At 58.3% G+C, this 94713-nt stretch carries 67 protein-coding genes and 4 pseudogenes; 46 read left to right on the top strand and 25 right to left on the bottom strand.

The window, feature by feature from the left end:
- Nucleotides 1–595: 595 nt before the first annotated feature.
- Nucleotides 596–1482, bottom strand: a pseudogene (locus tag BF12_RS19820) (NAD(P)-dependent oxidoreductase).
- 194 nt (nt 1483–1676) lie between these two features.
- Nucleotides 1677–2963 (bottom strand): citrate synthase, encoded by a 1287-nt coding sequence (gene gltA, locus BF12_RS0111715; RefSeq protein ID WP_024952447.1) that lies wholly within the window; start codon nt 2961–2963, stop codon nt 1677–1679.
- Between the two features lie 391 nt (nt 2964–3354).
- On the opposite strand from gltA, the gene sdhC reads away from it, so the two are divergent.
- The 10 genes and pseudogenes from sdhC to BF12_RS0111665 all read left to right on the top strand — a co-directional run bounded on the left by sdhC (nt 3355) and on the right by BF12_RS0111665 (nt 15794).
- Complete coding sequence (gene sdhC / locus BF12_RS0111710; protein ID WP_024952446.1) at nt 3355–3732, top strand: succinate dehydrogenase, cytochrome b556 subunit; 378 nt, start codon at nt 3355–3357, stop codon at nt 3730–3732.
- Nucleotides 3726–4073, top strand: a complete 348-nt coding sequence (sdhD, locus tag BF12_RS0111705) for a succinate dehydrogenase, hydrophobic membrane anchor protein (protein ID WP_024952445.1) — start codon at nt 3726–3728, stop codon at nt 4071–4073. The genes sdhC and sdhD overlap by 7 nt, the downstream gene beginning before the upstream one ends.
- 3 nt (nt 4074–4076) lie before the next feature.
- Nucleotides 4077–5849, top strand: a complete 1773-nt coding sequence (gene sdhA / locus BF12_RS0111700) for a succinate dehydrogenase flavoprotein subunit (protein WP_024952444.1) — start codon at nt 4077–4079, stop codon at nt 5847–5849.
- An 82-nt stretch (nt 5850–5931) separates the two neighbouring features.
- Nucleotides 5932–6636, top strand: coding sequence for a succinate dehydrogenase iron-sulfur subunit (locus BF12_RS0111695; protein WP_024952443.1), 705 nt, complete (start codon nt 5932–5934; stop codon nt 6634–6636).
- Nucleotides 6637–6864: 228 nt separating this feature from the next.
- A complete protein-coding gene (locus BF12_RS0111690; RefSeq protein ID WP_024952442.1) occupies nt 6865–9699 on the top strand; it encodes a 2-oxoglutarate dehydrogenase E1 component in 2835 nt (944 codons plus the stop codon).
- A gap of 50 nt (nt 9700–9749) precedes the next feature.
- Nucleotides 9750–11333: a 2-oxoglutarate dehydrogenase complex dihydrolipoyllysine-residue succinyltransferase gene (gene odhB / locus BF12_RS0111685; RefSeq protein ID WP_024952441.1), complete on the top strand. Its 1584-nt coding sequence runs from the start codon at nt 9750–9752 to the stop codon at nt 11331–11333.
- Between the two features lie 114 nt (nt 11334–11447).
- Nucleotides 11448–12887, top strand: coding sequence for a dihydrolipoyl dehydrogenase (gene lpdA / locus BF12_RS0111680; protein ID WP_024952440.1), 1440 nt, complete (start codon nt 11448–11450; stop codon nt 12885–12887).
- 107 nt (nt 12888–12994) lie between these two features.
- Nucleotides 12995–14161 carry an ADP-forming succinate--CoA ligase subunit beta gene (gene sucC / locus BF12_RS0111675; protein ID WP_024952439.1) on the top strand — a complete coding sequence of 389 codons (1167 nt, stop codon included), beginning with the start codon at nt 12995–12997 and terminating at the stop codon, nt 14159–14161.
- Nucleotides 14161–15032, top strand: a pseudogene (sucD, locus tag BF12_RS19815) (succinate--CoA ligase subunit alpha). The gene sucC and the pseudogene sucD overlap by 1 nt, the downstream one beginning before the upstream one ends.
- 219 nt (nt 15033–15251) lie before the next feature.
- A complete protein-coding gene (locus tag BF12_RS0111665; protein WP_024952438.1) occupies nt 15252–15794 on the top strand; it encodes a DUF302 domain-containing protein in 543 nt (180 codons plus the stop codon).
- A gap of 111 nt (nt 15795–15905) precedes the next feature.
- Here the strand turns inward: BF12_RS0111665 and glpQ are convergent, their stop codons facing one another.
- The 7 genes from glpQ to BF12_RS0111630 form a co-directional block, all read right to left on the bottom strand.
- Nucleotides 15906–17051 (bottom strand): glycerophosphodiester phosphodiesterase, encoded by a 1146-nt coding sequence (glpQ, locus tag BF12_RS0111660; protein ID WP_024952437.1) that lies wholly within the window; start codon nt 17049–17051, stop codon nt 15906–15908.
- A 134-nt stretch (nt 17052–17185) separates the two neighbouring features.
- Complete coding sequence (gpgF, locus tag BF12_RS0111655) at nt 17186–18190, bottom strand: glucosaminyl phosphatidylglycerol flippase (RefSeq protein WP_024952436.1); 1005 nt, start codon at nt 18188–18190, stop codon at nt 17186–17188.
- 54 nt (nt 18191–18244) lie between these two features.
- The gene (gpgD, locus tag BF12_RS0111650) at nt 18245–19081 is read right to left on the bottom strand and encodes an N-acetylglucosaminyl phosphatidylglycerol deacetylase (RefSeq protein ID WP_024952435.1); all 837 of its coding nucleotides are present in this window, start codon (nt 19079–19081) and stop codon (nt 18245–18247) included.
- A complete protein-coding gene (gene gpgS / locus BF12_RS0111645; RefSeq protein ID WP_024952434.1) occupies nt 19074–20198 on the bottom strand; it encodes an N-acetylglucosaminyl phosphatidylglycerol synthase in 1125 nt (374 codons plus the stop codon). The genes gpgD and gpgS overlap by 8 nt, the downstream gene beginning before the upstream one ends.
- Before the next feature lie 480 nt (nt 20199–20678).
- Nucleotides 20679–21053 (bottom strand): hypothetical protein, encoded by a 375-nt coding sequence (locus BF12_RS0111640; RefSeq protein WP_024952433.1) that lies wholly within the window; start codon nt 21051–21053, stop codon nt 20679–20681.
- Between the two features lie 335 nt (nt 21054–21388).
- Nucleotides 21389–23335, bottom strand: a complete 1947-nt coding sequence (locus tag BF12_RS0111635; RefSeq protein ID WP_024952432.1) for an exoribonuclease II — start codon at nt 23333–23335, stop codon at nt 21389–21391.
- A gap of 149 nt (nt 23336–23484) precedes the next feature.
- Nucleotides 23485–24150: an NAD(P)H-binding protein gene (locus tag BF12_RS0111630; RefSeq protein ID WP_024952431.1), complete on the bottom strand. Its 666-nt coding sequence runs from the start codon at nt 24148–24150 to the stop codon at nt 23485–23487.
- Nucleotides 24151–24449: 299 nt separating this feature from the next.
- On the opposite strand from BF12_RS0111630, the gene BF12_RS19810 reads away from it, so the two are divergent.
- The gene (locus BF12_RS19810) at nt 24450–25610 is read left to right on the top strand and encodes an oxidoreductase (protein WP_051510948.1); all 1161 of its coding nucleotides are present in this window, start codon (nt 24450–24452) and stop codon (nt 25608–25610) included.
- A gap of 124 nt (nt 25611–25734) precedes the next feature.
- Here BF12_RS19810 and BF12_RS0111620 read toward each other — a convergent pair whose 3' ends face one another.
- From BF12_RS0111620 to BF12_RS23145, 8 genes are all read right to left on the bottom strand, one after another.
- On the bottom strand, nt 25735–26871 hold the full coding sequence (locus BF12_RS0111620) for a TIGR01620 family protein (protein ID WP_024952430.1): 1137 nt from the start codon (nt 26869–26871) through the stop codon (nt 25735–25737).
- Nucleotides 26868–28310: a YcjX family GTP-binding protein gene (locus BF12_RS0111615; protein WP_024952429.1), complete on the bottom strand. Its 1443-nt coding sequence runs from the start codon at nt 28308–28310 to the stop codon at nt 26868–26870. The genes BF12_RS0111620 and BF12_RS0111615 overlap by 4 nt, the downstream gene beginning before the upstream one ends.
- 119 nt (nt 28311–28429) lie before the next feature.
- Nucleotides 28430–29617: an MFS transporter gene (locus tag BF12_RS0111610; protein ID WP_024952428.1), complete on the bottom strand. Its 1188-nt coding sequence runs from the start codon at nt 29615–29617 to the stop codon at nt 28430–28432.
- A 130-nt stretch (nt 29618–29747) separates the two neighbouring features.
- Nucleotides 29748–30584, bottom strand: coding sequence for a DUF2927 domain-containing protein (locus BF12_RS0111605; protein WP_051510946.1), 837 nt, complete (start codon nt 30582–30584; stop codon nt 29748–29750).
- A gap of 152 nt (nt 30585–30736) precedes the next feature.
- Complete coding sequence (locus tag BF12_RS0111600) at nt 30737–32329, bottom strand: solute:sodium symporter family transporter (protein ID WP_024952426.1); 1593 nt, start codon at nt 32327–32329, stop codon at nt 30737–30739.
- 437 nt (nt 32330–32766) lie between these two features.
- Nucleotides 32767–34362, bottom strand: a complete 1596-nt coding sequence (locus tag BF12_RS0111595) for a solute:sodium symporter family transporter (protein ID WP_024952425.1) — start codon at nt 34360–34362, stop codon at nt 32767–32769.
- A gap of 379 nt (nt 34363–34741) precedes the next feature.
- Nucleotides 34742–35482: an alkaline phosphatase D family protein gene (locus tag BF12_RS23150; protein WP_282705495.1), complete on the bottom strand. Its 741-nt coding sequence runs from the start codon at nt 35480–35482 to the stop codon at nt 34742–34744.
- The gene (locus tag BF12_RS23145; RefSeq protein WP_282705494.1) at nt 35376–36266 is read right to left on the bottom strand and encodes an alkaline phosphatase D family protein; all 891 of its coding nucleotides are present in this window, start codon (nt 36264–36266) and stop codon (nt 35376–35378) included. Before BF12_RS23145 ends, BF12_RS23150 begins: the two co-directional genes overlap by 107 nt.
- 406 nt (nt 36267–36672) lie before the next feature.
- On the opposite strand from BF12_RS23145, the gene BF12_RS0111580 reads away from it, so the two are divergent.
- The 6 genes from BF12_RS0111580 (at nt 36673) to BF12_RS0111565 (ending at nt 41996) form a co-directional block, all read left to right on the top strand.
- Nucleotides 36673–37296 (top strand): DUF924 family protein, encoded by a 624-nt coding sequence (locus BF12_RS0111580; RefSeq protein ID WP_345917406.1) that lies wholly within the window; start codon nt 36673–36675, stop codon nt 37294–37296.
- A 97-nt stretch (nt 37297–37393) separates the two neighbouring features.
- Nucleotides 37394–37639 (top strand): GlsB/YeaQ/YmgE family stress response membrane protein, encoded by a 246-nt coding sequence (locus BF12_RS0111575; RefSeq protein ID WP_024952423.1) that lies wholly within the window; start codon nt 37394–37396, stop codon nt 37637–37639.
- A gap of 180 nt (nt 37640–37819) precedes the next feature.
- Nucleotides 37820–38545, top strand: coding sequence for a catalase (locus BF12_RS22890; RefSeq protein ID WP_248623687.1), 726 nt, complete (start codon nt 37820–37822; stop codon nt 38543–38545).
- Nucleotides 38545–39585 carry a catalase gene (locus BF12_RS22885; protein WP_248623688.1) on the top strand — a complete coding sequence of 347 codons (1041 nt, stop codon included), beginning with the start codon at nt 38545–38547 and terminating at the stop codon, nt 39583–39585. Before BF12_RS22890 ends, BF12_RS22885 begins: the two co-directional genes overlap by 1 nt.
- Nucleotides 39504–40073 (top strand): DJ-1/PfpI family protein, encoded by a 570-nt coding sequence (locus tag BF12_RS22880; RefSeq protein ID WP_248623686.1) that lies wholly within the window; start codon nt 39504–39506, stop codon nt 40071–40073. The genes BF12_RS22885 and BF12_RS22880 overlap by 82 nt, the downstream gene beginning before the upstream one ends.
- Nucleotides 40074–40469: 396 nt before the next feature.
- Entirely contained in the window at nt 40470–41996 is a 1527-nt protein-coding gene (locus tag BF12_RS0111565; RefSeq protein WP_024952422.1) for a catalase, read from the top strand.
- A 197-nt stretch (nt 41997–42193) separates the two neighbouring features.
- Here the strand turns inward: BF12_RS0111565 and BF12_RS0111560 are convergent, their stop codons facing one another.
- A complete protein-coding gene (locus tag BF12_RS0111560) occupies nt 42194–44287 on the bottom strand; it encodes a S9 family peptidase (protein ID WP_024952421.1) in 2094 nt (697 codons plus the stop codon).
- 328 nt (nt 44288–44615) lie between these two features.
- Between BF12_RS0111560 and BF12_RS0111555 the strand changes: the two genes are divergently transcribed.
- The 3 genes from BF12_RS0111555 to BF12_RS0111545 are packed head-to-tail and all read left to right on the top strand — an operon-like array spanning nt 44616 to nt 48099.
- A complete protein-coding gene (locus BF12_RS0111555; protein ID WP_024952420.1) occupies nt 44616–45128 on the top strand; it encodes a hypothetical protein in 513 nt (170 codons plus the stop codon).
- Nucleotides 45129–45173: 45 nt separating this feature from the next.
- On the top strand, nt 45174–47240 hold the full coding sequence (locus BF12_RS21185; RefSeq protein WP_024952419.1) for a vWA domain-containing protein: 2067 nt from the start codon (nt 45174–45176) through the stop codon (nt 47238–47240).
- On the top strand, nt 47233–48099 hold the full coding sequence (locus BF12_RS0111545; RefSeq protein WP_024952418.1) for a class II glutamine amidotransferase: 867 nt from the start codon (nt 47233–47235) through the stop codon (nt 48097–48099). The genes BF12_RS21185 and BF12_RS0111545 overlap by 8 nt, the downstream gene beginning before the upstream one ends.
- 123 nt (nt 48100–48222) lie before the next feature.
- On the opposite strand, the gene cysK is transcribed toward BF12_RS0111545, so the two are convergent.
- Nucleotides 48223–49188 carry a cysteine synthase A gene (gene cysK, locus BF12_RS0111540; RefSeq protein ID WP_024952417.1) on the bottom strand — a complete coding sequence of 322 codons (966 nt, stop codon included), beginning with the start codon at nt 49186–49188 and terminating at the stop codon, nt 48223–48225.
- Between the two features lie 503 nt (nt 49189–49691).
- Between cysK and BF12_RS0111530 the strand changes: the two genes are divergently transcribed.
- The 6 genes and pseudogenes from BF12_RS0111530 to BF12_RS0111505 all read left to right on the top strand — a co-directional run bounded on the left by BF12_RS0111530 (nt 49692) and on the right by BF12_RS0111505 (nt 60183).
- Complete coding sequence (locus BF12_RS0111530; RefSeq protein ID WP_084488089.1) at nt 49692–51446, top strand: AMP-binding protein; 1755 nt, start codon at nt 49692–49694, stop codon at nt 51444–51446.
- Nucleotides 51447–51658: 212 nt separating this feature from the next.
- Nucleotides 51659–55842 (top strand): annotated as a pseudogene (hrpA, locus tag BF12_RS19790) (ATP-dependent RNA helicase HrpA).
- 375 nt (nt 55843–56217) lie between these two features.
- Nucleotides 56218–57411 carry a beta-ketoacyl-ACP synthase III gene (locus BF12_RS0111520; protein WP_024952414.1) on the top strand — a complete coding sequence of 398 codons (1194 nt, stop codon included), beginning with the start codon at nt 56218–56220 and terminating at the stop codon, nt 57409–57411.
- A 181-nt stretch (nt 57412–57592) separates the two neighbouring features.
- Complete coding sequence (locus BF12_RS0111515) at nt 57593–58354, top strand: MlaA family lipoprotein (RefSeq protein WP_024952413.1); 762 nt, start codon at nt 57593–57595, stop codon at nt 58352–58354.
- A 142-nt stretch (nt 58355–58496) separates the two neighbouring features.
- Nucleotides 58497–59648 carry a PP2C family protein-serine/threonine phosphatase gene (locus BF12_RS0111510; RefSeq protein ID WP_024952412.1) on the top strand — a complete coding sequence of 384 codons (1152 nt, stop codon included), beginning with the start codon at nt 58497–58499 and terminating at the stop codon, nt 59646–59648.
- Nucleotides 59641–60183 (top strand): STAS domain-containing protein, encoded by a 543-nt coding sequence (locus tag BF12_RS0111505; protein ID WP_035160002.1) that lies wholly within the window; start codon nt 59641–59643, stop codon nt 60181–60183. The genes BF12_RS0111510 and BF12_RS0111505 overlap by 8 nt, the downstream gene beginning before the upstream one ends.
- A gap of 155 nt (nt 60184–60338) precedes the next feature.
- Here the strand turns inward: BF12_RS0111505 and tal are convergent, their stop codons facing one another.
- Nucleotides 60339–61277, bottom strand: a complete 939-nt coding sequence (gene tal, locus BF12_RS0111500; RefSeq protein WP_024952410.1) for a transaldolase — start codon at nt 61275–61277, stop codon at nt 60339–60341.
- Between the two features lie 300 nt (nt 61278–61577).
- Here tal and BF12_RS0111495 point away from each other — a divergent pair, with 300 nt between their 5' ends.
- The 5 genes from BF12_RS0111495 to pstB all read left to right on the top strand — a co-directional run bounded on the left by BF12_RS0111495 (nt 61578) and on the right by pstB (nt 67439).
- Complete coding sequence (locus BF12_RS0111495; protein WP_024952409.1) at nt 61578–62795, top strand: Bcr/CflA family multidrug efflux MFS transporter; 1218 nt, start codon at nt 61578–61580, stop codon at nt 62793–62795.
- A 146-nt stretch (nt 62796–62941) separates the two neighbouring features.
- Nucleotides 62942–63958: a substrate-binding domain-containing protein gene (locus BF12_RS0111490; RefSeq protein WP_024952408.1), complete on the top strand. Its 1017-nt coding sequence runs from the start codon at nt 62942–62944 to the stop codon at nt 63956–63958.
- A 128-nt stretch (nt 63959–64086) separates the two neighbouring features.
- Complete coding sequence (pstC, locus tag BF12_RS0111485) at nt 64087–65343, top strand: phosphate ABC transporter permease subunit PstC (protein WP_024952407.1); 1257 nt, start codon at nt 64087–64089, stop codon at nt 65341–65343.
- A 14-nt stretch (nt 65344–65357) separates the two neighbouring features.
- Entirely contained in the window at nt 65358–66524 is a 1167-nt protein-coding gene (gene pstA, locus BF12_RS0111480) for a phosphate ABC transporter permease PstA (RefSeq protein ID WP_024952406.1), read from the top strand.
- 78 nt (nt 66525–66602) lie between these two features.
- On the top strand, nt 66603–67439 hold the full coding sequence (gene pstB / locus BF12_RS0111475; RefSeq protein ID WP_169734530.1) for a phosphate ABC transporter ATP-binding protein PstB: 837 nt from the start codon (nt 66603–66605) through the stop codon (nt 67437–67439).
- 149 nt (nt 67440–67588) lie between these two features.
- Here pstB and BF12_RS0111470 read toward each other — a convergent pair whose 3' ends face one another.
- Complete coding sequence (locus BF12_RS0111470) at nt 67589–68794, bottom strand: acetyl-CoA C-acyltransferase (protein ID WP_024952404.1); 1206 nt, start codon at nt 68792–68794, stop codon at nt 67589–67591.
- Nucleotides 68795–69003: 209 nt separating this feature from the next.
- Here BF12_RS0111470 and BF12_RS0111465 point away from each other — a divergent pair, with 209 nt between their 5' ends.
- The 5 genes from BF12_RS0111465 (at nt 69004) to BF12_RS0111445 (ending at nt 76160) form a co-directional block, all read left to right on the top strand.
- The gene (locus BF12_RS0111465; protein WP_024952403.1) at nt 69004–69606 is read left to right on the top strand and encodes a TetR/AcrR family transcriptional regulator; all 603 of its coding nucleotides are present in this window, start codon (nt 69004–69006) and stop codon (nt 69604–69606) included.
- A gap of 196 nt (nt 69607–69802) precedes the next feature.
- The gene (locus BF12_RS0111460; protein ID WP_024952402.1) at nt 69803–71551 is read left to right on the top strand and encodes an AMP-binding protein; all 1749 of its coding nucleotides are present in this window, start codon (nt 69803–69805) and stop codon (nt 71549–71551) included.
- 58 nt (nt 71552–71609) lie between these two features.
- Nucleotides 71610–72374, top strand: coding sequence for an SDR family NAD(P)-dependent oxidoreductase (locus tag BF12_RS0111455; protein WP_024952401.1), 765 nt, complete (start codon nt 71610–71612; stop codon nt 72372–72374).
- A 387-nt stretch (nt 72375–72761) separates the two neighbouring features.
- On the top strand, nt 72762–74573 hold the full coding sequence (locus tag BF12_RS0111450; protein ID WP_024952400.1) for an acyl-CoA dehydrogenase C-terminal domain-containing protein: 1812 nt from the start codon (nt 72762–72764) through the stop codon (nt 74571–74573).
- Between the two features lie 318 nt (nt 74574–74891).
- Nucleotides 74892–76160, top strand: a complete 1269-nt coding sequence (locus tag BF12_RS0111445; protein ID WP_246116432.1) for an AI-2E family transporter — start codon at nt 74892–74894, stop codon at nt 76158–76160.
- 180 nt (nt 76161–76340) lie between these two features.
- Here BF12_RS0111445 and trxA read toward each other — a convergent pair whose 3' ends face one another.
- Both trxA and BF12_RS0111435 read right to left on the bottom strand, forming a co-directional pair.
- On the bottom strand, nt 76341–76664 hold the full coding sequence (gene trxA / locus BF12_RS0111440; protein ID WP_024952398.1) for a thioredoxin: 324 nt from the start codon (nt 76662–76664) through the stop codon (nt 76341–76343).
- Between the two features lie 261 nt (nt 76665–76925).
- Nucleotides 76926–77702, bottom strand: coding sequence for a sulfite exporter TauE/SafE family protein (locus BF12_RS0111435; RefSeq protein WP_035159999.1), 777 nt, complete (start codon nt 77700–77702; stop codon nt 76926–76928).
- Between the two features lie 176 nt (nt 77703–77878).
- Between BF12_RS0111435 and cysB the strand changes: the two genes are divergently transcribed.
- The gene (cysB, locus tag BF12_RS0111425; protein WP_024952396.1) at nt 77879–78859 is read left to right on the top strand and encodes an HTH-type transcriptional regulator CysB; all 981 of its coding nucleotides are present in this window, start codon (nt 77879–77881) and stop codon (nt 78857–78859) included.
- Between the two features lie 139 nt (nt 78860–78998).
- Here the strand turns inward: cysB and BF12_RS0111420 are convergent, their stop codons facing one another.
- Both BF12_RS0111420 and pabB read right to left on the bottom strand, forming a co-directional pair.
- Nucleotides 78999–79625: a phosphoadenosine phosphosulfate reductase domain-containing protein gene (locus BF12_RS0111420; RefSeq protein ID WP_024952395.1), complete on the bottom strand. Its 627-nt coding sequence runs from the start codon at nt 79623–79625 to the stop codon at nt 78999–79001.
- 226 nt (nt 79626–79851) lie between these two features.
- Nucleotides 79852–81302, bottom strand: a pseudogene (gene pabB, locus BF12_RS23750) (aminodeoxychorismate synthase component I).
- Between the two features lie 179 nt (nt 81303–81481).
- On the opposite strand from pabB, the gene BF12_RS19780 reads away from it, so the two are divergent.
- The 9 genes from BF12_RS19780 (at nt 81482) to BF12_RS21180 (ending at nt 94204) form a co-directional block, all read left to right on the top strand.
- The gene (locus tag BF12_RS19780) at nt 81482–82354 is read left to right on the top strand and encodes an alpha/beta fold hydrolase (protein WP_035159997.1); all 873 of its coding nucleotides are present in this window, start codon (nt 81482–81484) and stop codon (nt 82352–82354) included.
- Nucleotides 82355–82754: 400 nt separating this feature from the next.
- Entirely contained in the window at nt 82755–83549 is a 795-nt protein-coding gene (locus tag BF12_RS0111405) for a GntR family transcriptional regulator (protein WP_024952394.1), read from the top strand.
- 65 nt (nt 83550–83614) lie between these two features.
- The gene (gene prpB / locus BF12_RS0111400) at nt 83615–84526 is read left to right on the top strand and encodes a methylisocitrate lyase (RefSeq protein ID WP_024952393.1); all 912 of its coding nucleotides are present in this window, start codon (nt 83615–83617) and stop codon (nt 84524–84526) included.
- A gap of 134 nt (nt 84527–84660) precedes the next feature.
- Nucleotides 84661–85800, top strand: a complete 1140-nt coding sequence (prpC, locus tag BF12_RS0111395; RefSeq protein ID WP_024952392.1) for a bifunctional 2-methylcitrate synthase/citrate synthase — start codon at nt 84661–84663, stop codon at nt 85798–85800.
- Between the two features lie 125 nt (nt 85801–85925).
- Entirely contained in the window at nt 85926–88586 is a 2661-nt protein-coding gene (gene acnD, locus BF12_RS0111390) for a Fe/S-dependent 2-methylisocitrate dehydratase AcnD (protein WP_024952391.1), read from the top strand.
- The gene (gene prpF, locus BF12_RS0111385) at nt 88583–89812 is read left to right on the top strand and encodes a 2-methylaconitate cis-trans isomerase PrpF (protein WP_024952390.1); all 1230 of its coding nucleotides are present in this window, start codon (nt 88583–88585) and stop codon (nt 89810–89812) included. The genes acnD and prpF overlap by 4 nt, the downstream gene beginning before the upstream one ends.
- Before the next feature lie 151 nt (nt 89813–89963).
- On the top strand, nt 89964–91538 hold the full coding sequence (locus BF12_RS0111380; RefSeq protein WP_024952389.1) for a bifunctional 2-methylcitrate dehydratase/aconitate hydratase: 1575 nt from the start codon (nt 89964–89966) through the stop codon (nt 91536–91538).
- A gap of 127 nt (nt 91539–91665) precedes the next feature.
- Nucleotides 91666–92259, top strand: a complete 594-nt coding sequence (locus BF12_RS0111375) for a LemA family protein (RefSeq protein ID WP_024952388.1) — start codon at nt 91666–91668, stop codon at nt 92257–92259.
- 40 nt (nt 92260–92299) lie between these two features.
- The gene (locus tag BF12_RS21180; RefSeq protein WP_024952387.1) at nt 92300–94204 is read left to right on the top strand and encodes a M48 family metalloprotease; all 1905 of its coding nucleotides are present in this window, start codon (nt 92300–92302) and stop codon (nt 94202–94204) included.
- Nucleotides 94205–94713: the final 509 nt, after the last annotated feature.

Raw genomic sequence — 94713 nt, 5'->3', positions numbered from 1 at the left:
GAACCCCCTATGGGACGCCACTCTTCAGACATTGCGAGTCACCTTTCTGGTCTCGTGAAGTCAATAAAAAAGCACACCTTGCGGGGTGTGTTTTTTTTGTCCCTGATTCTCGCTTATACACACTCGGTGTGTGGGCGAAAAGGCATGTTATCCCCAAGTCGCCCTTGACAGACCTTGTGTCTTGTCCACTGTTCGGGCGTTGCGTTAAAACCTCTGTCATTGTTCTTCAAAGTGCAGCCGTCATGGCTTGTGCTTACGTTGCGTTGCCAAAATTTTCTTTTATATCAACAAGTTACGAGGTGGTTAAAAATTGTGCAATCTGTTGGTAAGCCTGCTGTCATGCAGGTTTAGCGTGATTGCCTAAGGGTTATCAACGAGGTTATCCACAGATAGTGTGGAAAAACATGACGGGTCCAGCTTCTATCAGTGTTGTTGCAATGCCGCATAAAAAAACGCCCTGTCTGACCGTCAATTTGACGTTGGACAGGGCGTTTTTTTTGTGTCTGTAATTTCGTCCGTGGATGCTGCTGCCTTTAGCGATAAAATTGAGGTGCACTCAAGTGGCTAGAAGTGCAGGTGGGGCATCAGTCACAAGTCACTTGTCCAGGCGCTTGAGTAGCGAAGAAGTATCCCAGCGACCGCCTTCCATCTTCTGTACATCGGCATAGAACTGATCGACCAGTGCAGTGACAGGCAGAGTGGCATCGATACGACGTGCTTCTTCCAGGCAGATGCCCAGGTCCTTGCGCATCCAGTCGACGGCAAAGCCGTGCGCGTACTCACCCTTGATCATGGTGGCGTGGCGATTATCCATCTGCCAGGAGCCTGCTGCACCCTTGGATATCACCTCGATGACGGCTTCGCGATCCAGTCCGGCCTGTTCAGCAAAATGCAGACCTTCGGAGAGTGCCTGCACCAGTCCGGCGATACAGATCTGATTGACCATCTTGGTGGTCTGGCCAGCACCGGTTTCGCCGATGCGCTTTATCATGCGGCCGTAATGCGCCAGCACAGGCTCTGCTTTCGCGTAATCGTCCTGATCGCCGCCACACATGATGGTCAGCACGCCGTTGATGGCGCCCTGCTGGCCACCAGAGACGGGTGCGTCCACGAAGCCGACCGAGTGATCGCGTGCCGCTACGGCGAGCTCGCGGGCGAGATCAGCGCTGGCGGTGGTGTGATCTACCAGCAGCTGCCGGCAGACATGCCTGCCAGTACGCCATCAGCACCGAGAGTGACGCTGCGCACGTCATCGTCATTGCCTACGCACATCAGCACGATGTCAGCGCCCTGAGCAGCCTCCCGTGGTGTCGCGTGATGGCTGCCGCCATGCGTTTCGCACCACTGCTCGGCACGGGCGCGAGTACGGTTGTAGACACGGACGTCGAGACCTGCGGCGGCAAGGTGTCCGGCCATGGGGTTGCCCATGACGCCGAGACCGATGAAGGCGGCTGTGTGTGGTGTTTTTGTATCAGCTGACATGTGAAAGGGCTCCAGGCTAGGGTGAGTACAGCTATGACAAGCAAGGCCAAAATCGATGACGTAGAGCTACGCTAGCACGTCCCGCAGTGTTCATGGATAGTCTATCGGTCTCGAATGCGAGGGGCGGGTCCCGATTATCAGGCACAAAAAAACCGCCTCGTGAGAGACGGTTTCTGGAGTGGCGCTTGCGGGTCTTACTTCGTCGGATAGTCGCGCTTCGGGTGGCCGGTATAGAGCTGGCGCGGACGGCCGATGCGATGACCGCCAGCAATCATCTCGTTCCAATGCGAAATCCAGCCAATGGTGCGGGACATCGCGAAGATGACCGTGAACATGTTGGTCGGGATGCCGATCGCCTTGAGGATGATGCCGGAATAGAAGTCGACGTTCGGGTACAGCTTGCGCTTGATGAAGTACTCGTCTTCCAGTGCGATCTGCTCCAGGCGCTTGGCAATCTTGAGTTGCGGATCATCCGCCATGCCCAGTTGCTCTAGCACCTGATCGCAGGTTGCTTTCATGACCTTGGCGCGCGGATCGAAGTTGCGATAGACGCGGTGACCGAAGCCCATCAGCTTGAACGGGTCTTCCTTGTCCTTGGCCTTGTCGATGAAGCGCTGGATGTTCTCTTCGGAGTCGTCACCGATCTCGTCGAGCATGGTCAGCACGGCTTCATTGGCACCACCGTGTGCCGGGCCCCACAGCGCAGCGATACCGGCGCTGATGCAGGCGAACGGATTGGCGCCGGTGGAACCGGCCAGACGTACGGTCGAGGTCGAGGCGTTCTGTTCGTGATCGGCGTGGAGCATGAAGATCGTGTCCATGGCTTCTGCGAACACCGGGTTGATCTTGTACTCCTCGCACGGATTGCCGAACATCATGTACAGGAAGTTCTCGCCGTAGGAGAGATCATTGCGCGGGTACATGAATGGTTGGCCGATGTTGTACTTGTGGCACATGGCCGCAAGGGTCGGCATCTTGGCGATCAAGCGCACGGCGCTGACGTAACGTTCTTTCTCGTTATTGATGTTCAGGTTGTCGTGATAGAAGGCGGCCAGGCCACCGACAACACCACACAGGATCGCCATCGGGTGAGCGTCACGACGGAAGCCCTTGAAGAAGTTGACGATCTGCTCGTGCACCATGGTGTGGTTACTGATCAGCTGAGCAAACTTGTCATATTCTTGCGTATTCGGAAGCTCTCCGAACAGTAGCAGGTAGCACAGCTCGATATAGTTGGAGCTGGCGGCCAGCTGGTCGATGGGATAGCCGCGGTGCAGCAGGATGCCATTCTGTCCATCAATGAACGTGATGGATGATTCACAGGCAGCTGTAGAGACGAAGCCCGGGTCGTAGGTAAACATGCCTTCGGCTGTCAGGCTACGGACATCGATGACGTCCTGGCCGAGCGTGCCGGAATAGACCGGAAATTCGATGACCTTGTCTATGCCATCTACTGTCAAATGTGCTTTCTTGTCAGTCATGCCGACCTCCTCATTTTTCGCGTAACTCTTTGACTTGCTTGCCATGCCGGGCTTGCATCAATCCCGCCCACTATAGAAGCCCTCGAAAGATTGTCAATTCACCACACGGCGTAGAGACGTGCGGTGCTACGCTGTGCATCAGATTTCCGACGTTTACCGACTGCATGGCGACAGGTCGCGACCTGATCACTGCATTTTGCGCAATCCGTAGTTGCGGTGCTGCGACGCAGCGTCATTTGTCATGCCAATGACCAACCCCTATAATCTACCGTCGCGCGACTGGCGGGATATTCGGCTCGGTACCGTGGATGGCCTGCGCCCGAGACCCTTCCTCAAACCACCGCCCCTACGGGCTTGCGTCCGTGTTGGGCCAAGAGAGTGTGTAAGAGCCGTGAATAGCAAACGACCCGTAAATCTCGATCTGACGACGATAAAGTTCCCTCTCCCTGCGCTTACCTCGATCGCTCACCGTATTACCGGTGTGATCCTGTTTGTCGGCCTGGTGTTCGCGCTGTGGGCACTTGATGCCTCGCTGTCCTCCCCGCAAGGGTTTGAGGCAGTGCGCGAGACCCTGGCAACCAATTTCCTGGCCAAGATTGTGGCTTGGGGCCTGCTGTCCGCCCTTGGTTTCCACTTCGTGGCAGGCATCAAGCATCTGCTGATGGACATGGATATTGGTGTCGAACTGGAAAGTGCTAATCGCAAAGCGCAGGTCACTGTCGTGATCAGTGCTGTTCTCGTGGTCCTGGCGGGAGTCTGGGTATGGTAAACAACATCACTAACTTCAGCCGCAGCGGCTTGTCCGACTGGGTGCTGCAGCGCGTATCCGCCGTTATTCTGGCGGTCTATTCCGTGTTCATGGTCGGCTATCTATTGCTGCACCCGAACCTCGACTACACCACCTGGAGTGGTCTGTTCGAGAATACGGCAATGCGCGTCTTCTCTCTGATGGCATTCATTGCGATTGCCGCACACGCCTGGATCGGTCTGTGGACCGTGGCGACTGATTACATGAAGCCGACAGCACTGCGTCTTGGTTTCCAGATTTTCGTCATCCTTGCGCTGTTTATCTTCTTGGTCTGGGGCGTTCAAGTCCTTTGGGGAGCCTGATACATGTCCACCATGCGTAGCCTGACATTCGACGCGATCATCATCGGCGGCGGCGGCGCTGGCCTGCGTGCCGGTCTCGAACTTTCCCAGTCCGGCAAGAAGACTGCCGTGCTGTCAAAGGTCTTCCCGACCCGCTCGCACACTGTTTCTGCTCAGGGCGGTATCACCTGTGCCATCGGCTCTGCTGATCCGAACGATGATTGGCGCTGGCACATGTATGACACCGTCAAGGGCGGCGATTATATCGCTGACCAGGATGCCGCTGAATATATGTGCACCGAAGGCCCGAAGGCGGTCTTCGAGCTTGAGCACATGGGCCTGCCGTTTTCCCGTTTCGACAACGGCCGCATCTATCAGCGTCCGTTCGGTGGCCAGTCCAAGGACTTCGGCAAGGGCGGCCAGGCAGCACGGACGTGCGCTGCAGCTGACCGTACCGGTCACGCACTGTTGCACACCCTGTATCAGGCCAACCTGAAAAACGGCACCGTCTTCCTCGACGAGTGGTACGCCATCGATCTGGTCAAGAATGCCAACGATGACGTCGTCGGCGTGATTGCGTTGTGCATCGAGACTGGCGAGACCGTGATCGTCAAATCCAAGGCCACTGTACTGGCCACCGGTGGCGCAGGTCGTATCTACGCTTCCACCACCAACGCCTTGATCAATACTGGTGACGGTATTGGCATGGCACTGCGTGCTGGCCTGCCGGTTCAGGACATGGAAATGTGGCAGTTCCACCCGACCGGTATTCACGGTGCGGGCGTGCTGGTCACTGAAGGCTGTCGTGGTGAAGGCGGTTATCTGGTCAACAAGGATGGCGAGCGCTTCATGGAGCGTTACGCGCCGAATGCCAAGGACCTTGCGGGTCGTGACGTCGTCGCGCGCTCCATGGTGCTTGAGATCCTTGAAGGCCGTGGTTGTGGTGAGAATGGCGATCACGTCTTCCTGAAGCTGGATCACCTCGGTGAGGAAGTGCTGAACAAGCGCCTGCCGGGTATCTCCGAGCTGTCCAAGACCTTCGCGCACGTCGACCCGACCAACGCCCCGATTCCTGTCGTGCCGACCTGCCACTACATGATGGGTGGCATCGCCACCAACGTGCATGGTCAGGCCATCGCGCAGGATGACAGCGGCAATGATCACATCGTCAACGGCCTTTATGCCGTCGGCGAAGTGGCCTGCGTCTCCGTTCACGGTGCCAACCGTCTGGGTGGCAACTCGCTGTTGGATCTGGTGGTCTTCGGTCGCGCAGCAGGCAAGTACATCGAAAGCGCCCTGAACGAAGGCATCGAGTATCTCGAGCCGACTCAGGCTGACATCGATACTGCGCTGGTGCGTCTGAACCGCTGGAATGAGTCTGACAGTGGCGAGTCCGTGCCGGAACTCAAGCGTGAACTGCAGCAGATCATGCAGAACTCCTTCGGCGTCTTCCGTCAGGAAGACAAGATGGAAGAAGGCGTCCAGCAGCTGTCCGAGCTACGTGAACGTATCGCCAAGGCAGGCCTGTCCGACAAGTCTCAGGTCTTCAATACCGCGCGTATCGAAGCACTGGAACTGGACAACCTGATGGAAGTGGCCGAAGCCACTGCGATTGCGGCCCTGGCCCGCAAGGAAAGTCGTGGTGCTCACTCCCGTTATGACTTCCCGGATCGTGATGACGTGAACTGGCTGAAGCACTCCATGTTCTTCCCGCGTGATAAGCGCGTCGGCAAGCGTGACGTGAACTTCGCACCGAAGACCGTCGAGCGTTTCGAGCCGAAGATTCGTACCTACTGAGTTCAGTGCCTGCTGAGTTCGTGTTCATCAGGTACGTACCGGCTAATGCCCGTACCGATACAGTTTGCCCGGAGGGGAAACCATGCTTCAGGTATCCATATACCGCTACAACCCTGAAACCGATTCTGCGCCGTACATGCAGGAGTTTCAGGTAGACACCCAAGGTCGTGACCTGATGGTGTTGAATGTGATGGAAATGCTCAAGGAACAGGACAGCTCGCTGGCCTATCGTCGCAGCTGCCGTGAAGGCGTCTGCGGTTCTGACGGTATGAACATGAATGGCAAGAACGGTCTGACCTGTGTCACCGCATTGTCTGAAGTGGTCAAGGACAACAAGCTGGTGCTACGCCCGTTGCCGGGTCTGCCGGTCGTGCGTGACCTCGTCGTTGATATGAGCCTGTTCTACAAGCAGTACGAGCGTATTCAGCCGTACCTGCTCAACGATACGCCGGCGCCGGCCATTGAGCGTCTGCAGTCTCCGGAAGACCGTGACAAGCTCGACGGTCTTTACGAGTGCATTCTGTGTGCATGCTGCTCGACTGCCTGCCCGTCTTTCTGGTGGAATCCGGACAAGTTCGTGGGGCCGAGTGGTTTGTTGCAGGCCTATCGCTTCCTGGCCGACTCTCGTGACACGGCGACAGAGGAGCGTCTATCGGAACTTGACGATCCGTTCTCCGTATTCCGTTGCCGTGGAATCATGAACTGTGTCGCGGTTTGCCCGAAAGGACTGAACCCGACACGTGCCATCGGCAAGATTCGTGAGCTTTTGCTGGCAAACGCCACTTAAAAGCTGAGCGTTAGCTTGTTATGATTGCACGTCAGCTGCGGCGAGGTGTCACACCTTGTCATGGCGCACAGCTTGCTGGAGCCGGTGCCTTGTGCACCGGCTTTTGACGATAAAAGAAGACTCAGATGGTGAAGGCCACGATGGCTTCGTCATACAGGGCATAATCGAGTGACGCCGACAGCGTATGTCAGGCGCCTACCCCACCCCATCAGTCAGGGTGACCGAGAGATGCAAGAAGGCACAATGGAGTTGATGTGGCGCACTTCCCATATGAGCGGGGGGAATGTCCACTACGTAGAAGATCTCTACGAGCGTTATCTTGTCGATCCCAATGCGGTGACCGACGAGTGGCGCAACTACTTTGACACTCTGCCGCGTCATGACGGCAGCCCCTCCCAGGATGTTCCGCTAGCGCCTATCCGTGAGCAATTTTACGAGATGGGTCGCACCAGTCGCCGCCCGGCGACTGTCGCGGCGGGCGAAAGCAATGAGAACAAGAAACAGGTTCGTGTTCTCCAGCTGATCAATGCCTACCGTTTCCGTGGCCATCAGAAGGCGGATATCGATCCCCTTGGTCTACGTAAGCCGGCACCGATCCCCGATCTTGAGCTTTCCTTCCATCAGCTGTCCGCAGCTGACATGGATGTCGAGTTCCAGACCGGTTCGCTGTTCCTGGGCAAGGAAGTCGCACCGCTCAAGGAAATTCACGCCGCGCTGGAGCAGACATACTGCCGCAGCATCGGCGCCGAATTCATGCACATCGTCAACACGGAAGAGAAGCGTTGGCTGCAACAGCGTTTCGAATCCGTGCGCTCCAAGCCGAACTTCTCACGCGATGTCCGTCACCATGTCCTTGAGCGTCTGACAGCAGCAGAAGGCCTCGAGACCTATTTGGCGAGCAAGTATCCGGGTACCAAGCGCTTTGGTCTGGAAGGGGGTGAGTCCTTCATTCCGATGATGGATGAGCTGATCCAGCGCAGTGGCAAGTACGGTACCAAGGAAGTCGTGATTGGCATGGCCCACCGCGGTCGCCTCAATCTCTTGATCAACCTGCTGGGCAAGAGCCCGTCCGAGCTGATCGAGGAATTCGACGGCAAGAAGCAGATTGCCAAGGGCTCCGGCGACGTCAAGTATCACCAGGGCTTCAGCTCGAATGTCATGACACCGGGCGGCGAAGTCCACCTGGCGCTGGCATTCAACCCGTCTCACCTGGAGATCGTCTCTCCGGTGGTCGAAGGTTCCGTGCGGGCGCGTCAGGATCGTCGTGAAGACACCGAAGGCGATACCGTATTGCCGATTTCCATCCACGGTGACGCAGCGTTTGCGGGCCAGGGCGTGGTGATGGAAACCTTCCAGATGTCTCAGACTCGCGCCTACAAGACAGGCGGAACGCTACATCTCGTCATCAACAACCAGGTGGGCTTCACCACCTCGCGTGAAGATGATGCGCGCTCCAGCGAATACTGCACTGACATCGCCAAGATGGTTCAAGCGCCGATTATTCACGTCAATGGTGATGATCCGGACGCGGTGCTGCATGCGGCTCAGGTCGCTATCGACTACCGTCAGCAGTTCAAGCGCGATGTCGTGCTTGATCTCGTCTGCTACCGCAAGCGTGGTCACAACGAAGCTGATGAGCCCTCCGGCACTCAGCCGCTGATGTACGCCAAGATCAAGACCCAGAAGACTGCCCGCGAGCTGTATGCTGCACGGCTGGTAGAAGAAGGCGTGTTGACGGCGGAAGAGACTCAGCATCTGGTTGATCAGTATCGTGCTGATCTTGATGCAGGCAATCACGTTGCCAATGCGCTGGTGAAGCAGCCGAACACAGGGCTGTTTGTTGACTGGGCACCGTATCTTGGCCACGAATGGACCGGCGATGCTGATACCTCGATGGATATGAAGCACCTGCAGGCGCTTGCACAGAAGATGTGTGAAGTGCCAGATGGTATTTCGGTTCAGCGTCAGGTCAACAAGATCTACGAAGACCGCCGCAAGATGGCTGCCGGTGGCATGCCGATCAACTGGGGCTTTGCTGAAACACTGTCCTACGCGACGCTGGTCGATGGCGATAACCCGGTACGGATTACGGGTCAGGATGTGGGACGCGGTACCTTCTCACACCGTCATGCCGTCATTCACAACCAGAAAGATGGCAACATCTGGGTTCCGCTGCAGCACATCAAGGATGGTCAGGCGACATTCACCATCCATGATTCCTACCTCTCCGAGGAAGCGGTGCTGGCCTTCGAATATGGCTACTCCACCACCATGCCGACGGCACTGGTGATCTGGGAAGCCCAGTTCGGTGACTTCGCCAACGGCGCACAGGTGGTGATGGACCAATTCATCTCCTCCGGTGAGAGCAAGTGGGGCCGCCTGTGCGGTCTGACGATGCTGCTGCCGCATGGCTATGAAGGTCAGGGACCGGAGCACAGCTCCGCACGTCTCGAGCGCTACCTCCAGTTGTGCGCTGAGCACAACATGCAGGTCTGCATGCCGACCACACCGGCGCAGATCTATCATCTGCTACGTCGTCAGGTGATTCGCCCGCTGCGCAAGCCGCTGGTCGTGCTGACACCCAAGTCGCTACTGCGTCATAAAGAAGCGACCTCTACCCTTGACGAGCTGGCCGGTGGCCGCTTCGAAATGGTACTGGCCGACAAGGGCAATCTTGAAGCTTCCAAGGTCAAGCGCGTCGTACTGTGTGCAGGCAAGGTCTATTACGACCTGGCTGGCTACCGTGCCGAGCAGGGCCGTGAAGATGTCGCCGTCATCCGCGTTGAGCAGCTGTATCCCTTCCCGAAGGAAGAGCTACAGGCCGCCATCGCCGACTATGAAAATCTCGAGCAGGTGATGTGGTGTCAGGAAGAACCGCTTAACCAGGGCGCTTGGTATCAGAGTCAGCACCACATGCGTCAGGTCGCTGACCAGCATCATCAGGGGCTCGGCATGAGCCTGGCCTTTGCCGGACGCCCGGCCTCTGCGGCACCTGCCGCGGGCTACATGTCCGTTCATAACGAGCAGCAGCGCCAGCTGGTCGACGACGCCTTTAACAAGTAAGGCATTCGACCCGCAAGGGCACCGAGAGAGAATTGAGTTAAGGAACTCCAATGGCTATCGATATCAAAGCGCCGTCTTTTCCGGAATCTGTCGCCGAAGGCACTGTGGCGACCTGGCACAAGCAGCCCGGCGACAGCGTCGAGCGTGACGAGCTGATCGTCGAGATCGAAACTGACAAGGTCGTGCTGGAAGTCGTGGCACCGCAGGCCGGTACCTTGGGCGAGATCAAGGTTCAGGAAGGCGATACCTGCGAATCTGAACAGGTGCTGGGCTCCATCGGTGATGCCGCTGCATCTTCCGAGAGCAAGAAAGACAGCAAGGAAGCGCCTGCCGCTGACAGCAAGTCCGAGAGCAAGCCTACCGCTGACAGCAAGGCCGAAAGCAAGCCGGCCGCTGGTGGTAAAGGCGAGACGCTTGAAGTCAAGGCGCCGAGCTTCCCGGAATCTGTTGCTGAAGGCACCGTGGCGACCTGGCACAAGAAGGTCGGTGAAGCCTGCGAGCGCGACGAGTTGATCGTCGAGATCGAGACTGACAAGGTCGTGCTGGAAGTCGTGGCTCCGGCTGCTGGCACCCTGAGCGAGATCAAGGTTCAGGAAGGCGATACCTGCGAATCAGAAGCTGTGCTGGCACTGTTCAGCGCTGGTGCTTCCGGTGCCGCTGCTCCGGAAACTGACAGCAGTGACAACGACTCCGCGTCTGATGAAGGCAAGGACGAGAAGGTCGGTGACAAGATCCTCGCGCCGGCCGCTCGCAAGATGGTTGCCGAGCACGATCTGGACATCAACAAGCTGGTCGGTACTGGCAAGGGCGGTCGTGTCTCGAAAGAAGACGTGGCCAAGGCGGTCAAGGAAGGCACTGCAGCCAAGTCTGCTGCCAAGCCTGCTGCCGCACCGAAGGCCGCTGCACCGAAGGCTGCTCCAGCCTTTGAAGGCGAGCGTCCCGAGAAGCGTGTGCCGATGAGCCGCATGCGTCAGACCATCGCCAAGCGTCTGGTCACGGCTCAGCAGACCGCTGCGATGCTGACCACGTATAACGAAGTGGACATGACGGCTGTCATGGAGCTGCGCAAGCAGTACAAGGACACCTTCCAGAAGGTGCACGACACCAAGCTTGGCTTCATGGGCTTCTTCGTCAAGGCATGTACCGAAGCGCTCAAGCGTTTCCCGGACGTCAATGCCTCCATCGACGGCACCGACATCGTCTATCACGGTTACCAGGATATCGGCATCGCCGTCTCCTCTGACCGTGGCCTGGTCGTGCCGGTGCTGCGTGATACCGACAGCATGAAGCTCGCCGATGTCGAAAAGACCATCGTTGGCTACGGCCAGCGTGCACGCGCCGGCAAGCTGGGTATCGATGAGATGCAGGGCGGTACCTTCACCATTACCAATGGCGGTACCTTCGGTTCTCTGATGTCCACGCCGATCCTGAATCCGCCGCAGACCGCTATCCTGGGCATGCACAAGATTCAGGAACGTCCGATGGCCGTGAACGGTCAGGTTGTCATCCGTCCGATGATGTATCTGGCACTGTCCTACGACCACCGCATGATCGACGGCAAGGATGCAGTCCAGTTCCTCGTCGCCATCAAGGACCTGCTGGAAGATCCAGCACGCTTCCTGCTCGACGTCTGAGACTGTAACGCCTTACGCCTCTGGCACTTTTGGAGGCGTGAGCGGCGCCAGTGGAAAGCATCACCCTCCGCTGGCGCCGCCAACCCGAATCGAACTGCACCAACAGGAAGAGACATGGCCGATAAATTTGATGTAATCGTCATTGGCGCTGGCCCTGGTGGCTATGTTGCCGCTATCCGCGCTGCTCAGCTGGGTCTGAAGACCGCCTGCGTCGAGAAGTGGGTGAACAAGGAAGGCAAGGTAGTTCACGGCGGCACCTGCCTGAACGTTGGCTGTATCCCGTCCAAGGCGCTACTGGAAACGTCGCACAAGTATGTTGAAGCGCGTGACCACTTCGCTGAGCTGGGTATCAAGGCCGACGGTGTCGAGATCGACGTGGCCAAGATGGTCGAGCGCAAGGCCGAGATCGTCAAGAACCTGACCGGCGGCATTTCTGGTCTGTTCAAGGCCAATGGCGTGACCGCGCTGGAAGGTACCGGCAAGGTGCTGCCCAACAAGCAGGTCGAAGTCACCGGTCACGACGGCGAGAAGGCGACCTACGACGCCGAGAACATCGTCATCGCGTCTGGCTCCGTGCCGGTCGAGATTCCGCCGACGCCGCTGACCGAAGGTCTGATCGTCGATTCCACTGGCGCGCTCGAGTTCAGTGAGGCGCCGAAGCGTCTGGGCGTGATTGGTGCCGGTGTCATCGGTCTGGAACTGGGTAGCGTATGGAGCCGTTGCGGCTCTGAAGTGACCGTGCTGGAAGCCGTTGATAGCTTCTTGCCGATGGTGGACGCTGCCGTCGCCAAGGAAGCTCAGAAACTGCTCAAGAAGCAGGGCATGGACATCAAGCTCGGCGCACGCGTGACGGGTTCCGATATCAAGGAAAACGAAGTTGTCGTCAAGTATACCGACGCCAACGGCGAGCAAGAACAGACTTTCGACAAGATTATCGTCGCTGTCGGCCGTCGTCCGTACACCCAGAGCCTTCTGGATGACGACGCCGGCGTGAAGTTGGACGAGCGTGGCTTCATCTATGTTGATGACCATTGCAGCACTAGCGTGCCGGGCGTTTACGCCATTGGTGACGTGGTGCGTGGCCCGATGCTGGCTCACAAGGCCTCCGAAGAGGGCGTGATGGTGGCTGATATCATCGCTGGCCATAAGGCCGAGATGAACTACGACGCCATCCCGAGCATCATCTACACCTTCCCGGAGGTGGCTTGGGTCGGCAAGACCGAGCAGCAGGCCAAGGCCGAAGGCATCGAAGTCAAGACCGGCAGCTTCCCGTTCGCGGCAAGCGGTCGTGCCATGGCTAACAATGCGACTGAAGGTCTAGCCAAGATCATTGCCGACGCTGAGACCGATCGCGTACTGGGTGTCCACATCATCGGCCAACACGCCGGTGAGCTGATTGCCCAGGGCGTGACCGCCCTCGAATTCGGTGCAAGCGCCGAAGACCTCGCGCTGATCTGCACGGCTCACCCGACGCTGTCGGAAGCCGTACACGAAGCCGCGCTGGCCGTTGACGGGCATGCGATTCATATCGCAAACCGCAAGAAGCGCAAGTAAGCGTCCTTCCGAACAAGAGGCGCCTCGCCCCGGCCAGGCCGGGGCGAACGGTGGCAGCCACATCTGTGGCTGTCGTTCGAGTCTAATGCAACCAATGGCATGACACGATGAACCTTCATGAATATCAGGCAAAACAACTGTTTGCCGACTATGGCCTGCCGGTGTCCAAGGGCTTTGCCGTTGACACCCCGGAAGACGCTGCTGAAGCGTGCAAGAAGATTGGCGGCGATAAGTGGGTCGTCAAGGCACAGGTCCACGCTGGTGGCCGCGGTAAGGCTGGTGGCGTCAAGCTGATCGAAAGCGCCCAAGCTGCTGCTGATTTTGCGACCCAGTGGCTCGGCAAGAACCTGGTGACTTACCAGACTGATGCAGATGGTCAGCCGGTCACCAAGATCTTGGTCGAGAACTGCACCGACATCGCCGAAGAGCTGTACCTCGGCGCTGTCGTTGACCGCACCACTCGTCGTATCGTCTTCATGGCATCGACTGAAGGTGGCGTGGAAATCGAGCAGGTTGCTGAAGAGACTCCGGAAAAGATCCTGAAAGCAGAGATCGATCCGCTGGTCGGCGCTCAGCCGTACCAGGCGCGTGAACTGGCCTTCAAGCTGGGTCTGAACGCAGTCCAGATCAAGCAGTTCACCAAGATCTTCCTCGGTCTGGCGAAGATGTTCGCTGACAAGGATTTCGCGCTGCTGGAAATCAACCCGCTGGTCATCACCGACGAAGGCAATCTCCACTGCCTCGACGGCAAGATCAACATTGATGCCAACGCCGTCTACCGTCACCCGGACCTGCAGGCGATGCACGATCCGTCTCAGGAAGACGAGCGTGAAGCGCATGCTGCCAAGTTCGAACTGAACTACGTTGCCCTCGACGGCAACATCGGCTGCATGGTCAACGGCGCAGGCTTGGCGATGGGCACCATGGACATCGTCAACCTGAACGGCGGCAAGCCGGCCAACTTCCTCGACGTGGGTGGCGGTGCTACCAAAGAACGCGTTGCTGAAGCATTCAAGATCATTCTCTCTGACCATAACGTCAAAGCTGTTCTCGTGAACATCTTCGGCGGTATCGTACGTTGCGACATGATCGCCGAGGGCATTATCGGTGCCGTCGAGCAGGTCGGTGTCAACGTGCCGGTCGTGGTGCGTCTGGAAGGTAACAACGCTGAACTCGGCGCCAAGAAGCTGGCCGAAAGCGGTCTGAATATCATCGCTGCTACCAGCCTGACTGACGCGGCGCAGCAGGTTGTCAAAGCTGCGGAGGGCAAGTAATGAGCATTTTGATCGACAAGAACACCAAGGTGATCTGCCAGGCTTCACCGGCGGCCAGGGGACTTTCCACTCTGAGCAAGCCATCGCCTATGGTACGAAGATGGTCGGTGGTGTAACGCCGGGCAAGGGTGGCCAGACTCACCTGGGTCTGCCGGTGTTCAACACCGTGGCTGAAGCCGTGGCTGAAACTGGCGCTGAAGCGTCCGTCATCTACGTGCCAGCACCGTTCTGCAAGGATTCCATCCTTGAAGCGGCCAATGCAGGTATCAAGCTGATCGTCTGCATCACTGAAGGCGTGCCAACTCTCGACATGCTGGACGTCAAGGTCAAGTGCGACGAGCTGGGCGTGCGCGTCATTGGTCCGAACTGCCCGGGTGTCATCACTCCGGGTGAGTGCAAGATCGGTATCATGCCGGGCCACATCCACCTGCCGGGCAAGGTCGGTATCGTGTCGCGCTCTGGCACCCTGACCTATGAAGCCGTCAAGCAGACTACTGATCACGGTTTCGGCCAGTCCAGCTGTGTCGGTATCGGTGGCGACCCGATACCGGGTTCCAACTTCATCGACATCCTCGAAATGTTCGAGAAGGACCCGAAGACCGAAGCCATCGTCATGATCGGCGAGATCGGCGGTTCTGCTGAAGAAGAAGCAGCTGCCTATATCAAGGCGAACGTCACCAAGCCGGTCGTGTCCTACATCGCTGGTGTGACTGCGCCTCCGGGCAAGCGCATGGGCCATGCTGGCGCCATCATCTCTGGCGGCAAGGGTACTGCTGACGAGAAGTTCGCGGCACTGGAAGCTGCTGGCGTCAAGACTGTGCGTTCACTCGCGCAGATCGGCGATGCCATCAAGGAAGTCACTGGCTGGTAAGCCGTGATCTCCTGACAGCCGCAAGCCTTTGAGGCGTGCAGCATGTCACCAAAAGGGCAGGCCCATAGGGCCTGCCCTTTTTTTGTCTTTTGTTTCTGGCGACTCGGCCAGACGACAGGTGCGCTTGCTTCAGCTACTTGCTAATCTGATGATGTACTTGTGACACCTGAATAAGCGATGCGTTTGTACTGCCCCACGAATCACTGATAAGGATGTTCCATGCTCAAGACGTTCCCGGCTGTATCACGCTCTGCTCGAATGCTGGCACTGTTGTCTCTGCCTCTGATGGCGGGCATGTCCCTGTCAGCCAATGCTGATTCCGGTGCGGCAGCTGCCTCTGCACCTGAGGCGGCTGCTGACATGCAGGTTTCCTCCAAGGGAATCGAGTCATTGACCAGTCGTGATGATGTGTCTGCCGTGCAGGCGCGTCTGGAGAAGGCGCTGTCTGCCAAAGGACTGACTCTGTTCACCGTGATTGACCATGAAGCAGGCGCGCAAAAGGTAGGGCTTGAGCTACCGGCAACGCATACCGTCATCTTTGGCAATCCCAAGGTGGGTACGCTGTTGATGCAGTGCAATGGGTCTGCGGCGCTGGATCTGCCTCAGAAAATGCTGATTCGTGCGGTAGAGGGTGGCAGCGTGATCGAATGGAACGATCCGCAATACATGGCCGATCGCCATGGGTCCAAGGATTGCAGCCTGCCGCTGGACAAGATTGCGGGCTTGCTCAAGGGATTGGCCGCTGAAGCGGCTGGGCAGTGACAACCGCTGTATTCAAAACTGAACAAGTTGCTTCGATATAATCAAAAAGCCGGGCTCCCTGAGGAGCCCGGCTTTTGTTCATCGCCATTTAATCAATAACGTGAGCTTGGCTTACAGCGCGTCGCCGTTCTGCTTCAGCCACTGTACCGCACGGTCCGGATAGTCAGTGAAGATGCCATCGACACCGGCTTCTTCAAAGAACACGCGCAGCATGTCGTCATAGTCATTGGCCCAGGCAGGGATGCGACCTTCATCAAGACGGAAGGTATAGGGCATCACGACAAGCCCGGCATCATGGGCCTTGTCGACCAGCTCAGTGACCTTGATATTGCCCTTGGTGGAGCTATCTTCGATTACCATCGGCTTCCACGGGCCGATGCCATCTGCATAGCCTGCGATACGCCCCATCGCGCCTTTCTGGTACATCCAGTCGTAGCTGTAGGGCTCAAGCTTGCCGTCAGTGCCCGGTTGGAAAGTCATGTCCCAACTCGTCTCACCCATCAGCTGTACCAGGCGCAGGTCCATGCCCAATTCTGGCTGCAGCTCATCATGAATACGCTTCAGGCCGCGCGGGTCAAAGACCTGCACGATGGCGTTGTCGTCATGATCGACGTAGCCGTAATGCTTGAGTGTCTCGAGAACGGCCTTGGAGACTTCCTTGCCTTCTGACTGGTGGAACCAGGGCGCCTTGACCTCAACATACAGGCCGACATCACGCCCCGTGGAGTGGTTCAGGCCTTGAATCATCTCGATCTCTTCACTCAAGGTATGCAGCCCGAAGTGCGACTTGCCGAGCGGGAAGCGCTCAGGATAGTCAGCCACTTTCTTGCCATCATCGACAGTGAACCCTTCGCTGAAGGACAGCTTGCGCAGCTCTTCCAGCGTGAAGTCGATGGCATAGTAACGGCCATCCTCGCGTGCGCGTTCCGGGAAGACGTCGGCGACATCGGTCACACGATCCAGAAAGCGATCGTGCAACACGACCAGCTTGTCGTCTTTAGTCATCACGACATCTTGTTCGAGAAAGTCAGCACCCTGGGCGTAGGCCATCGATTTGGCCGCGAGAGTGTGTTCTGGCAGGTAGCCCGATGCACCGCGGTGAGCCACGACGACCCTGTCAGTCCCGTGACTGGGATCGACGCTGCGCAGTGCAGCGTCATCGGCGAAAGCTGAAGTCGTCGTGGCAGTGAGCAGTGTACCCACAACCCCCATGACGTGAAGTGGACGGATGACGCGTGAAGGAGAAAAGTCTGACATACGAGGTCACCTTGAGTAGTGGTTTATTGTATGGGTGTTCAATAACTGTGCATGACCATAACAAATCCTTATCCATGTGGCGATAACGAATAGAGATTCATGATGTGGTTAGGCCCTCAGACGTTCTGGAGTCGTCAAGAGACCTTTGCGCGGCGGTTCAGTAGGAGATCGAGCATGCTGCCTCCCGCCATGATGAAGAATACCGGTGCGCCAGCGATCAAGTAGAAATAGAAGGTGACGGCACGCCAGATGACGACGGCTGCCGCTGCACTGGAGGCACCAATCATCGGCGTAAGCAGGGCGGTAGATGATAGTTCGGCACCGCCTGCTCCTCCCGGCAATAGCGTCAGCTGACCGGCAGCCAGTGACAGCATCTGTACGATGAAGGTCCAGCTCCAATCAATATCGCGACCTAGCCCGGAGACCGCCAGATAAAGAATCGAGTAGCGTAGCAGCCAGTGCGCACAGCAGAGTAGAAATATCAGGCTCAGGGTCAGACGCGGCAGGGCCAATGTCTCGACCAACGCGTGACGGAAGTGAATAACGGCTCGCGTCAGCCTGATGCGTGAACGGTGGTGGACTTTAAGCCAGCGCAGTAGGTGGCCACTCGATCTGAGCAGTCCACGATGGTGCCGCCCGAGGGCGATCAGCAATCCGAAGCCGATGATCAACAGTAGCGCGGGCACGGCAAGCATCCAGCCGAGGCGTAGATCGATGGTGTGAGAGAGCGTATACAGGCCGATGCTGGCCAGCGCAGAAAGAAAGAACAGCATGTCAGTGATCTGATCGACCGCGAAGACGGCTGTCGCCTGTGCTGGGCGTACTCCCTGGCGTGACAGGAGTCCCATCAGCGTCAGTGGGCCGCCGCTGCCACCGGGCGTAGCGCTGATCGCGAATTCAGTCGCCATCACCATGCCCAATGCTCGGCGTTGACCGAGATGGCCACCGCGACCGGCCAGTAGCAGACGTAAGCGTCCCGCATTCAGGTTCCAGCACACCACAATCATGCCCAGCATCAACAAGAAGGTATCGAGCGGGAACTGGCGCAGCTGAGCACCCAGCCCTCTGCCCCCCAGCGTCAACGGAATCGCGATAACGAGTATCAGGCCAGCGGCCAGCATCCATGCTGCACGATTCATTCAGGGCTCCACAGGGCAGTCGCACATCGATGAGAGAAGCGGAGAAGGGACATGTCAGGCCGTTTTACCAGTAGGTTGATGGCCAGGATGTTGATGATTGACGGGAACATTCAACAGGCCTTGTTGCGTCAGCCAGTCAATCTTGGTCATCGGTAGGCGGCCATCATCGAGCAGGCGCGCGACGAGCTGTAACCAATAGCCTCGCGAGCTTGCATGCCGCATATCAACCGGATGCAGGCCCAATCGGAGCACCGGAGCATCTTGCGCGCGCGCCAGCTTGCGTTCACTGACCCAGCGTGACATCAGGCGGCGCGGTGCCGAGCGCGCGCTCCACACCAGTCCTGGCGCATCGATGACATTGAAGTCTGGCAGGCGGTAAAGGTGTTGGGTGTCACTGGTATAGCGAAAGTCGAGCGACTTCAGGGCACGCCGCGTGCCTTCGCTCATCAGCCATGCCGGCGCGATGAAACCATCAAGTGGCCAGCCAAGGCGTGTGAAAATTGCCGCACCAGCGGTCAAACGTCGGTTGGCCTCTTGCTCGTTGAGCGGATAGAACTCACCTTCCCAAGTCAGTACGCGTCGCATCAGGTAATCACGTGGCGTGCGTGGTGGTGGGGCGTCATCGCAATGATGAAAGCCATGCAACGCTAGCTCATCGCCCTGTTGACGGCGCGCTTCCAGGCACGTGATGAATTCAGGGGAGTCCTCCAGCGCGCTACGATGATGGAAGTCAGGCACGACTAGCCAGGTAATAGGGCAGGGACGATCCAGATGTGATTGGCAGAGCGCGTCCAGCTCGGTCACGAAGTCGCGATAGTCGGGCCAGGTTTCAGGGGCGACATCGTGCAGTACCAGCAGGAAATGGCGCGAGGAATCGGGTTGTTCAACCATGCGTCACTTCCTCCAGCAGGGGATGCAATCGGGTACCGGTCACGGCGCGGTAGTGGCCCATCAGGCCATTCACCACGTGGTCCCAGTCGTGATTTTTTTCGACATGACGGCGAGCCTGACGCCCTAGTGCGGAAGGATCATTGGCAAATACTTCCTGTACTGCGCGCACCATGTCGCGTGGCGAGTGTGGCTCACACAGCTGCCCACAACCCAGTGGCACATTTTCGGCCAATGCCCCGGCACGTGCTGCCACGACAGGAGTACCGCAGGCCATGGCTTCAAGCACGACCAGCCCGAAGGTCTCCTGAGTGCCGGCATGTAATAACACATCAACCGATGCCACCATGCGTGCCACCTCGTCACCGCTACAGAAATGCCCCGTCACGCTGACGTTATCCGGCAGATGACGCGGCATGCCTGAGCCAATCAAGAGCAGGTGGTAATCAGGGCCGAGCAGACGTGCAACAGCGAGCAATTCATCGAGGTTCTTCTCGCGCGAGCCACGGCCAGCAAAAGCGAGTAGTCGCACATGATCAGGCAACCCAAGTTTTTGCCGCAGTTGCATGTCGCAGCGATCTGGATGAAAGGTGGTGAGATCGACACCTAGTGGCTGGATATGCACATTACCAATCCCTAGACGATCAAGACGTTCAGCCATCACCTGACTAGGAGCAAGCACTCGATCGAAGTGACGATAGAGACGTTGAACATAGCGATCGACATTGTGACCTGACCACTCGCCGAGACGATTGGTGATCAAGCGTGGCAAGTCAGAGTGGTAGAAGCCCAAGACAGGTACGTCCAGCTTGCGCCCGGCGTCCAATGCTGCCCACGCTGTGACATAGGGATCGCCCGCTTCAATGATGTCGGGTGATAACGCCAGCAGGGTGCTGACCCAGCCAGTGCGTCGCAGTGGAAAGCGATAGCCATTACCGAACGGAATCGGTGGTGCCGGCACGTTATACAGGTCGTCGCTGACGCTGCTGGACTCGCCCGGTACCAGTAGGCTGTGGCGAATATCCGGCCGAGTTCTCAGTCGTCGTCGCTTGGCTTCCAGATACGTCCTAACACCACCACTGGAAGGGGCATGAAACATGGTCATGTCAGCGATATGCACACGGGCTCCTCATGACCGGCTTGGCGGTCGTGCGCGATAGAAGATGAATCCCGACATGCTTGCCAGTCACTGCCTGTCACTATAGTCCCCACTGCGACGATAGCGCAGAGCCGACTGGCAAGCATCGGTGTCCTGCTTTTTTTCATGGGGGGGATAAGGTCTGAAACCAAGGGGACATTTGTGACTCACTGCGTCGCGAGTAGCGGGCCGCCTTACCGCTCAGCATGTCGGGCGATGCTGATCAATGTGACAGCGAGATACGACACTTGTGCGATCAGCAGATACTGCGATGCAATAGGTGCGAGAGGACCTATCGATCTGGCTAGCAAAACGACGAATTACAGACACAAAAAGACCCTGTCCGGGGTCACCGGGCAGGGCAAGGCGCGTGCACTACAGGAATTCGAAGAGGCATGAGAGAAGCCTGATCAGGCGGGCAGATGCCTCGCCAAGTGTCTCTCATGATGTCAGGCAGCGTGTTTACACGACGCCTTGAAGCACATGTTGCGTGGACGGTGCCGTTTGGCCAATGCCTTCGGGATAGGAGGCGGTATTGGGTTCGACAGGACGTTGACTCGCGAGTAGTACAAGACTTAGCAGCAGGCCAGCAGCGAGTAACAAGCGGTTACGCGTGCGACGACGATCGCGCTCAAGCAGTTGGGCAACATGCTCCATTGCCTCACGCTGAATTTCACGTTGACGCTCCGGGTGTATCGCATCATGTGTGGATGCTGTGCTTTCCAATGATGACTGATCGTCGATACGGGCATAGGTCATGGCCGGCTGGCGCACAATGGCGGCATGGTCAGCCATGTGACGTAGCGAGGATGATGCGGGTAGGCGGTGCATCTTCATCCTGGAGTCCTCCCGGGGACATGATCCCGCCATCATGGCGGTCAGTGATCGCAGACTGTCTGATATGGTGTCATTGCAGCGTATGGTATGACGTCTCTCATAATCAAGAGAAAGCAGCTGTGGTTATTTTGGCTGCTCCGTGTTTCTGTCTAGTAAGCATACATCAATAATATGTTTCACAAAATTACAATATCTCACGATTGGTACACGTTTCTGTTTGCGGACCTGAAGAGATCTATCGTTTCAGAGTTTCAGAACGTAAAACGCCCCGGGCGCAAGGCGCTCCGGGGCGTAGATAGTCCACCATGTTGCTGGCGGACAAGGGGGGCTTCGGCTTATTCGGCCGGACGCCCCACCAACGAACGACGTTCTTCGCGGGCTTCTGTCAGAGAGACCTTGATGATGTCACCGAGAGAGTAACGCAGTACATCCTCGATGTTCACGCGGCCTTCCTTGTCATCGATCGCGACCTTCTTGCGATCGCTGTGGATCAGCGGTGCCGGAATGAAGACGCTAGCGCCATTCTCTTCCAGGCGCACACGCATACCACCGCGACGGATATCGATGATCTCACCCAGGAAGATCTGCTGCTCTTCAGCGGCCTTGGTCAGGTAGCGCACGTACAGCCAGTCTTTCACGTCACGCTCCGCCATACGGTTGAGACGACGACGCTCGCTGAGGTGCTCGGTCAGCTGCTCGGTGGCTTCTGCCGGAACTTCCTGGCCAAGAATCACGCGCTTGATCAAGCGGTGGTTGACCATGTCGCCATACTTGCGGATCGGCGAAGTCCAGGTGGCATAGGCTTCAAGGCCAAGGCCAAAGTGCGGGCCCGGCTGAGCAGACATCACGGTATAGCCCTGGAAGCGACGCATGCGCACGTCAAGCCAGGTATCTTCGCGGCTGTCCAGTTCCTGACGAATCAGGCGATAGCCTTCCAGGCTGCCAAGCTGTTCCGGCGTGGCAGTAATATCCTGCCCAGCGAGGAATTCGATGGTGTCGTCGTATTTCTCCGGAGCAAAGCCCTGGTGAACATTGAAGATACCGTGACCGATATGCTTGGAGAGCAGGCGTGCGCAGCTCAGATTCGCAGTGATCATGGATTCTTCGATCATGCGATTACTGATGCGACGATGGTCAGCACGTACGTTGAGTACGTTGCCTTCCTCATCCAATTCGAACTCGAAGTCCGGACGCTCGCGGAAGATCTGGGAGTTGCGTGCACGCCAGGCGATACGTGCCTGAGTAAAGGCTTCCAGCTGGCGAAGACCTTCGGCCAGTTCGTCGTTGGCCGGCGTCCAGCTACCTTCCTTGCCCTCGATCCAGTCTGAGACGTTGTCGTAGGTCAGGCGGTAGTGGGAGCGCATGGTGGCTGCGAAGAACTTCGGCTCAGCGATGACGCCATCGGTATCAATGTCGACGACGCACATCAGCGTGGGACGGTCTTCACCTTCCTTCAGCGAGCACAGATCATCGGACAGAATTTCCGGCAGCATCGTGACGTTCTGACTCGGCAGGTAGACCGTGAAGGAGCGCGTGCGCGCTTCTTCGTCTATCCGGCTGCCTTCCGGCACGTAGGCCGTCGGATCAGCGATGGCAATGCTCAGTGTCCAGCCGCCTTCAGGGCGCTCGACGATGTGCAGCGCATCATCCATATCGCGTGTCTTTTCACCATCGATGGTGAAGAAGGGCACGTGAGTCATGTCTTCGCGAGTCAGGCCTTCTTCCATCAACGGCCAGTCAGTGCCGCCTTCTGGAGAGGCCTGTTCCAGCGCATGACGCGCCAGAGTGACACGCCACGGCACACGCGGGTTGTCCGCGGTGGCGATGACTTCTTCAATTTGAGCGAAGAAGCTGCGGTCATCCTTGCGCATCGGGTGACGCAGCAGACGCGCCACGACCCAATCGCCATCATTGAGGGTTTCCTCATTGATGCCACGCTTCACGCGCGCTTTCATGCGCGTGTTGATGGAGGGATGGTCCGGCATCACGTTCAGGCGGCCATCACGCTTGCCGACACGAGCGACGAAGCGGTCGACACCCGTCTCAATCAGCACTTCCGGCTGTACGGACTTCTTCTCGCCTTCCACCTTGACGGAAGCTTCGACAATATCGCCGTGCAATACCTGCTTCATGGCGGGTGGTGGCACGAAGAAAGACTCGCCATCCTCACATTCGAGGAAGCCGAAGCCCTTGTCGGTGCCTTTGATCACCCCCGTGACACGGGGAATTTCCTGGCGGATTTGATCTTTCAGCTGCGCCAGCAGCGAATTGTTCTGCAGCATTTCGGAAGTTCTGTTGGCGGGGTCAGTGGCTCACTATACGGACATGGGGCATGGGGGGAAAGCCACCAGACGCGGCAACGCCCACGTGGTGTATCTGTGGGCGTTGTCAATGGGGTCTTTAGTCACGAATCCAGCACGTAAAGGCCTGCTTACGACGTGGCGTTGTGATTGGCGAGTAGGTGCTCTACGTGTTGATCACCGTCGAACAGGGTGAATATTGGCGCCTTTCGGTAGCGACCACCAATATCACGTGCCTGCATCAGGCCCAGCAGAAACTCGGCGACATTGGCGCGCGACACCTGCATCTCGTCAGAGGCATCGGCGTTTTCGGTCAGCTTTCCGCTACCGCTGGCATCGGTCAGGCGGCCGGGCTTGACGATGACATGACGCAGGCCGCTCTCGGCGAGGCATAGATCAGCGGCCTTCTTGGCGGCGAAGTAAGCGCGCATCGCTTTCGGGCCGGCCAGCGGTGTCTCGGCGCGGATCGAGCTGACCTGGATCACGCGTGACAGGCCGAACTCGCTGGCCAGATCCGCGGTGCGCATGGCGCCATGGAGGTCAATCGTCAGCGTCTTGTCTGGGCCAGTGTGCGGACCAGAACCCGCCACGAATACTGCCTGATCACAGCCATAGAAAGCTTGGCGCATCTCACCTTCGAGATCCCCGAGTACTGTCTTGATGCCGCGCTCGCGGAACCAACCTTGCTGGTCACTTGAACGGATCATGGCGACCACGGGTTCGCCAGCGGCTTGAGCCTTCTCACATAGCTGACGACCGATCTGGCCATTGGCACCGATGATAAGCGTCTTGCGCATGCTATCTGCTCCTGTCGCGTATTCTCGAAGTGTGGCCGGCGAGGGATGTAATCATCTCCTGTTGACCACGCTGATAGCTATATTCCTGCGGCCACCACTGATGAACTTCAAGGGGCGTATGTGCTCATGAGCGTGCTGGCATTGCCATCGATGCAGGTGTTAACAAGCCTCAGGAGTAAGCATTAAACACGGACGCCGAGGCTATCTCCCGTCGCACAGCCTGCTAGGATGGCGGATATGCATCGGGTCTCATATGCCCGGATAAGGATAAATGACAGCACTGATGACAAGGACGCCCGATGAGCTCAGCAATCTCCTGTGATGATACGCAACCCCATGATCACGCTGGCCCCATTCGTGTAGGTTTGATCGGCTATGGCATGGCAGTGCGCACTTTTCATGCGCCACTGATTGAGGCGACCGAGGGTTTTGAACTTGTCGCACTGTCAACGTCGCGCCCAGAAGTCGCCAAGGGAGAGCGATCGCGGCTGGCGGTTGAAGCGACGCCCGAGGCGCTGATGGCGCGTAACGATATCGACCTGATCATCATCGCCACGCCCAATGAGACTCATGCGCCGTTGGCGAGCGCAGCCTTGGCGGCTGGCAAGCATGTAGTAGTCGACAAGCCTTTCACTGTTACCTTGGCTGAGGGTGAAGCGTTGGCGCGTCAGGCTGAGCAGGCAGGTCGCGTGCTGGCGGTATTTCATAATCGTCGCTTCGATGCTGATTTTCTGACGCTGGCTGAGCTGGTCGAGAACGATACGCTAGGGCATATCACGCATCTTGAATCGCATTTCGATCGCTTCCGCCCAACAGTCCCGAATCGGTGGCGTGAGCAGGCGTTACCCGGCAGTGGCTTATGGTATGACCTCGGGCCACATCTGCTGGATCAGGCGCTATGCCTGTTTGGCGAGCCTGCAGGTATTCATCTACTCCGCCGTACCCAGCGCGACGGTGCAGTGACCGACGACTTCTTCCATGCTGTGCTGGATTACGCCGGGCATGCCCGCCACCCCGGACTGATGGTTGAGCTGCATGCCAGTGCGCTGACCGCAGCACCAACCGCGCGCTTTGCGGCTCATGGTACACGTGGCAGCTATGTCACTTTCGGACTTGATCCTCAGGAAGAGTGTCTCAAGGTTGGTGATTATCCTGCGCGTGATCTCTCTGTTCGTGCTGCACGCCAATGGGGACGTGATCCGCATCCGGGCATGCTAACGGTGCTGGAGCGCATCTCGGAGATAGAAGGGGAGCACCAGAATCGACGCGGCACCGAGACCGTCGAAAACGATGATGAGATATTGGTAGGGCGCTCTCATCAAGGCCGTGATGGAGACTACCCGGCCTGGTACGCACAGCTTCGGGAGTGTATCCGCGGCAGCGGTGCCAATCCGACGTCAGCGACTGAAGCGCTGCGGGTCATGAAGTGGCTGGAGGCAGGCATCGCAAGCGAAGCATGAGCTCTTGAATGACAACCAATGAAAAGCGCGCCTCGATCACTCGAGGCGCGCTTTTCGTTTTGCAGGGTGATCGTTCTTCAGGCCACCTTTCTTTAAGGTCGCTTTCTTTAAGCTCTATCCGTCTTCATGCGCCACCATCGTCCTCGCCCTTATCCGCTTTGCGCAAGCGCGAAAAGAGCTCGGAGCGCAGCTCGCCGATACGCGGTACCTCATCAGCATGGAAGGGGATTGGTCGTAACAATCGCATGGCACGCAGGCCCAGACGAGCGTTCATCAAGCCGCTGCCCAATCCCTGTCCCGCGCGAGTCGACAGTCGCCCTGCCAGATTCATCGACAGCAGATCCATGCTCGCTTCGGCGGCCAATTCACTGGCGCCAGCAAAGGCCATCGAGGCCAGCACTTCCTTGAACAAGCGCAGACGACTGGCGTAGCCCAGCTCCAGGCCATAGAGCTGTGAGAGGCGCTCCATCATGCGCAGGCCGCGCCACGCCACCAGACTCATGTCGACCCAGGTGAGTGGCGATACCGCCACCATCACGGCTGTTTCGCCACTCATGCGCGAAATCAGGCGGCGTGCTTCGCGGTCACGCGGGCCCAACACATGAAAGGCGAATAGCTCGCGCCGTTCCGATTGGGAGTGGTGCGCTTCGCAGGCAGCCCGCCAGGCGCGAATGCCGGCATCATCATTGCTGAGGCCCATCTGACGACGCAGTTGCTCCAGCAGGCTGTCCTGCTGGGTTGCCGACTTGTCTGTAGAGGCATTCTCAGATGTCAGTGTTTCTCCGCGCTGGCCGAAGTCATCCTGTTGATGCTCTTCAAGTTGCTCGCGCAGAGCGACATGTTGGCGCAGATGGCGCAGCTTGAAGAGTTCGCGGGTCACGGCACGTGCGCCTAGTCCGATAGCGCCGAGGCCGAGTAGCCCCCAGGCACCGGCAATCAGGTCACCGCCCATCGCCGCTTGATAGAGTGAATGCCCTGCCTCTACCCCTCCAATCGTCAAGGTGCCCAGCAACAGCCATTTGAGTCCACGATGGCGCGGTCTGGCGTTCAGCGTGGCATCCAAGCCTGGAGTAGCGGGTTCCGGCTCACTGATGGCCAGCGGCTGGCTGCTGGTGTCGGGCGAGAAGTGACGCGCACCGCGTAGTGCCTCAGCTGCACTGGCAGTGTCCGGGTCCTGTGTTGTCGTCTCGCGCTCGGGAGTGGCAGTGGAAAAGCGCTTGCCGGGGCGTGGGTGATGAGCATCACGTGAGGTCTGTGTCATTTCAGGTGATCTCCCAGCAGCCAGTCGAGCACGGCGTCCATACGAATGTGAGGGGGGGCATTGCCTTCAATACGAGGAGGCGCAAAATTCGGGAACTGGAAGTTGCCTTCGTTCCAGAAGGTGGCTTCCGGCAGACGCGAAGGCACTTCGCCGGGAAATAACAGCACGGATTCGCGCGGCGCAGCTGCCGGATCCGCTTCATCCATCGCTAGTAGTTGACCGGCAAGCGCCGGATGACGCTCACCATTCTCGACGACTTCGCGTGCCTCGCTTGAGCGAATGGCAGCAATGGTGAAGGCCTTGAGCGGTACATCTCGGTAGCGCAGGCGCTTGAGCGGATCCGCCAACAGCTGCTCGAGCAGGTCACGCATCGCACCATGCTGCTCTGGTGTGACGTGATCGGCCTTGGTGGCGGCGATGGCCAGCCGATCGATGCGTCGGTCCATCAGGCGCGCCAACAGGTGACGACGGCCATAGGCGAAGCTATCGAACAACTTGTCCAGCGCACGGGTGAGGTCACGGAACGGCGCAGGGCCGGCATTCAGCGCACCGAGTACATCGATCAACACGATCTGGCGATCAAAACGTCGGAAGTGATCATGATAGAAGGGCTGCACCACGTGGCGACGATAGTGATCGAAACGGCGTGCGAGGGTGCGGTAAAGGCTTGCCTCCGGTAGCGCGACCAGCGCCTCGGGCGTCCAGTCGGTCAGCCCTGTGAGCGGGAAGAATTGCAGCACTGGTGCTTCATCAAGTTCTCCCGGTAGCAGAAAGCGACCGGGCGTGAGATCGACAAAGCCCCCTTTGCGACGGGCGGCGTGCAGATAGTCGGTGTAATGCGTGGCGATCTCGGCCAGGCGGTCTTCATCAACCTCGCTGTCGGGTGTCAGAGGTGCCACTGCCGCCAGCCAGTCAGCGGCCCAGTGCGCGCGGTCATCGTTCAGTTGCGTTTCACACTCGGCACTCCAGGTGCTGAAATCCTGCTCCAGCATCGGCAGGTCCAGTAGCCACTCACCGGGATAGTCGATCAGATCCAGTGTCAGCGTGGCGCGTTTGCTGTCGAGCACTCGGGCGGCACGTGAGGTCGGGCGAAAGCCGATCTTGAGACGCAGCTCACTGATGCTGCGTGTTGGCGTCGGCCATTCGGGACCGTGTGGGGTGTGCTGGCCAGAGAGCGAGCGCAATCCGGCGTCCAGCGGAAATCGGGGGATCGAGAGGTCGGGCTGGCTGACACGCTCAGCGCCCAGCAGTCGCCCATCGCGTGCGGCGGGCAATAGCTCTAGACGCGCGCCGAGACCTGCGTGACGCAGTTGCTCGATCAGCGAGACGAGAAAGGCGGTCTTGCCGGCACCGGACAAGCCAGTGACGGCCAGGCGCAGCTGGCGGTCAAGGCCACGCTCCAGCAGGTCATGTGCTTCGCGACCCACATCGCGCGCCAGCTGGCGGGCGTTGCGGGTGATGGAGTTGAACATCAGGGGCTTCCCTATCGGTAAAGGCGTCGGCGCTCAAGATGATCATTGAGCCAAGAACAGCATCGACGGCCGTCATCTTTCTTCTATCAACTCTCTTCTATCTGCGGGCGACGGACACGCAAGGCAAGCTGACGCCATGCCAACAGGCCGATGGGTAGCAGGCAGAGTGGCATCAGCCACTGATTGAGCAGCGCCCAACCGATACTGCTGACCAGTGGTCCCGCCAGTAATGCGGTGATGGCACCGGTAGTGAAGACGAGAAATTCATTGGCGGCCTGGGTGCGGGCTTTTTCGCTCGGCTGGTAACACGTGGTAAGTAAGCTGGTGGCAGGCAGGAAGGTGAAATTCCACCCAATGCCCAACAGGATGAGGCCCAGAAAGAAGCCGGTGGTGCCGCTGAGATATTGTGCTGTGATCAGGCTGGCAAGCAGAAAGACACAGCCACTGACGATCATCGTGCCTGCGCCGAAGCGCGCGGTCAGTCGTCCGGTAAAGAACGACGGCAGGAACATGGCCACGACGTGCCATTGAATGGTGTCAGCGACGTGATCGAAATCGTGTCCGGCAGTCGCCATCGCCAACGGTGTGGCGGTCATGGCCAGATTCATGACGCCATAGCCGACCATGGCACTGAGGACGGCCAGCAGGAAGGTCGGTTGACGCATAATATGGCTGAGTTGACGTGCAGGGACGTCGCTGGACTGTCGGTCTGCCTCGGTGTCCTGTGGCAGACGTATGAACGCCAGCAGCCCCAGTGCCAGGAGATATAGTGCAGCCAGGCCGATGAAGCTACCCAGGAATGGCGTGTCGGCCAGCGTATGGCTGGTGCGGGCCAGCCAAGGGCCGAAGAAGGCAGCCAGTACGCCACCGCCCATGACTAGCCCGATGGCGCGCTCACGTTGCTCAGGCGGTGCAGCTTCCATCGCGGCGAAGCGATAAAGCTGACCGAAGCCAATCCCTATCCCTACCAACCAGGTCGAAAACAGGAATAGCCCAAAGTGCTGAAGTGATAGCGCCAACACTGCGAGTCCCGCTCCCGCCAGGCCACACAGATTGCCGAGCACGAAGCCGCGCCGGCGTCCCAGACGTGCGGTGATCAATGAGGCAGGAATGGTGGCACACATCAGCCCCAGCCACTGGGTGGCGACAGGGGCGGTGGACCAGGTGCTGGAGGCAAGCTGTGCCCCTATCAGCGGGGATACCGCGATCAGCAGGATATTACCGCTGACCAGTAGCGCCTGACACAGTGACAGTAGGGTGACGGCCAGCGGCATGCGGGTACGACCAGCAGGGAAAGGAGTGGGCAGCATGACAGGAGGGCTCCGGCGATGTCAGACGCCTCATGCGCCTGTACGGATTATGCCAGCGCTAGCCTGTCGCACACCATGGTGCTGACCAGACAGGCTATTCATCCAACCAGTCGCGCAGACTGCCGTTGCGTACGCGATGCACGGCATTTTTCAGCTCACCCTTGGCAGTCAGTCGCGAGATGATGCCGGGCAGTGCCTGACGAACCTCATCAACTGACATGCCGGGCGCAAGCTCTGGCGCATAGAGCATTTTGAGCAAAAGATAATCCAACGGGCTTAGCCAGGTATCGGTGCTCAGGTCGTTGAAGACCGAGGGGTACACCTCGCCCGAGTCATTGGGCAGTCCCATGACCTGTGCTGTTTCCTCGATGATGCAATCCACCAGTCGCCCCCTCTGGCGTGCGTAGTCGACTGGAATCAGGATAAGGCCGCTGCTGATGCTGTGGTCTTGCGTGCGCTTGAAGAGCGTCAGGCATACGCCTTCCTGCAGTGCCTTGCGCATGCCCGCAGTACTGACCTGTTTTTTACCCACATACTTGGCAGCTTCACGAGACATATGGTCATGGCTGATAAATGCGACACGTAGATTGGCTTTCTGAGAGGAGTCAACGAAGCTCAGTGGCTGGCCGGTGATCGATGTCAGGTGTTTCAGTTGTACGCGAGCAAGTTGATGTTGCAGGCGCGTATTCCCAAGCTGGGAATCGATTTTCACCCTGAGGGGGACCTGCCAGCGGACCAAGGGCTCCGACTTGCCGGGACGATATTCACGCTTGAGTGCCACCTCCATGAAGCTCTGGATCAGTACGTCAGAACGCTGCCAGCGTTCAGCGGCTTGACTGTTGGTGGCTGCCAGCAAGATGGCCAATAGCACGAGCCATAGTTGCCAGCGCATGTAGAGCGGAACGAGGGCGAGGCGTGACAGAAAGGGCATGAACAGACTCTTTGCTGTTTAGGGGAGCTTGCAGCATGCCTCAAACGGACTCCTGAAACACGATGCCCCGCATGTCTGAAGAGACACTGCGGGGCATCGACGCATTAGCTGACGATGTCGTGAGAAACGTCAGTGTGAAGCGGGCCTCAGCGTTAGATAAAGGCCAGATAGATGGCGATCACCAGCACGACGAGGATCAACGCACAGACCTTGGCACCTTTCCAAGGTGTCATGTCGATGGCCCCCACATCCTGCTGAACCCACGGTTCATCACGCGGCGCCAGCTTGCCGATGATCAACATCATCGCGATCAGCAGTACAAACACCAGTCCGACGAAGTGGAATTCGTGAATATTCTCCAATACGCCCGAGAATGCCGGTACGAAGTAAACCACGCCAATCACGATACAACCGATGAACAGCGCCAGATTGGCAGCAACCGTCGGCACGCGACGTGTCAGCAGGCCCATCAGGACGACGGCAAAGATCGGGATAAAGTAGATGGCGTTCATTTTCTGCAGGTAACCGAACAAGCTTTCCTGGCCAGCCAGTAGTGGTGCCAGTGTCATCGAGGAAATCGCCAGTACCCAGCCAAAGCCCTTGGAGATCTTGACCACTTCTGCGTCGGTGGCATTGGGGCGCAGGTGTGCCTTGTAGATGCCGGTTGAGAACAGTGTGGTGGTCGCATTCAGTGCCGAGTTGAAGGACGACAAAATGGCACCGACCATGGCGGCCGCGAAGAAGCCGGTCAACGGTGCTGGCAGCACGTCAAACACCAATTGACCGTAAGCGCTATCGGCCTTGACGCCGGAAGAAGCGTACAGGTGGTAGGCGATGATGCCTGGAATCACTAGATACAATGGGCCTAGCAGCTTGAGGGCACCGGTCAGCAAGACGCCTTTCTGGCCTTCGGCGAGTGTCTTGGCTGCGAAGGTGCGCTGGATGATCTGCTGGTTGGTACACCAGTAGAAGAAGTTGATGATCATCACGCCGGTAAACAGGGTCGAGAAGGGTACGGATTGGTCATCGCTACCCATGGAGTTGAATTTCTCCGGGTTGGCAGCGGTCAGGGTGTCCCAGCCGGCCATGACACCCTGGCCGTCGCTGACGGCATTCAGACCGAAATAGACGATCAACATGCCGCCGATCAGCAGACCCACACCGTTCAGGGTGTCGGAGATGGCGATCGAGCGCATGCCGCCGAATAGAGCGTAGATAGAACCGATGATGCCAACGACCCAGATGGTGATCCATAGTAGTGCATTGGGTGAGGTAATCCCCGTCAGAGTGGGGAGGTCGAGCATGCCCTTCAGGCCGATGGCGCCGGAATAGAGAATGATCGGCAGCAGAATCACGGCATAGGCGAACAGGAAGATCAGGTTGGTGATCAGTTCGGTGCTACGGCCATAACGCAAGGCGAGCAGTTCCGGCAGGGTGGTGATACCACTCTTCAGGAAGCGAGGCAGGAAGAACATCGCCATCACGACCATTGCGATGACGGCCATGACTTCCCACGCCATGACAGACAGGCCATCGGTAAAGGCGGCACCGTTCAAGCCGACCATCTGCTCGGTAGAAAGGTTGGTCATCAGCAAGGAGCCCGCAATCAGCGGGAAGGTCAGGCTGCGCCCGGCTAGAAAGTAACCGGTGGAGTGCGAGGTATCATCACGGTGCGTCCACCACCAGGTCAGAAGTGCGACCAGGCCAGTAAAGAACACGAATGATATGAGTGTCAGGGCATGCATGAGAGAGGGTTCCTTGATGCCAGGCTGTTACAACGCAATGCGTTGAAATCATCGCCAGCTAGGCAGTGTCTATGCAATGCACACAGCAGGCTGTGCCATCGTCCTTGAAGAGACTCACCGGTAACATTTACGGTAAGTCTGGCGATAGTGTAGGCATCTGCTGTGATCTCGCTATCCACCATTTGTAGATAATACGTTGGTTTCATACTGATATTTCCCGCGAGATCAGCGTTTGAAGCGCTCCTGCTGCGCTTTCTTATAAGACTTTTGGGGTGTGGTGGGTGACGAAGCTACGGATGTTTACGGAAAAACGCGCCTGCATCGCGGACTCAATAGTGGATAACCATCATGTGACTAACGACAGCGCCCGCCATCGGCAAAGATGGCGGGGCGCTGAAGGTGGTGTTCATGTCGCTGGAGTGGCTGTACTCGCTCCGTTAGCCAGCGAACGCCAGATAGATGGCCATGACCAGTATCAACAGAACGACACTGGCAACACGGGTGCCCGCCCAAGGTGTCATGTCGATGGCGCCGACATCCTTTTGAATCCACGGCTCGGCGCGCGGTGCCAGCTTGCCGATCACCATCATCATCGCTATCAGCACGACCAGCACGATAGCGATGAAGTGGAAGTTGTGTACCGCTTCCACCATGTCGGCCAGAGATGGCACGAAGTAGAACAGGCCGATGATCAAACAGCCCAGCACCAACGCCAGATTGGCGGCGATCGCTGGTACGCGCTTGGAGATCAGGCCAACCACGATCACCGACAGCAGCGGGATGTAGTAGATGGAGTTCACTTTCTGCACATAGACGAACAGGCTCTCCTGGGTCGCCAGCAGGGGTGCAATGACCATCGCTGATGCTGCCATGATCCAACCGGCCCACTTGGATATCTTCACGACCTGTGCATCCGTGGCATCGCGATTGATACGCGCCTTGTAGACATCGAGACTGAACAGTGTGGCGGTAGAGTTGAGCGCCGAGTTGAAGGACGACAGGATCGCGCCGACCATCGCTGCGGCGAAGAAGCCGGTCAATGGTGCTGGCAGTACATCGAAGACCAGGCGGCCATAAGCGGCATCCGCCTTGATGCCATCACCTGAATACAGCTGGAAGGCGATGATGCCTGGCAGTACCAGATATAGCGGGCCGAGCAACTTGAGCGTGCCGGTCAGCAGCACGCCTTTCTGGCCTTCGGCGAGCGTCTTGGCGGCAAAGGTGCGCTGAATGATCTGCTGGTTGGTGCACCAGTAGAACATGTTGAGCAGTAGTACCCCGGTGAAGAGGGTCGAGATGGGAACTGACTGATCGTCGCTGCCCAGTGAATTGAGCTTCTCTGGATGCGTTTCCCGGATGATATCCCAGCCAGCAAGAATGCCATTGCCGTCACTGACGCGATCCAGCCCGAAGTAGACGATGATCATGCCGCCGATCAACAGCCCGATGCCGTTCAAGGTATCGGAGATGGCGATGGAGCGCAGACCGCCGAACAGGGCGTAGATGGCGCCGGCAATGCCGACCACGATCACGGTGCCGGTCAGCAACACCATCTGTGAGTCGATGCCGGTCAGGGCACGCAAGTCCAGTACTCCCATCAAGCCCAGAGCACCAGAATAGAGAATGCTCGGCAGCAGGATGATGGCGTAAGCGAGCATGAAGATCATGTTCGCCAATAGCTGTGTGGTGCGATCAAAGCGCAGTGCCAGCAGCTCCGGCAGGGTGGTGATGCCGCTCTTGAGGAAGCGTGGCAGAAAGAACATCGCCATCGCGACCAATGAGACCACGGCCACCACTTCCCAGGCCATCACGGAGAGGCCGTCGGTGAAGGCGGCGCCGTTGAGGCCGACCATCTGTTCGGTGGAGAGATTGGTCATCAGCAGGGAGCCTGCGATGATCGGGAAGGTCAGGCTGCGGCCTGCTAGAAAGTAGCCAGCGGAATGCTGGGTATCATCACGTCGGGTCAGCCACCAGGTGATCACGGCGACCAGCCCCGTGAAGAACACGAAGGAGCTCAGAGTGAGGGCGTTCATGGCGTTATCCTTGTTGAACAACAGGGCTCGGAGGCCTGCTTGCTCAGCTGCCATCACTTGCATGACTCACCCCACCGTTGGCGCGCGGCATCTCGAGGTGAGCTGTCAGTGATCGACATCTAGAGTGCCGGTCAGTGTCAAATAAATGGGCCGTATCCACCATTGACAATTTGTCTGACATTTTTATGCAATTGTCTGAATTTTCCAAACATAGCTTCTGACGATAGCGCTTGAAGCTGAAGATAAGACCTATCGATTGGGTCAAGACACGAATGCCCCATGTCTCTACGAACCGCATTGGCGGCGAGAGGAGACATGGGGCATTGCACAGCATTCAGGCATTCGGTGTCAGGTTAGCTGACGGGAGTCGCGCTGATGATCAAGCCGTGACGTCAGTCGGTGCCAGTACCTTCTGATACAGCGATGCGCCGTGAATGTCTTTCAGAGTCACGGTGAGCGCCTTGCTCTCAGGGTCGAGATCGACCTGACCGAAGAACTGGAAGCCTTCGCTGGGTGACATGTTGGCGCGGCCCTCTGGCGGTGCCTTCACGAATTCAAGCTTGGGGCCGAAGGTGTTGTCCAGCTCGCCCGGGCCGTAGGTGCCGGCATGAATCGGGCCGCTGACGAATTCCCAGAACGGTGTGAAGTCCTTGAACACGGCGCGCTCTGGTGAGTAGTGATGGGCGGCGGTGTAGTGCACGTCTGCGGTCAGCCATACTAGATTCTGGATATCGTGATCACGCACGAACTTCAACAGTTCGGCGATATCCTGTTCACGTCCCAGCACCTCGCCATCGCCATTGGCGCCGTTCTCGAAGTTATCGCCATCACGTACCAGCAGGCCAATCGGCATGTCAGAGGCGATGATCTTCCAGGTGGCGGTGCTGGCTTTGAGTGACTGCTTGAGCCAGGCCAGCTGATCACGACCGAGGAAGTCGGTTTCCGGCCCGCGGCCCGACTGGCGATTGGCAGAGTTGGCGCCGCGGAAGCTACGCATGTCGAGCATGAACATCTCAAGATCGGGACCGAAACCGAAGTTGCGATAGATGCGCTCCGGTGCGCTGGGGCCAGTGCGCAGTGGCATGTTCTCGAGGAAGGCGCGGCGCGCATTGGCAGACAGTACATCGACATTTTTTTTCTGTGTAGCGGTCATCCTCGAGAATTTCGCCGGGGTACCAGTTGTTGGTGGTTTCGTGGTCATCCCATTGGGCAAACATCGGCACTTCGGCATTGAAGCGGCGCAGGTTGTCGTCCATCAGGTTGTAGGCGTACTGACCGCGGTATTCCTCGAGTGTCTCGGCGACCTTTGACTTGGCCGGCGTGACAATATTGCGCCACTCACTGCCGTCATGTTGGGTGACGCGCTCTTCCAGCGGGCCATCGGCATAGATGGTGTCGCCGGAGTGCAGGAAGAAGTCCGGTTTGGCCTGACGCATGGTTTCGTAGAGACGCAGGCCACCAAAATCGGGATTGATGCCCCAGCCTTGACCGACCGTATCGCCAGACCATACGAAGCGCAGCGCACGCGGTTTCTGAGCACTCGGCGGCAGGATCAAGCGGCCAGAGGTCGCCTCGCTGATGGCCTTGTGATCGTCAAGCGCCGCGTAGCGGACCCGGTAGAACACCTCACCGCTGGCATTGGCGCGCGTACCGATACGGGTCAGATCGAGCTTCGAGGTCAGGCCATCAGCAGGCAGAGCGGCGGGCCCCTGCATCTGGAAGGCACCGCGCATCTCGGCGTTATCGGCCAGTTCGATCAGCATGCGTGCGGGCTTGTCGGTCTGGCTCCACAGCATCGCGCGGCTGGCGGTGACATCACCGCTCATTACTCCTGACGGCATCTTGGGGCGACGGCCTTCCGCCATCACGATGGACGGCGCGCTCAGCAGGCCTGTCGTGGCCATCAGTCCGAACCCCGCGCTTGCAGGCCACGGCCCAGTAGTTTGCGCCGATCCATGCGCGAGGGCTCACCCGAGATAACAGCCGAGGACGTGGAGGTTTCGGACGAGCGTGACGCATTGCGGCTGCGCGGCAGGAATAAGTCAGACAGGCGGCGGGACATGTAAGCTTCCTTGTTATCAATCAGACGTCAGGAGAGCAGCGGGCGGTGCTCTTGAGAGTCGCTACTGTCGCTGCTCAAGATGACGAGAAGGTGTCAGTGCCATGATGATGTGTAGTAGTTGAAGGAGGCCGAGCGACACCAAGGTGTCGTCTGTCGTTGCAGATAGCCCTGTGGGCTATCTTCTTTTCCATGCTGTTGATGATCCCGTGAGTGTTGATGAACGTGCTGATGAGCCTGCAGGAGGCTGCATGTCGAAATCCCGAGTTACCCCCACATCTGCCGTTTCAGTTGCAGCGTCGGCACAGAGCGTGCAGTTAATGGCGGAGTGTCACGAAGAAGCACGCGGCATATTGGAATTCTGGTTCGTCGAACTGGCAGCCAGAGATTGGTTTCGCAAGAGTGAGACGTTGGATGCCACGATTCGCCAGCGCTTTGAGGAGTGTCTGCAGCGTGCGCTGGCATGTGAGTTATGGGAGTGGCGCGTGACACCCGGTGGACGTCTGGCGGAGATCCTCGTGCTGGATCAGTTCTCGCGCAATATTCATCGTGATACGCCCGGCGCCTTTGAGGGAGATACGCTGGCCTTGGCGCTCTCTCAGCAGGCGGTAATCGAGGGGGATCTTGAGCAACTGCCGGTGGCCTGGCAGCCCTTCGTGATCATGCCGTGGATGCATAGCGAATCGGTGGCGATCCATGATCGGGCAGAAGCCTTGTTCGATCGGCCCGGGCTTGAAAAAACATTGCGCTTTGAGCGCCATCATGCGGACATCGTGCGTAGATTTGGCCGCTATCCGCATCGCAACGCCATTCTAGGGCGGACGTCCAGTGCTGAGGAGGTCGCCTTCCTGCAGCAACCCGGCTCCTCGTTTTGAAGAGTTGTGATGTCCCCCCTTTTTTTTCGACGCGTTCGTCTCCAAGAAATAGGTAATGCTAAATCAAAGCTGTTTCATCATCAGGAGGTATTGAACTATGGGCATCATTCTCGGTTTGATTATTGGCGGTCTGGCGGGCTGGATCGCGGGCAACATCATGCGTGGTGGCAGTTTCGGCATTCTCGGCAACATCGTGGTTGGTGTGGTCGGTGGTCTGCTTGGTAGCGTGTTGTTCAAACTGCTGGGACTGGCCTCTACCGGCATCATTGGCTCACTGGTGGTCTCGGTCGTCGGGGCAGTGGTGTTGCTCTGGATTGTCTCGAAGGTCAAATCCAAGGCCTGAAGTTCGTGAATTCGTTCACCGAGTAACAGATTTATGCCCACTGCTACATCGAAGCAGTGGGGTGAAGTACCACCAGACGGCACAGGGCTCAGACCATGTCCCTGCTGTTTGGCCTGTTGGAAAGTCCGTCGCCAGCAGAGCGGCGGGTTGCAGATCTAGCGAAAACAGGAGTGTTTTAGCATGGCGAGCAACCAGCAGAATCCTTCCTCTCATGACAAGCCGCAGAGTGATCCGCAAGACGAGCAGCAGTGTCCACATCATGCTGGTCAGAATCCGGATCAAACGACGGACAATCCTTATACCTACTCGAACCGCAATGGGCCGCATGACACCAAGCCCAATGCAGGTGACGGCCAGGCCAAGGATGAGAATCTCGAGACCTTCCGCTCGGATGCTGAAGGTCACGATCTGCGCACCAACCAAGGGCTGCGCATCGCGGACAACCACAACTCGCTGAAAGCGGGTGAGCGTGGTCCGACGCTGATGGAGGACTTCATCTTCCGCGAGAAGATGAATCACTTCGATAACGAGCGCATTCCGGAGCGCATCGTGCACGCGCGAGGTTCCGCGGCACACGGTTATTTCCAGGCTTATGACAACGCTGCGCAGTACTCCAAGGCGGGCGTGTTTCATGATCCGTCGAAGAAGACGCCCGTCTTCGTGCGCTTTTCCACCGTGCAGGGTGCGCGTGGCTCCAACGACACCGTGCGCGATGTCCGTGGCTTCGCGACCAAGTTCTATACCGACGACGGCAACTGGGATCTGGTCGGCAACGACATCCCAGTGTTCTTCATTCAGGACGCGATGAAGTTCCCCGACTTCGTTCACGCAGTGAAGCCGGAACCGCACAACGAGATCCCCCAAGGCAGTCGGCGCACGATACCTTCTGGGACTTCGTCTCCTTGATGCCGGAAACCACGCATACCGTACTGTGGACCATGTCGGACCGCGCTTTCCCGCGTCATTTCCGCAACATGGAAGGCTTTGGCGTGCATACCTTCCGGCTGATTGATCGTGAGGGCACTTCACGCTTCGTGAAGTTCCACTGGAAGCCGGTGGCGGGCACCTGTTCGCTGATCTGGGATGAAGCCCAGAAGCTGTGGGGGCGTGATCCGGATTTCAATCGTCGCATGATGTGGGACGACATCAAGAATGGCGCCGCGCTGGAATGGGAGCTGGGTATCCAGGTTGTCGAAGAGAAGGATGAACACAGTTTCGACTTCGATATTCTCGATCCGACCAAGTTGATCCCGGAATCGCTGGTGCCTGTCGTACCGATCGGCAAGATGGTGCTGGACCGCAACCCGGACAATTTCTTCGCGGAAACCGAACAGGTCGCATTCAATCCAGCCAATATCGTGCCGGGTATCGACTTCTCCAACGACCCGCTGTTGCAGGGGCGTCTGTTCTCCTATCTCGATACCCAGATGTTGCGTCTCGGTGGGCCGAACTTTCACGAGATTCCCATCAACCAGCCGGTCTGCCCGTTCCACAACAATCAGCGTGATGCCCAGCATCGCCAGACCATCAATACGGGGCAGGCATCCTACGAGCCCAACTCCATCGATGGTGGCTGGCCGTCCGAGACACCGCCGTCTGATGACGCACATGGTGGCTTCGAGCCACACCATGAGCGCATTGAAGCCCACAAGGTGCGTGCGCGCAGTGAGTCCTTCGGCGATCACTATTCCCAGGCCACGCTGTTCTGGAACAGCCAGACGGATGTCGAGAAGGAACACATCATTGCCGCCTATACCTTCGAGCTTTCCAAGGTCGAGCGTCCGTGGATTCGTGAGCGAGTGATCACTGAGATCCTGCCCAATATCGATCTGGAGCTGGCGCGTCGCGTAGGGGAAAACCACGGGTGGCCACCCCGACAGCCAAGCCGGCGCCCGCGGGTGAGCTGGGCAGCAGCCAGGTGGAAAGTGATTCAGCCCTCAGCTTGATGGCTCGCCTGCCGGACTCCATCGCCACGCGCAAGGTTGCCATCCTCGCGGCGAATGGTGTCGCGGTCGAGGACGTCAATGGCATCAAGAAGCAGTTGGCCGATGAAGGGGCCGAGGGGCTGTTGATCGCGCCCAGCATGGCGCCGATCAAGGCTCTGGACGGCAGCATGCTGTCGCCGGATGCGATGCTCAATGGCATGCCGTCGGTCACGGTGGACGCCGTGGTCGTCGCTGGTGGCGAAGGCAGTGTCAAGGCGCTGAGCGCTTCAGGGCTCGGGCTCTACTATGTTCAGGAAGCCTACAAGCATCTCAAGCCGATTCTGGCCATTTCAGAAGGCCGTGAACTGCTGGCCAAGGCCGGTATCCCGGAAGAAGAGGGTGTCATCCTGGTGGATGAGGTCCTGGCGGTCAGCCTGCCGCTTCGCGATGCGCTGCTGTCTCATCGTGTCTGGGATCGCGATACGAGAGCCAACCAGATGCCTGCCTGATGTTGGCGCCATTTTGTTGGCTAGACAGGTGACCGTCACGTTACCTTCACATAACGCCCTGTACCTTTGGTCAGGGTGTTTCTTGTGCTCGCTCACCAAGATTTCTGATAGCCCTGCATTATTGAACGCATGCGGGTAATTGATTATCTCTTGTCTCGTCTACTGGCTAAAATGAACAGGTATCAAAGGGGTCATGCGCAAGCACACTGCCGGGCAGGTCGTCTTGGCCCTGAAGGAAATCCCGCACCGGTGATGGCTCGTTGATTTGAAAGTATTAACCTTCTGGTAGATTGCTTTATGCGTCATGTCATCACAGCAGTTCATGAAAACAACAGTTTCCTACTGCACCAGACACGAGGCGTGTGTCATCCAAATTCCTGACAGGAGAACGTCCGCATGTCACAGACTCCCCGCTATACCACCGCTAATGGTGCGCCGGTTCCACATGACGACATCAGTCAGACGGCTGGCCCGAATGGCTCCCTGACGTTTGATAACTGGCGTATGTTCGAAAAGCTGGCTCACTTCAATCGTGAGCGTATTCCGGAGCGTGTCGTGCATGCTCGTGGTATCGCAGCTTTCGGTACCTTTACTTTGACGCGTGACCTGTCTGACCTGACCATTGCACGTTTCCTGCAGGGCGTCGGTAAGCAGACGCCGATGCTGGCACGTTTCTCTACCGTGGCCGGTGGCCAGGACAGCGGTGACAACACTCGTGATGTCCGTGGTTTTGCTCTCAAGTTCTACACCGAAGAGGGCAACTGGGACATGGTCGGCAACAACACGCCGGTGTTCTTCATCCGCGAGCCGTCCAAGTTCCCTGATTTCATCCATACCCAGAAGAAAGACCCGCACACCAACATGGTGAGCTGGCAGAATCGCTGGGAGTTCTGGGCCAACCATCCGCAGGCGTTGCATCAGGTCACCATCCTGATGTCAGATCGCGGTATTCCAAAGTCGTTGACCACCATGAACGGTTATAGCTCGCATACGCTGAGCCTGTGGAATGACAAGGGTGAGCGAGTCTGGGTCAAGTGGCACTTCAAGACTGATCAGGGTCACGAAACTCTGACCGATGCAGAAGCAAGCCAGGTGGCACCTGACTTCCACCAGAATGATATGCATACACGTCTTGATCGTGGTGAGCGTCCGAGCTGGACTGTCAACCTTCAGGTAATGACCGAAGAGCAGGCGCGTAGCTATCACATAAATCCGTTCGATCTGACCAAGGTCTGGCCGCATGGTGACTTCCCGCTGATCGAAGTCGGCAAGATGGAGTTGAACCGTAACCCGGAGAACTACTTCGCCGAGGTTGAGCAGTCCACCTTCTCGCCGTCCAACTTCGTGCCGGGTATCGGTGCCTCACCGGACCGCGTATTGCAGTCGCGTCTGTGGGCCTATGCCGATGCACACCGCTATCGTGTTGGCGTCAATGGCGAGCAGCTGCCAGTTAACCGTCCGGTCTGCCCGGTCAACAACTATCAGCGCGATGGTGCGATGGCAGGCATGTGTCCGGTAACCGGGCACGGTGGTGGCCCGCAGGGTGGCCAGGCAACGCAGGGCATGCCGGGTGAGACGAAGGAAGGCGGCCAGTATTCCCGCACTAACTTCTACCCCAACGAGCGTGCCGAGCAAGGTGCACCGGTGCCGGACGCCACAGCTGTCGAGCCGGCCATGCCGCTGGAACAGGACGCTTGGGTTGGCTACTACGACAACAGCGATGAGGATAACTACAGCCAGGCGGGTAATCTTTACCGCATGTTTGATGAGGGTCAGAAGACGCGCATTACTGACGTCATCTCAGGCACCATGGTTGGCGTGAGCCACGTCGTGCAGGACAAGATGATCGCGCACCTTCGTCAGGCCGATGCCGACTACGGTGATCGTGTCGCGACCAAGCTGGTCAAGCTCGACCCGCGCTAAGTTCATCACGATGAATTCTTTGCGATGAGTGCCCGGTACTGAATCATCTGGAAAACGCTATTCGCAAAAAACTGTCCGTCAGATAAATGAGCTGACGGAAACATCAAGGCCCCCGCCGGTTACCCGGCGGGGGCCTTGTCGTATTGGCGATGTCAACCTGTTCTGAGGAGGTCTTGAATCAGCGTTGTAGTGCGAAATCAGCCGTCATCGCTTACACCCAGTGCCCACAGCAGGAAGGCATCCTGACGGGCATTGTCGCGCCAGGCTTTGAAGCGCCCCGAGGCTCCACCGTGCCCAGAGCTCATGTCAGTGCGCAATAGCACCGGGTGTGGCGTGCAGTCCATCTGGCGCAGGCGCGCATACAGCTTGGCCGGCTCCCAGTAGGGCACACGCGTATCGTGCCAGCTACCCTGCAGGAATAGCGGCGGATAAGGTGCTGCCGTCAGGTTGTCCAGCGGCGAGTAGGCGCGAATGCGGCGACGTGCCTCACTCTCGTGAGGATTGCCCCACTCGGTGTACTCGGCGGTGGTCAGCGGTAGCTCGGGATTCTCCATGGTGCGCAGCACATCGACGAACGGTACGTCGAGCACGGCGGCACAGAAGGCATCCGGGCGCTTGTTGAGGCTAGCCCCGACGAGCAGGCCACCGGCACTAGCACCGTAGGCTGCAATGCGATCAGCCGCACCGACACCCTGTTCAACCAGTGCATCACGCGCCGCGAGGAAGTCGTGGAAGCTGTTTTCCTTGTGCTCAAGCTTGCCCGCCAGGTACCAGGGTTCACCGCGATCACCGCCGCCGCGTACATGTGCGACCGCAAAGGCCACGCCACGTGTCAGCAATTCAAGGCGTCCAATCGAGAACCACGGGTCCAGCGTCTCGCCATAGGCACCATAGCCATACAGCAGTACCGGCAATGGCGCGAGCGGTCGCCCTTCTGTGTCACATAGATCACGACGCATCACGACCGAGACAGGCACCTGTTCGCCATCAGCGGAGGTGGCCCACAGACGACGGCTGATCAGCTCATCCGGTGCCAGGTCGCCATGCACCGTCTGGCGTTTGAGCAGATGACGAGTGCCGGTATCCAGATCGATCTCGATCCAGCTCGGCGGTGTCGTGAAGCTTTCCTCCCGGATACGCAGACGACGTGAGTCGAAATGCGGGCAGTCGCCCAGTCCCTGACTCAGTGGCTGTTCGGGCATCACCAGACGCTCGTCACGCGTGATGGCATCTGACCCTGATGCTGCTCCATCGAACTCGACGACACGCAACCAGGCTTGCGCCTGGCGATGATCACGCTCATCGACCATCAATCCCCAGCTGAAGGCATCGACCCCTTCCAGCGTCACCTCTTCGCGGGTGGGAATCAGTGGCTGCCAGTCGCCTGGTGCACTTTCCGGTGCCACATCGAGCTGGAAGTGCGGCGCGTTATGGTTATGCAGCACATAGAAGTGGCCGGGGCGGTGATCGACGCCGTATTCGACGCCGGTTTCGCGACCACGCACCAATGTCATCTCGCCCAGTGGTGTCGCTGCCGGTAATAGCCAAGACTCGCTGGTATCCTTGGAGGCTGTTTCCAACACTATATATTCGCGTGAGCGAGTCTTGCCCATACCGACCCAGAATTCGCTATCTTCCTCGCGATACAGCAGAGTTTCGTGACGGTTTTCGACGTTGAGACACCAGATCTCGAACGGGCGCTGGGTGCTGTCATAGCGTGTGAAAAGTAGATGCTGGCCATCCTCGGCCCAAGACAGATCCGGACCGATGTTGTCCAGCAAGCACTCGTCTTTCTGTCCCTTTTGACGAACGTCGCTGTCATTGGCATCCAGAATTCCGAGCATGAGGCTGAACACCTCGTCACCGCTGGTGTCCAGAGTCCACGCCAGTTGCTGTTCGTTCGGTGAGATGGACATGTCGCCTAGCTCAACGAAGTCGTGATGGCGCGACAGGGTTTGCAGATCGAGCAGGCATTCATGACGCGTGGTATCAGCGGGATCGGCTGCTAGAGGATGGCGCCACCACACGGGATAATCGGCATCGTCTGCGGTCTTGCTCCAATAGACGTAATAGTCCAGTGCTTCCGGTAGGCTGGAGACGGCCAGTTCACGGCGTGCCAGGTGGCCGGTATAGAGCGCATCGGCTAGCGGCATCAGCGGCGTGAACCAATTGTCGCTCTCGGCATTGGCTGCGGTGAGAAATGCCTCTACCTCAGGCGCGTCTCGTGTCTCAAGCCAGTGCCATTCTGGGTCATTGGCACGATAATGACGCTGGACAGGACTGTCGGACATGGCTACCTCGTGAAAGTCGGGGGCTCGAGTGTGTCGGGCGGGTATGGAGTGTAACATTGGGCGTGTCCCACAGCGTTCACAAGCCCTTGCCCAGTAGGAAAAGGGCGTTGAAATCGCGGGTCACGAACGTGCAGTGGCAGGGCATCATGCGCGGGACGTGTTCGTAGGAAATTGAAGTGTCGGCGGGAAGTACCGTCTGAAGGCATTGCTCGTCAGTTTTATCCGGCAGTTCTTTGTAGGAAATATTGATAGAACGTGTTGATGAAACATGTTGGTAGAGCGTGTTGATAGAAAGTTCTGATAGAAAGTTCTGACAGGAGTGAAGGGCATGTTGATTTCTGATTCCCTGCCGCAGATGTGGCTGATCTATTTCGGGCTGGCAGTGGTGGTGGTATTTACCGGATATATGGCGGTACGGATATTGCCGCGCTTCATGCGCTGGCTAGTGGTAGGTGGTGTCACCGGCATGATCGCGGTTCCTGCTGGCTTCCATGTGACTGCCACGGTGCCTGCGGATAGCTATTCCGGCACCGCGCCGGCGATTGTGGCTTTTGCGATTAGTCTGATACAGAAGGATGGCGGTGGTGTGGCGTCATCTTTTGCCATGCTGGTGCTCGGCATCGGATTGGGCGTGGCGGCAGGTTTGGGTATCTGGTGGCTGGGACGTGGTCGTGAACAGCGCCGTCGTGAAGCGCAGCGACCGTCACGTCGTGCAGCACACGATGATGAAGGCCAAGAGGGTGCTGTTGATAATGGCCTGCGTGCCGAAAGCCGTGATGCGCCAGCGCGCACCGCCGCAGCACGCCGTACGGCGCGTGATCGTCAGGAACCTTCCCTCTGATCAGCGCTATCTGTGCATTGTCCGTGCGTGGACTAAGGATCTGTGATGCCTCGTGATGTGAACGTCCCGTTATCTTTCTCGCGTCTGTGGTTGCGATGCTTGAGCAAGACACTGCTAGCGCCATTGCTGACAGGAGCGTGGCTAACAGGTCCGCTGCTGGTGGGTATGCTGTTCAGCCCACTGGCACAGTCTGAAGAGACAGAAGTGACGGCATCTGCCACGCAACAGGAGTCCGCTCCTGATCTGCGTATGGCGATTGATGTGTCTGGCAGCATGAAGCACAACGATCCTGGCAATCTGCGCGCCAGTGCGTTGGATCTTCTCGTCACGCTGCTACCGGAACGTTCACGCGCCGGGCTGTGGAGCTTCGGTGAGCAAGTACAACCCTTGCTGGCTCTAGGGCCGGTCAATAGCGATTGGAAGCAGGCGGCGCGCAGCCTTGAGGGCCGTCTTGATGATTACGAGCAGTACACCGATCTGGAAGCGGGTCTGCGTGCGGCTGCCGAAGGCGCTCAAACGCAAGTCGGTGGCGATACGCCACGCCAGATCATTCTGCTCTCCGATGGCATGGTGGATTTGCGTGAACCCGCTGGACTGAAGGCAGCGCGCGATACTGAATCACGTCAGCGCATCATTGATCAGCTTGCTCCGGCACTTGCCAGTCACAACATCACGGTGCACACCGTGGCACTGTCGCGTAACGCTGATATCGATTTGCTACAGCGAGTTGCTGATGCCACTGGCGGCCTGGCCAGTGTTGCCGAAACGCCGGAAGACCTGCTGCGGACCTTCCTTGCCGCACTGGATCGCATCGTACCCGGTGAGCAGGTGCCGCTGGAGAACAAGCGCTTTGTCATTGATGACAGCGTGGATGAATTCACTGCGCTGGTCTTCCATGGCCCAGCTGACAGTGCGCCAGTATTGATCGCGCCAGATGGACAACGTTATCAATTGCCCTCATCAAAGGAGGCAAGTTCTCTGCCGGAGGGCGTGCGCTGGGAGCATCAATCCCGCTACGATCTGATTACCGTGACCACGCCGCAGGCGGGTGAGTGGCGTATTGAGGGGCAGGTGGGTGCCGATAGCCGCATCACGGTGGTCTCGGATCTGGCGCTTGTCGCGCGCCCTCTGCCTGCCACGTTGTATCGCGGATTCGGCTATTCGCTGCAAGCGACACTGGCCAATGGCGCACGTGATGTCAGTGATGAGGAATTCCTGGCCACGCTCGACGGTAATGCACGGCTGGTGCCGGAGCAGGACGCTGATGCGGAGGCGGCTAGCGGCGGTGGCTCGAAGGATGCCTCGCTGGAAGCGTCAATGGCCGCGGTGACTACGGCACAGCAGCGAGGTCTTGAGCGAGACGGCGCTGACTTCAATGTCGACATGGCAGCTCCCCAGCAACTGGGCGGTGCGCGCCTGACGCTGACCGTGGCCGGTTATCGTGATAACGCGTCCTTTGCGCGCCAGCTCAGTCAGCGCACCAGTGTGGTGGACCCGCTGCTAGTCGAGCCGGTCGCAACGTCAGGTGCCTCCGGCAGCTCTGGTCATCCGGCCAAGGCGCTGGAAGTCACTGCGCGTCATCCATTGCTCAATACCGCGAATACGCGCCTGGTGGCCACGCTGCGTGGCGAAAGGCTGGCAGTCAGTGAGCAAGGCGAGCGTCAATGGCGTATCGACCTGCCATCACTTGAGCGTGATGTCAGTGCCGACGTGCAGATCAGCGCTCGCGTCGAGTTGGAAGGTGAGGCGCGCTTCATTGACCTCGCTCCCTTCACACTCAACGAGCGCGCGGCACGGCGTGCTGCCAATCTGGATCGCACACCGATCGAGGGCGAGGCCTTCGGTGAGGTTCAAGGGCTGGATCAGGCAGGTAATGAGAAGGAAGATCTCAATGCACTGCTGCTGAAGGGCCGTCTGCCGATTGATAAGGTGCCGGCGTTGATCAATCAGTGGTTCGAAGGTGCTTCGGGCTTTGCCCAGCGGGAGGCAGAATCACCGCAGAGTCGCATGATTGCCTACGCAGTGGCCGGTGTGATTGGTCTGCTTGCCCTTATCATGCTGGTGCGTCGCCTGACGCGTAAAACGCATCACCGGGAGGAACCCCATGTGTGAACTGCTCGGCATGAGTGCCAATGTGCCGACCGATATCTGCTTCAGTTTCGCGGGCTTTCTGCAGCGTGGTGGTGGCACGGGGCCGCATCGTGATGGCTGGGGCATCGCCTTCTATGAAGAGGGAGGGTATCGCGAGTTTCGTGATCCTCATCCGTCGGTCGACTCGCCTATCGCGCGCATGATCCTGGAGTACCCGATCAAATCGCAGATGGTGATCAGCCATATCCGGCAAGCGAACGTGGGGCAGATCACTCTGGCCAACACTCACCCGTTCACGCGTGAGTTATGGGGGCGCCAGTGGTGCTATGCCCACAATGGGCAGCTGGCGGAGTGGCAGGCACTGCCGCTGCCGTACTACCGGCCAGTGGGCAGCACTGACAGCGAGCATGCCGCCTGTTTTTTGCTCGGCGAGATTCGTCGCGCCTTTCCTGAACCGCCAGAACAGTGCGTCGAGCTGTGGCGACACCTGCATGTGCAGTGTGAGCGGCTCCGCAGTATGGGCGTCTTCAACCTGCTGTTATCAGACGGCATTCATCTGTATGCCTACTGCTCGACGAAGTTGGCGCACATCACCCGCCGTGCGCCGTTTGGCAAGGCGAGCCTGACCGACTTCGAGATGAGCGTCGATTTCCAGCAGCACACTACCTGCAATGATGTGGTGTCAGTGATTGCGACAGACCCGCTAACAGATAATGAGCAGTGGGTGCGCCTGCTGCCGGGGCAGCTGGTGGTGTTCCGCGAAGGCGAGTTGGTGGCGAGTCTTGGCGGTGAACTGCCGATTGAAGAAGGCGAGGGGGCGGATAGGCAGGCGACGGCGCGCCTCACGCCAGATTGGTTGGCCACCGATGTGAGTTGCTGAGTACGCTTCAGTGAGAAGACATTCTTTGATGTCTGGAAATCAGAAAGGGCCGCGAATGCGGCCCTTTCCATGTCTAACAACTGTGTCTAACGACTGTTCGACCAAGTGCTGGAATGCGGCATATCAGTCTTCAACTTCATCGAACATGCCAGCAAACATCGGTGAGGACAGGTAGCGCTCGCCGCTGTCCGGCAGGATGACGACGATGGATTTGTCAGCGTACGCCGGATCATCGGCCAGGCGCAGTGCCGCGATCATTGCCGCGCCACAAGAGATACCGCACATGATGCCTTCCTCTTTCATGATGCGGCGTGCCATGGCCATCGCCTCATCGCTGGCGACCGGCTCGACGCGATCGATCAGCGTCAGGTCCAGGTTGTCAGGGATGAAGTTGGCGCCAATGCCTTGAATCTTGTGCGGGGCAGGTGTGATGGACTCGCCCTTGAGACGCTGAGTGATGATGGCGGATTCGGTCGGTTCCACTGCTACCGCTTCAAGCGTCTGGCCGCGAATCGTCTTGAAGTAACGCGCGATGCCGCTGATGGTGCCGCCGGTGCCGACGCCAGCGACCAGTACATCCATGTCACCATCTAGCGCATCCCAGATTTCTGGACCAGTAGTCTCTTCATGGATACGCGGGTTGGCGGGATTCGAGAACTGTTGCGGCAGGAAGTAACGCTCCGGCTCGGCTTTCTGTAGTTCGCAGGCTTTGTCTATCGCACCCTGCATACCGAGTGCCGGGTCTGTCAGTACCAGATTGGCACCCAGTGCCTTGAGCACCTTGCGACGCTCCATGCTCATTGAAGACGGCATCGTCAGTGTCACCGGATAACCACGTGCAGCGCCGACAAAGGCTAGTGCAATGCCGGTGTTACCGGAGGTTGGCTCGACGATTTCCATACCCGGTTTGAGCGCGCCACGCTCTTCGGCATCCCACACCATGCTGGAACCGATACGGCATTTGACGGAAAACGCTGGATTACGTGCTTCCACCTTGGCGTAAAGGCGTGGGTGGCTGCTCAGGCGGTTGATCTTGACCAGTGGCGTGTTGCCGATGGCCAGTGAGTTGTCCTGATAGATCTGTGCCATGCGAGATTCCTCTACAGATGAGCGATGAACGAAAGCGCCGTCAGAATGAATATGCAGGAGGTGGAGCCCATCTCCTTCACTGGCGTTATCGCCTGATGCGCTTCAGAGTAAGGGTAAGCACGCTGCGACTCAAAGGCCTGGAGCGCATAACGACATGGCAGGGATGATAAATAGTGCAGGTAGAGGGAGAGGAGGGCGCGCACGTCGTTCGGCTTTCACTGTGTGTACTCCTGCTCTACTTTCCATCAGCCAGTCGTTAGCCATCGGACCAAGGTCGAATGCCTGCAATCCATTGATATGGTGAAGGATTCATGAATGTGAACGATGGTTTCAATCGATCGTTTTACAATGCAATGCGTGCTGGTTAAGGTAGCGTATAACAACGATGATACGCCTATCATTCGTGCCATCCATTTACATGCGGGCGTGACGGCCCGATAACAACAAAGGGTGTGAGCCCATCGATATTGCACCCGATGAACGTAGCCATGGAGCCCATTGCCATGCGTGATGCCAATTCTGCCGCTTCTGCGACAGCTGATAGCGCTGATAGTACGAGCGCTGATAGTACGAATACATGCGCACCAGACAGTGACAGTCTGATTCTATGCGGTGAGCCGCTGAACGGGCTTGAGGACTATTCTTCCATCCTTGAGGTCTTCGAGGCCAGCTGTGCCAACTATGCCAGTCGCCCGGCGTTCAGTTGCATGGGCAAGACACTGAACTATGCCGATGTCGATCGCCTGTCGCGTAACTTCGCGGCTTGGCTTGAGCATGAAACCGGACTTGAGCCCGGTGATCGTATTGCGATTCAGCTGCCGAACCTGCTGCAGTTTCCGGTCGCGGTCTTCGGTGCGCTGCGGGCGGGGCTGGTCGTGGTCAACACCAATCCGCTTTATACCGAACGCGAGATGCAGCATCAGTTTCATGATGCAGGTGCCCGTGCGATCGTGATTCTGGCCAATATGGCCGACAAGCTTGAGAAGGTACTCGACCGCACCTCGATTGAAGAAGTCATCATCACCGAGATCGGCGATCTGCATGATTTCCCCAAGCGCCCGCTGATCAATTTAGCGGTGCGCTATATCAAGAAGATGGTGCCGGCCTACACACTTCCCGCGGCACATGGTCTGCGCGATGTTCTCAAGCGCGGTGCAGGCCTTTCGCATACCCGTGTCAACCGTCAGCCAGACGACGTGGCGGCGCTGCAGTACACCGGCGGCACCACGGGCGTGGCCAAGGGCACCATGCTGACGCATCGCAATCTTGTGGCGAACATGCTGCAGGCGCGTGGTGTGATCAGTGATGTGCTCAAGGAAGGTCAGGAAGTGCTGATTGCACCGCTGCCGGTCTATCACATCTATACCTTCACGGTGAATTGCCTCTATAGCATGGAGAGTGGCAACCACAGCGTGCTGATCACCAATCCGCGTGATATTGATGGCTTCATCAAGACACTACGCACCACGCCGTTTACCGCCTTTGTCGGCCTCAATACGCTGTTCTCGGCACTGTGTCAGCGCGATGATTTCAAAGCGCTGGACTTCTCGAAGCTCAAGCTCACCATCTCCGGTGGCATGGCATTGACGCGTACCGCGGCTGAACGTTGGGAGGCCATTACCGGCTGCCCCATCGCTGAGGGTTACGGTATGACCGAGACTTCGCCCATCGTCAGCTTCAATCCGCCGCGTGAACTGCAGCTCGGTACCATCGGCCGCCCCGTCCCGGGCACGGAACTCAAGGTGGTGGATGTTGATGGCGTGACATTGGGTCGTGATCAACCCGGAGAATTGTGCGTACGTGGTCCGCAGGTGATGAAGGGGTACTGGCAGCGTGACGACGCCACGCGTGAAGCGATGGATGATGAGAATTTCATCCGCACTGGTGATATCGCCGTCATTCAGCCGGACGGCTTCGTGCGTATTGTCGATCGCAAGAAAGACATGATCATCGTCTCCGGCTTCAATGTGTATCCGAACGAGATCGAGGATGTGGTCAGTGGTCATCCTGATGTGGCGGAAGCGGCTGTCGTTGGGATACCTGATGAGCAGAGCGGTGAGGCAATCAAGCTGTTTGTCGTGTCGCGCAATCCCGACCTTGATCGCGATACCTTGCGCGCCTGGTGCAAGGAGCAGTTGGCTGGCTATAAGGTGCCGCGTTTCGTCGAATTTCGTGACGAGCTCCCCAAGAGCAATGTCGGCAAGGTGCTGCGCCGTGAACTGCGTGATAGCGAGAACGTCACGACGCGTGAAGTCTGAGGGTGGTGTCCCGCGAGAGGCACAGATGTCATGCCTGAGCCGCCCAAGGTTGGGCGCGGCTGCTGGCAAGGCTACAATGTACGGCCCGTCACCAAGTGACGGGCCGTTTTGTCATTCAGGTCTCTGCGACAGGTTGTGCGTGGGTGACCGAATTCCGAGAGTTTTCGGCTGTGCGCTCAGGCGTGCGGCCTCTGGTTGAGAAGAGGCAGTCCTTGAGCGACACCGCTACCGCACCGTCCGAACATGCGCGTCTTGAGGCCCTTGCGGCCCGGCTCGAACGTGCCCTGATCCGCGATCAGCGTGAACTGGGTAAGCGTCTGGCGGGGCTGCGTCGGCGCCTCAAGGAGAGCAAGCCCGTTGATCGCGCTATCAATGATGTCGAGACACGGCTTGAGGCCAGCATTGCCCAACGTGCGGCTCGCGAGACGGCGTTGGCGCGCTGGCAGACGCCTGCTGCACTCAATTATCCGCCGACACTGCCGGTGGTGGAGCGTCGCGAAGATATTCTCGCGGCACTCAGGGAGCATCAGATCGTCGTGGTGGCGGGTGAAACCGGCTCGGGCAAGACCACCCAGCTCCCCAAGCTGTGTCTGGAAATGGGGCTGGGCCGAAATGGTCTGATCGGCCATACCCAGCCACGTCGTCTGGCAGCGCGTTCAGTCGCTGCGCGTCTGGCGGAAGAGCTCGAGACGACGCTCGGTGAGACGATTGGCTATCAGGTGCGCTTCAACGACACCACGGGGCCGGAGACACTGGTCAAGCTGATGACCGACGGCATTCTGCTGGCGGAAACCCAGCATGACCCGGATCTGAGCCGTTATGAGGCCATCATCATTGATGAGGCCCACGAGCGCAGTTTGAACATCGACTTCCTGCTCGGCTACCTCAAGCGTCTCACCGTGCGCCGGCCGGACCTCAAGGTCATCATTACCTCGGCCACCATCGATGTGGAGCGCTTCAGCCAGCATTTCGCCGCGCCTGATGGCACGCCTGCGCCGATCGTCTCGGTGACCGGACGCAATTATGCAGTGGATACCTATTATCTGCCGCTGGTACGCGATGCTGAGGACGAGGAAGACTTGAGTCTGCAGGAAGGTATTCTGCGTGCGGTGGAAGAGCTGTCGGTGATCGAGCGTGAGAAGGGCTGGCTGCAAGGTCCGCGCGATGTGCTTATCTTCTTGCCGGGCGAGCGCGAGATTCGCGCCACTGCCGATACGCTGCGCCGTGCCCAGCTACGTGATACCGAGGTACTGCCGCTGTACGCGCGCCTCTCGAATGAAGAGCAGAACCGTGTCTTCCAGCCACATCGCGGACGCCGCGTCGTGCTGGCCACCAATGTCGCCGAGACCTCGCTGACCGTGCCGGGTATTCGCTATGTCATCGACCCCGGTCTGGTACGCATCAGCCGCTATAGCTACCGCTCCAAGATTCAGCGTCTGCCGGTAGAGCCTATCAGTCAGGCCAGCGCCAACCAGCGCAAGGGGCGTTGCGGACGTATCGCCGAGGGGCTGTGTATCCGCCTTTACAGCGAAGAAGACTTCCTCGCGCGGTCGGAGTACACCGAGCCCGAGATTCAGCGCACCAATCTGGCGGCGGTCATTCTGTCGATGCTGTCGCTAAAGCTGGGCGATATCGAGAAATTCCCCTTCGTCGATGCGCCGGATTCGCGCTTTGTCAGCGATGGCTTCCGTTTACTGCGTGAACTGGGCGCTGTCGATGAGCACAATCGCCTGACGCGCGATGGCCGCACGTTGGCACGCTTGCCGATTGATCCACGTCTGTCGCGCATGGTGCTGGAAGGTGCGAGCCGTGGCTGCCTGCGTGAAGTACTGATCATCGTCAGTGCGCTGTCGATTCAAGACCCGCGTGAACGCCCTGCCGAGAAGCGTCAGGCGGCTGATCAGGCACATCACGAGTGGGATGATGACAGTTCTGATTTCATCAGCTGGCTCAATCTGTGGGATGGCTTCGAGATCGCCCGTGACGCACTGGGTGCCAATCCGCTGCGTCGCTGGTGCAAGGCACGCTTCCTCAACTATCTGCGCCTGCGCGAATGGCATGATACCTATCGTCAGCTCAAACAGGTCACGCGTGATCTGGGGCTCGAGCTCACCAGTAGCCAGCATCCGCGTGAGGAAGAGGTTCAGGCCGACGTCGTCGCCAAGATACTGGCCGGACATGGTCAGGGACGGCGGCCTTCAGTCGCAATCGATGGTGAATCACTGCATCGCGCATTGCTGACGGGGCTGCTCTCCAATCTTGGCCTCAAGCAGGAGAATCGCGAGTACCTGGGCGCGCGTAACCGACGCTTCTTCGTGCACCCGGGGTCTGGCGTGTCCAAGAAGGCACCCAAGTGCTGATGGCGGCTGAGATGGTCGAGACGACCAAGCTTTATGCGCGTCAGGCAGCGGCGATCAAGCCGGAATGGGTCGAGCCGCTAGCCGAGCATCTGGTCAAGCGCAGCTACAGCGAGCCGCATTGGGAGATGAAACGTGCTCAGGTGGTCGCCAGCGAGCAGGTCACGTTGTTTGGTCTGCCGATCGTGACCGCGCGCAAAGTGCATTATGGCCCGTTGGCGCCGGAAGAATCACGAGAGCTATTCATCCGTCGCGCGTTGGTGGAGGGTGAATTCCAGACCCGTGCACCGTTCTTTTCCCACAATCGTGCGCTGATGGAGGAAGTCGGCGAGCTGGAAGCGCGTGCCCGCAAGCGCGATATCCTCGTCGATGAAGAAACGCTCTTCAGCTTCTATGCCGAGCGTATCCCTGCCGGTATCTATAACGGTCGTAGCTTCGACAAGTGGCGCAAGGATGCCGAACAGGATAATCCCAACGTCCTGCATCTGAATCTCGATGACCTGATGGCGCGTGATGCCGGTGAGGTGACGGCGGCGCGTTATCCGGAGCAGCTCAATCACAACAGCGTGGCCTATCCGCTCAGTTACCACTTCTCGCCGGGCGCGATCGATGATGGCGTGACCATGATAGTGCCGGCGGCGATGCTTTCTCAGCTGCCACGCTACCGTATCGAATGGCTGGTGCCTGGCCTGTTGCGTGACAAGGCGATCGCGCTGATGAAGTCACTGCCCAAACAGTATCGCAAGCAGGTGGTGCCAATCCCCAACTGGGTCGATGCCGCGCTTGAAGCGCTGACACCTGACGATGTACCGCTGACCAGTGCACTGGGTGAGTTCATGCGCGTCAAGACAGGCCTGCGTCTGCCGGAAGATGCCTGGCAGCCCGCAGCGCTTGAGCCGCATCTGTTCATGAACCTGCGTATCGTCGACCAGGACGGCAAGGTGCTTGGTGAGGGGCGTGATCTCGAAGCATTGGAAGCACGCTTCAAGGATTCTGCCGCCGCTGCGGCGCGTGCCATGGCCAATCGCAGCCGTGATGCCACCAGTGAAGTGCTGGAAGACCTGCCCGAGACGCCGATGGCTACCTCGCACAGCACCACCCAGGCGGGCATTCGTGTCGAGGCGTATCCGGCGCTGGTCGTGCGTGCGATACAGGAAGAGAGTGACGGTCCGGGTGCTGGCATGAGTGCCAAGCAGCGCAAGCTGGCGCGCAAGACGGGCAAGAACAGTGCGCCTTCCAGTCACGCCACTGTACCGTCTTCCTCTCAACAACAGGGCGAGCCGAGTCTGGCGGTGGAGCTTTTCGATCATCCTGCCAAGGCGCTCGCGGCGCATCGTGATGGCATCACACGGTTGGCGATGGCGCGTCTGCCGGACCAGGTCCGTTATCTGGACAAGGACATGAAAGCGCTGGAGCGCTGTGCGCTGCTGTTCGCCAAGGTTGGTACGCGCCGCCAACTGGCCGACGACTTCATCTATAGCGTGTTCGAGCAGGTGATGGCGGTGGAGCCGCTGCCGCGCTCACGCGGTGAGTTGCAGGCGCGTCTGGATGACAAGCGTGCCGAGCTGGTGCCGCATGCTGAAGCGCTGATCAAGCCGCTTGAGGCGGCACTGAAGCAGCATCTTGAGCTCTCCAAACGCCTCAAGGGCAAGATCGATTTCTCGATGGCGCTGGTAGTGGCAGACCTCAAAGTGCAGCAGGCACGCTTGATACACCCCGGCTTCATCCGTGAAGCGGGCGCATGGCTCCATCAGCTGCCGCGTTATGTCGAAGCGATGTTGATTCGTCTCGACAAGGCGCCGCGTGAGCGCATGCGTGATCAGCGCGACATGGAAGAGGTCAAGGGCTTTGAGACACGCCTCGATACGCGACTGAACAAGGCCCGTGAGCAGGGCTTGCCGGACGCTGAATTGGAGGATTTTGGCTGGTGGCTGCAGGAGTTGCGCGTGTCGCTCTTTGCCCAGCAACTTGGCACGCTAGAGACAGTGTCCACCAAGCGTCTCGACAAACGCTGGCAGGAGCTGATGGCACGTCGCTGAAGGCTGTTTGAGAATGCTGTCTGGACATTGTCGAGGCTACTCGCAACGTATGCTGCTTGCGTGACTCCTGCGTGGAGGCGAGATTGTGTCGGATGGCCCAAGCTGCATGCAGAGATTGCTGTTTAAGATTCGCCTGAATAAGTCACGAAGAGCTGCGCTCAGGCGTCTGTGACTGGCGATACAGCGTACACTGAAGATAATGATTCTGAAGGCGTGATGCAGGAGCGATAGGGGTGACATGATTCTGGTGACATGGCCAGAGGATCTTGATCTCTCCTAGACGATGTACGAAGAGAGGCCTGCGCCGGCCACGCTATCACCATCACACTATTACATAGGCCGTGCCCGGCAGGCGCCGCCGTCAGGAGTGGATGCATGCCCAGCAATGACAATCTGCGTGCCACTGGCAATCAAGACAAGACTGCTAACGGTAATCACCGGGTACTGATCACCGGTACCGGGCTCTATACCCCGAAAAATGCCATCAGCAATGAAGCGCTGGTCGCCTCTTTCAATGCCTGGGTCGCGGCGGACAATGCCGCCAACAGTGATGCCATCGCACGTGGTGAGCTTACGGCGCGTACTGAATCAAGTGCCGAGTTCATCGTCAAGGCATCAGGTATTCATAGTCGCTACGTACTGGATGCCGAGGGTATTCTTGATCCTGAGCGGATGCGGCCGTGTTTGCCCGCCCGCGCTAATGACCAGTCCTCCGTGCAATGTGAGATGGGCGTGGCAGCAGCGCACGAGGCGCTGGCCGCTGCTGGTGTCAAGGCCGAGGATCTTGACCTGGTGATCGTGGCCTGCTCGAATCTCGAGCGCCCGTATCCGGCGGTGGCAGTCGAATTGCAGGCTGCGCTTTTGGCCGGCGGCTATGCCTTTGACATGAATGTGGCGTGTAGCTCCGCCACCTTCGGTATCGAGACGGCGGCCAATGCGATCCGCAGTGGTAGCGCCAAGCGTGTGTTGATGGTCAATCCAGAGATCTGTAGCGCACACCTCAATTTCCGTGATCGCGACAGTCACTTCATCTTCGGCGATGCCTGCACTGCTGTCGTGTTGGAGGCCGCCGATGTCGCCACACGCACTGATGGTTTCGAAGTGCTGGGGTCGCGGCTGGTTACTCGTTTCTCCAATGCCATCCGTAACAACTTCGGCTTCCTCAATCGCACTGCTGCGCGTGAGGATGGCGCTGTCGAGTCCGCTGATGACAAGTTGTTCATCCAGGAAGGCCGTCGTGTGTTCCGCGAGGTTTGCCCGCTGGTGGCTGAACTGATCACTACGCATCTGGGCGATATCGATGCCACTGGCAGTGATCTCGATCGCATGTGGTTGCATCAGGCCAACCGCCATATGAACGACATGATTGCGCGGCGCGTACTGGGCCGTGATCCTTCTGAGCAGGAAGCGCCAATCATTCTGGATCGCTACGCCAATACCAGTTCAGCAGGCTCCGTGATTGCCTTTCATCTGCATCATGATGATCTGGCTGCGGGCAGTCTCGGTGTGCTGTGTTCGTTCGGTGCAGGCTACAGCGCGGGTAGCGTGCTGCTAAAACGCTGTGGGTGAAGCAGATTATTGCGTAGGGCAGGGATCCTGCGCTGGCTCTTGGTCGGCGCGAAACGTATAAAGAAAGCCGGATCTGATAGCCAAGGCGACTTTTTGTCCGATGTGAGGCGCAGGGTATGTGCGACACAATAAGCGGGCAGTGAGGGCGCTGCAGGCGTTCAACAGACTTACAGGTGACGAGATGCACACGATCAAGACTTCCCTGCCGGCGTTGCTGGCCATGTCCCTACTGGCCGGGTGCGCCAGTCCGGGCAACAGTGAGCCGAATCCCCAAGACCCGTGGGAGGGCTTCAATCGCAACGTCTATACCTTCAATGACACCCTCGATCGTTATGCACTCAAGCCGGTGGCACAGGGTTATGACTATGTAACGCCTGAGTTGGTGCAGGACGGTGTAGGCAACTTCTTCTCCAATCTGGGAGAGGTGCGCACCATGCTCAACTCAGTGTTGCAGTGGAAGTGGGCGAATGCGGGTGTCTCTACCGGGCGTCTGCTGCTCAACTCTACCGTGGGTATCGGTGGACTGTTTGATCCCGCGACCGAGCTTGGCTGGAGTGTCGACAAGGAAGATTTTGGTCAGACCCTCGCGGTCTGGGGTACGGGCCAGGGTCCGTATCTGATGCTGCCGCTGCTGGGCCCGAGTACCGTACGTGATACTGCAGGCTTGCCGGTGGACATGTATAGCAACCCGACCACTTACATCGAAGATGACAAGGTGCGTTACGGCCTCAAGGCGCTCGATCTGGTCGATACCCGTGCCGGATTCCTTGAGCAGGAAAAGCTGATTCAGGGCGATCGCTACAGCTTCATTCGTGATGCCTATCTGCAGCGCCGTGACTTCGATATCAACGATGGCAAGTTGGGTGATGATCCCTTTGCCAGCGACAGCTTCGATGATACGGATCTCGACGGTGCCTTTGCACCGGAAGATGATAGTCAGTAGGCAATGCCTGCCGCGATGCGACAGCGCTGTCATGAGGCCCTATCGGACCGTCGGGATTCAAGATCATCTCGAGACCGGGGCTAAAGACTGCCCCGAAGATGGGGCTCACGAGTGTTTCGATTGACTGGCACGAGAGGCTGGCATGACGGATGAGCAAGGCAAGCGTCTGTTGATCGGTCTGATTGATCTGCCCGGTATGCGGCGTGATTCACTGGCGACAGTACTGACAGATGACCACTGTGCTGTCGCTGCCTGCGATAGCATTGCGGCACTGCCTAGCGGTGTCGCGGTGGTGGTGGCGCATGTCGGGGCAGTCGCAAGCCATGATTGGGCGCGACTGGCCGAGCGATTGCCGACTGTGGTGGTCGCCGAGACACGTGGTGACGAATGTCTGCTACCAGCAGTGGAAGCAGGGCTGGTGGACTACCTGATATCGCCGCGCGAGCACGGCTCGGTACTCCGCACTCTGCTCAAGCGGGCCGCGGAGCATCACCAGCTGGCGCATGAGCATGCCAAGGCACGTGCGCGTCTTGAAGAGCTGAATGAGCATCTGGAGACTCACCTGGCGTTATTACGTCAGGACCAGCAGGCCGGCGGTCAGATTCAGCAGCGGCTATTGCCCGAGAGTGGTCAACGTATCAATGGCATCTGCTATGAATACTGTCTGTCGCCCTCACTGTATCTGTCGGGAGATTTTCTCGAATATCAGGCGATTGATGAGCGCTTCAGCCTGTTCTATTTCGCGGATGTCTCCGGGCATGGAGCATCATCAGCTTTTGTGACGGTGCTGCTCAAACTGTTGTTCTCGCGTGCGATACGCCACTGGGACGAGCATACGCCGGAGTCTTTTGGCCCTGAGTGGCTGGCACTGCTCAATCGTGAGCTGCTCGACAGTGGTATCGGTAAGCATGCCACCGTACTGTGTGGCGTGATTGATCGCGAGACACGTGCGTTGCACTACACGCTGGGGGCACAGCTACCGATGCCAGTACTAGTGACACCGGATGGCGCTCTGCACGTGCTGGAAGGGGGAGGGCGGCCGGTCGGCCTCTTCCCAGGCACCCACTATCCGGCGTATCGTGTGGCGCTTCCTGTGCGCTTTCGCCTGTGGCTGGCCAGTGATGGAGTACTGGAATGCCTGCCCGGAGAGTCGCTGGAAGATAGAACACGAGCACTGCATCAACGGATACTGAGCAGTGATGATGTGCAGGGACTGCGCCGCGGACTGGCGCTGGATGGCGAGTTGCCGGATGACCTTACCCTGATGACGCTGACAGGATTCCATGATGGATGAAGGACGTATCCAGGCCGTGTTTGACGATGGCCTGTTCGTGCTCAAGCTGTCCGGTGATGTGCGCCTGACACTGTGCGCCACGCTGGACCTGCAGGTGCAGCGTGTGGCGGCAGTCGATGGGCTGGAAAGCGTGATCATCGACCTGCGCGAAGCAACCAATGTCGACTCCACGGCGCTGGGCTTTCTGGCCAAGCTGGCGCTGGCGGTACGTGATCGTTTAGTGCTGCCAGCGCAGGTCGTCGCCACACATTCTGACGTCTTGACCATGCTCAAGGTGATGGGGTTTGATGAAGTCGCCAGTGTCGTGGATGCCAATAGCCTGCCAGCGGCAGAACAGGCGGGGCTCGACTCTACCGGCTGCTGTGATGAGGCACCGTTGGCTGAGCTACCGTCTGAAATGCCGGAAGAAGGCGAATTGCGTGGCCGTATTATTGAGGCGCATCGTCTGTTGATGTGTCTGAACGGGCATAATCGTCTCCAGTTCCAGCCACTGATCGAGCTGTTGGAAAGCGAGGAGCAGCGCCATTCGCACTGAGCCATGCTGTGTCGGCCTGTACCGTCAGGCTCGCGTGGCGTAAGGGGGCTCATCTCCTCTCGAGTTCATCCCAATGAAAAGCGCCTGCCGTGAGTCACGGCAGGCGCTTTTTTGCGTCAGTGCGATGCGTATCGACTCGATTCGTGCTAATGCACTCAGTGACTACGCAGCTCAGCCAGTAGCGTTTCCAGCTTGCGCTGGTCAGCCATGAACTTGCGGATACCTTCACCCAGCTTCTCGGTCGCCATGGCATCTTCGTTCATGGCCCAGCGGAAGTCGGCTTCGCTCAGTGCTTCCTGAACGTTGCGCTCGGCATCGGACGGGATCAGACGACGCGTCAGCTGGCCACTGGTTTCGGCCAGTTCACCCAGCAGTGCGGGAGAGATGGTCAGGCGATCGCAACCGGCCAACGCTTCGATCTCACCGGTATTGCGGAAGCTGGCGCCCATCACGATAGTCTTGTAGCCATGGCCCTTGTAGTAGTCGTAGATCGACTTGACTGACTCCACGCCGGGATCATTGTCGCCACTGAAGTCGGCGTTGGGCTGCTGGGCCTTGTGCCAGTCGAGGATACGGCCAACGAAGGGCGAGATCAGTGTCACGCCAGCGTCGGCACATGCCTGAGCCTGCGCAAAGTTGAACAGCAGTGTCAGGTTGGTACGAATGCCATCGCGCTCGAGCTTCTCGGCAGCGCGGATACCTTCCCAGGTAGAGGCGGTCTTGATCAGGATACGTTCCTGACCGACGCCGTTGGCTGCGTAGCGTTCGATGATGCGATGTGCGCGGCGAATGGTTTCGTCAGTATCGAAAGACAGGCGCGCGCTGACCTCGGTAGAGACGTAGCCCGGTACCAGGCCCGCGATTTCAGTGCCGATATCCACGGCCACGGCATCGACAGCGTCATCGATATCAGTCGCTGTGCGAGCCACTTCGGTCAGACGCTCACGGCGTGATGGGTCCTGTGCAGCCTGCAGGATCAGCGACGGGTTAGTGGTAGCATCGGTAGGGGAGAAACGGCGGATAGCATCGAGATCACCGGTATCGGCGACTACGGTGGTCATTTCCTTGAGCTGGGAGAGCTTGTCCTGAGCCATGCAAGATTTTCCTGTGCTGAGCGCGAACCGCCTGATGGTGGCCCGCATGAAGAGGCAAGACGTGAAGGGCAGGGCAGTCGTACTGCCGCCTGCCAGCAGATGTCGAAAATGGACAATGTGATGATTGATGTGAAATTTATCACACTCATGTGACATCCATCACGTGAGTGCTCTCAACTGTACCAATTGTGCGGCGGCACGCCCACTGTCGTTATCTGGCGGCAGGACTGTCTATCTTTAAGCAGTCGCGACTAGTGTCCCACTATTGGTGCCGTCGTCATGAATATTCCGGGAGGAGATGTGGACAAGCGTCAAACTCGTCAGCTGGCCTTGTTGGTCGCTGCCAATACTGCACTGGCTCCGTTGGCCATTGATGCCTATCTGCCGGCATTGCCGGCGATGGCGGAAGATCTCGACACCACGGTGCACCATACCGAGTTGTCGCTATCGATCTTTCTGCTCGGCTTCTCGCTGGGGCAGCTGATCTTTGGCCCACTATCGGACCGCCTCGGTCGCAAGCCAGTGTTGCTGTCAGGGATTGCCATCTTCCTGTTGGCGAGTCTGGCGATCACCCAAGTCGATAGCCTCGAGGGCTTGTGGGCACTGCGCTTTGTGCAGGCTCTCGGCGGTGGCGCCTCGGTCGTCAACTCCTCAGCGATCGTGCGTGACTGTTTTAGCGGTCGTGAGGCAGCCAAGGTGTTATCGACCGTGGCGGTGATCATGATGCTGGCGCCGTTGATAGCGCCTGCGATTGGCAGTCTGTTACTGGGAATCGCGGGTTGGTGGTTGATCTTTGCCTTCCTCGCGGCCTATGCGGCCTTTTTGTTGGTGGTGCTGCCACTGTACCTGCCGGAAACCTTGCGTCGCCGCGAGGAAGGAGAGTCACCTGCCAGCATCGCTCAGGTCGCCCGTGACTATGTCAGCGTACTGCGACATGGTCCGGCGATGGGCTATGCCCTGACGCAAGCGATGGGCTTCGGTGGCATGTTTGCCTTCATTACGGCCTCACCTTACGTGTACATGGAGCACTTTGACGTCACCGCTTCGTGGTATCCGGTGCTGTTTGGCGCCAACATCCTGTTCATGTTCACCGCCAATCGCCTCAACGTGCGCCTGCTGTCACGTTTTTCACCGCCACGTCTGTTGCGCATCGGTATCGGCATTCAGCTGGCAGCGGCAGTGCTGCTGGTCATGATGCTGGCACTGGGGCTGGATCGTCTGTCCATCATTGCTCCATTGCTGATGCTGTTCGTGGGGGCCAATGGCATGGTGGCGCCCAATGCGATCTCGTCTGCGCTTGAATACTTCCCACGTATCAGTGCCACGGCCAATGCACTGATCGGGAGCCTGCAATTTGCCAGCGGTGCGTTGATTGGCATGCTGATTGCGGGTTTGGCACTGAATAGCCTGTGGCCGATGATCCTAGGCATGCTGGCCACGGCACTGGTCAGCAATATCCTGCTGCGTGTGCTGGCAGGGCGACGTGCACTGGCGCGCCATGAACGATCACAAGCATAAGTGCTTCGTTATGAGCGAATAAACCCTTGTCATGGCCTCATGCCGACGCGACTGTCACACAGTTGTCATGAATGCTTGGCAAGGTACTCCCTGTAGACAAGAAGCCAACCCTCAGTGGCTCATTCTTATCGCAAGGAGTTTCAGGCATGCAGGCGTTCCTCAAGACGGGTATTGCAGTCGCGGTCATGGCCGCTTCAATCAGTGCAGCACAAGCGCGTGAGCAGCTACGCATTGTTGGATCTTCCACGGTGTACCCGTTCTCCAGCTACGTAGCTGAAGAGCTGGGCGCGACCAGCGATTTCCCGACGCCGGTCATCGAGTCCACCGGGTCTGGTGGCGGCATGAAGCTCTTCTGCGAAGGTGTCGGTGACAATACGCCGGACATCAGCAACGCTTCTCGTCGCATGAAGGTTTCCGAGTTTGAGCGCTGCGCAGACAACGGTGTGACCGACATCACCGAAGCCAAGATCGGCTTTGATGGTATCGCCTTCGCTCAGTCTGTCGACAACGGCGACATCAACCTGACCCGCGAGCAGATCGCCATGGCCGTGGCCGCTCAGGTGCCGGTCGATGGCAAGTTGGTCGATAACCCGTACATGAAGTGGTCTGACATCGACAAGTCGCTGCCGGATCGCAAGATCACTGTCTACGGGCCGCCTTCTACCTCCGGTACGCGTGATGCGTTCGAAGAGCTGGTGATGGAAGTTGCCACTGAAGACATGGAAGGTTACGGCGGCGAAGGCTATACCAATATCCGCCAGGATGGTCACTACATCGCTTCCGGCGAGAACGATAACCTGATTATCCAGAAGCTGACGGAAAACACGGCAGCCTTCGGGATCTTCGGCTACTCCTTCCTTGAAGAGAATGCTGACAAGGTAGTGGGAGCTTCCATCGACGGTGTTGAGCCGGAAGCTGATGCCATCTCCTCTGGTGAGTACCCGGTCTCTCGCTCCTTGTTCTACTACGTCAAGAACCAGCACAAGGATGACGTTCCTGCGCAGGAAGCCTACAACACGCTGTTCATGAGCGAGAAGATGATCGGTGAACTGGGCTACCTCAAGGGGATCGGCTTGATCCCGCTGCCGAAGGCAGAGCGTGAAGCCCTGCGTCAGCAGGTCGAGAGCCGCACCCAGCTGACCCTGGCTGACCTCAAGAAGTAATTGACGCAGCTGACCCTCGACGCGGCCGGCTGCCAATGGCAGCCGGCCCGTTTGCATGATTGCCCGCGGGCCTGCTTGAAGGCCATTGGCCTCAAGCCCGCGGACAGCGCGACTCCGGGACCCGAAAGATGCAGACCCAGCAGATCTTTCTCTTCTTTATAGGCATCGTGGCGTTGTTTGGCCTCGCAGCCTTCTTCATCGGCCGCGGCAAGGCACAGAAAGTGCGTGCCGGCGGTGCCGAGATGTATGCCCAGCCTGATCAATACGGCTGGTTTACGGTGATCTCCAGTGCTGGCCCCGCCATTCTGGTAGGTCTGGCAGCGGTGATTGCCATCGCGACCACGGGCATCGACATCGAAGGCTTCACGCTGCTGGCGACCTGCCTGGTCGTGGCGGGGCTTGGTCTGATGCTGGGACTGTATCTGGTCAAACCCGACTTTCATGCGCGCACCGCCATCGAGACGCTGATTCGTTATGTTCTGATCGGGGCGGCGATGATTTCCATCGTCACTACGTTCGGCATTCTGATCTCCATCGTCTTCGAGGCCATTCGCTTCTTCCAGATGGAAAGTTTCTGGACCTTCATTACGGGCACCACCTGGGACCCGGGTAACAGCTTCCAGCTGTCCGCGGGTCGTGGCGAGGGTGTCGAGAGTACTGCCAACTTCGGTGCAGTACCGCTGTTTGCCGGCACCTTCATGATCACCTTGATCGCGATGCTGGTCGCCATTCCCATTGGCCTGCTGGCAGCGGTCTACATGGCAGAGTTCGCTCCCGCCAATGTGCGCACCATTGCCAAGCCGGTATTGGAAGTGCTCGCGGGTATCCCGACCGTGGTCTATGGCTTTTTTGCTGCCATCAGCGTTGCGCCGCTCGTCGTGGATATCTTCTCGCCGCTGGGCTTTGATGCGTCTTACAACAATGCGCTGGCGCCCGGTCTGGTCATGGGCATCATGATCATTCCCTTCATCTCTTCACTCTCCGATGACGTCATCACGTCAGTGCCTGACACCATGCGTCAGGGGTCGCTGGCACTGGGCATGACGCATGGAGAGACCATTCGTAACGTCATTCTGCCGGCTGCGCTGCCGGGCATCATCTCGGCTTCATTGCTGGCGGTATCGCGTGCGTTGGGTGAGACGATGATCGTGGTCATGGCAGCCGGTATGCGTCCGAATCTGACGGCCAACCCGCTGGAAGACATGACGACCGTCACGGTGCGTATCGTCGCTGCATTGACTGGCGATCAAGAATTCGCCAGCGCCGAAACGCTGTCAGCCTTCGCGCTGGGGCTGGTGCTGTTCGTGGTCACTCTGCTGCTCAACATGGTGTCGGTGATCTTGATTCGCCGCTTCCGTGAGAAGTACAGCGCCAATAACCTGTGAGGCCGAGACAAGACATGAGCCATTCATTCGACGACATCTCGGCCCAGCTGAAGGGCCGTCATCGCCGCACGCGGCGCCTGAAGATGATGTCCATGGGCGCTTTGGCCCTGGCGGCCAGCTTCCTGCTGGTGTTCATCGGCGACATGGTCATGCGTGGCTATCCTGCCTTCCAGCAGGCGGAGTTGAACGTCCCTGTCACGTACAGTGAACAGTCACGCGAGATTCCGCTGGCGGCGGTAGAAGAAGATGTCCGTAGCCTGGTCAGCCGTGGCTGGCTGCGTCAGCTGCCTCGCGCGATGAAAGCTGATCCGACATTGATGGGGCAGACGATCGACAGCTGGGTAATCTCGGATGACCAGGTCGATCAGTACCTCAAGGGTCACAAGTCACACCTGAAGCCGAAAGAGCAGCAGGTGCTGGACCGCATGATCGAAAACGGTACCGCCGAGCTCAAGTTCAACGTCAACTTCTTCACCACAGGTGATTCGAAGCTGCCGGAATATGCCGGTATCTGGTCTGCTGCGATGGGGACGATCCTGACACTGCTGGTCACCTTGGCCTTTGCCTTCCCGGTCGGCGTGATGACAGCGGTCTATCTGGAAGAGTTTGCACCGGACAACCGTCTGACGCAGGCCATCGAGATCAACATCAACAACCTGGCTGCCGTGCCGTCGATCCTGTTCGGTCTACTGGGCTTGGCAATCTTCATCAACTTCTTCGGTATGCCGCGCTCCTCACCGCTGGTCGGTGGTCTGACGCTGGGTTTGATGACACTACCGGTGATCATCATCACCACACGTTCGGCCCTGCGCAGCGTGCCAGATACCATCCGACAGGCGGCCTTCGGCGTGGGGTGCTCGCAATGGCAGGTAGTGCGTGATCACGTATTGCCCTTGTCACTGCCGGGTATTCTGACGGGTTCGATCATCGGCCTGGCACAGGCGATGGGTGAGACGGCACCGTTGATCATCATCGGCATGGTGGCCTTTATCCCGGATGCGCCGGAGTCTATTACTCAGGCAGCTACCGTGCTTCCGGCCCAGATTTTCACTTGGGCGGGCGAGCCGGAGCAGGCCTATGTTGAACGTACTGCGGCGGGCATCCTGGTGCTACTGTCAGTGCTGATCTTTCTCAACGCGGCAGCAGTCATGCTGCGCAAGAAATTTGAGCGTCGTTGGTAGGCAAGCGTCTGGCGACCTGTTGCAAGCAGGTCGCACCGTGCACGTCCTGGCCCACGACTGAATAAGGAATACGAGATCATGAGCATTACTGTCGCCAAGCAGCCTGCCGCAATTCAGCGTCTGGGCACCCCGATCAGCACCAACGAAGATGCCAATCACGAACTGGCCATTCGCGTCGAAAACCTCAATCTTTGGTACGGCGAGAAGAAGGCACTCAAAGATATCAATATCGATATCTTCCAGAAGAATGTCACCGCATTGATCGGCCCGTCAGGTTGCGGAAAGTCTACCTTCCTGCGCTGCCTGAACCGCATGAATGACCTGATTCGCAGCGTGCGTATCGAGGGTCTGGTCGAGATGGACGGTCGTGATGTCAACGCCCGCAAGATGGATGAGGTGGCACTACGTCGTCGTGTGGGCATGGTGTTCCAGAAGCCGAACCCGTTCCCCAAGTCCATCTATGACAACATCGCCTATGCACCGACCATGCATGACCTGGTCAGCCGTCGCGCTGACAAGGATGATCTGGTCGAGAGCGCGCTGCGTGATGCGGGCCTGTGGGAAGAAGTGAAGGATATTCTGGATCAGCCAGGCACCTCGCTATCCGGTGGTCAGCAGCAGCGTCTGTGCATCGCGCGCGCCATCGCGGTCAAGCCGGACGTCATCCTGATGGATGAGCCGACCTCGGCACTTGACCCGATTTCCACCGCGACCATTGAAGATCTGATGGACAAGCTCAAGTCTCAGTTCTCGATTGTCACCGTGACGCATAACATGCAGCAGGCGGCGCGTGTCGCCGACTACACCGCCTTCTTCCACATGGGTGAGCTAATCGAGTACAACGACACCAAGACGATGTTCTCCAATCCGCATACCAAGAAGGCCGAGGATTACATCACCGGCCGTTACGGTTAAGCCGTGGATTGTCTGTTGTTTGAGTGATGCATCGCCAGGCATGAGCTGTCAGGCATGAACAGCTAGGTATGAACCAGAAAGCCCGGATCCATGATCCGGGCTTTCTGTGTTTTCGGGCGATGGAGCGAATCAGGCTCAGTTGGCCAGACTCAGTTGACCAGCTCGACTGCAATTGCGGTGGCTTCACCGCCGCCGATACACAGTGCCGCGATGCCGCGCGTCTTGCCGCGACGTTCCAGTGCATTGATCAGCGTGACAATGATGCGCGAACCGGTCGAGCCGACCGGATGCCCCTGGGCACAGGCGCCGCCGAAGACGTTGACTTTATCGTGAGGAATCTTGTGAGCATCCATCGCCAGCAGCGTGACGACGGCGAAGGCTTCATTGATCTCGAACAGGTCGACATCATCGGTGGTCCAGTCGAGTTTCTTCATCAGACTATCGATGGCGCCGATGGGCGCCAGCGTGAACTCGCTGGGATGCTGGGAGTGAGTGCTGTGGCCGAGAATACGCGCCTTGATGGCCAGGCCACGGCTGTCTGCTTCGCCTCGGCTGGTCAATACCAGCGCTGAGGCGCCATCGGAGATGGAGCTGGCGTTGGCGGCAGTGATGGTGCCGTCCTTGGCAAATACCGGGCGCAGTGTCGGGATCTTGTCGATATTGGCCTGGAAGGGCTGCTCATCGCGTTCGACGACAGTATCGCCCTTGCGGCTGGTGACAGTGACCGGCGCGATTTCGGGCGTGATGTCACCGGACTCGATGGCGGCCATGGCACGCTTGAGGGATTCAATCGCGAAGTCGTCCATGCGCTGGCGGTCATAGTGACGCGCATCGGCCACTTCCTGAGCGAACACGCCCATCAGCTTGCCGGTCTCGGCATCTTCCAGGCCGTCGAGGAACATGTGGTCTTTCAGCTCGCCGTGGCCGAGACGATAGCCACCACGTGCCTGCGTCAGTAGGTGGGGAGCATTCGACATCGACTCCATACCACCAGCCAGCATGATGCGGTTGGTGCCGGCACGGATCAGGTCGTGGGCCAGCATGGTGGCTTTCATGCCGGAACCGCACAGTTTGTTGATGGTGGTGGCGCCGATGCTGTCCGGCACCCCGGCCTGGCGCATCGCCTGTCGTGCCGGCCCTTGCTTGACGCCAGCGGGGAGCACGCACCCAAAGATGCCTTCGTCGATATCGGCAGGCGTCAAGCCGGCGCGTTCGATGGCGGCCTTGATGGCCACGGCGGCAAGCTCGGGGGCGCTCATGCTCGAGAGTGAGCCCTTGAGGCCGCCCATTGGCGTGCGGGCACCCGCAAGAATGACGATGTCATCGGCGCTGACGGCCGGAGAAAGAGTAGACATGGCGGTCTCCATTTGTTGTTGTCAAAGCGGTTGTCAGAAGAAGGGTCTGTGGCTGATGCAGCCGTTATTGGATGACTGATGCAACGCTGTCTGGCCAGCCCGAGAGGAGCGGCGGCAGCGGTTGCGTGGGCAGTGATGGCGTTGTGATCACTGCGCGGCTGTGCTTTGATCCATTCAATCCCATAAACCAAGCAAGCGCTAGTTATACGATGAATGTAGCCACCACCTCACCCCGTCGCAAGGAGCTGGTCCGTATCGCCGCCCGCCTGTTTGTGGAGGAGGGATACGACCGCACCACCGTGCGTATGTTGGCCCAGGAAATGGGCATCAAATCAGGCAGCCTGTTTCATCACTTCGCTGACAAGCAAGAAATCCTGTGTGCCGTGATCGAAGAGGGCATGTTCAGCGCGCTGGCCATTGCCCATGAGCATCTGGCGAATCTCGATAACTCCCTGGCCGCTGATACTCCCCGTGCACAGGCGCATCTGCGTCTGCTGGCGCTGGCGCGTGCCCACTTGGACACGTTGCTGACGGACCGTAACGCGCATGTCGTCGCGCTTTACGAATGGCGCCGCATTGAAGGTCCGGCGCGTGAGCATCTTGTCCAGCAGCGCGATGAGTATGAAGCCTTGTGGCGTAGCGCTATCGAAGACGGCGTCGCGACCGGGTTACTGCGTGGTGATGCCTCGTTACTGCGGCAGTTTGTACTGGGCGCGCTCAACTGGAGCGTGCGTTGGTACCGTGCAGACGGTGAACGCTCGCCGGATGAACTGGCTGAAGCCTTGATCGATAGCGTGTGTCATCCGCAGTGAGTGTTTCTCGTCGCCTTCAACTTTCGGTCAGTGAGGTCAACCAGTGCTTGCCGTGCGTCTGGCTTGTCGCTAAGTTGACGTTTACGTTAACTGTAAATATGTCCTGATAGCAATATCCACACATTCATGTGACACCATTCGTACTGCTCATCTCCCATGCATAATCCAGGAGTTCAACCCAGGAGCCAGTCCCGCCATGACGACACGCGATACAACAACAAACCGCACGTCACGCGCTGCCAATGTTACCTCTGCAACAGACGCTACCTTCGAGCCGACGCCTCATCAATCGCTGCAAGAGTATCTGGCCAGCTTTGATATCGATGCCTTGCGCAGTGAACTGTTGGCGTCAGGACTTGAGTCTGAACCAGAACCTGAGCGCTTCACCGGCAATGCCTTCGAGGCGTGTGTCGGGCGTCATCTGCGTGCTGGTCGGGGCGAGTCGATTGCATTGGTACACGAAGACGAGCAGGGCAACGTCAGCGAGATGAGTTATGCAGCATTGGATGACCTGAGTGCCAGGATGGCCACGGCGCTGGCGGCGCAAGGAGTAGTCCCGGGAGATCGAGTGGCTTGCATGTTGTCACGCACGCCGGAGCTGCTGGTAGCGCTGGCGGCGACCTGGCGATTGGGGGCGGTCTATCAGCCACTATTCACGGCCTTTGGACCTGACGCGCTTGAATATCGTCTGGCGCGTGCCGAGACGAGAGTGGTGATTACCGAGACGGCTCAGCGGTTCAAATTCAATGAGCTGGAGCGTCACCCGTCGATTATCTGTGTGCGTCGGAGAGGTGAATCGCTGCAGGATGGCGATCTCGACTGGCAGGTCCTGATGCAAAGCGAGCCGCTGGTGCAGCCGCCGGTACCGCTATCGAGCGATGCACCTTTCCTGCAGATGTTTACCTCTGGCACGGTCGGCAAACCCAAGGGTGTGGCCGTCGCGCTGAATGCGCTGCCAGCCTTCTGGCTCTATCAGCGATTGGCGATTGACCTGCGGCCCGATGAGCGTTTCTGGAACATGGCAGACCCCGGCTGGGCTTACGGGCTCTATTACGCGATTACTGGGCCGTTACTCCTTGGTGCGACGACCTATTTTATGCAGTCGCCGTTTACTGCAGAAGGCGGCCTGGCCTTCATGGAGCGCCACCGTATCGATAACTTTGCCGCAGCGCCGACGGCTTATCGCATGCTCAAGGCATCAGGCGTCTGCGAAGGCGCTTTTGAACGACTGAATCTGCGTGTGGCCAGCTCTGCCGGCGAGCCGCTGAATACCGAGGTCGTGGGGTGGGTCGAACGAGAACTGGGCTGTACGGTGATGGATCATTACGGTCAGACCGAGACAGGCATGACCTGCTGTAATCATCACGCACTGGCACATGAGATCGTCGTTGGTAGCGTCGGCTTCCCGCTGCCCGGCTATCGCCTGGCGGTGTTGGATGCCGAGTATCGTGAGCTGCCGCCAGGTGAACCTGGTGTGCTGGCGGTAGACATCGCACGTTCTCCCGCCCACTTCTTCGCGGGTTACACCTGGCAGGAGAAGCAGCCTTGCGTCGAGGGTTATTACCTGACCGGCGACGTAGTGGTGGCTGAGCCCGATGGCCGCTTCACCTTTGCAGGGCGTGATGATGACATCATCACGACGGCGGGCTATCGCGTTGGACCAGCCGATGTCGAGAACGCGATTCTGGCACACCCTGCGGTCGCTGAATCTGCAGCCGTAGGCAAGCCGGATGATATCCGCGGCGAGATCATCAAAGCCTACGTGGTGCTGCGTGATGGTCATGTCGGCAGTGAGACACTGGCTGACGAAATTCGTCAGAGTGTGCGTCAACGGCTTTCCGGTCACAGCTACCCACGTGAAGTGGCCTTCGTCGATAGTCTTCCCAAGACACCCTCGGGCAAGATTCAGCGTTTCTTGTTACGTGCCGAGGCACGTGAAGATTGAGTCTGGTTCATGTTCGTCAATGGACTGACTGTTTATCCCTTGTTTTGGAGAGCTTTGCATGAAGATTGCCAATCACTGCTTCTTGATCACCGGCGCGGCGTCTGGCCTTGGCGCTGCAACCGCCGCTCGTCTTGTCGAGGCGGGTGGTCGGGTGGTGCTGGCAGATGTCTCTGAGGCTGCACGCGACCAAGCTGATGCGCTTGGCGATTCCGCTCGATTCTGCCATTGCGATATTACTGACAGTACCAGTGTCGATGCAGCGCTAGATGTCGCTGAGCAAACCTTCGGCAGCCTGCAGGGCGTCATTCATTGTGCAGGAGTGGTCAGCGTTGCCAAGCTAGTCGACCGTGAGGGGGAGCCGGCACCGTTGGAAGGCTTTGAGCGCACGCTCACGATTAACCTGATCGGTACCTTCAATGTGGCGCGTCTGGCTGCCGCCCGCATGGCGCGTAACGCGGCCGAAGGCGAAGACAATGAGCGCGGGGTGATCATCAATACCGCTTCGGTGGCGGCGTTTGATGGTCAGGTGGGTCAGTGTGCTTACAGCGCCTCCAAGGCGGGTGTGGTGGGTATGACATTGCCGATGGCACGTGAGTTGGCACGCCACGGTATTCGCGTGATGGCCATTGCCCCAGGCGTGTTTGAGACGCCGATGATGGCGGGTATTCCAGAGCCGGCCCGCGAAGCGCTATGTGAAGCGGTACCGTTTCCCAAGCGCCTTGGACGGCCCGATGAGTTTGCCAAACTGGCCGAACACATCATCACCAATACCATGCTCAATGGTGAAGTGATTCGCCTCGATGGCAGCATCCGCATGGCTTGATGTCAGACACTGTCGTGCGAGAAGCACAGAGGCAAGACACCGAATTGACGAATTGATGGACGGTTTATCTCTGGGGGAGATATTGCTCGACCGCGACTGCGGTCGGGCTTTTTTTCGTCTGCCGTTTGTCGCATCTAGCGGCTTCTGCCACCAATGTATCAGGCTTTGAATCAAACGATTGCTTGACTGGATACTCAGTGAGAGGCTAATTTAAAACACATGTTTGATAGCGGTGCGTCATGCTTTCCCAGCGCGAACATGATGGCTGCTATCCCGTTCAGCCCCTCTCATTCAAATACGCACCATTCACGTCTGCATTCTTCACGTGTACATGAGTGTCTGCGTCAGGTCAGCGCCGCCGCGTCGCGACGGCTCAAGGAGAACAGCATGCCGGACTATCAGGCGCCCTTGCGCGACATTCGCTTCGTGATGAATGAACTGCTCGACTATCCGTCTCACTACGCGCGTCTGCCGGGCGGTGAGGATGCGAGTGACGATATCGTCAGCGCCATTCTCGAAGAGGGCGCACGCTTCGCCAATGAAGTGCTAACACCGCTTAACCAGTCCGGTGATCGTGAGGGCTGCACCTTCGAAGGTGGTGAGGTCAAGGTGCCGAGCGGCTTCAAGGAGGCCTACCAGCAATATGTCGAGGGCGGCTGGCCGAGTCTGGCGGCGGCGCCTGAGCACGGTGGACAAGGCTTGCCACCGTCGCTGGCAATGGTGCTGTCTGAGATGGTCGCGTCAGCCAATCTGTCCTGGGGCATGTATCCGGGTCTGTCGCATGGCGCGATGGATGCGCTCAAGCATCATGGTAGCGAGACGCTCAAAAACACCTATCTCACCAAGCTGGTAGAGGGCCGCTGGACCGGTACGATGTGTCTGACGGAACCTCACTGTGGCACGGATCTTGGCCTGATCAAGACCCGCGCCGTGCCGCTGGATGAGACGGATGACAACGGTGGCTACGCCATCAGTGGCACCAAAATATTCATCTCTGCCGGTGAACATGATCTTTCCGAAAACATCGTCCATCTGGTGCTGGCCAAGTTGCCGGATGCACCGGAAGGTTCGCGCGGTATCTCATTATTCGTGGTACCCAAGTTCTTGCCGGACGCCAGTGGTGAAGCGGGCGAACGTAATGGCGTCAGCTGTGGTTCCATCGAGCACAAGATGGGCATTCACGGTAACTCTACCTGCGTGATGAACTTTGATTCGGCAACCGGCTATCTGGTGGGCCCGCCTCACAAGGGGCTGGTCTGCATGTTTACCATGATGAATGCTGCGCGTCTCGGCGTGGGTATTCAGGGTGTTGCACTGGCACAGGCCAGTTTTCAGAACGCCTTGGCTTATGCACGTGACCGGCTGCAGATGCGTGCGCTATCGGGTGCCAAGGCACCGGAAAAGGCCGCCGATCCGATCATCGTGCATCCGGATGTCCGCCGTATGCTGTTGACCCAGAAGTCGATTGCCGAAGGTGGTCGCATGCTGGTGATGTATGCCGCCCAGCTCAATGACATCGTCGAGAGCTTCGAGGATGGCGAAGAAAAGACGCGAGCCGATACCGTGTTGGGGTTGCTGACGCCCATCGTCAAAGCCTTCCTGACCGAAACGGGTTTCGAAGCCACCAATCACGGTGTGCAGGTCTTCGGGGGGCACGGCTTCATTCAAGAGTGGGGGATGGAACAGTTCGTGCGTGATGCACGTATCACACTGCTCTATGAAGGCACTACCGGTATTCAGGCGTTGGATCTGCTCGGGCGCAAGGTGCTGATGAGTCAGGGCGAGTCGCTGAAGGTCTTCACCAAAGAGATCCACAAGTTCTGCCAGGCCAGCGAAGGCAGCGAGTTTGCTGGCCCGCTGTCTGAACTGAATCGCGAGTGGGGCGAATTGACCATGACGGTAGGCATGAGTGCGATGCAAGATCGTGAGGCGGTCGGTGCTGCAAGTGTCGATTACCTGATGTATGCAGGCTACGTGACACTGGGTTATCTGTGGGCGCGTGCTGCAGCGACAGCCAGTGCTGCGCTTGCCGCTGGGGAAGGTGATGCCACTTTCTATCAGGCCAAGCTGGATACTGCACGTTTCTACTTCCAGCGTATCCTGCCACGTACTCAGGGCCATGCTGCCATGATTCGCGCTGGTGGAGAGACGCTGATGGCGCCAACCGCTGAAGGTTTTGGCAGCGGTTTCGAGCTATAGATTTTCCGTAGACGCTGTAGAGGTTCGCTGAGCCTATCGTCAAATGTCTTGTGGTGGGAATCGGTGCTCGCAAGAATTTATTATTTATTAGAAACAGTAGGTTGCAGGAAATCGCTGTTTTTACGGAATGCATGCCTCCAGTCAGTGCGCTCTGACTCGGTATTCTCGGGGAGACTTCGGTCTCCCTTTTTTTATCTGCGACATTGACCAATCATTGAGTGACAAGGCTTGGCTTGGCTCGCGTAGGCGGCCAATATGAGCGCATCGCAGTACTGCATTGGGCAGTGAGCAGCAGGGCATGACAGCACAGGTGGCAGGATGCATAGGAACGATATCCATGAGACGCCGCAGGTGGCAGGGGAGGCGACGGCTTCTCATGGCGAGGAAAGCTGGCAGATGCCAAATGATCAGGCTGCGCTGAGTGCGGGGACGACCAGTGAGGAGGCCACCACGCGAATGGAGGTGCCGAGGGACGAGCGCCAGCAGGAAGCGCGCGTGCTTTCTGGCCGAACCATCGCCCGGCCGACGGTACGACAAGCACTGGAAATTCATCCGCTATTGGTTGGCTTGGCCGCGCTGATCATCATCATTGGGGGCATGAAACTGGCGGCGGACCTTGTTGTACCGCTGCTGCTGGCCGTGTTCGTGGCGGCAGTGTGCGATGCCCCCGTACGCTGGCTTGCGCGGCATGGCATCGGTCAGCGTTTTGGGGTGCCGATCGTCATTCTGACTGTCTGTGTGCTGTTTTCCTCTCTGGCGGCGTTGCTGGTGTCCCGCTTTACTGCCTTCAGTGATGAAATGCCCAAGCTGGAGGAAAGCCTGCGCACGCACTACCAGAGCTTTCTGGAATGGTTGGCGAGCAATGGTCTCTCCATCGCTCCGGCGCATTTCAGTGAGTTGATCGACCCTGCGTCACTGACCCAGTGGGTGCCGAATCTGCTGACAGGGTTGGGAGGGCTGCTTTCGTCCAGCGTCATTATCGTGCTGACAGCGACCTTCCTGCTTTACGAAGCATTGTCGTTGCGTGACAAGCTGGTCAGTACGCTGCGTAGCCCGCATGTCAGCCTGAGGCGCTTCACGCTCTTCTCACTGACGCTGCGTCGCTACCTGGCGGTCAAGACCTTGATCAGCCTGATCACCGGTGCCCTGGTCGGCATCAGCTGTCTGGTGCTCGGGGTCGAATTCGCTTTCCTGTGGGCCACGCTGGCGTTCTGTCTCAACTATATCCCCAATATCGGCTCGGCATTGGCTGCCATTCCTGCCGTGCTGCTGACACTAGTGATGCCGGAAGGCGGGCCCGTTACGGCACTGATGCTGGGGGGCTGCTACATGGCAATCAACTTCATTCTTGGCAACATGATTGAACCGCGAGTGATGGGGCGCACGCTGGGTCTTTCGACACTGGCAGCCTTTCTGTCGCTGGTCGTGTGGGGTTGGGTGTTCGGGCCGGTCGGTATGCTGCTATCGGTGCCGATTACCATGACGTTGAAAATTGCGTTCGACTCCCACCCCGGTACTCGCTGGGTATCTCGTCTACTCGGGCCATCGGTGAGACGTATCCGGCGGCGCCAGCACATGACGGAATGATATGAGGCAGTGAAGTGAAGGCTTGGGTCGACAGTTTACGGCCGGCCATGCAAAAACCCCTGTCACGTGGTACGTGACAGGGGTTTTTCGTGATGGAGCATGTGTGTCAATACGCCCTGCATCACGCAATCTATTGAGCCTGATCGCTCGATCGAGCCTCAAGCATTCAAGTAGATTTGATCAGAGGTTCTGCTCGATGAACTGGCTCAGCTGACCCTTGGACTGCGCGCCGACCAGTGATGCTACCTTGGCGCCAGACTTGAAGAGAATGACGGTCGGAACGCCGCGCACGCCTTGCTCGGCAGCAATTTCCGGTGCGTCATCGACATTGACGTTGACGATCTTCAGGCCTTCGCCTCGCTCGTTGGCCACTTCTTCGACAACCGGGGCCATCATCTTGCACGGGCCACACCACGGTGCCCAGAACTTCAGCAGTACCGGGGCTTCAGCGTTAAGAACTTCCTGTTCGAAGTTAGCGCCGGTGACATCGACGTGATTGGACATCTTGTTTCTCCAGGGGATTCGTTTCGCTGTCTGCGGCAAGGCCGGGACATGCAGGCTGTGCCCGATGGTAGCGCCACTTTCCATCACTGACAAATGGGCATTGTCCATCGGCTCAATAGCAGAGGGTTATGGTCGTATGTGTTTTTATAGCTGTTTTCTTGGTTTGAGGGAATATCCCACCTAACGAAAACGGCGCTGGCCAGTGATAAAAGGCCAGCGCCGTCACGCTCAAACGCTTAAGTGAGCAACATCTCAGGGCGATCAGAAGAAGGCATAACGAATCCCCAATACCAGCAGCAGGGTGGTCAGCAGCCCTTGCAGCAGCCCGCCCGGCATATGACGTGTCAAACGTGCACCGAGGCTGATGGCCGGCAGTGAGCCTATCAGCAACGCGCCGAGCAATATGAAGTCGACATTGCCCAGCCACAGGTGCCCGAGACCCGCGACCAGCGTCAACGGCACGGCATGCGCGATATCGGTGCCGACGATACGGGCGGTGGTCAGCAGCGGGAACAGCATGATCAACACGGCCGCACCAAAGGCGCCTGCGCCGACGGACGACAGTGTGACGCAAACGCCGAGCACGATGCCGGAGAGTACGGTCAGCGGCGCGGCATGACGCACGATGAAGCTTTCCGGGCTGATCAAACCCAGCAGTCGCTTCTTGAACAGCAAGACAGTCGCCGTCAAGATCAGCATCACACCCAACATGCCTTTGATCAGTCCGGCGTAGGCGGTCGGGTCCGTGAAGAAAGTATGCAGCACAGCGATGGTCAACAGCGCCGCCGGCAGTGAGCCGATCGCCAGACGCCGCGCGATGGTCCAATCCACGTGGCCCTGGCGATGATGTGCCCAGGCACCACCGGCCTTGGTGATGGCGGCGTACAGCAAATCAGTACCGACGGCGACATGCGGCGGGAAGCCGAACATCAGTAGCAGAGGCGTCATCAGCGAGCCGCCGCCAACGCCAGTGACACCGACCGCGAACCCTACTCCGGCGCCTGCTAGCACGTATAGCAGCAGTTGTGTGACTTCCATCCCTACCTACCCCCTTGTCAGGTTACTGTCGCCAATCTACTCTTGAGCGTATATTCCCGAAAGGAATCATTATTCATGATTTTATCGCCCGATCATCTTAGCAAGGTGGCCGGCCATGTCTGGGCCACTGTCACGCTGCCTTGCGTCGACGGGGCTTCTCAGGAGAGTGATGCCGCATGAAACTCCAGCAGTTGCGTTATATCTGGGAAGTGACCCGACACAATCTGAATGTGTCGGCCACGGCGCAAAGCCTCTATACCTCCCAGCCGGGGATCTCCAAACAGATCCGCCTGCTGGAAGATGAGCTGGGTGTCGAGATCTTTGCACGCAGCGGCAAGCATCTGACGCGCGTGACCCCGGCGGGTGAGTCGATCGTTGAGCTGGCAAGCCAGGTGTTGCGGACAGTGGAAAACATCAAGCATGTCGCGCAGGAGCACAGTGATGACCGCCGCGGTAGCCTGTCGATTGCCACGACACATACCCAAGCGCGTTATGCCTTGCCGCCGGTGATCGCCGATTTCACGCGCAAGTACCCAGATGTTGCGTTGCACATGCAGCAGGGCACGCCCAAGCAGATCGCCAGCATGGTGAGCGAGGGGCAGGCGGACTTCGCCATCTGCACCGAGTCGCTGGAGCTATTCAACGACCTCATCCTGCTGCCGTGCTATCGCTGGAATCGCTGTATTCTGGTGCCGAAGGACCATCCGCTGGTGGCTGTCTCTGAAGGCAGCGGCCTGACGCTTGAGTGCCTGGCGGATTACCCGTTGGTCACCTACACCTTCGGCTTCACCGGGCGTAGCCAGCTGGATGATGCCTTCAAGACGCAAGGGTTGACCCCGAATGTGGTGCTGACGGCCTCGGATGCCGATGTGATCAAGACCTATGTTCGTCTGGGCATGGGCATCGGTATCGTGGCGCACATGGCGGTGGATGAAGTGGCTGATCAAGACCTGGTCGCGTTGGATGCCACGCATCTGTTTGATAGTTCCACCACCAAGATCGGCATTCGTCGCGGTACCTTCATGCGCAGCTACATGTTCGAGTTCGTCGAGCGCTTCGCACCGCACCTGACGCGTGACCGTGTCGAGGCGGCACTGGCAGCAGGCCCGCGTCATGAGCACGAGATTTTCCATGATATCGAGCTGCCGATACGCTGATTCTCGTGACCGAGGATCAACATGCCTGCATGGAAAGTGAAATCCCTGCTGAGTGAGTCGCACATGAAAAAGCCCGCCTCTGAAAGAGGCGGGCTTTTTGTTTCCAACGAAGGCCGCAAGCTGGGTTTGATGAGCGCTATCAGTGTGCCAGGTGCAGGCCACATTCGCGGTTATCTTCCGCCTTGGTCGGATCAACGTAGTCGAACTCGTTGGGCAGGTCGTGGGCGACCAGATACTCATGCATCTGCTTGGAAGACCAGTTGAGCACTGGCGCGACCTTGATCAGGCCATCGCCATTCAATGAGGCCGGCTGCATTCCAGCACGGAAGGCAGTATCGCTGGCACGGACGGCGGTGAACCACATCTCGGGATTCAGTTCGCGCAGGGCACGTTCGAAGGGCTCGAGCTTCACTTCACGAGTGAAGGCTTCGTGACGTGGATCATCGATATGCGGCGTGAGGCCATCGACGGCTTCACGGTGAGCGCGAGTGCGCTGCGGCAGATAGATGATGCGGTTCAAGTTCAGCTTGCGCGTCACCTCATCGGCGAAACGATAGGTGGCATCGGTGTTGTAGCCGTTGTCCATCCACACGATGGGAATGTCGGGACGAAAGCGCGTGACCATGTGCAGGATCACCGCTTCGAATGGACGGAAGTTGGTGGTGCAGATGGCGCGCTTGTCCAATGACAGTGCCCAGCGTGCTAGGGCTTCGGGGTCATTGCCAAACTCGGCATTGATACGGGAGAGATCGAAAGTATCGGACATGATGAGGCTCCAGAACGAAGGCACGTCCGAAGGAGCGGGGCGCAGGGCTGATCAGCGTGCATGACGACCATCAGCAGGCGAATATCGCTCAAGGAGACGTGCGGGAATGCGCCTACCCTATCAAAGGCAGGCACCACTTCCCCAATACGAATTGGTTCGATCGTTATATGCCATTGAGTTATGGCCGAGGATAAGCCTTATAACAACTTCCCGATACTGGTGGGTATCATGCCAGTACATCCATCAGGCGTTGGATCTTGGCCAGGCTCTCGCGATATTCGGCTTCTTCCTCGGAATCCGCGACCAGGCCGCCGCCGCCCCACAGGTGTACGTGGCCCTCGGCGATCACGGCGGTGCGGATCGCGATGGAGGTATCCATATGGCCGCGGATATCCAGATAGCCGAGGCTACCGCAGTAGCCGCTACGGCGTACTGGCTCCAGTTCTTCGATGATCTGCATCGCGCGTACCTTGGGAGCACCGGTGATGGAGCCACCGGGGAAGGCGGCACCGAGCAGATCCAGAGCATCGTAGCCTTCGGCCAGCTCGCTGGTGACGGTGCTCACCGAGTGATGCACGTTGGCGTAGCTTTCCAGTGCACACAGTGAGGGGACCTTGACACTGCCGGGAGCGGAGACACGCCCGAGGTCATTGCGTAGCAGATCGACGATCATCACGTTTTCAGCACGGTCCTTGGGGCTAGCCATCAGTTCAGCCGCCAAGTGCGCATCTTCTTCCGGCGTCATGCCGCGCGGCCGCGTGCCCTTGATGGGCTTGGTCTCGACGGCGCGATGATTTACCTCAACGAAGCGTTCCGGCGAGACGGAGACGATGGCCATTTCCTCGCCTAGGGTATCCTTCCAGCTCAGGTAGCCGGCATAGGGCGTCGGCGTCGCGCGGCGCAGCTTGCAGTAAGCTCCCAGCTGTCACCGTGACAGGCCGCCGTGAAACGCTGCGTCAGATTGATCTGGTAGCAATCACCCGCGTGAAGATAGTCCATGACCTGACGGAAGCGTTCGCCATAGCCCTCGCGATCAAGTCGCGGCGTAAAGGGGGTGTCGAGCACGAAGACTTCTGTGCTCGGCGCTGGATGCTCAAGCCATTCAAGCACCTGCTTGCGTCGCTGTGGCGTGGCAATCAGCCAGCTTTGCTGGCGCTTGTGGTCACAGATCAGTGCCCAGTCATACAGCCCGAGTCGGGCCCAGGGTAGTGGGATGTCGTCCTGTGCCGCCACCGGCAGCTGCTCCAATGCACGCCCGAAATCGTAGCTCCAATAACCGAGTAGGCCCGCGATGAACGGCAGATCACTCGAGGCGAGATCATGCGCCGCAAGTTGCTCGCCGGAAAGCGAGTGGGGCAACAGCGACAGCAGCTGGCGCTGGGCATCAATTACCGGCAGGGTCTCGAGACGATCAAGCGCTGCACTGAACCTGTCCAGATCGCTCAGCGAGGCGCGTAGCGGTCCACTGAGCTTGCTGCCGTGCTCGGCCTGTTCCAGCAGGGCGATCGGGTCAGTACTGATGATGTCGAAACGCCCTCCGGCACTGGAAGGCTGGCCACTATCAAGCAGCACAGCTTCTGGCCGCGCGCGTAGGCGCGCAAAGCGTGAAAGGGTAGAGGCCTCATCCTCCGGGACGATGGAATAAGGCAGGGCGACGATTTCGAGCGTGATGGTCATGACAGCTTCCGTTGGCGGACAGGGCATTCTAGGCATCCCGGCGTCATTTGTCCGCCCATGCGTGTGATTCGCTCGTATGGAGTCATCGGACTTGTCGTGGGCGCGACAGCTGATTAAGGTGCCCGTTTCCCGAGCCACGTTGCCCTTCAACGTGTCCGCCGCATTGCTGGAGTCATCGCATGCATCCTGATTTTTCACATGACCAACATTTGCTCGCGCGCCCCGATCAGCAAATCTTCTGGCAGCGTCTGACACGTCGCGATAGTCAGAGCGGGCGGCGGCTGTTGATGCTGCACGGCGCTGGCGTAGCGGGCACTCTGACCTGGGCGCCGCTGATCGGACATCTCACTGCCCATGATGAGCTGATCATTCCTGATCTGCGTGGCATGGGACAGACCGTTGCGCTCGAAGGGGGAGAGCCTTCCTTCACGCTCGAACAGGTGGTCGAGGACGTGATGGCACTGATTGAGACACAGCGCATCACGCACTTCGATCTGATCGGTTATAGCTTCGGTGGACTGGTGGCGATGCGCCTTGCCCAGCGTCTGCGTCATGAACGCCCGGACGTGCGCATCGGCGATATCAGTCTGCTGGAACCTGCGCTGCTGGAACGCGAATGCCACTCCACCATGCTCAAGGTACGTGAAGGTTATGCCGAGGCCGCGCATGCCATGCGTGAAGCCGCTAGCCCCGAGGCGGGTATCATCGCGTTCCTCGACCTGATCTCACCGCATCGCACACGCAATCCGCGTGCTGAACGCATGATGGTGACACGGCTGGCGCACCGTCACCTCGGCTTTGCCAATGCGCTGGATTGCGTCACCCATGCCGTGCACGAGATCGATCGCGATGTCCTGTTGGCAGATGTCATGGCGGCAGGAGGCGAGGTGCGCAGCATGGTGGGTGGCAAGAGTCCCGAGACCCTGCGTGAGTATCACGGCCTGTTGGCAGAACGTCATGCAGGTTGGCAGTCACTGGAAATTCCTGGCACTGATCACTCTCTGCCTTTCCAGAAGCCGCGGCGCATCGGCGCTGAGCTTAGCTTTGAATGAAGGCTGTCAGCGAGGTTGTGTGAGTCAGTGCTGAACGATTGTCGACAAGTCATCGAATATCTCATCATAGACCGTTATTGAAAAAGCCCTGTCAGTGTCCACTGACAGGGCTTTTTCTCGCCTGTAATTTCACGGTATATCGCTGCTTCTGGAAAGGGTGAAAGAATGAAGTCTTTGCACTGTTAGGCGTATGAGGGTTGTTTTATCAGGTTTTATTGAACGTGGTTATCCACGTCTACCGCCAAAGGTGTAGACGTGAAGGTGGATTGTATCTTGACCCATCTCAGCTGGCTGGCTAGTCTGGCAGTCATTGAATGATTGTCGACAATGGTGTGTCGTCACGATTCACACATCCTTGTGCTAATTCCTGTCCCTTGCTTAGCCGGATTGCCTGACTGCCATGACCACCGATGCTTTTCACAACGCCACTGCAGCCCGAAGCCTGGCGCGTGGCGCCACTGCCGAACTGGCCGGTAGCGCCGCTGCCAGCGGAGCCCCCTTGCCGGCAGCAGTGACCCCGGAAGTACGCACGCTAGCCGAGCGAGTCTTTCATCAGCTGCAAGACGCTATCGTGCGAGGCGAGCTGGCACCGGGCAGCAAGATCACTGAGCCGGGGCTGGCGCAGGCCTATGGCATCTCGCGTGGCCCCTTGCGTGAAGCCATGCGCCGCCTGGAAGTGCATCGGCTGATTGAGCGTGTGCCGCACGTCGGTGCGCGGGTGGTCAAGCTATCGATGACCGAGCTGTTGGAGCTCTTCGATGTACGCGAGGCGCTGGAAAGCATGGCCGCACGACTGGCTGCGAAGCATATGACCACGGAGGAAGTTGCTCGCCTGCGTAGTGTGCTCAAAAGTCACGAACAGCAGTCGGACCTGAAGACCGGCACCGCCTACTTCCAGAAGGAAGGGGACCTCGATTTTCACTATCAGATCGTGCTCGGCAGCCATAACCACATGCTGATGACGATTCTGTGCGATGACCTCTACTACCTGGTGCGCATGTATCGCACCCAGTTCAGTGCCAGTGGCTCACGTCCTCACAAGGCATTCGTCGAACACCATCGGATCGTCGATGCCATCGAGTCAGGCGATGAAGAACTGGCGGAGCTGCTGATGCGTCGCCATGTCAGCGCTTCACGCGAGAACGTGGCGCGGCGTTATGCAGCCACGCTCAAGGAAGAGCAGGGCGAAGAGTAGTCCGGTTCTAGCGCTAATAATTCCAACACTTTCACTACTTACATGGGCCTAGCCCGGGAGATGTCATGTCACGCCACCTGAGTTCCACCGCCTTGCAGAGCCCCGGCGCACGTTTTCGCGCCGCGCTTGAGGCTAATCGTCCGCTGCCTATCGTTGGCACTATCAATGCTTATACCGCGATCATGGCGGAGCGCGTTGGCCACAAGGCGATCTATTTGTCTGGTGGTGGCGTGGCCAATGCCTCCTATGGTCTGCCGGATCTTGGCATGACCAGCATGAATGACGTGCTGGAGGATGCGCGCCGTATCACTGCGGCCAGCGAGCTGCCGCTGCTGGTCGATATCGATACTGGATGGGGCGGCGCTTTCAACATCGCCCGCACGGTCCAGGAGATGGAGCGTGCGGGTGTCGCGGCAGTACACCTGGAAGACCAGGTCGCTCAGAAGCGCTGTGGTCATCGTCCCAACAAGGCCATCGTCTCCTGCCAGGAGATGGTCGATCGCATCAAGGCTGCCGCCGATGCCCGTCGTGATGACGACTTCTATCTGATCGCGCGTACCGATGCCTTCCAGAAGGAAGGGCTTGAGGCTGCGGTTGCACGCGCCAATGCCTGTGTCGAAGCGGGGGCAGACGCCATTTTCGCCGAGGCGGTACATACCTTGGAGGATTACCGCGCCTTCTGTGACGGTGTTGATGCGCCGATTCTGGCCAACATCACCGAATTCGGTGCGACACCGCTATTCAATCAGCGTGAGCTGGGCGATGTCGGCTGCCGGATGGTGCTTTATCCGCTGTCTGCCTTCCGTGCCATGAATGCCGCTGCGCTCAAGGTATATCAGAACATTCACGACAAGGGCGATCAGCAGGATGTGGTCGAGACCATGCAGACGCGCATGGAGCTTTATGACTTTCTCGATTACCACACCTTCGAGCAGAAATTGGATTCGCTCTTCGATGCCGAGAGTCGCAAGGACTAGTTACCGTTCGCTCCACGCGGCTGCACCACGCTACTTACCCTCAGAGCTACCTGATGTTGCTCTCAGGGGGCAACGCTTTATGCCCTACAAGAAAAAGAACAACTCAATGACGTCACTGCCAAGGAGATCACGCCATGTCTGATCACACCTCTACGCCTTCCGCCGCTGCTGCTGGCCTGCGCGGCCAGAGTGCCGGCGAGACAGCTCTGTGCACCGTGGGCCAGACAGGATCTGGCCTGCGTTATCGCGGTTATGATCTGGAAGACCTCGCGGACAACGCCGCCTTCGAAGAAGTTGCCTATCTGCTGCTCAAGGGCAAGCTGCCCAATCGTGAGGAGCTCGCTGCCTATATCGCGCGTCTCAAGAGTCTGCGTGGCCTGCCGGATGCTCTGAAGGCGGTGCTTGAGCAGATTCCGGCCAGCGCTCATCCGATGGATGTGATGCGCACCGGATGTTCGATGCTCGGCAACCTGGAAACAGAGGCCAGCTTCGATGAGCAGGCGGATCAAGCGGACCGGATGTTGGCGGTGTTCCCGTCGATCATCAATTACTGGTATCGCTTCAGTCACGATGGCGTGCGCATTGAGACCGAGACTGATGATGACTCCATCGGCGCGCACTTCCTGCATCTACTACATGGGGAAGCGCCGAGTGAGCTGCATGCCGCAGTGATGAATACCTCGCTGATTCTCTACGCAGAGCATGAATTCAATGCCTCGACTTTCACCGCTCGTGTCTGCGCCTCGACGCTTTCCGATCTGCATTCCTGTGTCACAGCCGCGATCGGCTCGTTGCGTGGGCCGCTGCATGGCGGTGCCAACGAAGCAGCGATGGCGATGATTGAATCCTGGCGGTCACCGGAAGAGGCCGAGCGCGAGATTCTTGGCATGCTGGAGCGCCGCGAGAAGATCATGGGCTTTGGCCATGCCATCTATCGTGAACGTGATCCGCGCAATGCCATCATCAAGGAGTGGTCACGCAAGCTGGCGGACGATGTAGGAGATACGCAGCTCTACGCCGTCTCCGAGCGCGTCGAGTCCGTGATGTGGCGCGAGAAGAAACTGTTCTGCAACGCCGATTTCTTCCACGCCAGCGCCTATCACTTCATGGGCATTCCCACCAAGTTGTTCACGCCGATCTTCGTCTGCTCGCGCCTGACAGGGTGGGCGGCGCATGTCTTCGAGCAGCGTGCCAACAATCGCATCATTCGCCCTAGTGCCGATTATACCGGCCCCGAGCATTGTGATTGGCAGCCCATCGATCAGCGCGACTGATTTATCGTCTACCCATACTGCCTGGCCCTGCCTGTGCCCGCGTTCGATTGATATCTCGACCGATGCCATGACCGTAGCGGGCACAGGATTTCTACCGATTGCCTGATTGATGAGTCCGGATGCCCATGAATACCGACTATCGCAAGCCCCTGCCCGGCACCGCGCTGGACTATTTCGATACGCGCGCCGCGGTAGAAGACATTGCCCCTGGCGCCTATGACGGTCTGCCTTACACCTCGCGTGTGCTGGCCGAGAATCTGGTGCGTCGTTGCCCGCCTGAGCAGCTGCGTGACAGCCTGATCCAGATCATCGAGCGCCGCCGAGATCTCGACTTCCCTTGGTATCCCGCCCGCGTGGTATGTCACGACATCCTGGGACAGACCGCGCTGGTCGATCTCGCTGGTCTGCGTGACGCCATCGCTGAGCGGGGCGGTGATCCTGCCAAGGTCAACCCGGTGGTGCCGACCCAGTTGATCGTCGATCACTCGCTGGCGGTCGAACATGCCGGTTTTGATCCGGATGCCTTCGAGAAGAACCGTACTATTGAAGATCGCCGCAACGAGGATCGTTTCCATTTCATCAATTGGACGCGACAGGCCTTTGAGAACATCGACATCATTCCGCCGGGTAACGGCATCATGCACCAAATCAATCTGGAGCGGATGTCACCGGTAATCGAATCGCGCGACGGGGTGGCCTTCCCGGATACGCTGGTCGGTACCGACAGTCATACGCCGCATGTCGATGCATTGGGTGTATTAGCTGTCGGGGTGGGTGGGCTGGAAGCCGAGAGCGTGATGCTGGGGCGTGCCTCCTACATGCGCTTGCCGGATATCATCGGTGTGCGTCTGACGGGCCGCCCGCAGCCGGGTATCACCGCGACCGATATCGTGCTGGCATTGACGGAATTCCTGCGCGCCGAGAAGGTTGTCTCCGCCTATCTGGAATTCTTCGGTGAGGGGGCCGCACACCTGACGTTGGGCGATCGTGCCACCATTTCCAACATGACGCCGGAGTATGGCGCGACAGCGGCGATGTTCCATATCGATCAACAGACGCTGGACTACCTCACGTTGACCGGCCGCGAGCCAGAAAACATCGCACTGGTCGAGCGTTATGCGCGTGAAACGGGTCTGTGGGCAGATGCGCTGACCAACGCTCAATATGAGCGCGAACTGAGCTTTGATCTCTCCTCGGTGGTGCGCACGCTGGCGGGTCCGTCCAATCCGCATAGTCGCGTACCGACCAGCGAGCTGGCGGCGCGTGGCATCTCGGGCGTGATCGAGCATGAGCAGGATGAGGAGGGGCGCGATCTGATGCCGGATGGCGCCGTGATCATCGCGGCTATCACTAGCTGCACCAATACCTCCAATCCGCGCAACGTGATTGCCGCAGGGCTGTTGGCGCGGCGTGCCAATGCGCTGGGTCTGACACGCAAGCCGTGGGTCAAGACCTCGCTGGCACCTGGCTCCAAAACCGTACAGCTGTATCTGGAAGAGGCGGAACTGCTGACGGAACTCGAGCAACTCGGCTTCGGCATCGTCGGCTTCGCCTGCACAACCTGCAACGGCATGAGTGGTGCGCTGGACCCTGCCATCCAGAAAGAGGTTGTCGCGCGTGATCTTTATACGACCGCAGTGCTGTCCGGTAATCGTAACTTCGATGGCCGTATTCACCCGTATGCCAAGCAGGCCTTCCTGGCCTCGCCGCCATTGGTGGTCGCCTACGCCATCGCCGGTACTATCCGCTTCGATATCGAGAAAGATACGTTGGGATATGCGCCAGATGGCTCGCCGATCATGCTCAAGGATCTATGGCCCAGCGATGAAGAGATCGATGCCATCGTCGGTTCCAGCGTCAAGCCGGACCACTTCCGTCAGGTCTATATCCCGATGTTTGAGGTCAAGGACGATCGCGAAACCGGCATCAGCCCTCTATACGATTGGCGTGCGCAGAGCACCTACATTCGCCGCCCGCCGTATTGGGAAGGTGATTTGGCAACGGCGCCCACTCTCAAGGGAATGCGTGCGCTGGCGGTGTTGGGGGACAACATCACCACCGATCACCTGTCACCCTCCAACGCCATCATGGCCAGTAGTGCCGCGGGGGAGTACCTCACCTCGATGGGACTGCCGGAAGAAGACTTCAACTCCTACGCGACTCACCGTGGTGATCACCTCACCGCCCAGCGTGCGACCTTTGCCAATCCCAAGCTAATCAATGAGATGGCCGTGGTGGAAGGAGGGGGTGGCAAGCGCGAGATCCAGCAGGGCTCGCTGACGCGCCTGGAGCCGGAAGGCAAGGTTGTGCGCATGTGGGAGGCCATCGAAACTTACATGCAGCGTAAACAGCCACTGATCATCGTCGCTGGTGCTGATTATGGTCAGGGGTCGTCGCGTGATTGGGCAGCCAAGGGGGTGCGACTGGCGGGCGTCGAGGCCATCGTTGCTGAAGGGTTTGAGCGTATCCACCGTACTAATCTCGTGGGTATGGGTGTGATGCCATTGCAGTTTGAAGCGGATACCAACCGTAAGACGCTAGCGCTCGACGGTAGCGAGATTTACGCCGTCGAGGGTGAGGCGATACCCGGCGCGACACTGACGCTGCTGATTGAGCGTACGCAGGGCGAGCAGGCAGGTCAGGTCGAGCGCGTGCCGGTCACTTGTCGTCTCGATACTCGTGAGGAGCTCTCCATCTATTCTGCCGGTGGTGTATTGCAGCGTTTCGCGGAGGATTTCTTGAGCTCGGAGGCAACGGGCACAAATGCTGAGGAGGTCTCCGCATGAGTCGCCAGCCACAACTGAAAATCCCCGCGACCTACCTGCGTGGCGGCACGAGCAAGGGCGTGTTCTTCCTGCGTGATGAGCTACCAGAAGCCGCCCAAGTGCCAGGCCCGGTACGTGATGCCTTGTTACTGCGAGTGATCGGCAGCCCTGACCCTTACGCCAAGCAGATTGATGGCATGGGGGGAGCTACCTCCAGTACCAGCAAGACGGTCATCATCAGCAAGAGCGAGCAGCCTGGACACGACGTCGACTATCTATTCGGACAGGTCTCCATCGACTCGCCCTTTGTCGATTGGAGTGGCAACTGCGGCAACCTGTCTGCTGCCGTCGGTCCATTTGCCATCGAGAAGGGATTGGTGTCGGCTGAGCGGCTGCCGCAAGACGGTATCGCTGAAGTCCGCATTTGGCAGGCCAATATCAGCAAGACGATCATTGCACGCGTACCGATGCATGAGGGGTGTGTGCAGGAAACGGGTGATTTTGAACTCGACGGCGTGACCTTTCCCGCAGCAGAAGTCGCAGTCGCCTTCCGTGACCCTGCCGCGGGTGAGGGCAGCATGTTCCCCACTGGTAATGTGATCGATGTGCTGGAGGTGCCGGAGTCAGTCGTGGCTGGCGGCCGTATCGAGGCAACATTGATCAACGCCGGTATTCCGACCATCTTCGTGCGTGCGGAAGATCTCGGTTACAGCGGTACTGAGCTTCAAGACGCGATCAATGGTGATGCTGCTGCATTGGCCCGCCTTGAAATGCTACGTGCCTATGGTGCGCTCCATATGGGGCTCATCAATGATCTGGCGGAAGCCGCGACTCGTCAGCACACACCTAAGGTGGCCTTCGTCGCAGCACCGGCGGATCACATGGTCTCCAGTGGCCGTGAGATCAAGTCAGGTGAGATTGATGTGCTGATCCGCGCTATGTCGATGGGCAAGCTGCACCACGCCATGATGGGGACTGCTGCGGTCGCAATCGCAGCTGCTGCCGCCGTACCTGGAACATTGGTCAATCTGGCTGCCAATGCTCATGAAAGAAGTGAAGGAGCACCGCGTGATTCGGTGTGCTTCGGCCATCCTTCCGGCACTCTACGGGTAGGTGCCAGTGCCGAGTGGGTGCCAGGAGAGGGTAAGCGGGGTGAGTGGCAGGTAAGCGAAGCAGTGATGAGCCGCAGCGCGCGCATTCTGATGGAAGGTTGGATACGGGTGCCGTCAGAAACGCTGGTGCTTTAGTCTGCGGCGCTAGCGGTCGCTGCGTGACAATAAAAGACCGGCCCTGCATGGGATATGCAGCTGAGCCGGTCTTTTGTCTTTGTATCAGACAGATATTCCTAACGATACTGCGTTAGAAACATGGATCGATTCTCGATAGGAGAGCACCGACATGAGCAATAAATCGGCAGACACGCATTCTGATGCACCTTCCAAGATTTCTTCCGATGCTACGATTTCTTCCGATAGTACGCAGGCCAGTGATAACCAGCGTCCGGGCTATGATCCTGAGCTGCAGCAGATCGCCGATTACGTGCTGAGTTACTGCAATGGTGATACGGAAGGTAAGCCCAGTCGTGAAGCGATGGATACTGCCCGACTGTGCCTGATGGATACGCTGGGTTGCGGCATTCTGGCATTGCGTTTCCCCGAGTGCACCAAGCATCTAGGCCCGTTGGTCGTTGGCACGCAGGTACCGCATGGAGCGCGTGTTCCGGGCACCAATCTGAGTCTCGACCCGGTCAAGGCAGCGTGGGATATCGGCTGCCTGATTCGTTGGCTCGATTATAACGATACCTGGCTGGCGGCGGAGTGGGGGCATCCGTCTGACAATCTAGGCGGTATTCTGGCAGTGGCCGACCATTTGTCTCAGCAACGTGTCGCCGAAGGTGAGCCGCCGCTGGTGATGCAAGATGTATTGGAAAGCATGGTGATGGCGCACGAGATTCAAGGCGTGCTGGCGCTGGATAATAGTTTCAATCGCGTCGGGCTCGATCACGTACTGTTGGTCAAGGTTGCCACGGCGGCCGTAACAGCTCGCTTGATGGGAGCCAATCGCGAGCAACTTTTATCGGCGCTTTCGCATGCCTTCGTCGATGGCCAGAGCTTGCGCACTTATCGTCATGCGCCGAATGCCGGGTCGCGCAAGAGCTGGGCGGCGGGTGATGCTACCTCGCGCGGTGTGCGGCTGGCGGATATTGCTCTGCGCGGTGAGATGGGGATTCCTGCAGCGTTGAGTGCCTCGCAGTGGGGCTTCAACGACGTATCCTTCAGTCATCTCAACCACGATCTGTCACTCAAGTCTGAAGGTGAGCGTCGTTTGCGTCTGTCACATCCCCTTGGCTGCTACGTGATGGAGAATGTGCTGTTCAAGGTCAGTTTCCCCGCTGAATTTCATGCTCAGACAGCTGCCGAGGCAGCAGTGCTCTTGCACCCCGAGGTGGGTGAGCGGATCGATGAGATTGAGCGTATCGAGATCACCACACATGAGTCAGCGATTCGTATCATTTCCAAGCAGGGCGCACTGGCCAATGCGGCAGACCGTGATCACTGTCTACAATATATGGTGGCCGTGCCGTTGATCTTTGGTGCCCTGACGGCTGAGCACTACGAAGATGACTTTCATGTCGCACATCCAGAGATTGATCAGCTACGAGACAAAATGGTAGTCCGTGAGTCGCCACGTTATAGCCGCGAGTACCTGGAGCCTGACAAGCGCTCAATCGCCAATGCTCTACGGGTAGTCTTCTCTGACGGTACTGCTACCGATGAGGTGGTGGTTGAATATCCACTCGGTCATCGTCGGCGCCGTGATGAAGCACTGGCGCCGCTGGAAGCCAAATATCGAGCCAATCTGACCACCTGTTTCCCTACCGCGCGCTGCGATTTTCTGCAGACACTTTTCAGTGATCAGGCTGCTCTAGAGTCGATGCCAGTGCATCTTTTCATGCATCACTGGATGCGTTGAGGTTGTCTCTATCAGTGCGCTCGTGAGGATGCTGCGTTGGAGCTCTCCGATGTAATCTGCTGGTACCAAGGCGTGGCATGGGTACACTGAAAGGCATCTATGCAAGGGATTACATAAAGGACTCCTCATGAAGACATTCCTGCTGCTCGGCGGTATCGCACTGATCGTCATTTACGTGATCGCCATCTACAACAAACTGGTCAGTCTACGTGCGCGTTTCGAAAATGCCTTTGCCCAGATTGAAGTCCAGCTCAAGCGTCGTTATGACCTGATTCCCAACTTGGTCGAGACAGCAAAGGGCTATTTGAGTCATGAACGCGAGACGCTCGAAGGCGTTATCAATGCGCGTAATAAAGCCATGGCAGCACTGAACGCTGCTGCCGCACATCCTGGCAGCATGGATAAATTGGCGAGCCTTGCCGGTGCTGAGCAAGGACTGGCAGCTAGCCTCGGGAAGCTTGATGTGGTGGTCGAGGCCTATCCTGAGCTCAAGGCGGATCAGACCATGAGTGACTTGATGGAAGAGCTGACTGCGACTGAAAATCGCGTGGCTTTTGCTCGTCAGGCCTATAACGATGCCGTGACTGACTACAACGTCTATCGTCAAAGCTTTCCGCAAGTCGTTCTCGCGCCGACCTTTGGGCATCGCACTGATGCGGGACTACTGGCTTTTGATGACAGTGTGAAGATTCGTCAGGCACCGGACGTCAGTTTCGGATGAGTCAGCCTCAACTCCATGACGTAGCGGATAGCCATTACGGATGAACTTCTATCATGAGCAGGACAGTGCCCGACGGCGAACGCGGTTACTGCTGCTGGCCTTTGTCATCATGTCGCTGGCGGTATCACTTGGGGCTGGTGCTGCTGTGCATTACTTCATCAGCCTCTTTCTCGGTAAACCACCAGAAGCATCGTACGGATATGTATTGCCAGTCGCGTGCGTCATCTTTCTGTGCAACGCCTTTGTCGCAGCGCGTGAGTTACGCCGCTTGCAGCAGGGTGGGGCAATAGTCGCTGCGCGCCTTGGTGGGCAGCGGGTAGATGTTGAGACACAGGATGCTGCCCAGCGGCGCGCCTTGAACGTGGTCGAGGAGATGGCGATTGCGGCCAATCTGCCGCCGCCTCAATTGTTCGTATTGCCTCATGAGGCAATGATCAATGCCTTCGCGGCAGGTTATCGCCCGCATGATGCGGTGATTGCACTCAGTCGCGGTGCGTTGGAGCAGTTGAGTCGCAATGAGTTGCAGGGTGTGGTCGCACACGAGTTTGCGCATATTGCCAATGGTGACATCCGGCTTAATCTGCGTTTGGCGAGTGCCGTACATGGGTTGGTGTTTCTCTCCGAGGCGGGTCGCTTCCTGATGGGGGCTGGCCGGATCGGTATATTGGTCGGGGGTGTGGGGTCTTCTCGCTCAGACAAGAAAGGTGGCATGGGCAAGCTGATGCTACTCGGCGTAGCATTGTGGCTGCTCGGCAGCTTGGGAGGGCTCGCTGGGCGCTTACTGCAGCGAGGCGTAGCCCGTTCGCGTGAATATCTCGCCGATGCGAGTGCAGTGCGTTTGACGCGCTTGCCGGATGGCATTGCCTCTGCACTCAAGCGGATTGGCGGCATGGGCTGGCAGGGGCGAATCCAGCACCCGCGTGCCATGACCTATAATCACCTGTTCTTTGTCGAGACACGCCCTCCCTGGCTGACGGGCTGGTTTGATTCGCATCCGCCGCTGGACGAGCGTATCCGACGACTAGAGCCGCGCTGGGATAGCCACTATCTACCAGCGCGCCAACAGCCGGTACATACCTTCGAGCAGCAGGCCCCTATCGGGGCCGAGATGCTCGGCGGTGTCTTGGCAGGCGTTGCCGGCGCGGCATTCATGGATAAGCTCGCGCAAACTCGTGGAGAGCTCGAGAATCTGACTTTGTCACGTTTTCTGTGTCCACAGCTGGTGGTTGCCATGATCGCACCGATGGAGCTTAAGCAACGCGGCGTGTGGTTTTCCGAACTTGAGCGTCAACATGAGTGGCTGGATGGCAAACGGATACGCGAAATCCGAGTACGCCTCGAGGCCTTGCCGAGAAGAGAGTGGATCGCCTTGCTCAATCGGCTATTACCACGTTGGCGCGAAGCGGATGAGCGTGCGCACCGAATGCTCAAGGCACTAATACCTCCCAATGATCTCTTTAGCTGGTGCTTATGGCAGCTATTGATGGAATCGCTGGACCCAAGGGTAGACCGCAAGAGCGATTCGCTGGGGCTGAATCAATGTCGGGAAGCATGCCAGCATTGGCTTGGATTGATGATAGGTCTGATGGATGACGAGACGTTACGGCAAGAAGCCTTTGAAGAGGCGACGGCTGAGCTTGGCATGGTACTGGAGTATTCGGTCACAGCAGCGGGTATTGCTAACCCAGCATTACGTTGCCGCTATCTCACTCATCTTGCGCATCTGCGGCCTATGGACAAGCAGCGCTGGTTTGCAGCACTTGTTCAGGTCGTGCATGCCGATCAGCAGGTAGTAGATGAAGAGGTCGCCTTGCTGACAGTGCTTGCACGGGTGATGCAGCTGCCTGAAACGCGTCTGGAAGCTGCGTTGGTGATCAGGCCACGTTCACGGGGCGGCTGGCATGCCCAGCCAGTGCCGCATTCGGTGGACAGCAAACAGGTCTGATGAACGCTTGAGGCGCTGGTTGTCATTAGGCCTTGAAGTAAAAGGGCATTTCTTCCCAAAAGGCCTTGCGCTGAACCGGCCCGGTGCGTAAAGTACGCATCCGCTGCCGGGGACGCATGGCGTTACCAGCGGTGAAAGAGGTGTGCAGGTGATTGTTTCGATTGATGTTTTTCAAGTCTCTTCGAAATGCATCGCTTGACAATCCCGGCAGATTCGCTAGAATACGCCGCACACCTTACGGAACACGTGAACGGGCATCGCCCCTCACTGCTTGATGATGCTTAGAGGCAGTCGACTGACTCATCACCAAGTGCTTGACTTCTCAAGCGTTCCCGGTAGAATATGCCTCCTCGCTTAACAGCGACGCTCTTTAAAAATTTGATCAGGTAATTCGTGTGAGCGCTTGCCGATGAGTGGTGACAAGGTCACCAAATATCGGAGCAAGCCTCTCACGAGAAGTTTGACTCTGAACCAAGTTTGGTCTGCTTAACAGACTATCAAGCTTAATC

Origin of the sequence: Cobetia crustatorum (genome assembly GCF_000591415.1) — a bacterium.
Taxonomy (GTDB): Bacteria; Pseudomonadota; Gammaproteobacteria; order Pseudomonadales; family Halomonadaceae; genus Cobetia; species Cobetia crustatorum.
Note: the sequence above shows the minus strand (reverse complement) of the source record. Positions and strands in the feature narration are given on the sequence as shown.

Excerpts from the sequence above, each read along its gene's own strand:
- gltA (WP_024952447.1), bottom strand. The coding sequence starts at position 2,963 with ATGACTGACAAGAAAGCACATTTGACAGTAGATGGCATAGACAAGGTC.
- sdhD (WP_024952445.1), top strand. The coding sequence starts at position 3,726 with ATGGTAAACAACATCACTAACTTCAGCCGCAGCGGCTTGTCCGACTGG.
- sdhA (WP_024952444.1), top strand. The coding sequence starts at position 4,077 with ATGTCCACCATGCGTAGCCTGACATTCGACGCGATCATCATCGGCGGC.
- BF12_RS0111695 (WP_024952443.1), top strand. The coding sequence starts at position 5,932 with ATGCTTCAGGTATCCATATACCGCTACAACCCTGAAACCGATTCTGCG.
- BF12_RS0111690 (WP_024952442.1), top strand. The coding sequence starts at position 6,865 with ATGCAAGAAGGCACAATGGAGTTGATGTGGCGCACTTCCCATATGAGC.
- odhB (WP_024952441.1), top strand. The coding sequence starts at position 9,750 with ATGGCTATCGATATCAAAGCGCCGTCTTTTCCGGAATCTGTCGCCGAA.
- lpdA (WP_024952440.1), top strand. The coding sequence starts at position 11,448 with ATGGCCGATAAATTTGATGTAATCGTCATTGGCGCTGGCCCTGGTGGC.
- sucC (WP_024952439.1), top strand. The coding sequence starts at position 12,995 with ATGAACCTTCATGAATATCAGGCAAAACAACTGTTTGCCGACTATGGC.
- BF12_RS0111665 (WP_024952438.1), top strand. The coding sequence starts at position 15,252 with ATGCTCAAGACGTTCCCGGCTGTATCACGCTCTGCTCGAATGCTGGCA.
- glpQ (WP_024952437.1), bottom strand. The coding sequence starts at position 17,051 with ATGTCAGACTTTTCTCCTTCACGCGTCATCCGTCCACTTCACGTCATG.
- gpgF (WP_024952436.1), bottom strand. The coding sequence starts at position 18,190 with ATGAATCGTGCAGCATGGATGCTGGCCGCTGGCCTGATACTCGTTATC.
- gpgD (WP_024952435.1), bottom strand. The coding sequence starts at position 19,081 with ATGGTTGAACAACCCGATTCCTCGCGCCATTTCCTGCTGGTACTGCAC.
- BF12_RS0111640 (WP_024952433.1), bottom strand. The coding sequence starts at position 21,053 with ATGAAGATGCACCGCCTACCCGCATCATCCTCGCTACGTCACATGGCT.
- BF12_RS0111635 (WP_024952432.1), bottom strand. The coding sequence starts at position 23,335 with ATGCTGCAGAACAATTCGCTGCTGGCGCAGCTGAAAGATCAAATCCGC.
- BF12_RS0111630 (WP_024952431.1), bottom strand. The coding sequence starts at position 24,150 with ATGCGCAAGACGCTTATCATCGGTGCCAATGGCCAGATCGGTCGTCAG.
- BF12_RS19810 (WP_051510948.1), top strand. The coding sequence starts at position 24,450 with ATGAGCTCAGCAATCTCCTGTGATGATACGCAACCCCATGATCACGCT.
- BF12_RS0111620 (WP_024952430.1), bottom strand. The coding sequence starts at position 26,871 with ATGACACAGACCTCACGTGATGCTCATCACCCACGCCCCGGCAAGCGC.
- BF12_RS0111610 (WP_024952428.1), bottom strand. The coding sequence starts at position 29,617 with ATGCCGCTGGCCGTCACCCTACTGTCACTGTGTCAGGCGCTACTGGTC.
- BF12_RS0111605 (WP_051510946.1), bottom strand. The coding sequence starts at position 30,584 with ATGCCCTTTCTGTCACGCCTCGCCCTCGTTCCGCTCTACATGCGCTGG.
- BF12_RS0111600 (WP_024952426.1), bottom strand. The coding sequence starts at position 32,329 with ATGCATGCCCTGACACTCATATCATTCGTGTTCTTTACTGGCCTGGTC.
- BF12_RS0111595 (WP_024952425.1), bottom strand. The coding sequence starts at position 34,362 with ATGAACGCCCTCACTCTGAGCTCCTTCGTGTTCTTCACGGGGCTGGTC.
- BF12_RS23145 (WP_282705494.1), bottom strand. The coding sequence starts at position 36,266 with ATGGCCACGACAGGCCTGCTGAGCGCGCCGTCCATCGTGATGGCGGAA.
- BF12_RS0111580 (WP_345917406.1), top strand. The coding sequence starts at position 36,673 with ATGTCGAAATCCCGAGTTACCCCCACATCTGCCGTTTCAGTTGCAGCG.
- BF12_RS0111575 (WP_024952423.1), top strand. The coding sequence starts at position 37,394 with ATGGGCATCATTCTCGGTTTGATTATTGGCGGTCTGGCGGGCTGGATC.
- BF12_RS22890 (WP_248623687.1), top strand. The coding sequence starts at position 37,820 with ATGGCGAGCAACCAGCAGAATCCTTCCTCTCATGACAAGCCGCAGAGT.
- BF12_RS22885 (WP_248623688.1), top strand. The coding sequence starts at position 38,545 with ATGCCGGAAACCACGCATACCGTACTGTGGACCATGTCGGACCGCGCT.
- BF12_RS0111565 (WP_024952422.1), top strand. The coding sequence starts at position 40,470 with ATGTCACAGACTCCCCGCTATACCACCGCTAATGGTGCGCCGGTTCCA.
- BF12_RS0111560 (WP_024952421.1), bottom strand. The coding sequence starts at position 44,287 with ATGTCCGACAGTCCTGTCCAGCGTCATTATCGTGCCAATGACCCAGAA.
- BF12_RS0111555 (WP_024952420.1), top strand. The coding sequence starts at position 44,616 with ATGTTGATTTCTGATTCCCTGCCGCAGATGTGGCTGATCTATTTCGGG.
- BF12_RS21185 (WP_024952419.1), top strand. The coding sequence starts at position 45,174 with ATGCCTCGTGATGTGAACGTCCCGTTATCTTTCTCGCGTCTGTGGTTG.
- BF12_RS0111545 (WP_024952418.1), top strand. The coding sequence starts at position 47,233 with ATGTGTGAACTGCTCGGCATGAGTGCCAATGTGCCGACCGATATCTGC.
- cysK (WP_024952417.1), bottom strand. The coding sequence starts at position 49,188 with ATGGCACAGATCTATCAGGACAACTCACTGGCCATCGGCAACACGCCA.
- BF12_RS0111530 (WP_084488089.1), top strand. The coding sequence starts at position 49,692 with ATGCGTGATGCCAATTCTGCCGCTTCTGCGACAGCTGATAGCGCTGAT.
- BF12_RS0111520 (WP_024952414.1), top strand. The coding sequence starts at position 56,218 with ATGCCCAGCAATGACAATCTGCGTGCCACTGGCAATCAAGACAAGACT.
- BF12_RS0111515 (WP_024952413.1), top strand. The coding sequence starts at position 57,593 with ATGCACACGATCAAGACTTCCCTGCCGGCGTTGCTGGCCATGTCCCTA.
- BF12_RS0111510 (WP_024952412.1), top strand. The coding sequence starts at position 58,497 with ATGACGGATGAGCAAGGCAAGCGTCTGTTGATCGGTCTGATTGATCTG.
- BF12_RS0111505 (WP_035160002.1), top strand. The coding sequence starts at position 59,641 with ATGGATGAAGGACGTATCCAGGCCGTGTTTGACGATGGCCTGTTCGTG.
- tal (WP_024952410.1), bottom strand. The coding sequence starts at position 61,277 with ATGGCTCAGGACAAGCTCTCCCAGCTCAAGGAAATGACCACCGTAGTC.
- BF12_RS0111490 (WP_024952408.1), top strand. The coding sequence starts at position 62,942 with ATGCAGGCGTTCCTCAAGACGGGTATTGCAGTCGCGGTCATGGCCGCT.
- pstC (WP_024952407.1), top strand. The coding sequence starts at position 64,087 with ATGCAGACCCAGCAGATCTTTCTCTTCTTTATAGGCATCGTGGCGTTG.
- pstA (WP_024952406.1), top strand. The coding sequence starts at position 65,358 with ATGAGCCATTCATTCGACGACATCTCGGCCCAGCTGAAGGGCCGTCAT.
- pstB (WP_169734530.1), top strand. The coding sequence starts at position 66,603 with ATGAGCATTACTGTCGCCAAGCAGCCTGCCGCAATTCAGCGTCTGGGC.
- BF12_RS0111470 (WP_024952404.1), bottom strand. The coding sequence starts at position 68,794 with ATGTCTACTCTTTCTCCGGCCGTCAGCGCCGATGACATCGTCATTCTT.
- BF12_RS0111465 (WP_024952403.1), top strand. The coding sequence starts at position 69,004 with ATGAATGTAGCCACCACCTCACCCCGTCGCAAGGAGCTGGTCCGTATC.
- BF12_RS0111460 (WP_024952402.1), top strand. The coding sequence starts at position 69,803 with ATGACGACACGCGATACAACAACAAACCGCACGTCACGCGCTGCCAAT.
- BF12_RS0111455 (WP_024952401.1), top strand. The coding sequence starts at position 71,610 with ATGAAGATTGCCAATCACTGCTTCTTGATCACCGGCGCGGCGTCTGGC.
- BF12_RS0111450 (WP_024952400.1), top strand. The coding sequence starts at position 72,762 with ATGCCGGACTATCAGGCGCCCTTGCGCGACATTCGCTTCGTGATGAAT.
- BF12_RS0111445 (WP_246116432.1), top strand. The coding sequence starts at position 74,892 with ATGCATAGGAACGATATCCATGAGACGCCGCAGGTGGCAGGGGAGGCG.
- trxA (WP_024952398.1), bottom strand. The coding sequence starts at position 76,664 with ATGTCCAATCACGTCGATGTCACCGGCGCTAACTTCGAACAGGAAGTT.
- BF12_RS0111435 (WP_035159999.1), bottom strand. The coding sequence starts at position 77,702 with ATGGAAGTCACACAACTGCTGCTATACGTGCTAGCAGGCGCCGGAGTA.
- cysB (WP_024952396.1), top strand. The coding sequence starts at position 77,879 with ATGAAACTCCAGCAGTTGCGTTATATCTGGGAAGTGACCCGACACAAT.
- BF12_RS0111420 (WP_024952395.1), bottom strand. The coding sequence starts at position 79,625 with ATGTCCGATACTTTCGATCTCTCCCGTATCAATGCCGAGTTTGGCAAT.
- BF12_RS19780 (WP_035159997.1), top strand. The coding sequence starts at position 81,482 with ATGCATCCTGATTTTTCACATGACCAACATTTGCTCGCGCGCCCCGAT.
- BF12_RS0111405 (WP_024952394.1), top strand. The coding sequence starts at position 82,755 with ATGACCACCGATGCTTTTCACAACGCCACTGCAGCCCGAAGCCTGGCG.
- prpB (WP_024952393.1), top strand. The coding sequence starts at position 83,615 with ATGTCACGCCACCTGAGTTCCACCGCCTTGCAGAGCCCCGGCGCACGT.
- prpC (WP_024952392.1), top strand. The coding sequence starts at position 84,661 with ATGTCTGATCACACCTCTACGCCTTCCGCCGCTGCTGCTGGCCTGCGC.
- acnD (WP_024952391.1), top strand. The coding sequence starts at position 85,926 with ATGAATACCGACTATCGCAAGCCCCTGCCCGGCACCGCGCTGGACTAT.
- prpF (WP_024952390.1), top strand. The coding sequence starts at position 88,583 with ATGAGTCGCCAGCCACAACTGAAAATCCCCGCGACCTACCTGCGTGGC.
- BF12_RS0111380 (WP_024952389.1), top strand. The coding sequence starts at position 89,964 with ATGAGCAATAAATCGGCAGACACGCATTCTGATGCACCTTCCAAGATT.
- BF12_RS0111375 (WP_024952388.1), top strand. The coding sequence starts at position 91,666 with ATGAAGACATTCCTGCTGCTCGGCGGTATCGCACTGATCGTCATTTAC.
- BF12_RS21180 (WP_024952387.1), top strand. The coding sequence starts at position 92,300 with ATGAACTTCTATCATGAGCAGGACAGTGCCCGACGGCGAACGCGGTTA.